Annotated in this window: 100 protein-coding genes, 1 tRNA gene, 1 pseudogene and 1 riboswitch; of the genes and pseudogenes, 39 read left to right on the top strand and 63 right to left on the bottom strand. The window is 45.2% G+C overall.

The genetic code is table 11. The features are described 5' to 3' along the window. A partial coding sequence (locus tag L9Q40_RS01810; RefSeq protein ID WP_498791768.1) for a methyltransferase occupies window positions 1–1,102 on the bottom strand: 1,102 nt, incomplete at its 3' end. Between the two features lie 90 nt (window positions 1,103–1,192). Beyond that, window positions 1,193–2,167, bottom strand: coding sequence for an HTH-type transcriptional regulator CysB (gene cysB, locus L9Q40_RS01805; protein WP_014231455.1), 975 nt, complete (start codon window positions 2,165–2,167; stop codon window positions 1,193–1,195). Between the two features lie 324 nt (window positions 2,168–2,491). Between cysB and L9Q40_RS01800 the strand changes: the two genes are divergently transcribed. From L9Q40_RS01800 to L9Q40_RS01790, 3 genes are all read left to right on the top strand, one after another. Continuing rightward, the gene (locus tag L9Q40_RS01800; protein WP_014231454.1) at window positions 2,492–3,256 is read left to right on the top strand and encodes a hypothetical protein; all 765 of its coding nucleotides are present in this window, start codon (window positions 2,492–2,494) and stop codon (window positions 3,254–3,256) included. Between the two features lie 101 nt (window positions 3,257–3,357). Continuing rightward, window positions 3,358–4,128, top strand: a complete 771-nt coding sequence (miaE, locus tag L9Q40_RS01795; protein WP_065296634.1) for a tRNA isopentenyl-2-thiomethyl-A-37 hydroxylase MiaE — start codon at window positions 3,358–3,360, stop codon at window positions 4,126–4,128. 176 nt (window positions 4,129–4,304) lie between these two features. Beyond that, window positions 4,305–5,261 (top strand): AEC family transporter, encoded by a 957-nt coding sequence (locus tag L9Q40_RS01790; RefSeq protein WP_498791767.1) that lies wholly within the window; start codon window positions 4,305–4,307, stop codon window positions 5,259–5,261. Window positions 5,262–5,316: 55 nt separating this feature from the next. On the opposite strand, the gene L9Q40_RS01785 is transcribed toward L9Q40_RS01790, so the two are convergent. The 4 genes from L9Q40_RS01785 to L9Q40_RS01770 form a co-directional block, all read right to left on the bottom strand. Further along, window positions 5,317–5,769, bottom strand: coding sequence for a MarR family winged helix-turn-helix transcriptional regulator (locus L9Q40_RS01785; RefSeq protein WP_014231451.1), 453 nt, complete (start codon window positions 5,767–5,769; stop codon window positions 5,317–5,319). Between the two features lie 99 nt (window positions 5,770–5,868). Next, the gene (locus L9Q40_RS01780; RefSeq protein ID WP_014231450.1) at window positions 5,869–9,027 is read right to left on the bottom strand and encodes an efflux RND transporter permease subunit; all 3,159 of its coding nucleotides are present in this window, start codon (window positions 9,025–9,027) and stop codon (window positions 5,869–5,871) included. Between the two features lie 2 nt (window positions 9,028–9,029). Continuing rightward, complete coding sequence (locus L9Q40_RS01775) at window positions 9,030–10,169, bottom strand: efflux RND transporter periplasmic adaptor subunit (protein WP_498791766.1); 1,140 nt, start codon at window positions 10,167–10,169, stop codon at window positions 9,030–9,032. 474 nt (window positions 10,170–10,643) lie between these two features. Further along, on the bottom strand, window positions 10,644–11,807 hold the full coding sequence (locus L9Q40_RS01770) for a benzoate/H(+) symporter BenE family transporter (RefSeq protein ID WP_498791765.1): 1,164 nt from the start codon (window positions 11,805–11,807) through the stop codon (window positions 10,644–10,646). 100 nt (window positions 11,808–11,907) lie between these two features. Here L9Q40_RS01770 and L9Q40_RS01765 point away from each other — a divergent pair, with 100 nt between their 5' ends. Next, window positions 11,908–12,447, top strand: a complete 540-nt coding sequence (locus tag L9Q40_RS01765) for a helix-turn-helix domain-containing protein (RefSeq protein WP_498791764.1) — start codon at window positions 11,908–11,910, stop codon at window positions 12,445–12,447. 241 nt (window positions 12,448–12,688) lie between these two features. Here L9Q40_RS01765 and L9Q40_RS01760 read toward each other — a convergent pair whose 3' ends face one another. The 6 genes from L9Q40_RS01760 to mdcA form a co-directional block, all read right to left on the bottom strand. Continuing rightward, window positions 12,689–13,612, bottom strand: coding sequence for an ACP S-malonyltransferase (locus L9Q40_RS01760; RefSeq protein WP_498791763.1), 924 nt, complete (start codon window positions 13,610–13,612; stop codon window positions 12,689–12,691). A 75-nt stretch (window positions 13,613–13,687) separates the two neighbouring features. Further along, window positions 13,688–14,305 carry a malonate decarboxylase holo-ACP synthase gene (locus tag L9Q40_RS01755; protein WP_498791762.1) on the bottom strand — a complete coding sequence of 206 codons (618 nt, stop codon included), beginning with the start codon at window positions 14,303–14,305 and terminating at the stop codon, window positions 13,688–13,690. Window positions 14,306–14,324: 19 nt separating this feature from the next. After that, window positions 14,325–15,125 carry a biotin-independent malonate decarboxylase subunit gamma gene (gene mdcE / locus L9Q40_RS01750; RefSeq protein WP_498791761.1) on the bottom strand — a complete coding sequence of 267 codons (801 nt, stop codon included), beginning with the start codon at window positions 15,123–15,125 and terminating at the stop codon, window positions 14,325–14,327. Beyond that, window positions 15,118–16,272: a biotin-independent malonate decarboxylase subunit beta gene (locus tag L9Q40_RS01745; RefSeq protein WP_498791760.1), complete on the bottom strand. Its 1,155-nt coding sequence runs from the start codon at window positions 16,270–16,272 to the stop codon at window positions 15,118–15,120. Before L9Q40_RS01745 ends, mdcE begins: the two co-directional genes overlap by 8 nt. 35 nt (window positions 16,273–16,307) lie before the next feature. Further along, entirely contained in the window at window positions 16,308–17,219 is a 912-nt protein-coding gene (locus tag L9Q40_RS01740; RefSeq protein ID WP_498791759.1) for a triphosphoribosyl-dephospho-CoA synthase, read from the bottom strand. A 90-nt stretch (window positions 17,220–17,309) separates the two neighbouring features. After that, window positions 17,310–18,962 carry a malonate decarboxylase subunit alpha gene (gene mdcA, locus L9Q40_RS01735; RefSeq protein ID WP_239949036.1) on the bottom strand — a complete coding sequence of 551 codons (1,653 nt, stop codon included), beginning with the start codon at window positions 18,960–18,962 and terminating at the stop codon, window positions 17,310–17,312. Between the two features lie 234 nt (window positions 18,963–19,196). Here mdcA and L9Q40_RS01730 point away from each other — a divergent pair, with 234 nt between their 5' ends. Then, window positions 19,197–20,117, top strand: a complete 921-nt coding sequence (locus L9Q40_RS01730) for a LysR family transcriptional regulator (RefSeq protein ID WP_498791758.1) — start codon at window positions 19,197–19,199, stop codon at window positions 20,115–20,117. Window positions 20,118–20,276: 159 nt separating this feature from the next. On the opposite strand, the pseudogene L9Q40_RS01725 reads toward L9Q40_RS01730, so the two are convergent. Together L9Q40_RS01725 and L9Q40_RS01720 are read right to left on the bottom strand one after the other, a co-directional pair. Continuing rightward, window positions 20,277–21,404, bottom strand: a pseudogene (locus L9Q40_RS01725) (HNH endonuclease). Window positions 21,405–21,407: 3 nt separating this feature from the next. After that, window positions 21,408–21,944, bottom strand: a complete 537-nt coding sequence (locus L9Q40_RS01720; RefSeq protein WP_498791757.1) for a class I SAM-dependent methyltransferase — start codon at window positions 21,942–21,944, stop codon at window positions 21,408–21,410. A 116-nt stretch (window positions 21,945–22,060) separates the two neighbouring features. On the opposite strand from L9Q40_RS01720, the gene istA reads away from it, so the two are divergent. Both istA and istB read left to right on the top strand, forming a co-directional pair. Beyond that, window positions 22,061–23,080: an IS21 family transposase gene (gene istA / locus L9Q40_RS01715; RefSeq protein WP_050935650.1), complete on the top strand. Its 1,020-nt coding sequence runs from the start codon at window positions 22,061–22,063 to the stop codon at window positions 23,078–23,080. Beyond that, the gene (istB, locus tag L9Q40_RS01710; protein WP_050935648.1) at window positions 23,077–23,871 is read left to right on the top strand and encodes an IS21-like element helper ATPase IstB; all 795 of its coding nucleotides are present in this window, start codon (window positions 23,077–23,079) and stop codon (window positions 23,869–23,871) included. Before istA ends, istB begins: the two co-directional genes overlap by 4 nt. Before the next feature lie 322 nt (window positions 23,872–24,193). On the opposite strand, the gene L9Q40_RS01705 is transcribed toward istB, so the two are convergent. The 3 genes from L9Q40_RS01705 to L9Q40_RS01695 form a co-directional block, all read right to left on the bottom strand. Continuing rightward, a tRNA-Ser gene (locus L9Q40_RS01705) sits at window positions 24,194–24,281 on the bottom strand. 144 nt (window positions 24,282–24,425) lie between these two features. Then, a complete protein-coding gene (locus L9Q40_RS01700; protein WP_498791756.1) occupies window positions 24,426–24,875 on the bottom strand; it encodes an L-alanine exporter AlaE in 450 nt (149 codons plus the stop codon). 414 nt (window positions 24,876–25,289) lie between these two features. Then, the gene (locus tag L9Q40_RS01695) at window positions 25,290–27,716 is read right to left on the bottom strand and encodes a hybrid sensor histidine kinase/response regulator (protein ID WP_065296620.1); all 2,427 of its coding nucleotides are present in this window, start codon (window positions 27,714–27,716) and stop codon (window positions 25,290–25,292) included. 52 nt (window positions 27,717–27,768) lie between these two features. Here L9Q40_RS01695 and L9Q40_RS01690 point away from each other — a divergent pair, with 52 nt between their 5' ends. The 6 genes from L9Q40_RS01690 (at window position 27,769) to L9Q40_RS01665 (ending at window position 32,888) form a co-directional block, all read left to right on the top strand. Beyond that, window positions 27,769–28,380 (top strand): YecA/YgfB family protein, encoded by a 612-nt coding sequence (locus L9Q40_RS01690; protein ID WP_014231376.1) that lies wholly within the window; start codon window positions 27,769–27,771, stop codon window positions 28,378–28,380. 242 nt (window positions 28,381–28,622) lie between these two features. After that, window positions 28,623–29,036, top strand: coding sequence for a hypothetical protein (locus L9Q40_RS01685; RefSeq protein WP_434170474.1), 414 nt, complete (start codon window positions 28,623–28,625; stop codon window positions 29,034–29,036). Window positions 29,037–29,171: 135 nt separating this feature from the next. After that, window positions 29,172–30,068, top strand: a complete 897-nt coding sequence (locus L9Q40_RS01680; RefSeq protein WP_243976486.1) for an MbnP family copper-binding protein — start codon at window positions 29,172–29,174, stop codon at window positions 30,066–30,068. A 5-nt stretch (window positions 30,069–30,073) separates the two neighbouring features. Then, window positions 30,074–31,237 carry an MbnH family di-heme enzyme gene (locus L9Q40_RS01675; RefSeq protein ID WP_498791755.1) on the top strand — a complete coding sequence of 388 codons (1,164 nt, stop codon included), beginning with the start codon at window positions 30,074–30,076 and terminating at the stop codon, window positions 31,235–31,237. Then, on the top strand, window positions 31,234–32,391 hold the full coding sequence (locus L9Q40_RS01670; RefSeq protein WP_014231372.1) for a TonB-dependent receptor: 1,158 nt from the start codon (window positions 31,234–31,236) through the stop codon (window positions 32,389–32,391). Before L9Q40_RS01675 ends, L9Q40_RS01670 begins: the two co-directional genes overlap by 4 nt. A 35-nt stretch (window positions 32,392–32,426) precedes the next feature. Beyond that, entirely contained in the window at window positions 32,427–32,888 is a 462-nt protein-coding gene (locus tag L9Q40_RS01665) for a copper chaperone PCu(A)C (protein ID WP_498791754.1), read from the top strand. Window positions 32,889–32,973: 85 nt separating this feature from the next. Here the strand turns inward: L9Q40_RS01665 and L9Q40_RS01660 are convergent, their stop codons facing one another. The 20 genes from L9Q40_RS01660 to aspS form a co-directional block, all read right to left on the bottom strand. After that, window positions 32,974–34,137, bottom strand: coding sequence for a glutathionylspermidine synthase family protein (locus L9Q40_RS01660; protein WP_498791753.1), 1,164 nt, complete (start codon window positions 34,135–34,137; stop codon window positions 32,974–32,976). An 8-nt stretch (window positions 34,138–34,145) separates the two neighbouring features. Continuing rightward, window positions 34,146–34,715, bottom strand: coding sequence for a DUF1190 domain-containing protein (locus L9Q40_RS01655; protein ID WP_020332898.1), 570 nt, complete (start codon window positions 34,713–34,715; stop codon window positions 34,146–34,148). 8 nt (window positions 34,716–34,723) lie between these two features. After that, window positions 34,724–35,140 carry a DUF350 domain-containing protein gene (locus tag L9Q40_RS01650; RefSeq protein WP_014231368.1) on the bottom strand — a complete coding sequence of 139 codons (417 nt, stop codon included), beginning with the start codon at window positions 35,138–35,140 and terminating at the stop codon, window positions 34,724–34,726. Next, window positions 35,140–36,183 carry a potassium channel family protein gene (locus L9Q40_RS01645; protein WP_020332897.1) on the bottom strand — a complete coding sequence of 348 codons (1,044 nt, stop codon included), beginning with the start codon at window positions 36,181–36,183 and terminating at the stop codon, window positions 35,140–35,142. Before L9Q40_RS01645 ends, L9Q40_RS01650 begins: the two co-directional genes overlap by 1 nt. A gap of 119 nt (window positions 36,184–36,302) precedes the next feature. Next, window positions 36,303–37,364 (bottom strand): quinolinate synthase NadA, encoded by a 1,062-nt coding sequence (nadA, locus tag L9Q40_RS01640; protein ID WP_020332896.1) that lies wholly within the window; start codon window positions 37,362–37,364, stop codon window positions 36,303–36,305. Between the two features lie 194 nt (window positions 37,365–37,558). Beyond that, on the bottom strand, window positions 37,559–38,314 hold the full coding sequence (gene ybgF / locus L9Q40_RS01635; protein WP_014231365.1) for a tol-pal system protein YbgF: 756 nt from the start codon (window positions 38,312–38,314) through the stop codon (window positions 37,559–37,561). Window positions 38,315–38,332: 18 nt separating this feature from the next. Continuing rightward, window positions 38,333–38,857, bottom strand: a complete 525-nt coding sequence (gene pal, locus L9Q40_RS01630) for a peptidoglycan-associated lipoprotein Pal (RefSeq protein ID WP_014231364.1) — start codon at window positions 38,855–38,857, stop codon at window positions 38,333–38,335. 30 nt (window positions 38,858–38,887) lie between these two features. Further along, window positions 38,888–40,240, bottom strand: coding sequence for a Tol-Pal system beta propeller repeat protein TolB (tolB, locus tag L9Q40_RS01625; protein WP_498791752.1), 1,353 nt, complete (start codon window positions 40,238–40,240; stop codon window positions 38,888–38,890). A 13-nt stretch (window positions 40,241–40,253) separates the two neighbouring features. Then, on the bottom strand, window positions 40,254–41,321 hold the full coding sequence (gene tolA / locus L9Q40_RS01620) for a cell envelope integrity protein TolA (protein ID WP_014231362.1): 1,068 nt from the start codon (window positions 41,319–41,321) through the stop codon (window positions 40,254–40,256). A 13-nt stretch (window positions 41,322–41,334) separates the two neighbouring features. Next, complete coding sequence (locus L9Q40_RS01615; protein WP_014231361.1) at window positions 41,335–41,778, bottom strand: ExbD/TolR family protein; 444 nt, start codon at window positions 41,776–41,778, stop codon at window positions 41,335–41,337. A 3-nt stretch (window positions 41,779–41,781) separates the two neighbouring features. After that, complete coding sequence (gene tolQ, locus L9Q40_RS01610; protein WP_014231360.1) at window positions 41,782–42,480, bottom strand: protein TolQ; 699 nt, start codon at window positions 42,478–42,480, stop codon at window positions 41,782–41,784. Continuing rightward, window positions 42,470–42,889, bottom strand: coding sequence for a tol-pal system-associated acyl-CoA thioesterase (gene ybgC, locus L9Q40_RS01605; protein ID WP_014231359.1), 420 nt, complete (start codon window positions 42,887–42,889; stop codon window positions 42,470–42,472). The genes tolQ and ybgC overlap by 11 nt, the downstream gene beginning before the upstream one ends. A gap of 172 nt (window positions 42,890–43,061) precedes the next feature. Then, window positions 43,062–43,364: a cyd operon protein YbgE gene (gene ybgE, locus L9Q40_RS01600; protein WP_014231358.1), complete on the bottom strand. Its 303-nt coding sequence runs from the start codon at window positions 43,362–43,364 to the stop codon at window positions 43,062–43,064. Beyond that, window positions 43,357–43,464 (bottom strand): cytochrome bd-I oxidase subunit CydX, encoded by a 108-nt coding sequence (gene cydX / locus L9Q40_RS01595; RefSeq protein WP_000270284.1) that lies wholly within the window; start codon window positions 43,462–43,464, stop codon window positions 43,357–43,359. Before cydX ends, ybgE begins: the two co-directional genes overlap by 8 nt. Before the next feature lie 12 nt (window positions 43,465–43,476). After that, a complete protein-coding gene (gene cydB / locus L9Q40_RS01590) occupies window positions 43,477–44,613 on the bottom strand; it encodes a cytochrome d ubiquinol oxidase subunit II (RefSeq protein WP_020332892.1) in 1,137 nt (378 codons plus the stop codon). Window positions 44,614–44,630: 17 nt separating this feature from the next. After that, window positions 44,631–46,217: a cytochrome ubiquinol oxidase subunit I gene (cydA, locus tag L9Q40_RS01585; RefSeq protein WP_014231356.1), complete on the bottom strand. Its 1,587-nt coding sequence runs from the start codon at window positions 46,215–46,217 to the stop codon at window positions 44,631–44,633. 462 nt (window positions 46,218–46,679) lie between these two features. Beyond that, window positions 46,680–47,684 (bottom strand): Holliday junction branch migration DNA helicase RuvB, encoded by a 1,005-nt coding sequence (gene ruvB, locus L9Q40_RS01580; protein WP_065296613.1) that lies wholly within the window; start codon window positions 47,682–47,684, stop codon window positions 46,680–46,682. An 89-nt stretch (window positions 47,685–47,773) separates the two neighbouring features. Beyond that, a complete protein-coding gene (ruvA, locus tag L9Q40_RS01575) occupies window positions 47,774–48,388 on the bottom strand; it encodes a Holliday junction branch migration protein RuvA (RefSeq protein ID WP_065296612.1) in 615 nt (204 codons plus the stop codon). Between the two features lie 67 nt (window positions 48,389–48,455). Further along, window positions 48,456–48,977, bottom strand: a complete 522-nt coding sequence (gene ruvC / locus L9Q40_RS01570; protein ID WP_498791751.1) for a crossover junction endodeoxyribonuclease RuvC — start codon at window positions 48,975–48,977, stop codon at window positions 48,456–48,458. A 108-nt stretch (window positions 48,978–49,085) separates the two neighbouring features. Beyond that, window positions 49,086–50,864, bottom strand: coding sequence for an aspartate--tRNA ligase (aspS, locus tag L9Q40_RS01565; RefSeq protein ID WP_014231352.1), 1,779 nt, complete (start codon window positions 50,862–50,864; stop codon window positions 49,086–49,088). A gap of 272 nt (window positions 50,865–51,136) precedes the next feature. Between aspS and L9Q40_RS01560 the strand changes: the two genes are divergently transcribed. From L9Q40_RS01560 to L9Q40_RS01530, 7 genes are all read left to right on the top strand, one after another. Next, window positions 51,137–52,003 (top strand): DUF72 domain-containing protein, encoded by an 867-nt coding sequence (locus L9Q40_RS01560; RefSeq protein ID WP_498791750.1) that lies wholly within the window; start codon window positions 51,137–51,139, stop codon window positions 52,001–52,003. Between the two features lie 136 nt (window positions 52,004–52,139). Then, entirely contained in the window at window positions 52,140–52,877 is a 738-nt protein-coding gene (gene cmoA / locus L9Q40_RS01555; protein WP_014231350.1) for a carboxy-S-adenosyl-L-methionine synthase CmoA, read from the top strand. 73 nt (window positions 52,878–52,950) lie between these two features. Then, window positions 52,951–53,922 carry a tRNA 5-methoxyuridine(34)/uridine 5-oxyacetic acid(34) synthase CmoB gene (gene cmoB, locus L9Q40_RS01550; RefSeq protein ID WP_498791749.1) on the top strand — a complete coding sequence of 324 codons (972 nt, stop codon included), beginning with the start codon at window positions 52,951–52,953 and terminating at the stop codon, window positions 53,920–53,922. Between the two features lie 220 nt (window positions 53,923–54,142). Continuing rightward, complete coding sequence (locus L9Q40_RS01545; protein WP_176291242.1) at window positions 54,143–54,883, top strand: ATP-dependent zinc protease family protein; 741 nt, start codon at window positions 54,143–54,145, stop codon at window positions 54,881–54,883. Between the two features lie 17 nt (window positions 54,884–54,900). Then, entirely contained in the window at window positions 54,901–56,406 is a 1,506-nt protein-coding gene (locus L9Q40_RS01540; protein WP_020332889.1) for an inactive transglutaminase family protein, read from the top strand. Between the two features lie 3 nt (window positions 56,407–56,409). After that, entirely contained in the window at window positions 56,410–57,378 is a 969-nt protein-coding gene (locus tag L9Q40_RS01535; protein WP_020332888.1) for an alpha-L-glutamate ligase-like protein, read from the top strand. A 239-nt stretch (window positions 57,379–57,617) separates the two neighbouring features. Beyond that, a complete protein-coding gene (locus L9Q40_RS01530; protein ID WP_020332886.1) occupies window positions 57,618–57,770 on the top strand; it encodes a hypothetical protein in 153 nt (50 codons plus the stop codon). Window positions 57,771–57,872: 102 nt separating this feature from the next. Here L9Q40_RS01530 and L9Q40_RS01525 read toward each other — a convergent pair whose 3' ends face one another. Together L9Q40_RS01525 and L9Q40_RS01520 are read right to left on the bottom strand one after the other, a co-directional pair. Beyond that, window positions 57,873–59,513 (bottom strand): GMC family oxidoreductase, encoded by a 1,641-nt coding sequence (locus L9Q40_RS01525; RefSeq protein ID WP_498791748.1) that lies wholly within the window; start codon window positions 59,511–59,513, stop codon window positions 57,873–57,875. Window positions 59,514–59,690: 177 nt separating this feature from the next. Further along, the gene (locus L9Q40_RS01520; RefSeq protein WP_498791747.1) at window positions 59,691–61,181 is read right to left on the bottom strand and encodes a coniferyl aldehyde dehydrogenase; all 1,491 of its coding nucleotides are present in this window, start codon (window positions 61,179–61,181) and stop codon (window positions 59,691–59,693) included. A gap of 165 nt (window positions 61,182–61,346) precedes the next feature. On the opposite strand from L9Q40_RS01520, the gene L9Q40_RS01515 reads away from it, so the two are divergent. Next, window positions 61,347–62,390, top strand: a complete 1,044-nt coding sequence (locus L9Q40_RS01515) for an AraC family transcriptional regulator (RefSeq protein ID WP_498791746.1) — start codon at window positions 61,347–61,349, stop codon at window positions 62,388–62,390. Between the two features lie 72 nt (window positions 62,391–62,462). Here the strand turns inward: L9Q40_RS01515 and mukB are convergent, their stop codons facing one another. Genes mukB through cmoM form a run of 4 tightly spaced genes read right to left on the bottom strand, consistent with a single transcriptional unit; the run spans window position 62,463 to window position 69,766 of the window. Further along, entirely contained in the window at window positions 62,463–66,926 is a 4,464-nt protein-coding gene (mukB, locus tag L9Q40_RS01510) for a chromosome partition protein MukB (protein ID WP_498791772.1), read from the bottom strand. A gap of 2 nt (window positions 66,927–66,928) precedes the next feature. Next, window positions 66,929–67,654 carry a chromosome partition protein MukE gene (gene mukE / locus L9Q40_RS01505; RefSeq protein WP_243976460.1) on the bottom strand — a complete coding sequence of 242 codons (726 nt, stop codon included), beginning with the start codon at window positions 67,652–67,654 and terminating at the stop codon, window positions 66,929–66,931. Next, window positions 67,635–68,972, bottom strand: coding sequence for a chromosome partition protein MukF (mukF, locus tag L9Q40_RS01500; protein ID WP_498791745.1), 1,338 nt, complete (start codon window positions 68,970–68,972; stop codon window positions 67,635–67,637). The genes mukE and mukF overlap by 20 nt, the downstream gene beginning before the upstream one ends. 2 nt (window positions 68,973–68,974) lie before the next feature. Then, a complete protein-coding gene (cmoM, locus tag L9Q40_RS01495) occupies window positions 68,975–69,766 on the bottom strand; it encodes a tRNA uridine 5-oxyacetic acid(34) methyltransferase CmoM (protein WP_014231338.1) in 792 nt (263 codons plus the stop codon). Between the two features lie 114 nt (window positions 69,767–69,880). Here cmoM and elyC point away from each other — a divergent pair, with 114 nt between their 5' ends. Next, window positions 69,881–70,678, top strand: coding sequence for an envelope biogenesis factor ElyC (gene elyC / locus L9Q40_RS01490; protein ID WP_498791744.1), 798 nt, complete (start codon window positions 69,881–69,883; stop codon window positions 70,676–70,678). A gap of 85 nt (window positions 70,679–70,763) precedes the next feature. On the opposite strand, the gene torR is transcribed toward elyC, so the two are convergent. Then, on the bottom strand, window positions 70,764–71,474 hold the full coding sequence (gene torR, locus L9Q40_RS01485; RefSeq protein WP_020332877.1) for a two-component system response regulator TorR: 711 nt from the start codon (window positions 71,472–71,474) through the stop codon (window positions 70,764–70,766). Between the two features lie 265 nt (window positions 71,475–71,739). Between torR and torD the strand changes: the two genes are divergently transcribed. From torD to L9Q40_RS01460, 5 genes are all read left to right on the top strand, one after another. Then, window positions 71,740–72,387: a molecular chaperone TorD gene (gene torD, locus L9Q40_RS01480; RefSeq protein ID WP_014231335.1), complete on the top strand. Its 648-nt coding sequence runs from the start codon at window positions 71,740–71,742 to the stop codon at window positions 72,385–72,387. A gap of 433 nt (window positions 72,388–72,820) precedes the next feature. Further along, window positions 72,821–73,825, top strand: a complete 1,005-nt coding sequence (gene purR, locus L9Q40_RS01475; protein ID WP_263838357.1) for an HTH-type transcriptional repressor PurR — start codon at window positions 72,821–72,823, stop codon at window positions 73,823–73,825. A gap of 267 nt (window positions 73,826–74,092) precedes the next feature. Then, window positions 74,093–74,181, top strand: a riboswitch (cyclic di-GMP riboswitch). A 116-nt stretch (window positions 74,182–74,297) separates the two neighbouring features. Further along, the gene (locus L9Q40_RS01470) at window positions 74,298–74,888 is read left to right on the top strand and encodes a TfoX/Sxy family DNA transformation protein (RefSeq protein ID WP_020332876.1); all 591 of its coding nucleotides are present in this window, start codon (window positions 74,298–74,300) and stop codon (window positions 74,886–74,888) included. Between the two features lie 184 nt (window positions 74,889–75,072). After that, complete coding sequence (locus L9Q40_RS01465) at window positions 75,073–75,765, top strand: TVP38/TMEM64 family protein (RefSeq protein WP_498791743.1); 693 nt, start codon at window positions 75,073–75,075, stop codon at window positions 75,763–75,765. Then, window positions 75,765–76,079: a putative signal transducing protein gene (locus L9Q40_RS01460; RefSeq protein WP_118118078.1), complete on the top strand. Its 315-nt coding sequence runs from the start codon at window positions 75,765–75,767 to the stop codon at window positions 76,077–76,079. The genes L9Q40_RS01465 and L9Q40_RS01460 overlap by 1 nt, the downstream gene beginning before the upstream one ends. A 28-nt stretch (window positions 76,080–76,107) precedes the next feature. On the opposite strand, the gene L9Q40_RS01455 is transcribed toward L9Q40_RS01460, so the two are convergent. From L9Q40_RS01455 to topA, 5 genes are all read right to left on the bottom strand, one after another. After that, entirely contained in the window at window positions 76,108–76,911 is an 804-nt protein-coding gene (locus L9Q40_RS01455) for an alpha/beta fold hydrolase (protein ID WP_014231330.1), read from the bottom strand. A 106-nt stretch (window positions 76,912–77,017) separates the two neighbouring features. After that, window positions 77,018–78,490 (bottom strand): glycogen synthase GlgA, encoded by a 1,473-nt coding sequence (glgA, locus tag L9Q40_RS01450; protein ID WP_498791742.1) that lies wholly within the window; start codon window positions 78,488–78,490, stop codon window positions 77,018–77,020. Continuing rightward, a complete protein-coding gene (glgC, locus tag L9Q40_RS01445; RefSeq protein ID WP_014231328.1) occupies window positions 78,480–79,697 on the bottom strand; it encodes a glucose-1-phosphate adenylyltransferase in 1,218 nt (405 codons plus the stop codon). The genes glgA and glgC overlap by 11 nt, the downstream gene beginning before the upstream one ends. A gap of 620 nt (window positions 79,698–80,317) precedes the next feature. After that, entirely contained in the window at window positions 80,318–81,556 is a 1,239-nt protein-coding gene (locus tag L9Q40_RS01440) for an ISL3 family transposase (RefSeq protein ID WP_498791601.1), read from the bottom strand. A 400-nt stretch (window positions 81,557–81,956) separates the two neighbouring features. Beyond that, window positions 81,957–84,584 (bottom strand): type I DNA topoisomerase, encoded by a 2,628-nt coding sequence (gene topA, locus L9Q40_RS01435; protein WP_498791741.1) that lies wholly within the window; start codon window positions 84,582–84,584, stop codon window positions 81,957–81,959. Between the two features lie 423 nt (window positions 84,585–85,007). Between topA and L9Q40_RS01430 the strand changes: the two genes are divergently transcribed. Then, window positions 85,008–85,256 (top strand): YciN family protein, encoded by a 249-nt coding sequence (locus L9Q40_RS01430; RefSeq protein WP_014231326.1) that lies wholly within the window; start codon window positions 85,008–85,010, stop codon window positions 85,254–85,256. A 79-nt stretch (window positions 85,257–85,335) separates the two neighbouring features. Here the strand turns inward: L9Q40_RS01430 and aroA are convergent, their stop codons facing one another. Both aroA and L9Q40_RS01420 read right to left on the bottom strand, forming a co-directional pair. Beyond that, the gene (gene aroA / locus L9Q40_RS01425) at window positions 85,336–86,616 is read right to left on the bottom strand and encodes a 3-phosphoshikimate 1-carboxyvinyltransferase (RefSeq protein ID WP_065299388.1); all 1,281 of its coding nucleotides are present in this window, start codon (window positions 86,614–86,616) and stop codon (window positions 85,336–85,338) included. A 160-nt stretch (window positions 86,617–86,776) separates the two neighbouring features. Beyond that, window positions 86,777–87,253 (bottom strand): outer membrane lipoprotein, encoded by a 477-nt coding sequence (locus L9Q40_RS01420; RefSeq protein ID WP_014231324.1) that lies wholly within the window; start codon window positions 87,251–87,253, stop codon window positions 86,777–86,779. A gap of 39 nt (window positions 87,254–87,292) precedes the next feature. Between L9Q40_RS01420 and aat the strand changes: the two genes are divergently transcribed. From aat to infA, 3 genes are all read left to right on the top strand, one after another. Next, entirely contained in the window at window positions 87,293–88,003 is a 711-nt protein-coding gene (gene aat, locus L9Q40_RS01415; RefSeq protein ID WP_498791740.1) for a leucyl/phenylalanyl-tRNA--protein transferase, read from the top strand. Beyond that, window positions 88,000–88,701, top strand: coding sequence for an arginyltransferase (locus L9Q40_RS01410; RefSeq protein ID WP_498791739.1), 702 nt, complete (start codon window positions 88,000–88,002; stop codon window positions 88,699–88,701). The genes aat and L9Q40_RS01410 overlap by 4 nt, the downstream gene beginning before the upstream one ends. An 82-nt stretch (window positions 88,702–88,783) precedes the next feature. Beyond that, window positions 88,784–89,002, top strand: coding sequence for a translation initiation factor IF-1 (gene infA / locus L9Q40_RS01405; RefSeq protein ID WP_006075347.1), 219 nt, complete (start codon window positions 88,784–88,786; stop codon window positions 89,000–89,002). A gap of 164 nt (window positions 89,003–89,166) precedes the next feature. On the opposite strand, the gene clpA is transcribed toward infA, so the two are convergent. Both clpA and clpS read right to left on the bottom strand, forming a co-directional pair. Beyond that, window positions 89,167–91,437, bottom strand: coding sequence for an ATP-dependent Clp protease ATP-binding subunit ClpA (clpA, locus tag L9Q40_RS01400; protein ID WP_014231321.1), 2,271 nt, complete (start codon window positions 91,435–91,437; stop codon window positions 89,167–89,169). A gap of 48 nt (window positions 91,438–91,485) precedes the next feature. Beyond that, on the bottom strand, window positions 91,486–91,806 hold the full coding sequence (gene clpS / locus L9Q40_RS01395) for an ATP-dependent Clp protease adapter ClpS (RefSeq protein WP_014231320.1): 321 nt from the start codon (window positions 91,804–91,806) through the stop codon (window positions 91,486–91,488). Window positions 91,807–92,545: 739 nt separating this feature from the next. Here clpS and cspD point away from each other — a divergent pair. After that, complete coding sequence (gene cspD, locus L9Q40_RS01390; RefSeq protein WP_014231319.1) at window positions 92,546–92,764, top strand: cold shock domain-containing protein CspD; 219 nt, start codon at window positions 92,546–92,548, stop codon at window positions 92,762–92,764. A 144-nt stretch (window positions 92,765–92,908) separates the two neighbouring features. On the opposite strand, the gene L9Q40_RS01385 is transcribed toward cspD, so the two are convergent. Continuing rightward, window positions 92,909–95,134 (bottom strand): NADP-dependent isocitrate dehydrogenase, encoded by a 2,226-nt coding sequence (locus L9Q40_RS01385; protein WP_498791738.1) that lies wholly within the window; start codon window positions 95,132–95,134, stop codon window positions 92,909–92,911. Between the two features lie 310 nt (window positions 95,135–95,444). On the opposite strand from L9Q40_RS01385, the gene L9Q40_RS01380 reads away from it, so the two are divergent. Beyond that, complete coding sequence (locus tag L9Q40_RS01380; RefSeq protein ID WP_498791737.1) at window positions 95,445–96,146, top strand: pseudouridine synthase; 702 nt, start codon at window positions 95,445–95,447, stop codon at window positions 96,144–96,146. Window positions 96,147–96,221: 75 nt separating this feature from the next. Here the strand turns inward: L9Q40_RS01380 and L9Q40_RS01375 are convergent, their stop codons facing one another. Both L9Q40_RS01375 and L9Q40_RS01370 read right to left on the bottom strand, forming a co-directional pair. Then, window positions 96,222–96,884, bottom strand: coding sequence for a DUF2057 family protein (locus L9Q40_RS01375; protein WP_498791736.1), 663 nt, complete (start codon window positions 96,882–96,884; stop codon window positions 96,222–96,224). A gap of 180 nt (window positions 96,885–97,064) precedes the next feature. Continuing rightward, window positions 97,065–98,063, bottom strand: a complete 999-nt coding sequence (locus L9Q40_RS01370) for a porin (RefSeq protein ID WP_498791735.1) — start codon at window positions 98,061–98,063, stop codon at window positions 97,065–97,067. Window positions 98,064–98,579: 516 nt separating this feature from the next. On the opposite strand from L9Q40_RS01370, the gene dinG reads away from it, so the two are divergent. From dinG to rsmS, 4 genes are read left to right on the top strand one after another with little or no spacing between them, the layout of a single operon-like run. Beyond that, window positions 98,580–100,655, top strand: a complete 2,076-nt coding sequence (dinG, locus tag L9Q40_RS01365) for an ATP-dependent DNA helicase DinG (RefSeq protein WP_014231314.1) — start codon at window positions 98,580–98,582, stop codon at window positions 100,653–100,655. A 14-nt stretch (window positions 100,656–100,669) separates the two neighbouring features. Then, window positions 100,670–101,455, top strand: a complete 786-nt coding sequence (locus L9Q40_RS01360) for a sulfite exporter TauE/SafE family protein (protein WP_014231313.1) — start codon at window positions 100,670–100,672, stop codon at window positions 101,453–101,455. Next, a complete protein-coding gene (locus tag L9Q40_RS01355; protein ID WP_498791734.1) occupies window positions 101,452–101,997 on the top strand; it encodes a primosomal replication protein in 546 nt (181 codons plus the stop codon). The genes L9Q40_RS01360 and L9Q40_RS01355 overlap by 4 nt, the downstream gene beginning before the upstream one ends. After that, window positions 101,997–102,164, top strand: coding sequence for a pleiotropic regulatory protein RsmS (gene rsmS, locus L9Q40_RS01350; protein WP_498791733.1), 168 nt, complete (start codon window positions 101,997–101,999; stop codon window positions 102,162–102,164). The genes L9Q40_RS01355 and rsmS overlap by 1 nt, the downstream gene beginning before the upstream one ends. Before the next feature lie 64 nt (window positions 102,165–102,228). Here rsmS and L9Q40_RS01345 read toward each other — a convergent pair whose 3' ends face one another. Beyond that, on the bottom strand, window positions 102,229–102,924 hold the full coding sequence (locus L9Q40_RS01345; protein WP_434170116.1) for an LrgB family protein: 696 nt from the start codon (window positions 102,922–102,924) through the stop codon (window positions 102,229–102,231). Between the two features lie 2 nt (window positions 102,925–102,926). Next, window positions 102,927–103,355, bottom strand: a complete 429-nt coding sequence (locus tag L9Q40_RS01340) for a CidA/LrgA family protein (RefSeq protein ID WP_065296591.1) — start codon at window positions 103,353–103,355, stop codon at window positions 102,927–102,929. Window positions 103,356–103,482: 127 nt separating this feature from the next. Between L9Q40_RS01340 and L9Q40_RS01335 the strand changes: the two genes are divergently transcribed. Both L9Q40_RS01335 and xthA read left to right on the top strand, forming a co-directional pair. Further along, complete coding sequence (locus tag L9Q40_RS01335; protein ID WP_498791732.1) at window positions 103,483–104,370, top strand: LysR family transcriptional regulator; 888 nt, start codon at window positions 103,483–103,485, stop codon at window positions 104,368–104,370. A 284-nt stretch (window positions 104,371–104,654) separates the two neighbouring features. Next, window positions 104,655–105,461 (top strand): exodeoxyribonuclease III, encoded by an 807-nt coding sequence (gene xthA / locus L9Q40_RS01330; protein ID WP_020332858.1) that lies wholly within the window; start codon window positions 104,655–104,657, stop codon window positions 105,459–105,461. Window positions 105,462–105,526: 65 nt separating this feature from the next. Here the strand turns inward: xthA and L9Q40_RS01325 are convergent, their stop codons facing one another. The 5 genes from L9Q40_RS01325 to L9Q40_RS01305 form a co-directional block, all read right to left on the bottom strand. Further along, window positions 105,527–106,207, bottom strand: coding sequence for an ABC transporter permease (locus L9Q40_RS01325; protein WP_014231305.1), 681 nt, complete (start codon window positions 106,205–106,207; stop codon window positions 105,527–105,529). A 3-nt stretch (window positions 106,208–106,210) separates the two neighbouring features. After that, window positions 106,211–106,951, bottom strand: coding sequence for an ABC transporter permease (locus L9Q40_RS01320; RefSeq protein WP_014231304.1), 741 nt, complete (start codon window positions 106,949–106,951; stop codon window positions 106,211–106,213). A gap of 81 nt (window positions 106,952–107,032) precedes the next feature. Beyond that, window positions 107,033–107,803 carry an ABC transporter substrate-binding protein gene (locus tag L9Q40_RS01315; RefSeq protein WP_014231303.1) on the bottom strand — a complete coding sequence of 257 codons (771 nt, stop codon included), beginning with the start codon at window positions 107,801–107,803 and terminating at the stop codon, window positions 107,033–107,035. 84 nt (window positions 107,804–107,887) lie between these two features. Further along, window positions 107,888–108,658, bottom strand: a complete 771-nt coding sequence (locus L9Q40_RS01310) for an ABC transporter ATP-binding protein (RefSeq protein ID WP_014231302.1) — start codon at window positions 108,656–108,658, stop codon at window positions 107,888–107,890. A 232-nt stretch (window positions 108,659–108,890) separates the two neighbouring features. Then, window positions 108,891–110,342 (bottom strand): flagellar sheath protein A, encoded by a 1,452-nt coding sequence (locus tag L9Q40_RS01305; RefSeq protein WP_498791731.1) that lies wholly within the window; start codon window positions 110,340–110,342, stop codon window positions 108,891–108,893. Between the last annotated feature and the right edge of the window lie 69 nt (window positions 110,343–110,411).

The following is a 110,411-nucleotide window of genomic DNA, read 5'->3' as shown; positions in this document are numbered from 1 at the left end:
AAAGTACTTTATCTAATGCGAGCCAAAGCTCTAATGGACGCTGAAAAACCAACTGAACTAAGCTCATTCTTTCCATATGCCAAAAGCGCTGTTCCGCTAAGGTTTCGAACTTATTAAAGTCAATCGACTGACTGATATCGATCGCCTTTTTCTCTGCCGCCCACAAACAAAATGCCTCAAACCCTTCACTCAATTGTGATTTTCGGATACTAGGAACCGGTTGATATTCTTCAATGCCTAGCACCTGACGAGTGAGCAGATCAAAGCCAAGCCTGAAAATCATTTCTTGCTGACGATGACGGCGGACACGTTCCCCACCCGTCACCGTTTGTTGCAATGGAATACGAAGTTCTTGTTTCGACAGCACTAACGTAGAGTGTTGAGCAATCTCGGACAATGGTTGATACGTTTCGCCCTGAATAAGGTGATAACAGCACGGAGAAATCGTCATTGCCGAGACTCCTGCTTCACAGCCGTACTGAAGCAAACGAATATGTAAGTCACCACAAGCATGCAGCGCAACGGCATGTTGCGTAGGCTTAAAAACCGCTTTCGCTTTGGCATCAAATGCGTCGCCTTGAATAAACGTCATCTTCCATTGATGTTCATTAGCCGCCGACTGTCCCGAATCGCATAACGATTGTTGATATTCAAAGCTGGTAACAGGCTGATCCGTTTGTGTGGTAAGAATACGTCCAAGGTATCCTTTACCCGAGCACCACTCGAGCCATTCTTCACCATAATGGCTTTGGATTGCGGCTTCTCCCATGGCAACTATTTGCTCAAGTTTACGACCAGGAACACCGCTGTCTAAACCGCGGTCAAGCTCGAGACCTTTGAGTGGCACAGTTTCTAAGTGGGTATGCTCAGACAGTAATTTAAGTACTGGTAGGTAAGCGCTAATTTCAGCCAACGCTTCTTCAGGTTTTGCTTTTAAGCGTTCAATTTCAAGAGGAGACAGTGACGCTAACCACTGACAAAGATCGGGATACTGTTCTTGCCAAGGTAGTACTGGATGAATGCTGCTTTGGAATGGATCAAATCGCCACAACGATTGGTTGTCAATCAGACAGTCATTAATAAATTGGAATCGAGTTTTCATTAAGCCCCCACCATGCTAGCGGGGGCGGATTATATACCTAACCAACCCTTTCCGGAACACTCGGCTTTGGTATGGTCATGTAATTCATCGTTATCGGACTGGAAGGTCGATATCTTTAAACATCTCTTCAATTTCCACGTTTGACTTCAAAGAGATAGCTTGCTCTACCACTGGTCGAGTCAAGTGCGGCGCAAATCTTTCCATAAAATCAAACATATAAGAACGAAGGAACGTGCCGCGACGGAAGCCGATACTGGTGGTACTTGCCCCAAACAAATGACTCGCATCGATAGCAACTAAATCCGTGTCTTGCTTTTCATCAACAGCCATACTTGCAATCACACCAACACCAATACCCATTTTTACGTAGGTTTTGATCACATCCGCATCGGTTGCAGTAAATACCACGCGAGGAGTTAGGCCTTCACGGTTAAATGCCGTGTCGAGTTCAGAGCGGCCTGTGAAGCCAAATACGTAAGTCACCAGAGGATAAGCGGCAAGGTCATGGATGCTGATGTTGGCTTTCTTCGCCAGCGGGTGATCTTTCGGCACAACAATAGAGCGGTTCCAGTGATAACAAGGCAACATAATTGCGTCTTGATAAAGGTGCAGTGCCTCAGTCGCTATCGCAAAGTTCGCCGTGCCTTTGGCAATCGCTTCTGACATTTGCGAAGGAGTACCCTGATGCATGTGCAAAGAAACTTTCGGGTAACGCGTCGTAAAACCTTTAATGACATCGGGTAAAGCATAACGCGCTTGTGTATGCGTCGTCGTAATGTTCAGGGTTCCCATTTCAGGATGCGTATGCTCACCCGCTACCGCTTTAATACTTTCGACACGTCCAAGGATTTCTTGAGAAATTCGAACAATCTCTTCGCCCGCGCCAGTCACCTGAGTTAAGTGCTTACCACTTCGCTCGAAAATTTGGATGCCCAGTTCGTCTTCCAGTAACCTCACCTGCTTACTGATACCAGGCTGTGAGGTGTACAAACTTTCTGCGGTGGCAGACACGTTCAAATTATGGTTTACAACCTCAACAATATACTTCAGTTGTTGCAGTTTCATCGTAATCCCTTACTCGTTCCCGAGACACTAAAATCGAAAGCAAAAATCATCACTCTTTTGAGCGATATAATAATTAGTTATAACGCGACATCTGCCAAATGAACAGTAATTTCTAACATATATCTCAAACTCATACTAAAAAATTAGAAGCAAATTAATATGCGCATGATTGAATCGTTTAAATGCTGCTTTATAGATGCGAGCGAATCCATATAAATTAAAACGTGTGACGGGCTAAATAATCCGATAAATAGGGTGCCTTGCTTGTTGAGATTCATGTATTCTTTAGCGCTAGCCGTAGAAACTAAAAGCAGACGCAAAGATATGAATATTGGTTTAATAATCGCTTTGGTAGCCATCTTATTGGTCTTGATCCTAGGCTATAACATGATGTTGCAATACAAGGTCAAAGTCGAAACGGCAAGAAGACAGGAATCCGCTCGTTACGTTGCTTTAATTGACGGTACTGAAGAACTTATTGGTCACGCTCACCATATTCCTTTCAGCCATGATCTTCTGCTATGCCTGAACAATCGAATTCTTGACGCCTTAGAAGCGATGCAACAACTCGATCCAAAAAATAAACAGCTCTCCCAGCGGGTTGAAAATCTCAAGCAGCAAATTGTCCAGTTAAAATTAAACGAGCAAGCTGGTGACAGTACGACATTCAAAATGCCAAGCAGCGATAAACAAGCTATTGCGATGCTCAAACTGGTGAAACGCCTGAGAGACACGGTTCGTAACGAGCACAATAAAGGTCGATTAGATACTCAGACTTACGTTAGTGAGAACGCGCGCTTGGAAACGATCCAAATCCGCATCAATATCGAAAACGTAATAAAAAGAGCCAACGACTCTATTGCGCGTGGTCAACCAGGCACTGCACTTCAGCTTCTACGTAAAGGCATTGACGCGTTAAGCACCAAAAATGACGCCTATTCCATTCAGGCCAAACAAAAACTTGAAGAGATGCTGGGTGATTTAGATAAAAGACGGCAAGATAAAAACAACGCAGAAATTCAGCAACTGGCCGATAAAGAGCGTGACAATGATATGGAAGTGCTCTTCGGTGAGAAGAAAAAGTGGTAATATCTGCTTAGCTTTCCACTCATGGAAAAGGCTGCTCTGGCAGCCTTTTTTGTATCCAGGCTACCAGTGGATAAAATCAGAACGTAAAGTATTAAATTAACATGATAAATTTAGACGCCTATCAAGATCTTCTTGCTCCTATCAACCAGTTTCTACAGTGCAATACACCTGATGCGTGGGTTGAAGAAGCCAAGAAACCAGAAAATCTTCAAACCATTTTGTTAGACCACCTACTTTGCGAGCTCAAGGCAGGTCAGTCAGCCATGTTTTTGATCCGGAAATACGCCGTTGATCAAAACAGTTCACACGCGTTACTAGACTGGTTTAAACCCTATGAAGACTTCGCTTATCGCAATGTTGGCTCATTAGAAACATTGAAAGGCAAAAGTAATATTTCCAAATCAATCATGGCGAAATCAGACTCACCATATAGTCAGGATCTGATTGATAAGATGGTGCTTTTGATCAAAGAAGAGTTACACCACTTTTATCAAGTGCTCGAGATTATGGAAAGCCGTGGCATTGAATACCAGAACATCCCGGCAAGTCGCTATGCTAAAGGGCTGATCTCTCATATGAAAACCCACGAGCCAGAAACGTTGATCGATAAGCTGATCATTGGCGCATACATAGAAGCTCGCTCATGTGAGCGCTTTGCGAAACTGGCACCACATATGGAAGAAGATATCGCTAAGTTCTACATTTCTCTACTGCGTTCTGAGGCCCGTCATTACCAAGACTATTTGGTGCTGGCTGAACAAATCGCAGGGAAAGACATTAGTGAACGCATCGAATACTTTGGACGTGTCGAAGCAGATCTCATCTTAACGCCAGACGAAGATTTCAAATTCCACAGTGGCGTACCCGCTTAATCGTCGGATAAAAAATAGAATAAAGCCGGAGCATGCTTCTTTAAGGGGTCACTTCAAGTCCCGGCTTTTTATTAATTGAAAAAACTGAATAGAATTTCATCATTCTACTGTTCCTCTCCCCCTAGTTTGTGGCTTAATAGCTTAAACAATAATAACTTTTCTCAACGGGTACCCGAATGGACTCGGTTTTAAATCAGTTGCAATTTTCTCTATCGATTACAGGCCCTATCTGTTTGATGCTAGTGCTCGGGGTGGTCTTTAAACGAGTTGGCTTGATTGATAATAACTTTATCGATGTGGGGTCAAAGCTGGTCTTCAAGGTGACACTTCCAGCTATGCTATTCATCAGCATTGTGTCTTCAGAACATGACTTCGCTTCAGCCAGTAATTTCGTCAACTATGGCATCATCGCTAGTATTTCATTTTTTGTTTTTACCTACATTTCCGTCAAGTTGTTATTTCCGACCTCCCCTGATCAAGGAGTGCTGGTGCAAGGCGGATATCGTGCTAATACGGGCATCATAGGTCTTGCTTATGTGTCTAGTGCTTATGGTCCATCAGGCGTCGCGTTAGCCGCTCTTTATGTAGCTGTCACCACCTTTATCTATAACGTACAAGCGGTTATCTGCTTATCGCCCAAAGGAGCGACTTCTGTCTCTGAGGCCGCGAAATTGATGTTTCGCACGCTGACTAAAAACCCGTTGATTATATCCATCGTGCTCGGGATGCTTTTTTACATACTGTCGATCCCTGTGCCTAAAATCGCGATTGATGCAGGCAATTACTTGTCGAAGATGACATTACCACTTGCATTGTTATGCACGGGCGGATCGTTGAATTTGCGCTTAATGAGGCAAGAGAAAGGCCCATCATGGTTTGCCAGTAGTTACAAACTTCTGGTAGCGCCGGCAGTAATCACCATAGGTGCGTATTTGGTCGGATTCAGAGGTGTTGAGCTAGGCATTTTATTCTTTATGAACGCTTCACCGGTTGCGGCAGCAAGTTACGTCATGGCCCGTTCTATGGGCGCAAACTCTGTGCTGGCGGCCAACATTATTGCTATGACAACCGTCCTTTCCACACTAACTTGCACCCTAGGGATCATAATGTTGAATTCTCTGGATTTGATTTAACCATGAATTCAGCAGGTCCGAACTTACTTTGATTTGTGGGTTTCGCTAGCTATTGTCAGTCGTGATTGGCCAGCGTCACCTTCCTGATCAGACGAACGAACTCCGAGGTTTCCGACTCAGACAAGCAAGAGAAAAAATCTCGCTGCAAGTTAGTCATGATTTCATGAACCTTTTGCAACGTTTGCTGGCCGTCAGTGGTCAGACTTAGCATCTTGATTCGACGGTTTGATTCACATTTAGAAACCTGTACCAAACCACGCTTTTGCAAATTATCTACCATACGCTTCGCAACGCTACGTTCGCAGATTACGGCATTCGCTAACGCTTGCTGACTCATTGGCTGAAATTCTTCGATCGCCGCCAGCGCACTCGCCATCTCTAAGGTGATCAAACTTTGACGCGATAGTTCGGCCTGCGCACGATTTCGATACATACGTTGCATTACGCCACAAACAAACATCGGGCTTTTGTCTAAAACGGTAATTGGAGAAATCTTTTTATCTTTCATGGATGGCTATTTTTAACTAGAGCAGATAAACAAAGAGCGCCGAAGCGCTCTTATATTACAAAATTATCAGTAGTATAACTTAGTTCAAGCTATTAAGGTCTACTTTGAAGATTCAGATTCTTGAGCCAACGCTTGTTGTTCTTCTTCCTGCTCTTTTCTCGCTTTGCGGTCAAACAAACGTTCTACCACGACGAAGAAGATCGGAACAAAGAAGATCCCCAACAATGTTGCACTGATCATACCGCCAAGTACACCTGTACCTACTGCGTTCTGACCTGCTGAACCTACACCAGAACTAATAGCCAAAGGCACAACCCCAAGACCAAACGCCAGTGACGTCATGATGATCGGGCGTAGACGCACTCGAATTGCATGCAACGTGGCTTCAATAAGCCCCGCACCTTTCTCGTAGTACTCTTTAGCAAATTCAACAATCAGAATGGCGTTTTTGGTCGCCAGACCGACAGTGGTTAGTAGACTTACCTGGAAGAACACATCGTTATCCAAACCTCGTCCCATCACCGCAAGCACTGCACCAAGCACACCCAGAGGAACCACTAATACAACTGCGAACGGTACAGACCAACTTTCATAAAGTGCAGCCAATACAAGGAAAACAACCAGAATCGACAACGCGTATAGCATTGGAGCCTGGTTTCCGGATAGGCGCTCTTCATAAGAGATACCCGTCCACTTCACTTGAAAACCTTCAGGTAACTGTTTTACCAACGATTCAATCTCGGCCATTGCATCACCAGTACTAACGCCAGGCGCTGCGCCTCCCTGAATGTTCATCGCAGGCAGGCCATCAAAACGTTGTAACTGAGGAGAACCGTACGTCCATTCGCCATGAGCAAACGCAGAGAATGGCACCATGTCACCATTGGAGTTACGCACGTACCAAGAATCAAAGTCTTTAGGCTGCATGCGGAACTCGGCATCACTCTGTAGCATCACCTTTTTAACGCGGCCACGGTCAATGTAGTCGTTGATGTAAGCGCCACCCCATGCCGAAGACAGGATTTGGTTAACGTCATCAATGCTCACATTCAAAGCGCGTAGCTTCGCGTGGTCAACGTGCACTTGGTACATCGGTGCATCCGCCTGACCGTTAGGACGCACACCAACCAAGTTAGGGTTTTGTGCTGCCATACCAAGCAACTGACCTTGCGCTGCAACCAATGCATCGTGCCCTTGGTTTAACGAGTCCTGAAGATAGAAATCAAAACCGGTGGCGTTACCTAACTCTTGGATTGCTGGCGGTGCAAAGGCATAAACCATCGCCTCTTTGATGGTCGAGAAGTAACCCATCGCTCGACCCGTTAATGAAGCTGCGTCCATTCCCGGCTCTTTACGCTCTGACCAGTCCTTCAAGTTAATGAATGCCATACCCATATTTTGTCCCTGACCAGCGAAACTAAAGCCAGCCACGGTAAATATCGAGTTAACCGCATCTTTTTCTTCTTCAAGGAAGTACTCACGCATCTTATCGAGCGTTTTCTCGGTTTGTTCCTGCGTTGAGTTCGGTGGCAAAATCGACATAGAGAAGATAGTGCCTTGGTCTTCGTCAGGTAAGAAAGACGTCGACAGATTAGTAAAGAACCAACCTGCACCTGCTGACAACGCAACAAACAACAACATCATACGACCCGTGCGTTTTAGCAGTCTTGCTACGCCCGATTCGTATTTTGAAGTTAAAGAGTCAAACTTACGGTTAAACCAACCGAAGAAACCTTTTTTCTCAGACAGTTCTGCATCGCCTTTCTTCAGCAAGGTCGCACACAGCGCTGGCGTCAAGATGATCGCAACCAGTACAGAAAGCGTCATGGCTGCAACGATCGTTATCGAAAACTGACGATAAATAACCCCGGTAGAACCTGTCATAAACGCCATCGGTACAAATACCGCAGACAAGGTCAAACCGACACCAACCAAAGCGCCAGTGATCTGCCCCATCGATTTCTTGGTCGCTTCTTTAGGTTCGAGCCCATCTTCGTGCATCACACGTTCAACGTTCTCTACTACTACGATGGCATCATCCACCAGCAAGCCGATCGCCAGAACCATCGCAAACATGGTTAAAGTATTGACGCTAAAGCCCGTCGTATACAAAACCGCAAACGTACCAAGCAAAACAACCGGAACCGCGATGGTCGGAATAAGCGTCGCACGGAAGTTCTGCAAGAACAGGTACATGATCAAGAACACCAAAACAATCGCTTCCAGAAGCGTTTTCACTACTTCATGGATTGATGCTTCAACAAAAGGTGTGGTTTCAAATGGGTAAGCGATCTTTAAGCCAGCCGGAAAGTTTTCTTGCAACTGTGCCAAACGCTCTTTCACCGCGGCAGCCGTTTCCAGTGCGTTCGCTCCAGTGCCCAGAGAAAGACCCAAACCAGATGCTGGGAAGCCATTGTACTGACCCTTGATGTCGTAACTTTCCGCGCCACGTTCCACACGAGCAACGTCTTTCAAATACACATTTGCGCCGCTGGTGTCGGACTTCAGAATGATATTTTCAAACTCTTCAACACTGCTCAAGCGGCTTGCAGAAGAGATGGTTGCATTCAACAACTGCCCTTTTTGTGCTGGTGCTGCGCCAAGCTGACCTGACGAAACCTGAGCATTCTGCTCACTGATCGCGCCAGCGACATCAATCGCAGTCAGATTAAACTGGGTCAACTTAAACGGGTCTAACCAAACACGCATCGCATATTGCGCACCAAACGCCTGAACCTTACCAACACCTGATACACGGCTGATTGGATCTTCAATGTTCGATACCACATAGTCAGCGATGTCATTTTGTGTGTAGTCTGGATCTTCAGAATACAGTGCAACAACCAATAGGAAAGAGGTGTTCGATTTCTCGACAACAATACCCTGGCTTTGTACTTCACTCGGTAACGAGGTCAGCGCCAACTGTAGCTTGTTTTGTACTTGAACCTGAGCAATATCCGGATCGGCTTCGCTATCAAATGTTAGCGTAACTGTCGCATTACCAAACGCATCACTGCTTGATGAAAGGTAACGCAAGTAGTCAAGACCAGTCATGTTTTGTTCAATAACCTGCGTAACGGAATCTTCAACCGTTTTTGCAGACGCGCCCGGGTAGCGAGCAGAAATTGTGACCGTCGGCGGTGAAATGGTTGGATACTGCGACACTGGCAAGTTCATCAGGGACATGACCCCCGCCAGCATAGTCAGAATAGCCAGCACCCAAGCAAAGACCGGACGATCGATAAAGAATCGTGCCATGATTACTCCTGTTCACCGGTTTGAATGCTTACAGAACTCCCCGGACCTACCTTTTGCAGACCAGCCGTAATCACTTTGTCGCCCGCTTTCAGGCCGTTGATAATACGCCATTGGTTATCAACCACTTCAGCTGTCGAAACCGGAGTCGAGACAACTTCATTGTCTGCGTTAACAACCATCACGGTCGCTTGTCCCCTTGCATCACGAGTTACCGTGTTTTGGGGTACAAGGATAGCTTCAGGGTCAACACCCGTAATCACCGTGGCACGAACAAACATACCCGGTAGAAGCAGCCCATCTGGGTTAGGGAATTCCGCACGCAGCGTGACACTACCAGTGCTCTCATCAACATTCACTTCGACAAACTTCATTGTGCCTTTATGAGCATAGGTCGAGCCATCTTCTAGTTCTAAAGTCACTTCGGCTGACTCATCCTGCTGGATATGCCCTTCCGCCAGAGCAGATTTCAGACGCAGCAACTGAGCTGATGACTGCACGATGTCGATATTAATTGGATCAAGCTGTTGAATCGTCGCTAACGTGTCAGACTGGTTTGCGGTAACCAAAGCACCTGCCGTGACACTCGATTTACCGATAACACCACTGATAGGTGCCTTAACCTGAGTGTAAGACAAATTGATTTTCGCAGTATTGATGGCCGCTTTAGCGACTAATGCCTGAGCTTTTGCTTCTTTGTAAGCCGCTTCCGCCTCATCGAGATCTTGTTGACTGATTGATTTTTTCGAAATGAGGGCACGGTAACGCTTAACCGTTGCAAAAGTGGATTCTTCAGTCGCATTCGCGCGGATCAATTCTGCTTCAGCACTTAACAGAGCCGCTTGATAGGTTGAGTCGTCAATCTGATAAAGTGACTGACCTTGTTCGACAACACTACCTTCTACAAAGTTACGTTCCGAGACAATACCACTCACCTGTGGGCGGACTTCTGCTTCTTTAAACGCACGGCTGCGACCCGGCAGCTCTACGGTTAACATTTGACGAACTGGCTCAACAGTCATCACTTCGACTTCTGTTGCTGGAGCGGCACCACCGCTTTGCTTCGTTCCTTCTTGGCTTGGTTGGCATCCGGCCATAAACAGGCTTGACGCAATCAACAGCGATAGCGTGGTTTTACGTCTCATTAAACATCTCTCTTCTTACTTTCTCTAAAAACCATTTCAGGTGCCTAAATACACCTAAAAAATGTGGTTATAATTGTTGAAGTTACATTCAAAAATTACTTAGGATGATAATTACCCAGTGTTGTACATACAACAATATTTACGTTTCTATACGCTTGCAGAATACGTTTGTCTGAAAGGTGTGCTTAACATCTCAAAACTGATTATTTTGCGTTGGAAATCACATTTTTCTGTGTGCAATCATATTGCTCAAAAAGAAGACATATTGATGAAATGATCGCCAGGAGTTTGTGCAAAAATTTGATCCCAAGTCCACTTTTATTTCTTAAACGCCTAAGAAACAATTCGTAGATAACCAAAAGTAATGTTAGCTAATGCACTAAAAATGACCTGAATTTATGCATGCATTCTTATTTTTAGTACCCGAAACCGGGCCAGGATCAATCAACACAACACTTTCGTCGCTGGCAATGCTTATTCGCGGACCGCTTTATGAGTTAAACGCAGATGCATAATCCCCACTAACAAGCCCCACAATGTCGCGCTCACACCAAGAAAACTGATTCCGGACAGAGTGATAAGAAACGTAAACAGTGCAGACTCTCTGTATCCTTCGTCATGAAAAGCCGATTGCAAACACATCATTAACGTCCCTAATAAGGCAAAACCCGCTAAGATTTTTGTTACTTCGTCAGGGAGTGATAAAAAGATCGCCACAACCGTCGTCGCGAACACACCAGCTATCAGATAAAACACCCCGGCCCATATCACTGCGCGGTAGCGTTGTGTTTTGTCTGAGTCTACTTCTGGTGTCATACAAATTGCTGCTGAAATTGCGGCAAGGTTGACACTAAAGCCACCAAATGGCGCTGACAAAATATTGGTGATTCCCGTGCCCATTAAAATGGGTTTCACTGGTGTGTCATATTGGTAACTTTTCATCATCGCAATACCAGGCAAATTCTGAGAAAGCATCGTAATGATATAAAGCGGGATCGATAAGTTCAGTATCGCACCGAGATCCAAAGCCGGAGTGACCCACATAGGCTGAGCAATGGAGAGTTCCTCGATGTTAAGCGTGGCGTCTTCCACCGCAACTGCGCAAACAACACCCAGAATAAGAAGTACGAGCATTGCGTACCTTGGAATCGTATTCTTGGCTAACAAAAAGCCAGCAAACATAATTAAAAATGTGATTGGTGCGCTGCTCACTGCTTGAAAACTCCCTAAGCAGAACGGCAACAAAATAGCACCAAGCATCGCAGTGCCGAGTTGTGGCGGAATGCGCTCAAGTGCTCGACTTAACGGTGAAATGAGCCCCGTCAACAAGATCAGAACGCCAGAAACAACAAAAGAACCGATGACAACTGGCAATTCATACTGCTGTGAAGCAATGACCAACATCGCAGCTCCGGGTGTCGACCACGCGGTCAGTATCGGCGTTTTATAAAACCATGAATAGGCGATGGAGGTTAACCCCATTGTGACGCCCAAGGCCAACAACCAGCTTTCTATTTGACTGGGTGTCGCACCGGCAGAGGTTGCCGCCTGAATGATAATCACCACCGAGCTGGTGTAGCCCACTAACACGGCAGTAAACCCTGCTGACAAGTGACTTAAATTGAACAGCTTTTTCATCCTTCGTTCTTCCCTGCTTTATGGTAAAATTTTTGTGCGCTATAACATACAAACAAAAAGATAACATTGTGCGCAATAACGCACAACAAGGTATTTAGTTATGAATGAATCAGCATTTAAATCCGAGATTGCTCACCACCTGAAGTCTGAAAGGAAAAAAAGAGGATTGAGTCTGGATGCGACCTCTAAACTGACTGGGGTTTCGAAAGCGATGTTAGGTCAGATCGAGCGAGAAGAATCAAGTCCGACGATTTCGACGCTGTGGAAAATAGCCAGTGGTCTGGACACATCTTTCTCGGCGTTTTTTGCCAATGACCCAGAGCTACGCTCTGCAGACCAGGCCTTCCCCGACGACTCAAAGATGAAAGTGAATACGCTATTTCCTTACAAAGTAGATTCAGGTTTGGAAATGTTCGAAATCACGCTGACTGATCATCATCGCCAAATGTCCTCTCCGCATGGAGTTGGTGTCATCGAACATATTCATGTGTTGAAAGGTGAAATGAATGTGTTCTTCAATGATGAATGGCATCACTTGGCTACGGGAGAGAGTATCCGCTTTTTCAGTGATCAACCACATGGCTACGAAGCTGCCACAGAAACAACCACATTCCAGAACATCGTTTGTTATCCGAGATGACCATCCCTGCGATTGTTGATTGGAACGAACCTCCCATTCGGGCACTTAAAGGACCTCAGAAAGTGTATAAGTCTCAGACTAAAGACTACATTTTATATGCCGATGCCCCACACAGAACATTCAGCAGTCGTGTTCTGGCAACGAATAGTTGGGCTTTATTTCTTCCTGTGTTTAGCCAGAGTGGTAATGCTCTGGCTTCTTTTTACCTGAAGTAAAATGACTGGAGCATTCCCTTCATCAACTAGCTCGCTCTCTTTACCCACTCTAAGGTGTTGTCTAAGTTGATGGAATCGAGACTGATGCACTGTGTCTGACTCATGGATGACTGACAAAGTGATGTGAGTACGGCACCCGGAGCGCATTCCATTGCCAATTTTACGCCACGTTGTCCCATCATCGACAACGTATCCCAGAGGTTCACCGTCTGGCACATATTGAACGCTAAGTCGCGACGTATGCTTTCTGCGTCATGCAGTACCCGAGCTCGGTTGGCGCTGACGTAAATACTCTTAGCGCGGTTAATCGGCACCTTTTGCATTTCGGCATGCAGAATTTCCGCCTGAGACGCGAGTAACTCACAGTGCGAAGGCACCCAAACGTTAAGGCGTCGGGCGCTATGTGCCTGTGCTTTTATTGCCTGTTCACAGATCCGGTCGAGGTCGTCGAGCTTGCCTGATACGATGGTTTTATTCTCTGAATTAACGTTGGCCACATAGACACACAGCCCCTGTTCTTGCGAGCGGAGTACCAGATCGCTCACCTGATTCTGTGAAAGCCCAATTATCGCCGCCATGCCATAACCGCTCGGATAGGCCTGAGCCATCAGTTCGCCTCTCAAAGAAACAATATTAAGCCCTTGTTGCAAATCTAAAATGCCACTGCAAATTGCGGCAGTAAACGCTCCAATTGACAGTCCCATCATATAGTTTGGCTGCACACCATGGGCTTTCAGGTAGCGATACTGAACATACCCAGAAATGGTAAGAGCTAACTGTACATCCTTATTTGAGCTGTTCTCATCAAGGCTATCAAAATTAGTTGGGGAGTACCCCAATGCCTCTTCCACCTGTTGCAGGGCCAATTCGACCTCAGCGTGACAAGGTAACTCAGATATCATGTTGGGGCGTTGTGTTCCCTGTCCGGGAAAGGTCATTAGAATACTCATGATTAAGGCTTCTCTGATCGAAGGGTATGCCCAGCAGCAAAACCTAAACCGGGCAAAATAGAGCAAATTTAAGAATTAGGATATCCAAGGGTTATCGGTCAGTAGCGGGCCCTCGTCCGTTTTGATCAGAACGCTGGACTGTCCTCGACCTGCGACCCACTCTCTCAAAGCGACTGCCCCGAAAGGCGTTTCTATTTGCGTATCGACCCTGCACGCTAATTTGTCTAGCTGATCGCTTAAAGAAGTTAGCGTTTCTAATGGCACCGGCTCTGATAAGTAAACGGTCATGTCGATATCACTATCCTGATGCGCGCATGGCATTCCCGTCGCCAACTCGTAACCTAAACTGCCTGTGACGCCCCACTCAATTCCATACGCCTGACATATTGAATCCACATCAGTGAGCGTTTGAAAAGCTACTAACTCACTCGACTGCCAGTACGCCCGTGCATGCTCTGACTGAACAAGCTCTCTAGGCGAAACTGACTTGACGACCGATGATTTACACGCCCATGCTGCCAAACGTTCACTGCGGTTTTTACCTCTCACGCCGACGGGAATTAGGGTTTGTCGGCTAGCTCGGCGGACAACAACTGGCAGAGACTGATTATGGCTCGCGTACCAGCTGGGCGATTCATTTCCTTCCAGGGTTATTTCATCGACCCACAGTAAATCATGTGCGCTAAAAGACATCATCAGCCTCCTCATTACCCTAATACACCCAGGCTTGTTGCATCTGCTCTCGAATATGACGGGTTGCTAGTCTGTTCTCCCCTTTCAGGCGATGAGACCAGCCATTGCCGTTTACTTGGATATCTTCCAATGCCGCAGAAAAGAGAGAGCGAATATGGTCAATATCCTGATTAGAAGGCTGCTGTGCACTCTCTACCGAGACCAACTTCCACAATAATCCCAATGTATTGTAATTGTTGATATCGTACGCCATCGGCGGATGTTCAGCAGCGAGTGATTCTAGCTGTTCAACGGTTCTTAGCGTCACCTTCGCCGCCGAGGCTTTACCCATCGCATGCACACTGCACTGCTCATCATCCAAAGCAATCAATCGAGACGCCTGATAACCATGAGCAAGAAAGCCACCTGACATCGCTTTGCCCACAATCAAACCTAACACCGGGTGACCCGCCTTACGAGCCTGAGCGTATGCATTAGCCGCTGCTGCTAATGACAAATGAATGCCATAAGCCTCTTCGCGGCGACCGTAGGCCTGAGAAGGTACATCAATAACCGCGACAATGATCGACTTTGAATGGCTGTCTTGATCACGTTCAACCACCTGACGCACAGCCTTCGCAACATTCCATCCTTCCAGTAGCCCGACTTCACCATTTCTCGCTCGTGGGAATGGATTATTGAGGTCTTGAGTCACGTTTATATAACGAACCGGAAGGCCATTAAACTGATCATCAACGACTTGTACCGATGGAGAAAAACCAGTGACTACCTGACCATTCTCGGCCAGAGCTTTTATCCAAATATCACCTCGTTTATTCATCAGCCTCTCCTCCTGCTAAATCTGAACATACCTGTGTAGGCGTCGCTTGAACCGATGTATCTACCTGATTCAATATCGATAAATAGTGGTCAATTTGTTCACTACGGGTTGTTGGTGGCTTGCCAGATTGAAGCGTCTCAACAAGCTGTTGTTTAATCGCGTTTGCATCATCTTCAACTAAATGATCGACCAGATTACTTCGATATCTCTGCTCACCACCGGTGATGCCCCAGATAAAAGGTCGATCGGAAGAGTCGTATTCCGCGATCCCCGCTTCCTGCTCAATCACCGCCGGGCCATTCAAACCAAGTCGCGCTTCACGGGTGACGATAAGCTTGCTGCAAAGTCCCGCCGCTATCGACATTCCACCAAAACAACCTACAGCTCCGGCCACAATCCCCACCACAGGGACATAATCATTAAGCCCGATAATGGCTGAGTGGATGTCGGCAATGGCAGCCAAACCAAGGTTGGCTTCCTGTAATCGGACACCTCCAGTTTCAAGTACAATGACCACTTGAGTTTTTACACCGCGTTGATTGTCTTGCAGGGCGAGATCAAGAGCGGCTGCCATTTTTGCACCAGAAACTTCACCAATCGCGCCGCCCTGAAACCCACCTTCTATTCCGAGAACAACAGCAAGCTGGCCATGAATTTTTCCTAGCATCACAACCGCACCATCATCACTTTGTGAAACGATGCCTTGCTTAGGTAACCATGGGGACGTTAACTGTGCTTCACAGCCCAAAAGCTCCGTAACTGAACCTTCATCGAACAGGAACTGGCAGCGCTGACGTACTGGCATTTCGACAAAAGAGCGACCCATTTCCGAGCTATCGAACGAAGGATTCGTTTGTTCCTCAAGCTGCTCGAGTGCCTGAGCCAGCCTGAGGTTAATCACGCCGGGAGTCGCGCCAAAGTCATTAATGGTGACCGTCATCGCTTCGTTCACCTCATCAAACGCACGCGATAAAATCACTTGCCAAACTTCATGACGATGGTTAATTGAAGTCGAAATATTCACGTCGATTTGGGGGCTTGAGTTTGGTTGTAGCAAAACTTCTAAGTCACCAGACCCAACATTACCCACCCGCACGTTTTTGGAAACCGAGTGCTGACCTGGATAAGTAAATTGCAGTTGTTCCATTGCTAATAATCTCCTTTATAAATCAATGAACTGAATCATTGATCAACCAAAATGATGCTACGATTTGCTATCGCATCGACAAAGAGTGTCGCCGCTAACAGATCAGCTGCGCCTCCCGGAGAAGCATTGATAGCAACCATGTCTCTGTTCAATTCGATGAGCTTGCTAAAGCCTGACTCCGTCGCCACTCCACCAACACGAATGATATCATTCGCGCCTTGTTGCATCAGTGTTAACCCCTTCATTCCAGATCTGGATAGCACGCACGTATCGGTCAGTTCTGCCATCAGGGCTACTAACGCATTCAACTGCGCATGAGGTTCAGAGTCACCATTCTGCCGACTGGTGATAAGAGCCGGAAACGCGATGTCTAAAATGGCAGGAAACCCATTCTGAGCCTGCTCTCGAGCGCCATTGACTTGATATTGGCGTGTCGCTTTAAGCCCTTTACTCCACGTCTGTTTGACGAATTTATCCGGCAAACAAGCGATGCGCCCGGCGACCACACACAGATCATTTGACGTCGCGTTTTCACCCAGCATCCCTGCGGAGGTAGCCAGTAAACCCAGCGCCCAAATCGCCCCACGATGCGTGTTCACATTGTTGGTCACCGTCATCATTTGTGACTCGGCATCTCGGCCAATGCGACCAATTTTCTCTCGGAGAGCAAGCAAAGAATCCATCGATTGATTCGAATAATACTGTTGCCCTTCTGTCGCCATTTGCGCGAAGTAAGGCGCAAGACAGTTGGCCGAACGCACCATCAATTCAACAGTCAAGTCACTGTGTGACCCAGTATTCCACTGATCAACCAAGCCAGGTTTTGGCGATAACATAACTTCCGCGACCAACGCATCACGCGCTAATAAACCTATCTGATTTGCCAACGGAGAAATCGTTGTGTATTCCTCCCAATTTGGGCGGACTTTCTGAGCAATATGCGACATTAACGTTCCCTCTACCTCACTGCTTACTTACACGCTTGCGAATACTGCTGAGCGGTTAATAAACAAGTGCTGTTCTATAAACCCATCAGCCTACCAACTTCGGAATTTCGCAGGCGGCTCGTACAAACCTTCAGACCACTTAACCAGCTCGTTCATATTTTTCGCGGCTAACAAGTCACGAGTCGCTTCAGAGCGTTTGATACCCAGATCCTGAGGTGTGGCGACCTTGCCTTCTGCTCTGAGTTTATCTATCTGATCCTTAGTGATTGTCTGGCCTAGATGAGTAACGCCAGCCACCGCTGCAATCATCTGTTTGCGCTCTTCCAGATCTCGCGCCATGTACAGGTAAGCAATGCCTTCTTCGGTCAATACGTGGGTCACGTCATCGCCATAAATCATAACCGGTGCGATTGGCATATTGCTGTGCTGGCCAACATCAACCGCATCAAGCTTATCGACGAAGGTTGGCTTTTCCCCGCTTTGGAATGTTTCGACCATCTGAACCACCAGCTTTTTACCTTTGAGGATGTCTTGGTCGTGATCGGTGATGAGATCCATCCAGGCATCACTCGCGTGTCGACGTCCACGCGGATCGTGCCCCATGTTTGGCGCACCACCAAAGCCTGACAACCGACCATGCGTCACAGTTGACGAGTTACCTTCTGCATCCATTTGCAACGTAGCGCCTATAAACATATCCGCTGCGAACTGGCCAGCCATCTGACACATGGTTCGGTTTGAACGCATCGAGCCATCGGATCCGGTAAAGAACACATCTGGTCGATGACGGGCGTACTCTTCCATGCCCAATTCGCCACCAAACGAGTGCACGCTTTCAACCCAGCCTGATTCGATCGCTGGTATCAATGTAGGATGCGGGTTTAATGTCCAGTGCTGACAGATCTTGCCTTTCAGTCCCAGTTTTTCGCCGTAGGTTGGAAGAAGTAATTCGATCGCGGCGGTATTAAAGCCAATACCGTGATTGAGGGTTTGCACTTTATGCTTGGCATAAATCCCTTTGATTGCCATCATCGCCATTAAAATGTGGGTGTCTTTGATCAATCGGGGGTCTCGAGTGAACAGCGGTTCGATAAAGAAATCTTTGTCAGCTTCAACCACAAAGTCGACCCAATCGCCAGGAATATCAACACGTGGTAAGTCATCGACCGTGTCCACAATCTTGTTAACTTGAGCGATAACGATGCCGTCTTTAAAAGCAGGCGCTTCCACCAGAGCAGGTGTGTCTTCCGTTGATGGACCTGTATATAAATTGCCTTTTTTGTCCGCTGTGTAGCCAGCCACTAGGGCAACATTGGGAATTAAATCGCAGTACAAACGCGAGTAGAGTTCGATGTAGGTATGGACAGCGCCAACTTCTAGTATTCCGTCAGCGAGCATTTGAGAAATACGTACGCTCTGTTTTCCTGCAAAAGCGAAATCCAGCTTTTTGGCTATCCCCATTTCGAAAATATTCATATGCTCAGGCAAGCTCACACTCGGCATGATCATATGCAGATTATTCACCGTTTGGGGATTTACTTTTTCTAGACTGCGCGCCAAGAAGTCAGCCTGTTTTTGGTTATTGCCTTCGAGGATAACGCGATCACCGGATTGGATAATTTTTTCCATCACTTCAACAATATTTTCGGTTGGAATAACCTTCCCTTCCGTTATTGAATGAACCGATTTAATTCGCTGCTGTTTTAAGGTGCGCTTAATATCCCACTTCTTCTTTTCCGTCATAAAAGTGCCTCACGATCTATTTCAATCACGCTGTTATTTTTTAATTTGAAAAATAACCCGCTATTCCATGGCATTGTTTTCTGTGAACTAATGTCAGTGACAACGCTCTGAATCTATCCATAGATTCAAACTACTCGCGAATGAGACCACATTCAATTAACTGACTAGCAACACTATTAACCCCAAGTTAACAGTGGTATGGTGATGATATGATTGGAAGGGATTCAAACGAACATGATTAATGATGGCGTTACATTAAAGAAAATCATGATTTTTCATGAGTTTATGAAAAATAGCAGTATGAAAGAGGCTGCAGAAAATTTAGATATCAGTGTAGTGAGCGTACATAAGGCACTACATTCTCTGGAAGAAGCCATTGAGTGCCCACTTTTCGAGACTCAAGGCCGTTCCCTCCGCCCGCTGAAAAGTGCGGAAACCTTTTATACCTACTCAGAAAAACTACTGACTGAGCTGAACTCCGCCATCAAAGAAGCGAAAGATCAGTTGGGGATTCAATCCGATAAACTGGCACTTGGCAGCTTATACTCGTTAACTTACGACCTGGTTCCAACTGTTGTCTCTGGGCTGCAAAATCGAAGGCCCGAGCTTCAAGTTTCCATCACCCAAGGCTCGAATCAAACCCTGTTACAACGCTTAGACAAAATGGAAATAGACGTTGCACTGATTGCTCAACCACACCCCTCCACGACCAGCACCTATACCGTGATGCCGATCTATCAAGATCATATGGTGATTGCGATATCTAATGCTTCACCGCTCGCAAAGAAGTCTAAGATCGCACTGGAAGAATTAACCAACGAAAAACTCATCACCCTTTCGCCTGGTTTTGCAACCTATGAGCACTGTATGGCATGTTTCCAAAGGGACAACATTAAGCCTATCATTGGGATGCAGGTGGAAGATATTTTTACCCTAATGAACATGATTCAATCTGGCGTGGGCTACTCAATCGTACCTGCCCGATTAAAAGAGCGATATCAGCCGCATGTCGCGTTTGTTGATATCGATACCCTTCATCCTGAACCCGAACCTCAAACTGTCTCTCTGGTTTGTTTGAAAACCAAAGAACGTGAAATCGGCATTTTAAGTTGTATCGCTGAATGCCGCTTATATGCGCTCAAACATAAACGGTAGAGTCGGAAAGCTACCATGAGAAAAAACCAAACATTGAGGCTGAGGTTTTAAAAAAGCGTGTCAGCCGGATTGGAGAAAGCGATGTTGCTATCAGAAAGAGACGTCCCCTCCACTAACAGATATGCCGTTTGTATTGAATAAACTCAGTGGCTATTTATCTTAAAAACCCTTAAACAACTCTGTACGATGATAACCGAGGTACGACTTGTGCTCTGGACTAACATGAAAAGACATATCCTCTCTAAGTCCAATGACTGATGGATCTTCTAATTGACTGGAGATCATCACTTTTCCATTATCGTCAAAAGACATAAAACCAATATCAAATGCTTTATCTAAATTAGCCAGCAATAACAGCCCATTAAACTTATCTAGACGCTCTTCATTATTTGAATCACGCCAAGGTTTTATATGAGAGGCCAACAACATTTGCGTATTTCTATATCCCGTAACCGCGCACCCACGCCACATTTGAATAAGATTCGACCGAAATTGCCCTTGTCCCATCCTCGTATTTACTAGGATCGTTTTTTCTGTTTCCGATAATTTCTTATCCGACATAACTTGCTTGATATCTGCATTCACATCGACTTGAGATAAATCCGCTAGAAATTTGTGCTAATGAGAAAGCGCTGCGCTGTACATCCCTTTCCCTTTAGAGTCACGAACTTGAAAAATCTCGGATTTTCTTACCTTTTCTTCATATTCAAGGAACCGTCGATAAGAGTTAATGCTTGCGAGTGGTCGATCAATTTCTCCTACATCTATCAACCAGTTAGAAATTGATCCACGAATAGCACCAATGTAATTGACCGCGGTTTTCTCCGACTTACCAATATCTACTAGCCACTGCTGAAAGAGCGTTGCTAAATCTGAAAGGTTTGACACCAGCGCTTGTTTGAGTTCGTTAGAAACAATATAGCTTTTCATGTAAATAAAGAGCTCTTCATCAATAGAAGCATAAGCTACTGCTTTTGATGAGTAACGGTTTGTAGTCGTTTCGTCATATCCTTCATTGTAAGAAAGGTGCCAAAAACCTTCACTTCTCAAATGAAAATAGGGATTTTCCGGAGTATCTTTATCCTTGTCTTGTGCAAAGGTGTTGAAGTGACGTGTAAACTGATCTTTAAGTACCTGATTGAATTTAATCTGGTTAGAAACAATATGCCCCGCTTGAATGAGATCCATCACGGCTAGCAACATACACACTTTATGCGGACTCTTTTTACCACCAGCACTGTTCATTTTTAAATTCTGGAAGCGTTCCAAATAATACTCAAGTGCCATTGTTTACCTTCCAACGTTATTAGCTTTGCCGTTTTCTAGAATAACGGTTTGCCACGTAACCGCGGCTCTCATTAAAGCGTCCTCACCGTCGACAATATGACAAACAGAGAGCCCTAGGTTTCTACCTATCTTTTCAATTTCATCGACTGATACGCCATAAGTCTCACGTCCATCACTAAAAGATCCATGACGTAACGTAATCACCAATTTTCCTTTATCAGTTAGAAGAAGCGATAAAGGCTTCATAGATTCAACTTTCTGAGCAGTAGTTAAATGCATCCAAACTGCAGATAACAAAATAAGGTCGTACTGGTGCGGCAATTCACAAACACTTGCCAAATCAGGCAGTGAATCCTCTATCCATAAAATATGCTCCGAGTAGTTTGAGATGGCTAATTGACGAAGAGCGCTGGCAGGCTCAGCAGCAACCACAAAGCAGCCTTGCTTAGAAAACCACTGAGCGTCTCGCCCAGAACCAGCACCAACATCGAGAACATTCGCGCCTTTTTCTGGCCAATACTGTTTCCATGAATTGTGCACAGACTCAAATGAAAGAGAGTGTCAGCGCCGATGTAAAAATGACCCACTAACGCCGATTTAAAATTGACCCACCTGAGTCAAACTATCCGTTCGTAACATGGACAAAGCGGCGGATTATGATCAATCAGGAGCAACTAGTGGAAATACACGTTTTACATCAGCAAGGGTGCAGCATCCGCCGTATCGCAAAGGAGCTGGGGATCTCAAGGAATACCGTTCGTACTTATCTGCGAGATAGAAGCAAAGCACCCGTGTACCCCGAGCGTCAATCCCGACCAACTAAACTTCAGCCCTACCATGACTACTTGTGTACGCGGATTGAAGCCGCAAAGCCTTATTGGATACCCGCAACCGTCTTACTACGTGAGTTAAAATCACTTGGTTATGAAGGCGGTATAACGATGCTTAAGGAGTACATCAAACAGTACAAACCAAGTACGCCTGTCGACCCTGTCGTTCGGTTCGAGACATTGCCAGGTGAGCAGATGCAAGTGGACTTTACGACCATCACCCATTACGGAGTCCGTGTTAAAGCCTTCGTGGCAACGCTTGGTTATAGCAGAGCGACGTTCGTTCGCTTTAGTGAACGAGAGCGCCAAGAAGACTGGATAGAAGGTCTTGAAGAAGCGTTTGAATACTTCGGTGGCGTCCCCAAAGAAGTTCTGTTCGATAATGCGAAAGCCATCATGATAGAGCGTGATGCATACGGTGAAGGTGAGCACCGCTGGAACCCTGCACTGCTCACCGCAGCCAAGAAGTACAATTTTAAACCGAGAGCCTGTCGTCCATATCGCGCAAAGACCAAAGGAAAAGTGGAGCGATTTAACTCCTACTTGAAGAATAGTTTCGTCACTCCTCTTGCGGCGACACTCAAGCAACACGGACTTAAAATCACCGTCGATGTTCTTAATGGACATATCGGCGCATGGCTAGAAACCGTCGCTCACCAACGAACTCATGGTACGACAGGTGCAAAGCCTCAGGTTCTCTTAGATGAAGAGCGCTTTACACTTCAGTCGCTACCATCGCCGACACGCCCAGTCACACCACTAACAATAAGCGATAGTGTGATGCCACTTGAGAGCTTCCAGCACCCACTCTCGACGTATGATGCGTTGTTGGAGGTACGACCATGAACCTTCAAATGAGTCGTATCGAGGCTGCCTGTGCAACGCTGAAGTTACAAGCTATCGGTCAGGAGTGGCCGAGACTGGCAGAAGCAGCCAACAGTCGTGAACTGAGTCTAGCCGATTACTTAGAGTCACTTCTGAACGCTGAACTGGAAGCGCGAGCAGAACGCACAAGAGCCACACTGACTAAGTTCGCCAGCTTCCCAATGGAAAAAACGTTCGATGACTATGACTTCAAGTTCGCAACGGGTGCCCCAAGAAAACAGCTCAAGGAGTTAACAGGGTTAGCCTTCATTGAGCGAAAGGAAAACGTGGTATTACTCGGCCCAAGTGGCGTTGGTAAGAGCCACCTTGCAGTGAGCCTTGGCCAAATAGCGGTTCAAAAGGGCCTAAAGACACGGTTCATCACCGCAGCAGACTTGATGCTTCAGCTATCTACAGCAAAAGCTCAGGGTAAGCTTGAAAGCTACTTGAGACGAAGTGTACTCGCACCTAAGCTACTTATCGTCGATGAAATCGGCTACTTACCGTTCGGCAGAGAAGAGGCCAACTTGTTCTTTAACGTCATCGCCAAACGTTATGAGCAAGGCAGCATTATCGTGACCAGTAATTTGCCGTTCTCTCAATGGTCAAATGCGTTCGCCGATGATACAACGTTGACGGCGGCATTACTCGATAGACTTCTTCATCACTCGCACATTGTACAAATCAGCGGTGAAAGCTATCGATTAAGAGGAAAGAAAGCGGCTGGAACCATACCAGCGGTTCTAGAAAGTCTATCTGAAGGCAAAAGTTAATTGTATGGGTGGGTCAATTTTACTTCGGCGATAACGTCGATAAGTGGGTCAATTTTAAACTGGCGTTGACAAGAGTTGTATTGCTTTGCTAACTCAACAGCATTTTTATTGTAATAAGAGATATTAACAGACATAAACAAAGCCATTGTACACCACTTAATGATGATAATGAGCTTGGTTACATAAGGCGATTAAGTATTAAGAAATAATGAGTTAATGTGACTGGAGTCACGCCAGGCTTTAAACGGAGTAACGTTATAATTTGACTCGCTGAATTTAAGGTACAAAAAAAGACGCCCTAGGACGTCTTTCTTCAAGAATGTGGCGGTGAGTGAGAGATTCGAACTCTCGATACGTTGCCGTATACACACTTTCCAGGCGTGCTCCTTCAGCCACTCGGACAACTCACCGAATCAAATTGTGGTTAGCATCGTTGGCTAACGAGGCGCTAATTTAATGATTATGTGCCTTATGGTCAAGGCTAAAAATGAAAAAAAGCCCTGTTTTTCTGTTGTTTGCTCACTAAGTAACTAAATTGAACAAAACAGGGTCAATTAAACACCTTGGTTGTAGCCAGGGACTCGGAACCAACGGCGACACATGTCTAAGAAGTAGCCGTACAAAACGCCCATTCCACAAGATACAACCGCATTACTCGTAACTGCGGTAATGATTTGATCGGTCGATGCACCAACCGCTAGTAAGATACCTGCGTAAACCGGAGATTGAAAAAGCACATATGCGATAAGGTCAGACACGTTTTTCATAAATGAAGACGGTGAAACTTTACTACCTTGACGTAATACCCAATCGCGGAAAACACCATAAGGCCAAGCGATAGCAATGTTAACTGGAATCGACAACGTACGTGATGCCAGAGACTGCTCAAACGTCATCCCTGAAATCAAAAACTCGATAATCATCCCTGTGACAAAGCAAAAAACCACCATAGCAAAAGTATCCGCTGCGGCATTACGAATACAAAATGGTCCACGAGACTTCATTTAGCGACCTCTAAAATCAAAAACTGCAATAAACAAAAAAACAAACATGATTAACTACATATATAGCAACCACCTAGATTATGTCGCTATTAGAGCACAACGTTTGTAGTTTATGGCTCCATATTTGAAATGAAGATGTAAATTTATAACCAAATTTTGAAACTAAAGTAGTTTAATTCACCGATCCGGGCAAAAACTGCACTTTTTCGATCAAAAATGGCGTAAAAAACCAAAAATTTTCGTTATATAAGGAATTTAGAGGAGGAGAAAAGGTAATTTTACAGAACAAAATCTTGCACAATATGCGAAAAATAACTCGCTTATGCTACCTGCAGGGCATAATTCAGAGCTTCCCAATTTCTAGAACAATATTCTTTACACAACAATGGCTAACGAGTTGGAAAGCCAGGTATGTTAAGGCGTAGCAAGCATGACTGTTAGCGCATCAACATCCGCTTGCTCTGGTGCTTCCTGACGCTGTAATTTACTTTCAATGCGTGCAGTAATTTGTGCGAGATCCTGATTGGAGTGTGGTGTAATGTGCTTGATGATGTCAGAAAAAACCTCCAGAGCTTGGTGAAGGTTGTCATTATCAAGCGAAATGTAAAAGCTAAGTAGTAACGAGTCCGTGTTTATGTGATGCGGATGCTTAGCCTTATTGCTTTTTGGGTCTTGGTACTGATAGAGCAAGTCTGCATGGCGATATAGGGCGTCGTCGAGTTCCGACACGACAACGGGTTTAGCAATGATATGGTCCACCCCAGCTTCCGTCATCAGTTCTTGAGTCTCTTTAAATACATCTGCGGTGCAACCAAAGATGAGAACTGACTTTGTTTCTGAATCCATTGCCCTGATAGCAGATATTGCACCAATACCATCTAGTACAGGCATGTGGTTATCCATCATTATTAGGTCAAACTGCTGTTTTCTCACTTGCTCCACGGCTAATTGACCATTTTCCACTCGTGTACATTCAAAACCCTTGGCTCGTAAAAACGTTTCCATGATCATGGCATTGGTTGTGTTATCTTCTGCGATTAATGCCTGTAAACCATTGCAGTCTAGTTTATGTTTAAGTGCCGTCCCCGTTTGGCTCGGCTCGCACGGTGTCAACTCAATCTCTACGGTGAATGTTGTACCAACATTTTCCCTACTTTCGAGCAAAACACTGCCGCCCATGTTCTCGGCAATTTCTTTTACAATCGCCAACCCTAACCCTGTGCCGCCAAAGCGTCTGGTTGTTGAAGATTCTGCTTGCTCAAACGGACGAAAGATCCGGTTCTGAGCCTCTTTTGGTATCCCAATACCGGTATCTTTAATCGCGATGCTCAGTTTGGTTGCACTTGGAGTAACATGTTCGCTTAATCTAACTTCAACTTCACCCTGTTCGGTAAACTTGACGGCATTATTTAGCAAGTTGAATAGGATCTGGCGCAATCGTGCTTTGTCGTTGTTATACCAGCGTCCGGATGGTACCTGTGAAACGACACGGAAGCGCAACCCCTTCTCTTCACATAAGGTGTGATAAACACTTTTCATGCTGCCAATAATCGATTCAATCGGAAATGGTGAATTAGAAAATTCAACGTGGCCATGCTCTATTTTCGAGTAATCCAGAATCTCGTTAAGCAATGTCATCATATGATCGCCTGATTCATACAGTGTACTTAACTGCTTTCTTTGCTCGTCGGTTAGCTTGGTCTTTAGAAGTATTTGCGCGGTACCCAAAACCCCGTTCATCGGTGTACGAATTTCATGAGACAACGTCGCCAGAAAGGCGGTCTTTGCGTTGGTTGATGCCTGTGCTTTTATCTTTTCATGTTCTAGATAAATGGTCTTTTCATTAAATTTATTGATGAGGTGCCCTATCTCATCTTCACTGTGATATTCGATATCGATGATTCCCCCCGTTTTAGAGTCATCAATTTTTGCCGCTATTTTGACAATGGGCTCAACGATATAACGGTTAAGTAAGTAGTAACCGACCAAAACACATAACAGTAGAAACGGAATGATGCCGCTCTCAACACTCATCACCTGAGCAAAAACCTGATCGGCTACACGCTCTTTCGCATTCACCACTTCCATTCGCCAGTTGAACTCTCCAAAGTGAAGCTCACTAACATACATCTCATTCCGCAACTGAAAATTATGTTCGATAATCACGTTTGAGTTGGCGTCTCTAATGTTAACGCCCAGCGAATATTGATTGGTATGTTCACGAATAAACTGAAACAAAGCGGCTAAAGAGACATCCACGGTCGCTACACCTGCAAACTCACCGTCTCTATAGTAAGGTGCCGAAGCGGTGATCATTTGAACTTGGGTAAAAGTATCGATGTAAACCGAAGACCAGCGAATAGAGCCTGCTGACGCATTGGCAGCAACGACATACCAAGGCTCTTTATCGTATCCCGCCGATTGAGGGTTATTGTACGAGTGAATTTGATCGATACTGCCATCCAGATTCTTGTTGAAAAACAGGCTGGTATACTTCCGTTGGTCAGCAAGTTGTTCAGGCTTTGGCCACAAACCACCGCTGACAAGCATGTCACCACTTAAGCGTAAGATTTGAGGGATAGTCGTACTGAAAGAGCCAGTTTGATTGGGGCTTTGAGCCAGGCCTACGAGGCTATTAAGGACACTGGTTGACGCAAGCAACGGTTCTTTAATCTGAGAAGCTAGCAGTTGCGTTCGTAAATCGAGGTTTTGTTCTAGTTTTTCACGCACAGGCGGCTCAAGCACAAAGTACACCACCGAGCCAACCGTTGCGATAAAGAAGCAAAGGTAAAGCGTCAGTGCAAAAATACTTTTTCGGCGGAGTGATGAGCGAATTTCCATAGGTGTTAACAAATCTTCCCTAATATCGATTTATCGTTAATTGATTGGTAAGATGGCCGCAACCAACCAGCCCATGAACAAATGGTATTCTATTTTGAAACTACAAGACATTCTTTCTCTTCCAGAACTTGATGGAAAACTACTAAATCTAGCGAAAACTCAAGGCTTTGTCACTGCGATGGCTTCAGCACCAAATGTATTGATGCCTCAAGAGTGGCTACCATTCTTGTGGGGTGGAGAAGAGACAGCACCTTTTAGTGATGGTGAACAATTAGAACTGTACATTGATGAAATTGTACAAATGTGGAACCAAACTCGCCCTGCGTTGCTAGAAGGTTCATGGGGCTGGCCGGAAGGCTGCGCGCTGGATGAAAAAGACATCGTAACCACCACCACTCGTGACTTCTGTGAGGGTGTATTACAAGGCTGGCAGCTCGCGCGTGACGACTGGGAAACACTGATGCCTGAAGAAAGCGAGGATAACGCGCTACTTGGTGGTGTGCTGCTTTCTCTGACTATGCTTTACGATCCAGAAACCACGATCGAAACATTAGCTGAACAAGGCATGGTCGGGCTTGAGCAATTCGAAGAGATCTTCAACGCAATGCCAGTCATGCTTTGTGGTCTGACTCAACGCGGCGTCGCGCTCGCTGAAGAGCAATAATCCTTTCTCATTAAGCCGCTGCCCATCAGCGGCTTTTTTGTATTCCGCTTATCCTCCCCGTGAAAACCATTCACCGCATCGACATTTGTTTCAGTAAGTAATTCATCCCAATTACACATGTCACTTTTTTGTAAAAACAATATTACAATTCCTTACTTTCTTTGTTAGTATCTGCGCCCAATTTTGGTTAATTGAATGTTGTGATGCAAATAGCGACAAATCGGCAGGTAATACAAAAAGTAATGGCGGTATACGTCATTACTGCTTTGCTGTTTCAGATATATTTGCTGGCGACAATGGCACTTAACCCATCACAAGTTCATAACAAAAACTGGCTCTCTGAAGCACAGGGAGAAAAGATACTTCTTTGTACTGCGGAAGGCTTTAAATGGGTCGACATCAAAGAGCTGATTGAAGATAACACCATCAGTTCACCTTCAAACTCTGATTTTCATGATCCACTTAAATTCAGTTGCCCGCTGTTAGACGTATGTCAGTTCTCAATCTCATTACTTGCGATTGTTATTGCTGCGGTCGCTCTGTGGCTATGCCGAGTAACCGCGCCCTTTGCTAACTACTCGCACATCTATTGCCAGCGCAAAATCTATCTCTCATTAGCGCCCAAGCAATCACCACCAACGGCTTTCCTTGCCTAGTCCGGCTCTCATGCCGCACGCCTAATTTATCTAAAACAAACCACTATACCCGCCTTTGTTTATAAAGCTGCGGGAGAAATTTGTACGTCTGAATACTCATCGACGTCCAAGGGAAATAATTAGAAAGGAAAGTCCATGTTCAACAAAAAACAAACCCCAAAAGCGCTCATTACTGCTCTTAGCTTTGGTTTACTCACCGCTTGTAACGGTGGTTCTGATTCAAGTTCGCCTGCAACAGCCGAACCTGCCATTCAAAATGTTACCCTTGAATTTGCGACGCGGGTTGGCGAGCAAGATATCCAATGCCAGTTGATGGACACTGCGATCGCTGGAGTCAAAAACACTCAGCCTGAATTTACCGATGTGCGAATGTATATCTCTGAAATAGAGCTGCTTGATGACGACGGCGCAGCTACCCCACTTGAACTAATCCAAGATGGTAAGTGGCAATACCAGAATGTCGCACTATTGGATTTTGAGACAGGCACGGATAGCTGCGCGAACGGTAACGAAGCGCTAAACAATCAAATCACAGGGCAAGTACCAAAAGGCAACTACACAGGTATTCGCTTTACGCTCGGCGTGCCTGCGGAGTTAAATCACGTTGGCATCGATGGTGACGATGCAATTTCTCCGCTCGATGTGATGGGGATGAACTGGAGCTGGCAGAACGGGCATAAACACCTGCGCATGGATGTAGCTGGCTGGAATATCCATCTGGGGACAACGGGTTGTGAAGTGATTGACGCCAACACCGAAACCGTTGATTGCGATTCATCACGCCCAAATCGCCCTAGCTACCAGTTCGATGATTTCAACCCATCAACTAACGTTATCGTGTTTGATTACCAACGCCTTGTTGCGAACAGTGATATCACATTTAACACCGCTGACACTCCGCTCGGCTGTATGTCATCCAGTGTTGATCCAGAATGCCAGGGCGTATTCGACAACCTCGGACTGGATTTAGTCACAGGTGAATGTACCGCGGGTGATTGCAGTAGTTCTCAATCCTGGGTATCGGTGGAGTAAGCCTTATGTCAGCAAACCACAAGTTCGGTTTGCTGGCATCGCTCACGATATTCACGATCGTAGGCTGTGACAGCGAATCGAGTTATAACGCCACACCATCAAACCCGGTGAATGAGTTTGGTTTTGACTTTCAAACCGGCTCTCTTCCTAAGCCGAAAGAACCGTCAGATAACGTGGCAACTGAGGAAAAATTCCAACTTGGCAGACATCTGTTTTATGACACCAAGCTTTCTGGCAACCAGACAATGTCATGCGAATCCTGCCACCAGCAGGCAATGGCGTTTTCTGATGGGGTAAAACTACCAACTGGTTCAACGGGTGAAGTGCTGCACAGAAACTCCCAAACATTAACCAACGTTGCCTACAACGCCTCTTACACCTGGGCGAACCCGGTTTTAAAAGAGATTGAGCAGCAGTTGGTGATTCCACTATTTGGAGAGTTTCCTGTCGAGCTGGGCATTAACGACTCAAATCGAACAGAGATTCTGCAACGCTTTGCTACTGATGTCAGGTATCAAAACTTGTTTAATGCCGCGTTTCCCGACCAGCAGGATACGGTGACCTTCCCTAACATCATCAAAGCACTCGGTGTGTTTACTCGCGCATTGATTTCGAAAGACTCTGATTTTGATCGCGGCACGATGAGCAGTGCTGCGATGCGTGGGCAAGATCTTTTTAACAGCGAGAAAACGGAATGTTTCCATTGTCATAGCGGGTTTAATTTTAGTGATTCAACTCTGCACGATGATTCTGTGTTTGTCTCTCGGCCGTTTTTTAATACTGGGTTATACAACCTTGATTCGGAGGGGAGTTATCCCACTGAGGACAACGGCTTGTTCACCGTAACGCAAGCTCCTAAAGACAAAGGAAAGTTCCGACCACCAACGCTGAGAAATGTCGCTTACACCGCGCCGTATATGCACGATGGAAGCATCGAAACTCTCGGTGAGGTATTGGATTTCTACGCCAATGGCGGAAGAAATATCACCTCGGGTGAGAATCAGGGAGACGGGCGCAATAACCCGAATAAAAGTGAATTTGTTAAAGGTTTCACGTTAAGCCAAGAGGAAAAACAAGACATGCTGGCGTTTTTAAATGCGTTAAGCGATGAGGTGTTCATCTCCAACCCCCGCTATGCCAACCCATTTGTTGGGGAGGAAGCGCAATGATTCGTTTACTAGCTTTGCTCGCTTTATTGTTTATCGTAAATCCTCTACGAGCGGAACTCGAGGCAGAACCGAACCTACTGGACAAAGTAAATCTCCAGACCAATATTTTTGCTCAGTTTGGTTACTATCAAACGGACAGAGAGTCTGCCTACGCGATTCCCGGCGTGATAACCGACAATAGTGCTTTCCACTATGAAGAAGGCTTACAGTTTATGCATGGTGAACTCGGTTTTTTAGCCAGCTTAGACAACATTCTGGCGACCAAACTGATCATAGGCAGTCATCACGGTGAGTCTGTCGAGTTAGAAGAGCTCTGGCTTCAGCCTTATCTGCATCAGGATTGGACGTTACGCGTCGGTCGTCAACTCAGTCAAATTGGTCTGTATAACAGTACTCATGAGCATGACTGGCGATTTATAGATACGTCATTGACTCAGCAGGCCTTTTTAGGTAGCCAATATACCGATGACAGCGTGCAAATATCTTATGCTCGGAACAGTTACGATCTCACCTTCTGGGTTGGGCGGGGAAATAACTTCCCAGCGCAATTTGATGACAGTTCCGCTTCACCTTCGGCTTATGGCCTTCATTATCAGTGGTTCCGTCTTCGAAATGATTACCAACTGAAAATCGTCGCTAGTGCCGCCTACTTTGAAGCAACACAGCGAAGTCAGCAAGATTCCGACGGTCACTCACACTCTCTTCAGGCTTCTGACTCGCTGATTTTTGATGGTGATACCACGTTGGTCACTATTGGTGGCAGCCTGGAATGGAATGACTTTAATTGGGAGCTTGAGTGGATGGGCCAATCTATTGATTCTAAGCTAATCGACTCGCAACAAATCACAACAGAACTCGATGCATTTCAGCATGGTATTACCACACAGGTAAGTTGGCAGTACAACAATCTGGAGCTCGGCGCTCGCTATGACTGGCTTCTGACCGATAACGATGTCACCAATACAAGCGAAGAGATCGAAACAGTATTAAATGCAACAGGCCATACTCCACAGCGATTCAGTGCTATCGCTAACTGGCGTTTTGCCCCTTATCAACTGTTGCGATTGCAAGGAAGCTACGAATCCATTTTACAGACCGAACAAGCCGCATTTTGGCTTGTGTATCAAGGCGGCCTGACATGGTCAACTCAATAAATCAGCTCAGTTTGGGTTAAATAAAAGAGACAGTTATGAAAAAATACCTCAGCCGCTTCACGTTATGTATCGCAGCACTGCTCACTTCCGCAGCCAGTGCCCATGAATACACGACAAACAGCATTAAAATCGACCATCCTTGGAGCCGGGAAGCGCCACCCAATGCAACCGTAATCGCGGGTTTCTTTCAGCTAAAGAACCTGTCCACCAGAGATGATTTTTTGATCAGCGCGACAACACCAGTTGCTGAGCGAGTGGAGATTCATCAGCATGAAATGAGTGATGGTGTGATGAAAATGAAGAAAATCGAAAATGTCCGGGTAGGCACAATGAAAAGTGTGATGTTTGAGCCAGGCGGCTATCACTTGATGATCTTCAATCCCGAGCAATCATTCAAACAGGGCGAGCGTTTTCCTATGACGCTTGAATTTAGAAACACAGGAAAAGTAGAAATAGAACTCGCTGTAGAAGTGAATACCTACCTTCATTCACATTAACATTGAAGGAGCCTTTCGGTTGGGAAGGCTCCTTATATCCCTCTTCGTGAATTCGCCTCTTCTCATCCGACGGAGGAGCCTGGCACTATAGAATCACGTGAGGAATATAACGCGCCATATCCTGAGTAACTAAATTGCTGTCCTCACGAATCGAAATACCCGCGGCTCGGTCGTTAATCAGCCAGCTGCCGATAAGCGTATGACTTTGTCCAAACTTCGGTAACGGATGATATTGCTGAACAATGTTTTTGCTCGATTCATAAGGTCCTGGTGTTTTAAGCACGCGCTGACCACTTTTCACTATCTCGATATTCGCGCCTTCACGTGAAAATAGCGGCTTTATCACATAGTCTTTTAAGCTTGCCGCTTTGGGATCCTCAGCAAAATAGGCAGGCAGTAAATTGGGGTGATTAGGAAAGCGTTGCCAAAGTAATGGCAGCAAAGCTTTATTCGAAAGAATGGACTTCCACATCGGCTCTAACCAGTTAACGTTCGCAGATGAGAGATAAGTGCTGTACGCATCCTCAAACATAAACTCCCAAGGGTAGAGTTTGAACATCCAGCGAATAGCTCGGTTGTCCGCATCAACAAATATCCCCTCTTCCGTCACGCCAATGTCTTCAACGTAGACAAAAGCCGTTGATAACCCAGCCTCCCGAGCACAATCTTCAAGATATTGAACGGTGCCTTTGTCTTCTTCGGTATATTTGCAGCAACTAAAATGCAGCGTTTGTCCCGGCTGTAGCTTGGCAATCTCAGCAAAGCGCTCGATAAGGAAATCTTGCAGTATATTGAATTGATCTGCACTTTGGTGAATTCGCCCTTTATTCACCACATCTTCGAGCCACACCCATTGCCAGAATCCAGTCTCGAATAATGATGTTGGCGTATCCGCATTGTTTTCCAGAAGCTTCGCTGGTCCAGAACCGTTGTAGGCGAAATCCATTCGTGAATAGAGGGACGGTTCATTGCGTTTCCATGAGGAAGCGACCTGAGACCACATAACTTCAGGAATCGCACATTTCGTCAGTAACTGTTCACTGTGTACCACTTGGTCAACAATTTCGAGGCACATCTGGTGCAGCTCTTCTGTGGGATCTTCAAGATCCTGTTCGATCTGCGCCAGAGTAAACTGATAATACGCGGTCTCATCCCAGTAAGGTTGGTCGTACATGGAATGGAAGCCAAAACCAAACTGGCGTGCCAGTTCACGCCAGTTTTCTCTTTCTTGTATTTCTCTTCGAAACATAGTGTCTGTTAACCGCCGCGACTACCTGATACCGCTTTGCCAAAGCCGCCTCGAGACATAGCCTGACCAATCGTACCGCCGCCACGCTTGTTCAATCGGCTGCTCGCAACGCTAGTCGGCTGGTTTCGGTACGAGCCATAAAACTGCCCGGCACCGTTGTAATATTTCGACTTGTAACGGTACATCGGCTCTGAATAGTAACTCTTGTTGTATCCGCTCAGATTGCTAAGAGCGCGACTAAAGAAGAACCCACTGGCAAAGGGAACATAGGAGTTGTAACGAGAACTGTAATAACAGTCATCTTGATAGAAGTCGTTCTCACACTCATGCTCTGTGGTATAGCGTGGTGCATTTTGCTCCGCTCTTTCCTTCGCTTCCTGATAGGCGATGTCACACTGCTCGCTGAACCCGGGTTCCGATGCTTTACACTCACTGGCGTCAAGGTAAATAGCGCCTTCAGTCGTTGACTCCTGTGTCGCAAGATAAAATATCCCGCCAAAGGCTGCAAAAGGGATAAGGCGGCTGACTTTAAAGCTCTTATCCATGGATGAACGTTTAACGTTAGAGCTGCGTTTCATCGTTTCTCCTAATACGTCATACAGGCGGCATTAAGTACACCGACAGAAACGGATACTGCAGCAAGTACAATACCCGCGGGTACCTCGTTGTTTTCAATCCGCTCTGATACTTTTGGCATCAGAATAAAACGAACAATTCCAAACGCAATCAGCTGAGCTAATAACGCGACAACACCCCAAACCATAAAATCAATGATGCTGACTGAGTTTTTCGCCGCGCCTGCAATTGCCAGACAGTAACCAAGAAAAGCACCACTTAACGCCACCGCCGCTGCTGTATTTTGCTCTTCTTTAATGAGTTGCCATTCATCATAAGGGGTCAGTTTTATATAAACGAATTTGAACGCCAAAACGAAAACAATCGACACTGAAAAATAGAGTAAGAAATTGGGAAATCCCGCTAACAAGTCTGCGATGATGTGCATTATTTGTCCTTTATCATTTTGTTCCATGCAAAATCTTCAATACGTTCATCTGCAATATAAAACAGTTTGCTTTTTGGTGGTACGTCAGTATCTAGGTCCGGATTTAGCTCGATGCCCTCACCTAAATCGATGGCAATAAGCGTTGCATGGTGATGCTTTTTAATAAACCCAAACAGGTTTTCAATCTTGGTCGTTGGTTGGTTTTCAGGATAGATCACGGAGTATTGTGTCATACCTCGAGTTGAGGCTAGCAGCTCCTGATGCAACGCACTCGAACCAGGATCCACGGCTGCCTTGGCTAACATTTCAGCCCCAACAGCTGGAATACACTCCGCTTTCGGGCAATGCTGGCTCAGTAAACGACCCAGCGCTTCATCTTTAAAATAGGCAAGCAAGTGTGCGTCAGGGTTCACAGAGGCACAATACAGTGCAGCAGACAAAGTGATATCATCCGATAAGTTATCGACGATGATGCAGCTCGCCTCTGTAATGTTCGCGTTTGACATCTCCTGTGAGTCGGTATAACTGGTTACTTTAATAAAGTGAATTTCACCCGGTAGAGGGTTTTCAATATCTGAGCGACTGCACAGTACTACCGGACGTTTTCCTGACTCTTCATGCTGCAACATACGAATCAGGTGCATGGTTCTTGACCCGTTCCAGCCCAATAATACGATATGGTTTTCCACTCTTACTCTCCGTTTACCGATAATTCCCGCTCGCCAATAATCTACCGCCGCACCTGCCACACGCCCCAAAAGTGCCGCAAACAGGCTCAATCCTCCCGGAATTACAAACAAGACCACAACCCACTTACCTAAATCGGTTACTGGAGAATGATCGCCGTAACCAACGGTGCTCGCCGTCACCATCAAGTAATAGATAAAGCTCGAAAAGTTTTCCGTAAGTTCCGTCTCGCCTGCCAGAACCAATAGCCCCCAAGAGAGGCTGATATATAAAAGGCTAATGACGACAAGGTTGCGGGTACTTAGTTTAAAAAAGTGCGAACTTAACCACTTTTTAACGACCAGCCACACTGCCATAAGTATTCAGTTCCTAAATGCATTACGTCTTTCAATAGTAACCCATTGATTGTAAGACACAAAAAAACCAGCCATATTCGGCTGGTTTTTGAGATTCATCTTAAGATAATGCGAAAAATTTACGCGTTACCCTTTACCTGCATATTAAGCTGTTCTGCAAAATCTAACATGCGGTTTAGTGGGATAAGCGACTTAACGCGAAGCTCTTCATCAACAAAGATTTCATGCTCTGCACCACCTTCACGAAGTGCTTGTTCAATCGCTTTCAAGCCGTTCATCGCCATCCAAGGGCAATGTGCGCAGCTACGACATGTCGCACCAGCTCCTGCTGTTGGGGCTTCGATAAGCTCTTTTTCAGGAACCAGTTGCTGCATCTTGAAGAAGATGCCTTTATCGGTTGCCACGATCATTTGCTTGTGAGGAAGCTCTTTCGCGGCTTTGATAAGCTGACTTGTAGAGCCAACAGCGTCGGCCAATTCAACCACGCTTGCTGGTGATTCTGGGTGAACTAGAATCGCAGCGTCTGGATAAACGCTCTTCATCTTGCGCAGTGCGTCAGCAGAGAACTCATCATGAACAACACATTCACCTTGCCACAGCAGCATGTCTGCGCCAGTCTTATTCGCAATGTACGAACCCAGGTGACGGTCAGGACCCCAGATGATTGGTTTGTCTTCTGCGTCCAGGTGTTCAACAATTTCAAGTGCAATACTTGATGTGACTACCCAGTCAGCACGTGCTTTAACCGCTGCAGATGTATTGGCGTAAACCACAACCGTATGGTCAGGGTGAGCATCACAGAACTCACTGAATTTATCCGCAGGACATCCAAGATCAAGCGAACATTCCGCTTCCAACGTTGGCATTAGAATGCGCTTTTCCGGAGTTAGAATCTTCGCCGATTCGCCCATAAAGCGAACGCCACCGATGATCAATGTGCTTGCCGGGTGACGGTTACCGAACTTCGCCATTTCTAGCGAGTCACCAACAAAACCGCCAGTCTCTTCAGCCAACGCCTGAATTTCAGGGTCAGTGTAGTAGTGCGCGATAAGGACGGCATCTTTTTCTTTAAGCAGCTTTTTAATGCGCTCAATGTAAGACGCTTTCTCGTCTTCGCTCAACGGAACAGGTTTTGGAGGGAATGGGTAAACAGTGTCGATTTTATCTAGTATATGGCTCATTGCTCTTGCTCTACGCAACTTCCTTTAATCCGCGTATTGTAACCTCGTTAATTTTCAAAAACCAACCCATAGCGAGGATTTATAGAGCTCTAGCCGTATATCTTTGTTCCAATTAACACTTATTAGCTTAATACACAGGCCAATAAAAGAAAAAGGAGCCAGAAGCTCCTTTTAGAAATAATCAAAGACAGTGGTTACAGTTTAGCGCCTGCAATTTTCGCTGAGGCACTATTTGGGTACTCATCGACCACTTGCTGATAAAACTTCTTCGCCTGCTCAGCATTGTTGTTACGCTCAGCGATATCGCCAAGTTTCACCAATGCATCTGCTCGCTTGTTAGAATCTTTGTAAGAAACCACTGCAATAAAGCTTTTCGCGGCGTCTTTATCCTGCTTTTTAGCGTAATACAATTGGCCTAACCAATAATGTGAGTTCGCTGTGTAAGTGGAGTCAGGATAATCCTTCTGGAATTGCTGGAACGCAGCAATTGCGCCAGCGTAATCGCGCTTTTTAAGGATAAGATCCACAGCGTCTTGGTAAGCCGTCTGCTCATCAGCATTCGGAGTGTATTGACCACCCGGTTCTGCAGACTCCGTCTCTTGAACGACGGGCGCTGACTTCATCTCACCACGCATGCGATCAAGCTCAACGAACAGCTCTCTCTGCCTCTGAAGCATTTGCTTCATTTCATGGTTGTTTCGTTCCAACTGACCTCTTAGATCACTGATCTCTCGTGACATTTGGTCAATTTGCTCTTGCATTTGGAACTGAAGACGGCTGCGACTTTGCAGTAGGCGTTCTAATCGCTCGACATCCGTCTCGGATGAACGACTTTTAGAAACTGAAGATGTGCTGTTGAGATCAGATACTGGAGCTGGTGCAGCGAACGCAAAGCTCGCTGCACTTGCCAGTAACGTAAGCGCAACAGCGCGCTTAGTGTTACTGAACAACATGAGGATTCCCTCGAATTAGTATACTAAAACCGCACGACGGTTTTTAGCGTAAACGTCATCAGACTGGCCTAGAAGAAGTGGCTTTTCTTCACCGTAGCTAACGATTGAAATTTGGTCTGCCTGAACACCTAGTGCTTGTAGGTAGTTTGCAACTGCTTGAGCACGACGCTCACCTAGCGCGATGTTGTACTCTGGCGTACCACGCTCATCAGCGTGACCTTCGATAGTTACGCGTAGTGATGGGTTTTTGCTTAGGTACGCCGCGTGAGCCGCTAGCATCTCTTCGTAATCACCAGCAATTGTTGAGTTATCAAATGCAAAGTAGATAGTTTGAGTTTCGCGTAGCGCTTGCTCTTTTAGCTCTTGCTCAGTCAGTTGACCAGCTTGGTCGATAGGTGATACGACTGTTGTTTCAACAGCGCCGCTTTGGTTAGTTGCGTCACCTGTACTTGAAGCAGCGTCGTCACTTGAACTACACGCAGTCATAGCCATAACTGGAAGCGCGATAAGTAGCCCTTTTAGAACCTTGTTAAGTTGCATCTTATTTTCCTTTATTAATCTATCTTATTATTACAAAAACGGTGACCACGCAGGCGCTCTTACGCGTCCATTTGTCGCAGGTAATCTCGCTTTAAATCGACCATCAATGGAAACCATCGAAAGTACGTTTTTCTTATTGTACATGGAGCTATATACAACCATGCCACCGTTTGGAGCAATACTTGGTGACTCATCAAGTAAGGTCTTGGTAAGAACTTGAAGAGCACCCGTTTCTAAATCTTGTTTTGCCAAGTTGAAGCCTGAATCACTGCGATTCACCATCACCAGGAATCGGCCGTCAGGTGTGATTTGACCACTCAGGTTCTGACTACCTTGCCAAGTTAAACGATTAGTATCACCGCTGCCCAAATCTACTTGATAAATTTGAGGTTTTCCACCCCTATCCGATGTGAAAACCAACGATTTTCCATCTGGGTGCCAGAACGGTTCTGTATTATTTGATCTGCCACGCGTAATTTGTGTGAGCTGGCGAGATCTCAGGTCGAATGTGTAGACCTGCAATGAACCCGTCTTCGACAGAACAAGCGCAAGTTTGCTGCCATCCGGAGAAAACTTAGGTGCACCGTTGTGACGAGGATAAGAAGTAATCTTTTCTCGTTCGCCAGTGTAGATATTCATGATGTAAATTTCAGACTGACCGTTTTGGAAGCTTACATACGCTAGCTTCTGGCCATCTGGAGACCAAGACGGTGACATCAACGGCTGTTTAGAGCGAAGTACCAAGCGCTCGTTATAACCGTCGTAATCAGAAACACGCAGTTGATATGGGAAACGCTCAGTGTCGCTCACTACCACATAAGCGATTCGGGTCATGAAGGCACCGCGGTCACCCGTCAGCTGCTCATAAACCAAATCGGAAATACGGTGCGCGTATTCACGCATACGAGATGCTTCTACGGTTGCGACTTTGTTGAACAACACATGGTCTTTAGATAGCACCAATTCGCCATCACTACCTAATGCTTTACCCTGACCACCGGTTAGCTGACCACGAACAATATCAACGAGTTGGTAGTTAACCACGTAGTTGCCCTGCTCATTTTGAGTAATTGAACCTGTCAGTAAGGCATCAACCCCCAGGTTAGTCCATGAATCAAAGTTAACCTCAGATTCATTAAAAGGCGTCTGTGGCATTTTATTGGTAGGTACCGGGCTGAATTTTCCGCTGCGTTGTAAATCAGAGGCAATTACCGCAGAAATATCTGTTGGCAGCGCCGTAGCACCTTCCCATTTAAATGGAACCACAGCAATTGGTCGTGCTGAATCAATACCGTCGGTAATAACCAACTCTAGTGCAGCGTTAGCTACATTCGTCATACTGCTTAGCAGTACAAACATTCCTAGTAAAAGGCGTTTAATCACGTCTCTGTTCCTTTTAGTCCAAAGCAACCGTTAAGTTGATGTCTTTCAGTTTTTCATTGACCGCAGCTTCTGACGATTTAGGGAACGTCCCAACTTGTGCAATCGCTCTTTTTGCTGCCGCACAAACTCGCGTATCGCCACCCAGTACGGTAACACCAGCAACCATCATATCCGACCCGGTAGGAATCAGTTTGATGTTGACCCTACACTCCTTTCCCAGCAAATAGTCATCCTTAATCAACTTTTGCTGAATACTCTGAGTGTATATCGACGACATACGAGAAAGCTCGTCGTTGATAAATTGGTTACGAGCCGCACTGTTTTGGCTTGCTTCATCTTCTAAGCCAGCAAAAATGTCATCCAATGCTGCTTCTTGTTGTTTACGTTCACGCTCGGCTTTCTCAGCAGCTTCACGAGCTTTACGTTCGCGCTCAGCCGCCTCTTTGGCTGCTTTTTCTTTTGCGATACGTTCTTGCTCGGCTTTTTGCGCGGCTTCACGTTCACGTTTGGCTTTTTCTTCAGCTTCTTTCGCTGCTTTCTCGCGCGCCACACGTTCTTGTTCCGCTTTTGCAATCGCCGCTTCTTTCGCTAAACGTTCCTGCTCCGCTTTACGTACCGCCTCTTCTTTGACTTTACGTTCTTGTTCAAGCTTAGCAGCTCGCTCTTGCTCTTTGCGAACACGTTCCTCTTCGGCTTTGCGTTCCTGCTCTTTTTTCTTACGCTCGGCTTCCGCTTCACGAGCGGCTTGAGCATCTTTAGCCTGTTGCTCTTTCAGCTTGCGAATTTGCTCTTCTTCAGCTTTGCGATTTTTTTCCAGCTGCTCGGCTTCCCGTCTTAATTTATCCAGACGTTCTTGCTCCTTCTTAGCGGCTTTTTCGCGTTGCTGACGAATCTCTTTCGCTTGTTGCTGAACAAGCTTTGGATCGATAACAACCGCCTGAACCATCTGTCCTGTTGGTTCAGGTTTTGACATTGTTAGATCAGTACCCCAAAGCAATGCGACTACCAACAGGGCGTGCAAACCCACCGATATCATTATCGGCTTGGAGTACTCTTTGGTCTGGTTCTTTTTTTCTTTCATGAATAGTTGACGTTTATTCCCTGATATCGGTCAGGAGCCCTACTTTAGGGATACCGGCACGACTCAATTCATCAAGTAGAAGGACTACATCTGCATACGGGGTTGCTGCATCGCCACCTACCGCAACAGGTGAATCAGGTTTAAGCGATCGCTCAGCTTTCACACGGACAATCACATCTTGCAGTGATAAGCCACGTTGAACTTCTTCATCGTTGACACTCAGACCTAAGTTACCATCGCGATCAATTTCGATAATGATGAAACTGCTATCAGTATCTCCGGCTAGCTCCTGAGCAGGGGTTGCGTTTGAGGTCTTTGGTAGCTCAACGTCAACACCTTGCGTCACGAATGGAGCGGTTGCCATGAAAATGATCAACAGTACCAGCATCACGTCGATATAAGGTACAACGTTGATCTCTGCCGTCATTTTGCGCTTTTTAGGTTGGTAACCCGCCATGCTTTATTCCTTATCCGCGCTGTCTCGGCCAGCCATCGCCTGACGATGAAGGATGCTGTGGAATTCTTCTGAGAAAGTCGCGTAAGTGTGCTCAAGCTTACTTACTTTGTTGCTTAGTCGGTTGTAAGCCATTACCGCTGGGATAGCAGCAAACAGACCCATTGCCGTCGCGATCAACGCTTCTGCGATACCTGGTGCTACCATCGAAAGGGTTGCTTGTTTTACTTCACCCAGTGCGATAAACGCATGCATGATGCCCCAAACGGTACCAAACAGACCAATGTACGGGCTGATTGAACCTACCGTAGCAAGGAAAGGTAAGCTGGTTTCTAGCTCATCCACTTCACGAGCAACAGCAACGCGCATGGCACGTCCTGTCCCTTCCATAATGTAAGCTGGAGAGTTCGCGTTACTCTTACGCAGACGCGCAAATTCTGTAAAACCGGCGTAGAAGATCTCTTCTGTGCCGATGATTTCATCTTTACGAGCTTTTACTTTTTGGTAAAGCTGAGAAAGATCGGTACCTGACCAGAACTTGTCTTCAAATGATTCTGCATCTTTTGATGCGTGTGAAAGCACTTTGCTGCGCTTAATGATCATTGCCCATGACGCAATCGACATACCAAGTAGTGTCAGCATCACAAGTTTTACCAACAGACTTGCCTGAAGAAAGAGATCTAAAATGGAAATATCAGCAGTCACTATTTGTTAGCTCCGAATTAATAAATGCTGGAATAGCTATTGGTTTCATTTTCTTATTATCGACACATGCTACCTTAACAAAGGTACTGCACAATATCCGCCCTTGATCATTGACCAACTCTTGACAGAATTGTAAAGACGCACGTTTTATTTCTGACACTCGGGTCAAGACTGTCAAATGTTCGTCCAGTTTCGCCCCTTGTTTGAAATCGATATCCATGTGTCGGACAACGAAACCGATGTTTTGTTCCAGTAACACTTGTTGAGAGATACCTTTTGCACGCAGCATTTCAGTACGGGCACGCTCAAAGAATTTCAGGTAATTTGAATGATAAACAACGCCACCCGCGTCTGTGTCTTCATAGTACACGGTGATCGGCCAGCGGAATGAATTAGATGTGCCTTGCAAGAGAGTACCAATAGAGTCAATTCTTTAAAGTAGTTACTATAACTTAAGCAATATGAATTGGTACTAAGTGAGCGGAATATTTTTGATTTTTGTAGAAAAAATAAAAGCCAGGCAAAGAGCCTGGCTTTTAATCGATGATGAAATAACCGACTTTATTTCAGCTTATTTCAAGCTACATGAAATAGCGTACAGTTAAGTACAATAAGATAGTCAGTGAAAAGTATGGGCTGAATAACACTTGCCAATACCAACTTCTCGGCTTGAAGCCAACGCCAAACACCATGCTTGAGCATACTGCCCAAATCAGTGCTGGAGCGATGACGGCGTTAAACCCGCCAATCGCCTGGCTATAGGCTTCTGGCTCCCACATGACCAATCCAACATGCATAAAGCCGAGGATGAGAGATAAGACCCTCAGCAGAGTCTTATCTGTTGGTTCATGTAACTTCGCTACCTTATCAGCGAGATCACTCACTGTCTTTGTCCATCATTTCTGAGTGCTCTAACCAAAGAGCGTTGATGATACCGAATGCACAAGCAAGTAGTACACCTAGAATCCATGCGAAATACCACATAGTGATTGCTCCTTAGTAAAGTGAGTTTTTGTTGTCTTCAATGTACTTATCATCCAAGCGGCCGAACATCTTGTAGTAAGTCCAAGACGTGTAACCCAGAATGATTGGTACCATCACAAACGCAACACCTGTCATTAGGTTCAGCGTCAGCTCAGATGAAGTAGCATCCCACATCGTCAAGCTGTGGCTAGGCACTAGATCTGACGGCATGATGAATGGGAACATCGCAAAGCCAGCAGTAAAGATAATACCCGCAACACCAAGGCTTGAAGTGATGAACGAAGTCGCACACTTTTCAAGGCGAGAAGCCAGTACAGTCAGCAGTGGCATCGCAACACCTAGTACTGGTGCAGCCCATAGCAGTGGGTGAGTTTCAAAGTTCTTCATCCACGCACCTGCTTCACGAATCACCTCTTTGTTCAGCGGGTTAGACGCTGCATTGGTATCAATACCACCAACAATTACGTAGCCTTCAATGTTCTGAACCCAGAAACCAGCAACAACAAACGTTACCACGGTTAGCAGACCAGTAAGCTGAGCGACGTTACGCGCACGAGTATGCACTTCGCCAGTAGTCTTCATCTGTAGCCAGCTTGAACCTTGCATCAGAATCATGAACAAGCTTACTAGGCCACACAGCAACGCGAATGGGTTTAGCAGACCAAAGAATGAACCGTGATACGTTGGCATCAGGAAGTCACTCAATTGGAATGGAACACCTTGTAGAAGGTTACCAAAAGCTACACCGAAGATAATTGGCGGTACAAAGCCACTGATTGAGATACAAATGTCCCAGTTTCTGCGCCATTTTGGATCTTCAATTTTCGAGCGGTAGTCCAGACCAAGAGGACGTAGCCATAGCGCTGCAAGCGTCAAGATCATCGCCAGGTAGAAACCAGAGAATGACGTTGCGTAAACAAGAGGCCAAGCCGCAAACAATGCACCACCCGCAGTGATAAGCCAAACTTGGTTACCATCCCAGTGTGGGGCGATTGAGTTAATCATGACACGACGTTGTGTGTCGCTTTTACCGATAACAGGTACAAGCGCACCTACACCCATATCGAATCCATCTGTTACTGCAAAACCAACTAGTAGAACACCGATCAGTACCCACCAGATGAATCGCAAGATTTCGTAATCAAACATCTTGTTGTCTCCTTGTCTTACGCTTCTACTTGGCGACTAACTTTGTCTTCAACAGAGTCAGCGTTTTGCTCGAAGTGGTAACGTCCAGTTTTCAGACTACTTGGACCTTTACGAGCGAATTTCACCATTAAGTAAACTTCTGCAATCAAGAATGCAGTGTAAAGCGCCAGAATTGCGAATAGTGAAGTCAAGATTTCACCGGCTGTCAGTGCTGAGGCAGCGACGTGTACTGGGAGAATCTCACCAACCGCCCATGGTTGACGACCAAACTCCGCAACAAACCAACCTGCTTCGATAGCAATCCATGGAAGTGGAATACTGAATAGCGCAGCTTTAAGCAGCCATTTCTTCTGTGTAATCTTCTGACGACACGTTTGGATGAACGCCAAGCCGAATACGAATAGCATGATGAAGCCACACGCAACCATGATACGGAATGACCAGAATAGCGGCCACACGGTTGGGATAGAGTCATCCGCTGCTGCTTGAATCTGCTCTTCTGTCGCATCAACAACATTTTCTGTGTAGCGTTTTAGAAGTAGACCGTAACCTAGGTCACCTTTCACTTCATCGAACGCAGCCATGTTCTCTTCAGACTTATCACCCGCACGAAGCTTCTCTAGCAGCTCGTACGCGTACATACCCGTACGGATACGCTCTAAGTGTTGATCATGCAGGTCACGTAAGCCCGTTACTTCCTTATCGATAGAACGAGTTGCAATAATACCCATTACGTAAGGGATCTTAATTGCGTAGTCAGTATGCATGTCTTCTTGGTTAGGAATACCAAACAGCGTGAACGCAGCTGGTGCTGGTTCTGTGTGCCATTCAGCTTCTACCGCAGCAAGCTTCACTTTCTGAACTTCACCAAGCTCATAGCCTGATTCGTCACCAAGAACGATAGTAGAAAGAATCGCTGCCATACCGAATGAAGCGGCAATAGCAAATGAACGACGAGCGAACGCCACGTCACGACCTTTTAATAAGTAGTATGAACTGATGCCTAGAACAAACATTGCGCCACAGGTGTAACCAGAAGCTACCGTGTGAACGAATTTAACCTGAGCAACTGGGTTAAACACAACTTCAGCAAAGCTCACCATTTCCATTCGCATGGTTTCGAAGTTGAATTCCGCGCCAACTGGGTTTTGCATCCAGCCGTTCGCAATCAGAATCCACAGTGCTGAGAAGTTAGAACCTAAAGCCACCAGCCAAGTTACCGCTAAGTGTTGACGTTTAGACAGTCGATCCCACCCGAAGAAGAATAAGCCTACAAACGTTGACTCCAGGAAGAACGCAACCAGTGCTTCGATGGCGAGTGGTGCACCAAAGATGTCACCTACGTAGTGCGAGTAATACGACCAGTTAGTACCAAACTGGAACTCCATGGTAAGGCCGGTAGCCACACCAAGTGCAAAGTTAATACCGAACAGCTTGCCCCAGAACTTGGTCATGTCCTTATAGATTTGCTTATTCGTCATTACGTACAACGACTCCATAATGGCCAGTAGGAAGGCCATACCAAGGGTCAATGGTACGAATAGGAAGTGATACATCGCTGTTAGTGCAAACTGCAACCGCGATAGATCAACTACGTCAATCATGGTAACTCCTATGTGTCGGCTGAATGACACTCTCTACATATTGCAATCCATAATCAAGTGTTATTCACACATGAAATATGTTGAATTGTCACAACTTTTTGTTGCGAAAATGTACTTCGTTGGTTAGTTAATTGTTAAGCATCAGCTAATATAGCTGTGGCTAATATTACTTGTAAAAACACATTGTTTCAAAAGATTTATAGCCAGAATGCGCTTTGATACACATCAATATTTATGCACAGAACGTGGACAAAAATCCATCACCTTGACGCAAATCAAACAACACCTGACGCAAATGTTAAGGCTGGGTAATCAGGGGAGTAAATAACGGGCTACAGACAAACATTAACGCAACAACTAGAACTTTTCTGTTAACTAAAAAGGAATTAAAGAAATTCAATAAATGAGATATAGATCACCAAAAGCAAAAAGGCTGAGCAATTTGCCCAGCCTTTTTACTTTCTATTTTTCGATTCCAAAGTGGAGATAAGCCCGATCAGTGGCAATTCTACCCCGTGGTGTTCGTTGTAAATAACCTTGTTGAATCAGATAAGGTTCCAGCACGTCTTCTATGGTGTCTTTTTCTTCACCAATAGCCGCAGCCATATTGTCTAAGCCAACGGGACCTCCGCCAAACTTCTCCATAATCGCGAGGAGAAGTTTACGGTCCATATAGTCGAAGCCCTGAGCATCAACATCAAGCATGTTAAGCGCTTTATCAGCGACATCAGCACAGATGTGACCATTGCCTTTCACTTCCGCATAATCACGCACACGACGTAATAAACGGTTTGCAATACGAGGTGTGCCACGAGCACGACGTGCGACCTCTAAAGCCCCTTCCGGGTCCATAGAGAGACCTAAACAATCCGCACTACGCTGAACAATGTCCTGCAGGTCTTTAATCTTATAAAACTCAAGACGCTGAGTGATACCAAAACGGTCGCGTAATGGTGACGTCAGTGAACCAGCACGCGTTGTCGCCCCGATTAAGGTAAATGGCGGCAAATCGATTTTAATTGAGCGAGCTGCCGGACCTTCACCAATCATAATATCTAGCTGGTAGTCTTCCATCGCGGGATAAAGCACCTCTTCAACCATTGGGCTCAAGCGGTGGATTTCATCGATAAAGAGAACATCATTTTCTTCTAAGTTGGTGAGCAGCGCGGCTAAGTCCCCTGCTTTTTCCAGCACAGGGCCTGAAGTGGTACGAATGTTCACTTCCATTTCGTTAGCAACGATATTCGCGAGTGTGGTTTTACCCAAGCCAGGAGGACCAAAAATCAGCAGGTGATCTAACGCTTCATTACGCAGCTGTGCCGCTTTAATAAAGATCTCCATCTGGCCTCGAACGTGATCCTGACCTTGGTAGTCTTCTAACTTTTTCGGACGGATTGCACGGTCAATGACGTCTTCTTCCCTAAACGCCGGGTTTTCTGGAGCGATTAAACGATCAGCTTCAATCATCTTGTTACCTTGAAAAAATGGTTACCTGAGAGAATAGATTACCTTAAGCAACTTATTGCAATAGGCAAACTGTTACCTTCGGACTGGCGTTACACCATTGATTTTAGCGCTTCACGAATCAGCTGCTCGCTGTTCATATCCGGTTTCGCGATTTGAGACACGACTTTCGAGGCTTGCGTTGGTTTGTAACCTAGAGCAAGCAGTGCACTCACCGCCTCTTCTTCTGCGTTGTTAGATGCAGCCGTTGCGGAATCTGCTGGTGCGGCATCGGTAAATGGGGTAAAGAGATCACCAGCACCCCACCCTTTCAGACGGTCTTTCATTTCAACCACAAGGCGCTCAGCCGTTTTCTTACCAACGCCCGGCAGCTTAACGAGTGTTGAAACATCCTCTCGTTCAACGCATGTAACAAACTGACTTGCTGTCATACCAGACAAAATGCCCAAGCCCAATTTAGGACCCACGCCGTTTGCTTTAATCACTTCACGGAACAACGCACGCTCTTTTACGGTATTGAAACCGTAAAGCAGCTGAGCATCTTCGCGAACAACAAAATGAGTATAAATGATGGCTTCTTCGCCGATGTTTGGCAGCTCGTAGAAACAGCTCATTGGCATCTGAACTTCATAACCAATGCCGTTAACTTCAATTAAAACTTCAGGAGGTTGCTTTTCTAGCAAGGTGCCGCGAAGACGTCCAATCACGATAAATACTCTTTGGAAATGAATTTGCGACAGGATAATAAAGAACTGGATAGACATCCAGTTAATTTTACCGGTAGCGCCCTTTTCGTGCGCTGGTTGCCTTTCCTGCCAAAGCCACTAGCGTTTTGTTGGTATTGGCATGACAGATTGCCACACCCAAGGCATCGGCCGCATCGGCTTGCGGTTTTGCCGGCAGCTTCAACATATGTTGGACCATGTGCTGGACCTGAGTTTTATCTGCACCGCCTGTCCCCACAACGGCCTGTTTAATCAGGCGTGCGGCGTATTCATAAACAGGTAAATCCGCATTTACTGCCGCTACGATTGCACTGCCTCGAGCCTGTCCCAGTTTTAGCGCAGAATCAGCGTTTTTCGCCATAAAAATTTGTTCGATAGCGAAGACATCTGGCTGAAACTGAGTAATGATTTCCGTAACACCGGCATAAATTTGTTTGAGTCGACCCGGGAGCTCTTTTTCAGACATGCGGATACAGCCGCTGCCAAGATATTGCAAATGGCGGCCTTGCTGGCGGATGACACCGTAACCGGTAATACGTGAGCCTGGGTCAATGCCCAAAATAATTGACATTAAGTTTCCTAATCAACAACTCATTAAATTTATTAGACTTATTAGAATATATTTCATTAAAACAAAAACTCCCGCAATTGCGGGAGTTTTTCTTCAATTGTTGTGCGTTTATTCTGCGTCTTTTTCTTTTGCTACTGTTACCGCAACTGCCAGCTCTTCTAGCGCTGCAGGGTTTGCAATGCTTGGTGCGTCTGTCAGTAGACACGCTGCTGCTGTTGTTTTAGGGAACGCGATAACATCACGGATGTTCTCAGTACCACATAGCAGCATAACCAGACGGTCCAGACCGAATGCAAGACCTGCGTGTGGAGGCGTACCGAACTTCAGTGCGTCTAGAAGGAAGCCGAATTTTAGTCGTTGCTCGTCAGCATCGATACCTAGGATATCGAACACTGCAGCCTGCATTTCTGCGTTGTGGATACGTACAGAACCGCCGCCCACTTCGTAGCCGTTTAGAACCATGTCGTATGCGTTTGAGTTTGCTGCCGCTGGGTTCGCTTTTAGCTCTTCCGCATTAACACCAAGAGGTGCCGTGAACGGGTGATGCATTGCGTGTAGGTTGCCTTCGTCATCTTCTTCGAACATTGGGAAGTCAACAACCCATAGAGGTGCCCATGCAGACTCGTCCGTTAGTTCTAGATCTTTACCTAGTTTCAGACGTAGTGCACCTAGTGCTTCTGCAACGATGCCTGCTTTGTCAGCACCAAATAGGATGATATCGCCAGATTCTGCTTGAGTGCGGTCTAGAATGCCGTTGATCACGTCTTCGTTTAGGAACTTAGCAACTGGAGACTGGATACCTTCCACCCCTGCAGCGCGGTCGTTAACCTTCATCCACGCCAGACCTTTCGCTCCGTAGATACCAACGAACTCAGCGTAACCGTCGATTTGCTTACGAGTCAGAGATGCGCCACCTGGTACACGGATTACCGCAACACGACCTTTCTCGTCGTTTGCCGGACCAGAGAACACTTTGAAGTCTACGTCTTTTACAAGATCAGCAACGTCTACTAGCTCTAGTGGGTTACGTAGGTCTGGTTTGTCAGAGCCGAAACGACGAATTGCTTCCGCAAACGGCATTACTGGGAACTGACCCAGGTCTACGTTTAGTAGCTCTTGCCACATATCGCGAACCATGTTTTCAGTCACTTCACGTACTTGATCAGCCGTCATGAATGACGTTTCGATATCGATCTGAGTGAATTCTGGCTGACGGTCAGCACGCAAGTCTTCGTCACGGAAACACTTAACGATTTGGTAGTAACGGTCAAAACCAGACATCATTAGCAGCTGTTTAAATAGCTGTGGAGACTGAGGAAGCGCGTAGAAGCTGCCTTTATGAACACGGCTTGGTACCAGGTAGTCACGAGCACCTTCTGGCGTCGCTTTAGTTAGTACTGGTGTTTCGATATCCAGGAAGCCGTTGTCGTCTAGGAAACGACGAACAAAGCTAGACGCTTTAGCACGTAGCTTGATGCGGTCACTCATTTCTGGACGACGTAGGTCCAGGTAACGGTACTTCAGACGCTGCTCTTCAGAGTTCTTTTGGTTGAAGTCTAGAGGCAAAACGTCAGAGCGGTTGATGATTTCAAGACCTTTCGCAAGGATCTCAACTTCACCGGTTGCCATGTCTTTGTTTACTTGGCTTTCTGGACGAACACGAACTTCACCCGTTAGTTTGATACAGAATTCATTACGAAGTGTGTTAGCCACTTCATACGCATCCGCCATATCTGGATCTACAACTACCTGAACGATGCCTTCACGATCTCGCATATCGATAAAAATAAGACCGCCTAAATCACGGCGACGGTTAACCCAGCCGCAAAGTTCTACAGTTTGTCCTGCAAGGGACTTGTTCAGGTGACCACAGTAATGGGTACGCATAATGAAATTCCCAATCTCTCAAAAGTTGTTGACTACGCTCTGTCGGCTTCATTGCCAAGCAGAGTAAAGATTCAGTTATACGCTGAAAGTCTATGAAAATCGACTACTCAGCGTACAATTAAGTGTGTTTTATCATTCATTGGTGCTTTTTAGTACTACAACTGTTCAAAACCGCACCAGAGCGAAAAAATTGCTGCTGATTATAACGTGAAATTACCTATTTCAGCAAAACTCTCGTAAAGTGATCGCAGGATTAAATGTAAAGAAGAATAATGGATAACTTACCCCTTCGACTTGGACTAACCATGTGGTCACATAACCTGTGGCAACAAAGCTTTTATGGTAGTGGCACAAAGCCTGCTGAGCGTTTAGAGAAGTACGCACAGGTATTCCATACTGTAGAAGGCAATACCACCTTTTATGCGACACCGTCACTTAATACTGTTCAAAACTGGAAATCAGCAACACACGACGATTTCAAGTTTACCTTTAAGCTACCAAAAGCCATTACTCACCAGCAAATGCTAAGAGGATGTGATGAGCAGTTGCGTGACTTTATGAAAGTAATGGAACCGCTCCATGAGCGAGTCGGTCAGTGGACAATCCAGTTGCCCGCCGCTTTTGGCCCTGAATACCTCGATCGTTTAAAAAAGTTCTGCGTCAGCTTTCCACCGAATTTCCCTCTTGGTGTAGAAGTGCGTCATATGGCGTTTTTCTCCAAAGGTGACGATGAACGAGCGCTCAATCAATGGCTGATAGAAAATGGCATCGACCGAATCATTATGGACAGCCGACCTGTGTTTGCAGCTAAACCAAATAGTGAAGCAATCATCGATGCGCAGATGAAAAAGCCCAAAGTGCCAGTACACGCGATTGCCACTGCTTCCCACCCGATGATCCGCTTTATCGGTCACCCGGAAGAACAGCAGAATTATGACTTTTTTAAGCCTTGGCTGAGCAAACTTCCACAGTGGATTAACGAAGGTAAACAGCCTTATGTGATGATCCATACCGCTGACAACATCATCGCACCAGAACTGGCTGCAAACATTTATAAGAATCTACAAAAGCACATTACGCTCCCTGATTTGGAGCCCTTCCCTGCCAATGATGGCAACTCCCAATTACAGATGTTCTGATGCAATCTAAAGCAATGCATGACAGAGGCGCGAATTTCTCATAAAATACGCGCCTTTTTTGATGTCTGACGTTTTTTGAAGACTAGACGTTTTTGAAAACTAATAGTCCCGTCAGCTTGTATGCAGAGATTTGGTTATGAACCCTAAGAGCAATCCAGATACTATTTTTTCGGCTCCAATCGATAAAATTGGGGATTTCACGTTTGATGAACGCGTAGCGGAAGTCTTTCCTGACATGATTCAGCGCTCGGTGCCGGGTTACAGCAACATCATTTCTGCGATTGGCATGCTGGCTGAACGCTTTGTTAAGCCGCACTCCAACATTTATGACCTTGGGTGTTCTTTAGGTGCAGCGACACTTTCAATGCGCCGCCATATTAAACAAGAAGGTTGTAAAATCATCGCTGTCGATAACTCTCCAGCCATGGTCGAACGTTGTAAGCTGCACGTAAACGCATACCGCAGCGACACACCAGTAGAAGTCGTTGAACAAGATATTCGTAATATCGAAATTGAAAACGCTTCGGTAGTCGTCCTGAACTTCACACTTCAGTTTCTTTCTCCAGAAGATCGCTACACGTTGTTAGAGAAAATCTACGCTGGTCTGCGCCCTGGCGGCATTCTGATTCTGTCTGAAAAATTCGTCTTTGAAGATGAAGTGTCTAATGAACTATTGATTGACCTTCACCACGATTTTAAACGTGCAAATGGCTACAGCGAGCTGGAAATCAGCCAAAAACGCAGCGCAATCGAAAATGTAATGCGTCCGGATTCTAAGAAAGACCATAAAGAACGTTTCGCCAAAATTGGATTCTCTAGCTACGACGTCTGGTTCCAGTGCTTTAACTTCGGCTCTATGTTTGCAATTAAGTAACCATTCGGATAAGTAAACATTCGAACTCAAACTCAATTTACTTTTACAACATCAACTCAGTGATTAACTAATTATGTTTAACTTTGCAAATTTCTATCAATTAATTGCCCAAGACACGCGTCTTCAACCGTGGCTAAACGTGTTACCACAACAGCTAACGGACTGGCAAAATGCAGAGCACGGTGACTTTGGTCGCTGGTTGAAAGCACTGAACAAAATTCCTGAGGGCTCACCGAATCAGGTTGACATTAAAAACTCAGTCACCATCAGTAATGACACACCTTTTCATGAAGGTGAACTGAAAAAACTAGAAAATTTGCTGCGTACATTCCATCCATGGCGCAAAGGGCCGTACACAGTACATGGTATTCACATTGATACTGAGTGGCGCAGTGACTGGAAATGGGATCGTGTACTTCCACATATCTCACCGCTAAAGAACCGCAGTGTACTCGATGTCGGCTGTGGTAATGGCTACCACATGTGGCGCATGCTTGGTGAAGGCGCTCGTCTTTGTGTTGGCATTGATCCTTCCCACCTGTTCCTGATCCAGTTTGAAGCGATCCGCAAACTGATGGGCGGCGATCAGCGAGGGCACCTGCTGCCATTGGGTATTGAGCAACTACCAAAACTAGAAGCGTTCGATACGGTATTTAGTATGGGTGTTCTGTATCACCGCCGTTCTCCGCTTGACCATCTAATTCAGCTCAAAGACCAGTTGGTTTCGGGTGGTGAGCTTGTATTAGAAACCCTAGTGATTGAAGGTGACGAAAACGCCGTTCTTGTACCGACATCTCGCTACGCTCAGATGCGTAACGTATATTTCTTCCCTTCAGCAAAAGCACTCAAAGTGTGGTTAGAGCTGGTTGGCTTTGAAGATGTCCGTATCGTCGATGAGAATGTGACTACGGTAGGTGAACAACGCACAACAGACTGGATGACTCACAATTCACTACCAGACTACCTAGATCCAAACGATCCGAGTAAAACAGTGGAAGGCTACCCAGCGCCACGCCGTGCAGTGCTTGTGGCTCGTAAATCATAATTAACTTAGATTTCTGACATTGCTCTAACTCACTGCTTCTATTAAGACATTACCCTCTCATCTTATCTCTTCAAGGGTGTGGTTCGCACCCTTGATTCTAAGCTTTTCATCACTATTCCTCACTCTATAAGAGATAGAGAAACATTCTTACTTGTGAGGCTTTGTTGATATAAGCTAAACTCTTAAAAATCAAACAACTTAATCCATCCCAAGGTTTTCAATGTTATTACGATTGACTCCGGTTGTTGCCATCGTCTTGCTATCTGGATGCACACTTACCAAAGGCGAACAGTACCACCAAGAAACGTTAGCCGCTATCCAATCCTCAGAAACGAATGTCAATAATCGTATTGCTACTCTGGAGCAGCAGCTCAGTAACCAATCGAACCATATCGACAACCTTGAAGGACAAGTGACGACACTAAAAGGCGAGCTTCGTACATTCCGCGATGAAGCTATGGCCGAAGTCAAAAAGCCAAAAGATCCTATTATCGTTCAGGCTCCTACCCCTGTAGAACAGACGCCAACACATAACATTATTCTCGGTTCAATTGAGAAAGTGACCATAGATTCTATCAAGCAGACGTTCGATGCTCGTGTCGATACTGGCGCAGCCACTTCGTCTTTAAATGCTATCGATATTAAAGAATTTGAGCGAAACGGTAAGAATTGGGTTCGCTTTCACTTAGCGGATAACACCAAGTCTGAAGAAGAAAAAAACATTTGGATTGAAGCTCCTGTCCTACGCTACGTGAAGATACGTCAATCCACGGCAGATGATCTTGATCGCAGAGCCGTTGTCGAACTGTGGGTCAAAGTTGGGAAAATCCATGAAAAAGCGCAATTTACGTTGGCAGATCGTTCCCATATGAACCATCCTATTTTACTAGGTAGAGAATTTATTCGCGACATCGCGTTGGTCGATGTGAGCCGCACATATATTCAAACAGAAGAAAACTAAGAATAATAAGGTAGATTATGACGTCAAAAATACCGTTTTACGTATCCGTCATTTTATTGGTGGTTGCGGGCATCGCTTTGAGTGTTTTCAGACACCAAAATTATGGCGTGCCATGGACTCCAGGTGAAACGCGTCAGGTATGGGATGTAGAAGCTCGTATAGAATTCAACGCTAACGGCAACGAAGTAAAAGCTTCCCTTGCCGCCCCTCATACTCAAAGTGGTTACACACTTATCGGCGAATCCGCTTCTTCTTCTGGTTATGGGGTCTCTTACATCAACTCAGACTCCGGACGTCGCGCAGAATGGTCAATCCGTCAGGCTCGCGGTCCTCAGACTATCTACTACAAAGCACAATTTCTGGTGGACCCACAAGCTCAGGTTACGCCTCTCCCACCAGCAGATGAGATTACTCCTCCAACGCTTTCAGCTCCGCAACAAGCTGCTGCAAACGCTCTGATTGAGCGAGCAATGAGCCGTTCAGCGGATAACGTGACATTTGCACGTGAACTGATCAAAACATTGAACGATCCGGACAGTCAAAACTCTGCTCTCCTGCTGAACGATTTTGACCGTACCGATGCGTTACACAATATCCTTCTCTCAGCGGGTGTCCAAAGCAAAATAGTGGGTGTTATTGAGCTGGAAGACGGACGCCGACGCCAAACCATTCAACCAATGGTGCAGGTGTGGTCTGGTAAAGACTGGGTTCTGTTCTCTCCAAACTCAGAGCAAAAGGCCGTGCAGCCTAACCTGTTGGTTTGGGATGAGTCCAACGTATCGCTGCTCGATTTAGTTGGCGGCAATAATAGCCAAGTTCATTTCTCAATGATCAAGCAGGATATGACGCCTCAACAGGCCACCAACAACAAGATTGAAGCCGATGGCCTGATGAACATTTCTATTCATAGCTTGCCACTTGAAGAACAAGCTATGTTTAAGACCATCATGCTGATCCCAATTGGCGCACTGATTGTGGTATTCCTGCGCGTGATTATCGGCCTGAAAACATCAGGTACCTTCATGCCAGTTCTGATTGCGGTCGCCTTCGTCCAAACGCAATTAATTACTGGTATTGTCGGCTTCTTGCTGATTGTCGGTACGGGCTTGATTATCCGAAGCTATCTGTCGCGACTTAATTTACTTCTGGTCGCTCGAATATCGGCGGTTATCATCACGGTAATAATGATCATCTCGGTATTCACTGTCGTCGCATTTAAGATCGGTCTGACAGAAGGTCTGACGATTACCTTCTTCCCGATGATCATCTTGTCATGGACCATCGAACGTATGTCGATTCTGTGGGAAGAAGAAGGGGCGAAAGAAGTGGCGATGCAAGGTGGTGGCTCACTACTTACCGCAGTACTGGTTTACCTGGCCATGACCAATTCGTACATCCAGCACCTGACGTTTAATTTTATTGGTCTGCAGTTAATCGTACTGGCAGGGATTCTACTACTTGGTACATACACTGGTTACCGCTTGACAGAACTTCGTCGTTTCAAACCGCTAGCGGAGGATTAAACGATGTTTGAACGTTATACCACGCCAGCAAAACTTCGCCACAAAGGCATCATGGGGATGAACAAGCGCAACCATAGCTATATTGGTCGCTACAATGATCGTTCCAAATATCCTTTAGTGGATGACAAGCTGAAAACTAAAATCATCGCTCAGGCAGCAGGGGCGACCGTCCCTGCCCTCATCGGTGTCATTCATAACCAAGCTGAAGTAAAGACCATCCACAACATGGTTAAAGAGTGGCCAGGCTTTGTAATTAAGCCTGCTCAAGGTAGTGGTGGTAAAGGTATTTTAGTTGTCACCTCACACAAAGATGGCGTATACACCAAGCCTTCAGGTGCAACCATTGGCAAAGAAGAAGTAGAGCGCCACATCAGTAACGCGCTTGCCGGGCTATTTTCTCTTGGTGGCAAAAACGATGTTGCCGTCGTTGAGAACCTGATCAAGTTTGATGACTGCTTTGATGGTTTCAGTTATGAAGGTGTGCCGGATGTTCGAATCATTGTATTTAAAGGCTACCCTGTAATGGCGATGATGCGTTGTTCGACTGCGGCCTCTGATGGTAAAGCGAACCTTCACCAAGGCGCTGTGGGTGTGGGTATTGATATCGCCACGGGTAAAGCGATCAGAGCCGTACAATTTGACCAACCTGTCACTCACCACCCTGACACCGGAAAAGACCTTTCAACGCTGGAAGTTCCACATTGGGAGCGCTTGCTTGAACTGGCTTCTAGTGCTTGGGAAATGACAGGTCTAGGCTACATGGGCACAGATATGGTGTTGGACAAAGAAGAAGGACCGATGGTTTTAGAGCTCAATGCGCGTCCGGGCCTGGCTATTCAAATCGCGAATGGCATGGGTTTACTGCCTCGTTTAAAACATATCGAAAGCCTTGGTACCCCTGCTGAATACCCTAAACCGAAAGAGCGCGTCGCCTACGCAGCAGCTCAGTTCGGCGTTAAACCGCAATTCTGATATCACTTTTGCTCACTGGACCTCGAACATGTGGTTCAGTGAGTGCAACTAGCATAAATTCCTCTGATTGCTAGGTCACCTTTCATATTTGAGCGATATAGCTCGTTTTCAATTTAAAGCGCGAAAACGCTAGCCTCAATCAATGATCTATCTAACAAATTAAACATAGAACGTTTTTTTAATACTCAACATATTGAGTATTATAATAGCTCCCCTAACTCAACTTATGAGGTTGAGACATGTTAACAAAAGATACAAATAATAAAGAACCATCGCTTGTTGACCATGAGACTCTAGACCAGCATTTACAACGCTTGTCAGAGATTTCTATACAGGCACTTGAAGAGCTTGCTGAAATGCTCGAAGTCACACCTGATGTTTCAGAAGATTAGCATTTAATCTTGATAAAGCTAAGTGCTCAAAAAGCCGAGACTGCCGTCCTACTGTCTCGGCTTTTTTATTTTGGTTTTAACACCAGTTATTTTCCTAGCGGCCTACCCCGCCTCAGATATCCTCGTTTCAGACTGAGAATATCCGGCATATTGTGACTTGATTTGATCGGAGATTTTTTCCGCAATCATGATGGTAGGTGCATTGGTATTTCCACCGATAAGCGTTGGCATTATCGATGCGTCAACCACTCTTAGCCCTTCTAACCCGTGGACGATTAAATCCTTATCCACCACCGCCAGTGGATCATCTGCCGTTCCCATTTTACACGTACCCACGGGGTGATATTGGGTATCAGCCCGGTTACGGATATCTTGCTCAATGGCATGGTCATCGTCAGCATCAACCGGATAAAAGTTATCACCTCGAACGTCATCAAATGCCTGACTTTCCATCATCTGATGTTGCTTCTTCCACGCTTTGATCATGATGCCGATATCATCCGGGTGGTTTAAAAAGGCAGGATCAATCAGCGGCGCGTCATAAGGGTCAGCACTTTTAAGTTTGACGGTACCCTTACTTTTTGGCCTTAGTAGCGTCACGTGAGAGCTATAACCGTGGCTCAGGTGAATCTTACGTGCATGATCATCAACCACTCCTACCACAAAGACGAACTCCAAATCAGGCACATCAATATTGTCATCAGAGTAAAGAAAGCCAATTCCTTCAGCAAAGTTACTGCTCATTTTGCCACTACGCTGGTTCATCCACTGAGGCAACGCTTTACCCATTTCAGAAACCATTCGTAGCGAGACACCAAAAGACTCTCTCTTATCAAGGCATTTGTAGCTGTGTACCAAATCAATATGGTCTTGTAAGTTTTCGCCAACACCCGGTAACTCATGAATTTGCTCAATATTGTGCTTATCGAGATCAGCTTTGGCTCCAATACCCGATAAAAGCAAGATCTGTGGAGAACCAAATGCGCCTGCCGATAAAATCACTTCACGATTGCATTTAATTTGGAAACGCTTCCCTTTCAAGCCGTATTCGACGCCAACCGCACGCTTTCCTTCAAACAGAACCTTGTGCGTGGTGGCTTTGGTCAGTACCGTTAGATTTGTCCGGCTTAAGTGTGGTGTCAGATACGCTTTTGCTGCACTGCATCGCTCACCATCTCGTTGAGTCACTTGCGTGTAAGTCGCGCCAAACTGTTGTGCGCCATTAATATCTGCACTGCGGGGAACACCGATGGACTCACAGGCCGACAAATATCGTTCAACAAGCTTACTTGGAGAGCGCAAATCAGTGACATTCAAAGGCCCGCCCTGACCATGGTATTCATTGTGGTGAACCTCGTTGTTTTCCGCTTTTTTGAAATACGGTAAACATTCGTCGTAACTCCAGCCAGTATTACCTAGACTTGCCCATAAGTCGTAATCATACCTGTTCCCTCTCGAGTACATCATGGCATTAATAGAGCTCGAACCACCTAACGCTTTCCCTCTCGGTTGATAACCTTTACGACCATTTAATCCGGTTTGTGGCACCGTTTCAAAGCCCCAGTTATGTAACTTGGTCGGCAGCATAGCCACCGTGCCGACAGGGGTCTGAATAAAAGCACTGTTGTCTTTGCCACCAGCCTCTAACAGACAAACCGTCACCTCAGAGTCTTCAGATAAACGCGAAGCTAAAACGCAGCCAGCAGAACCACCACCGACAATAATGTAATCGTAGCTTTCCATTACCGACCTCCCATAGGCAGTAAATGAACGGTACTCTCTTGCCATTGATGCAGGTAAGTCATGCCTCTTGAAGAAAGACGCAACACGCAAATGCGTAATCCTTTCGCTGATTTCGTCATATTTCATCCTTGAATCGATTTGGTCATTACAAACGTACTAAGTGAGGCGCGGTGTCAGCTATTTTTTATTCTTTAATCGCGGATCCGGCTTGCCGACAAAAACACGCAGTATCAGCTTTTGTATCCAACTTCCGTATGGAGGTGAAAAGAGCTGAACTGGAAACCAGTCTCGCATTTGCAAAACAGAACGAGCATGGCTCAATTCTCTGAACCCTTCTTCACCGTGGTAATTACCAATCCCTGAATTACCTACCCCGCCAAACGGCACCGAGTGATTGAGAACATGCCAGCCCCAGTCATTCAAGGTGACGCCACCACTATGAGTCTGTGTCAGCACAGTTTCACGCTGCGTCTCATCGTTAGTAAACAGGTAGCAAGCGAGGGGACGTGGTTTGTCAGTAATATATTGAATTACGTCATCCATGGATTGATAGGTATGAACAGGAAGCAACGGGCCAAAGATCTCTTCCTGACAAATACGCATATCTGGTGTCAGGTTGGTCGCGATATAGAGCGGCGTTTTACGTCCTTCTCCACCGTCCAGACATTGCGTAATCTCAGCGCCCCTTTCTTTTGCATCATTCAGTAAGTCATGGAATCGCTTATGCTGGGCATCATCCACGAGCGCGGTATAGTCCTGATTCGCTTTAATCTCGCCATACATGGATTGGTGAGCAGCTTTTAGTGCTTCGACAAACTCTCGCTGTTTACCCTCCAGTACAAAAGCGTAATCCGGGGCGATGCAAATTTGTCCCGAGTTCATCCCCTTGCCGTGTGCAAGGCGTGCGGCCGCTTTTTTAACATCGTAATCTTCAAATACTATCGCAGGCGATTTACCACCTAGTTCAAGCGTTACCGGAGTTAAATTGGCAGCAGCATTTGCCATGATGGTTCTGCCACTTTTTGGCGATCCGGTGAAGACCAAATGATCAAACGGAAGGTGGGATATTTCCATTGCTTCAGGGTGCGTGCCGTCGACAATGCGCACCAAGTTATCCGGGTAAATCTCCGCTAACATGCGGCGTAACTGTTTTGTCGTCGCAGGGCAATTTGGTGGCATTTTGATCATGCAGCGGTTACCAGCAGCCAATGCGGTAATCATTGGTCCAATCGACAGGTAAATAGGGAAATTCCACGGACAGATAATACCTACCACGCCTTTGGGCTGATAACGGACTTCAAGCTTATTGCCTTTAAACAACCATTCTGTTGGTCGTCTGCTTGGCTTCATCCAGCTTTTCAGGTGACGGAGCACATGGTTGATATCAAGAATCGGAGCAAGAACATCAGCCATGATTGATTCTGTGTGACTGCGTCCGCCAAAGTCTTCATTCATTGCTTCCGCTAAAACATTCTGATAGCGAGAAAGTTGCCTTTTTAAATCCACTAGCCGCTCCTTCCTAACAGCTAACGTTGCTAGCGGCTCCGCTTGATAGGCGGTTTTAAGTTCAGCGAACCAGGTAGCCAGTTCGCTAGAATTGAGGTTTTCAGGCACGTTCATGCTTTGGTTGTTATTAACCGTCTCATCTTGCTTTGCCAGCATATTCATATTTCTCTCCCACCATGCGATTTATTGCATTACAACATTTTGATAACATTAATCACAGGTTACAAAATGACAAAAACCGGTGATATTCGGACAACTTTGAGAACAACCTGACAGAAAGCCTCGGTCAGACCAGTTAGGATTATATCGAACGTAGAGGGAGAAACGATGGAATACACCGCGGTTTATGAGCCAGATACACAAGCTTTCGGCATTTTAGATTTACAGCTACTTAGGCGTTACTTAGAGCCCTGTGTCAGTGTCGAAACGCTACTTGAAGGCAGCGGTATCAGTGCTTCTCAGCTTTACGCACCAGATACTCATATCACCCTGACGCAAAAGCTAATGATCTTCAGTAACGCCCTTAGCCACTCAAAAGAACCAAGTTTAGGGCTTAGTATGGGTCAACAAGCCAAGTTCAGTGATTTTGGGGTACTCGGCTATGCAGTGTTGAGTAGTAACACACTATTTGATGCTTTAGTGATGGGGTTTAAGTATCTGCGTCTCGCGGGGCCAGTTCTGAAAAAGAAGATGTGGGTTGAAGACAACTTAGGTTATTTCCGTGCAGAACAATTAATTGACCTTCAGTCCATGTTGCCATTTTGCTGCGAATACTGGTTTTCCACCATCCAGAATCTATGCGAAGAAGTCATGCAGCACCCATTCCCGTCCAAAGTCATTCGCTTTCCTTATCCCGAGCCTGAGTACAGCGCGTTATATAAACAAGTATTTCATTGTGACATCGAGTTCGATAGCGATCGGTTAGAATGGCAATTTGATGCGCAGAGCATTTACCAACCACTGCCTGCCGCGAACCCCATCACATTACAAATGTGTCTTAAATCTTGCGATGAGATGCTGGCAAAAGTCAGTGGCAGTAACGGCTTAAAAGACAAAATAACCCAGATATTTATTGAGCGTCCGGGTAACTACCCTTCTGTGGAAACGCTGTCAGCCGAGCTGGGAATGTCGTCAAGAACATTAAGTCGTCATCTTAAGCAGGAAAATACCAGCTATCAGCAAATTCTCGATCAAGTCCGCTTTCATCTCGCACGACATTACCTTGCATCTACCCAAATCAGTATTGAAGATATCTCCGAACGTGTCGGTTTTTCGGACAGTGCAAACTTCCGCCATGCCTTTCGCAAATGGAGTGGCTGTTCGCCAAGGCAATATCGGCAAACCGCTTCTATAGAAAACACGCAGGTTTAATTAAAGCGCTGCTGACTTAACTATAAAAAATGCCCGCTATCGTTAGCGGGCATTTAACTTCAAAACGGAAGATTAAGATTCAAATTCTTCTGCCATTTCCTGAGCTTCGCTCTTCGGCTTATCTGTCTTACCGAAGCCGCGCAGACCCACAACGTGTACATGCTCGTGATCTTTAAACACCTTACGCACCAGTTTGTAGGTTGTGCCTTTCTCCGGGCTGATGTTTTCTGGCGCAGCAATCAGAAGCTGCATATCCAGACGGTCACACAGTTCGAATAGTGTCGAGATAGATCTCGCATCCAGACGCGCAGCCTCATCAAGGAACAACAGACGACAAGGAATGATGTCTTTACTACGCAGACGTCGTGATTCTTCTTCCCAACTTTGCACCACCATCAGCAGGATTGACTGACCAGTACCGATCGCCTCACCAGTAGATAGCGCGCCAGACTCAGCCTGTAGCCAACCCTCTGAACCACGGTTCACTTCCACGCTTAGTTCCAGGTAGTTACGGTAATCAAGTAACTCTTCACCAAGAACCTGCGGAGAACGTTGCCCCATGTCGATATGTGGGTTTACACGTTGGAACAGCTTCGCCATCGCCTCTGAGAAAGTAAAGCGTGAAGACTCAAACAGGTCTTTATGTTGCTCCTGCTGAGAAGAAAGACCATGCAATAGCACTTCGTGGCTTTCGCGGATCTTCACGTTCAAACGAACCCCTTTCACCTGACCAAACGAGATGTTCGACAAGCCTTGGTTCAGCATACGAATACGGTTTTGCTCACGCTGAATCGTCTTCTTAATGATGCTTGCTGCAGATTCAGAACTGATTGCCAGACGGTTTTCACGTTGAGTCAGCTCTTCTGTCAGACGCGCCAGCTCCACTTCCATCTCTTCGATTGCTTCTACCGGATCATCGGTACGGATGATGTCCTGACGAATACGCTCGCGAAGATGCTGGTAAACAGCAATGTAGAACAGAACTTTACGCTCAGGACGTGAGTTATCTTCCGAAAGACGCAGTGAATCACGCAGGTCGTCATTGTTCGCAACCGCCAGACGCAGCGCACCCAACGATTTATCCGACATCGAACGAAGTTCGTCAGCAGACATGTACGCCAGTTCGCGTTTGTGAAGACGACGCTCAACATCGTTTTCACGCGCTAAACGAAGTACCGAACACCAGCCTGCTTTTGCGGCTACGACAAAAGTGCGAAGCTCAGCGTACTCTTTCTGAACTTTCTTCAGACGCTTCGCCAGACCTTTCATCTCTAGCTCAGTCGAAGTGATGGTGCGCTCGTATTCACTCTTACGGCTGCGTGATGAGTGTAAACGCTCGTGCAGCTCGTCACGACGACGCATTGCACGCTCTTCTGCGCCTTCATCCGCATTAACACCGAACTCTTGCAGCTCCTGTTTGAATTCCTGAACGGTTTCCAGTTTCGCCTGGTGTGAGCTTTTCAGCGAAGCCAATACTTGGTTGTACTGGTTCATCTGACCTTGCGCTTGTTTCAGCGCTTCACGAGAACGAGTACGCATTTGCTCAGCCTGAACTAGCTTCGCTTTTAACTGCTCGCTCAACTCGCTGCTCTTGTTCAGCAGATCAACCGAGTCTGAGTACGCAAAGTAGTGACGACGTTCAACTAAATCGGACAACGCAAAAATTTGTTTCTTCAATTCCTGAAGCTGCTCGTCAGCCGCCTTGTATTCGGCTTCAAGCGCATCAAACTGCTCTGGGTCTGCATCCAGTGCTGAAACGATTTTCTCAAGCTCAGTCACGGCTTTCGCGTGTTGATTCAGGAACGATTTTGCTTCTGACAGTTGCGAGATTTTCTCTTCCAGCTCATCAAAACGGGCTTGAAGTGTGTCGTCTTCAATCAGTGCCATGTTTGGTGCAAGTTTGTCCAGTGAAGACAGAGCTTGCTTGCTGGTTTGAAGCTGAGAACGCTGCTGTTGTTCTTTTGCTTCCAAATCAGCCAGTACACGTGCGATTTGGTTACGCTTTTCACGTACCTTTGCCAATGCTTGTTCAGGATCAGCTTCAAATGCGACCTGAATGTGATGAGCCACAAACTGGTTAAACGCTTGGTACATACGCTGCATTTTCTGCGAGTCGAATGCTGCCTTGGCATGCTTCTCAACCACTTCTTCACGTTCGTTACGCAGCAGCTCTAAACGTTGCTCGCGTGCCGCACGGCCGAACAGTGGGATTTCAGGGAAGCGAGAGTAACGCATTTGACGATCGTTCATACGAACGCATACTGCGCCTTCTAGCTCTTCTGCGTCGAATGAGCTGTCATCAAAGGCATCAATGTCGCCTTCAATGATGTACAAATCTTCCGGACAGTCGTCCAGCTCAACCAATTTCTCTTCGATGCCGGACAAATCTGAAACGACAATGGCGTGGCGCGCTGGGCCATACATCGCACTGAAGTAAGGCGCGTCATCGATGGTGATATCGTCATAGATTTCCGAAAGTAATACACCACCCAACGTGTCAGCCAGACCTTTAAGGCGGGGATCATTAGAACCACCCGGTGATGCAAGACGCTCGATTTCATTTTCTAGTTGAGAACGACGTTCAGCCAGTTTGTCTTTTGCCAGAGACTGTTCTTTCTCTTGCTCAAGAACCACCTGCATATGGCTCATTACTGCATGACGATCTTCTAGCTCGACACCGCTTTGCTCACGTAGCTTTTCCAACGCATCATTGGCTGCAATCCACGTTGGTGCAATGGCTTCAAGCTTTTTGATTTCAGCTGCAGAATCCTGTTCTAGTCGACGCTGTTCACTGCGTTGTTCACGCACGTCTTCTTGCGTCAATTCCAGCGATTCAATTTGCATTGCGTGACGCTCACGCTCCTGCTCGAAGGTGATTTCGTCAGTCAGTTCAACATGGAATTGCTTCTTGTAATCGGACACCAACTCGTTTGCCTGACGCTGCTGATTTAAGCTACGCTCAAGATCGCGATGTTGTGCTCGCCACTGTTGCTCATTCTGAGCGATTTGCTGTGAGTCACGCGCTTTAGCGATGACTTTTTTCGCCTGTTCAGACGCATCTTTACGCTCAACTTGGCCAACGATGCTCTGAACTAGCTTCAGCGCCGTTTCGAACTGCTCCGCAGCTGCCGATGACATGTCCAGCTTGTGCTTAACAGACAGTACCGCATTAGTGCTTTCTGTTTCTTTGTTCTTAAGTTCAGCCACTAACGCTTGCGCTGACTCAGCCGTTAGGCTGTCATCACCCAGTAGCTGCTTCGCTTTATCCAGTGCCTGAACCGCTTGCTGGTATTGAAGAGCACGTGTTTGCTGAACGTCCAGCGCTTGCTGGTAATCAGCAAGTTGCGTTTTAAGGCTATCGACTTCTTCTTCAGAAACGGTCGCTTGCTCTTCAGCGTTCATCACGCGTTCTTGAGCTTCTTCAACGACCATCATCTGTTCTTCCAGACGTTCGCTGAGCTCTTCCAGATCTTCCTGGTAACGTTCGATCTTCTCTTGCTGACGCAGTGCATTTTGAACTAGTTGCAAGTGATCCGACGCGGCTTGGTAGTCCTGCTCTAACGCAGATTCTGAGTCAATCAGCAGCTCAAGCTCTTCTTGCACGCGGTTAAGCAAATTATTTTGCTCAATCAAGGTCTCGCGAGAGCCAAATAGCTCAGAACGCAGAGACAACGTTTGTTCTAGCTTGTTGCGACGATCGTTGGCGTGACGCATGTAGTCTGCGGCCACGTAGTTGGTAGACTCGGTGATCAAATGTTTGAATAAGTCACGGTCAGCCTGCGTGGTTTTGATCGCTTCTAACGTCATGCGGTTTTCGCGCAGCGCGGATTCCATATCTTGGAATGCTTTCTTCACGCCACCGTTTTGTGGCAGAAGGTAGTCACGCAGCGAGCGAGTAATCGCACTCGAAATACCACCGTAAAGTGATGCTTCAATCAGACGGTAGAATTTTGAACGGTCACCTGAATTGCGCAGCTTCTTCGGAATCACACCGAACTCAAACATTTGCGCATGGTAATCGACGATAGATGAGAAGGCTTTAAATTGAACGCCTTCAAACTCTGAGATTACGTCTTTAACTTCGTTAATCTGACGCACACGAGCTTGAGTCGCAGAAACGCTCTCAACAAGAACATCCGTCGGTTTCACATGGCTAGGAAGGCCTTGAATAACAAACGGTTTGATGTCTACTTTCTTATCACGACCCGCGACTTGCTGCAGCTTTACTGCAAATAGTAAACGTTGGTTACGGGAGTTAACCACATCCAGCGCCGCATAACACGCGCCTGGTTGCAACTTACCGTACAAACCTTTATCGCGAGACGATTGGCTACTGCCCGCTTCTGTGGTGTTACGGAAATGAAGTAGCGTTTGGTCAGGAATCAAAGCGGTGATAAACGCCGCCATCGTGGTTGATTTACCTGCACCGTTACCACCAGAAAGCGTCGTAACCAGACCATCGATATCAAAAGTACGGGCAAAGAAACCGTTCCAGTTGACCATGGTCAGCGATTGATATTTACCGCGTTCAATCATGCTCATGCTTCACCCTCTTCTGTCATTTCTTCTTGGGCTTGTTCTTCTTGATCGTCTTCAGACAACAGACTGCCTTGGCTTGGTTCTTTGGTATGCACCACGGCTTCACCGTCACGGATCAGACGCAGTTGAGCTTCACGCATATCGTCACCAACACGAACGTCTGCACCAAAACGGAATACCGATTCACTGATACTGAATTTACCGGTTTCGCCGATATTGATGATCATACCTAGACGACGCAGACGACGCAGTGAAGTGCGCACTTTTTCAAACAGCTTCTCTTTATCGAGGTCTGAACCCGTCGCGCGGTTGGTCACCAGCTTCATCAGCTTGTTTTCATCCGCCAGTGCCAGCATCTCGTCATAGAGCTCCTGATTGGTAAAGATGCCTTCATGAGCCAGACGCTCCGGGCTCAGGTAAAGGAAACACAACACCTTACCCACCAGCATATCCAGTTCAGACAAAACGCTACGGCCAATCAAAGACGTAGAGCGTGGACGAAGGTAGAAGAAACCTTCCGGTGCTTTCACCAACTCAGTGTTGTAACGCTGGTAGAAAGAAGACAACTCAAGTTCAAAATCTGACAACAATGCGTGGTTGTCCAAATCTTCGCTTGAGATATGACGCCCTGCTCGTAGCATGCTGTCTAATGCTGGGAACAGAGGGTTAGAAATTGCTTTTGCCAGTTTATCTGACATGTATTCATTAGTATCGGTCGATGACATTCGCTTGTACCTTTGCCCCAAATTCGTTGATTGATTTCCAGTCTGGCTGAATGGCTTGATAATCCGATTCTGAATAGCCCAGACGAACGGCCTGATCAACAATAATTCGGGCTAAATCAAAGTGATGAGTAAATGGGTGTTGTGCAAGGTAATCTCGCAGTACCACGCTCAAGTCGATTGGTGTGCCCTGATCTTTATGGGCTTTTAGCATTTCACCAATACGCTCTGATAACTCATCATTGACTTGTTGAAATTCTTCGTATTCCACTTCCATCGGAACTTGGCCTGTTACCTCGTCATCACGCAGTACCAGAGCTTCGTCACGAAGGTCGGATAATCGCTCAGCATCTGCATAAGTCAGATACCAAGGCATATCAAAGTAATCTTTTATCGATTGACGCAATCGAGAACTGAACGCACGGTTCTTATCCATATCGATGGCGGTACGGATAAATTTATGTACGTGTCGGTCGTACCCGATCCAAAGATCAATCGCTTGCTGGCCCCAACTGGTGATTCGGTCCAGCTTCATTTGCAGACCAAACAGGGCTTCTTCAATAAACTCAAGCTCAGGATCGCCATAAACAAGCTCCTGAATATCGAGGATCTGAGTTTGCAGCTCATCACTTGCTGCCTGCAAGGTATCTTGAAGTTCACGCAGCGTGCTCGACGTTTCTGACAATAACGCTTCACAGTTATTAATCGCTTCGCGCCAATCTTTATTCAGCAGGTCAGCAATCTGCTGTTTTACAGATTGTTGCTGCTCGTCCATAACACGCTGGTTAAGATCGATTTGATCGAAGATCTCGCCTACGGAATATTTAAGTACTCCATACACGTTTTTCTTCCAGTGACCCGGTGTGCCACCTTTTTGGGCTGCTTCAATTGCTTTCGCCATTTCATCCGCAACCATAGACAGCTGAATAGAAAGGCGAAGTTTTGAAAACTCACGGTGACGGACGTAATAGTCCGTGATGCCTATCGCCAGTGGCGACAAACGGTAAATACTCGCCCCATCCGTCACCTCGCTGACAAAGCGACTGATCAAACGCTGCTTAACCATCTCATTGATGGCGTTGTTCGCTCTGAAAGCAGAGGCTTCCCCCGTTTCATCAAATAATCGAGTAACGATAGCGAACGCATCGTGCAGTTCACCTTCACCCAATTCATCGTCAAACCTTTCATTACTTAGTACTGCGATGGCAATCAAGAATGCCAAGCGCTCTGTGGTCAGGTTCAACGAGAAATCTTGCTGCTTAACCCAGCCAACCAATTCATCAATAGGTTGTTCTGCAGCATCGAGAGTCATCTCACTCATTGTTATTCCTGTTTTTCTTTCTTTTTGGCCCACACGTGAATGTAGCGACCTAATGAGAGGTATGGCTCTTGTCGACAAAGTTGTTTTTCTAGCGCCAACACATCTTCAAACTCGTAATCACCCATGTATTGCATATTTCCTATGTAATCACTGAATGAGCGAATACCAGATTTACCACAAATACTGAACCCGGAGTCTTCTATCCATTGGTAAACTTCTTCTGGTTTCAGGCCTTTTTGCGGCTGTAGTTTAAATCTTTTTCGATGGGGCATACCGTCCAAAATATGAGGAATGTTGCCACAAACCACATTTTTGTAGACTAAACCATGGTGGTTATAGAACATTATCGATGCAATGCCCCCCGGTTTGACTTGTTCCAGTACCGTTTCGAGCGCCGTCTTAGGATCGACCAGCCACTCCATCACAGCATGAAACATGACAAGATCCACCTGGCTGTCCATGTGCTCGCCAATGGACTGGACAGGTGAATGAATCAGGCGATACTGCTCAAGCAAACCATTATTTTCAATATCCTGTTTGGCTAGTTGCAGCATTTCCGAAGATAGATCACATAAAGCGACACGATGTCCGAGCTTAGCAAGCTTTTGAGACATTTGTGCTAAACCACCACCTGCATCTAAAACTTCTAGGGGTTGCTGGTCTGCCTCTAATTCACTTAGAATCTGTAGAAAATCTTCCCACACAATGATTTGGCGGATCTCCCCTTTATCGGAGCCGTAAATATTTTTTGCAAATTTGTGGGCGATATCGTCGAAATTGCGGTCTTCTGTCACTTCTGCTGAGTTATCATATCGGATTGTGTCGCTATTCTGGCACAAGGAAAGCAGGAATAAAGAGGAATACCCTCATTTTTATTTTCAATTGATGTTTTTTCGGACTATTTATGTATGTTTGAGCTGAAAAAAGTAGTGTCAGCTTTGCTCATGCCCCTACCAGCATTGCTGCTGATAGGATTATTGGGCCTGGCTCTCATTAGTTTTACCACTAAGCGTAAAACCGGCTGCTTCGTTGTTTTATTCTCATTTGTCGGCATTTTCCTTGTTGCCTTCCAGCCTGTTTCAAGCAAGCTTCTTATGCCACTTGAACGTGAACACAAAGCGTTTCTACCCGTTTCAGGGACCATCGACTACGTGATGGTACTCGGCAATGGTCATGTTATCGATGACGAAATTCCACCCACTTCTCAGCTAAGCCGTGCCGCACTCATGCGTTTGACCGAGGGAATCCGAATTTTGCGCATGTATCCTGGCGCTAAATTGATTCTTTCCGGCTATGACGGCGGTTCTGAAATCAGCCATGCGCGTATGATGGCAAACGTGGCTCTGGCGCTCGGTGTAGCGAAATCCGATATCATTTTATTGGAAGACGCCAAAGACACGTGGGAAGAGGCACGTCAGGCTGCGGCGTTTGTCCAGCAAAAGGAAATGGTTTTAGTTACCTCGGCGAGCCATATGAGCCGGGCGCTGTATGAATTTAATGCAGCAGGCATAAAACCAATCCCGGCGCCGACAAACTACTTGGCGATTGAAAATGTTAATCAAGCTTGGGATAAATACTCGCCAAAAGCACGTTACTTAGAGCAAACGGAGCTTTTCTGGCATGAGTACCTTGGCAGCATCTGGCAACGCTTACGTGATGTCGTCGGCGAAACACCTATGGTCGAGCCACAGAAGTCAATGAGTTAACGCCATTACTCAATGCAATTTGCACAGACAAAAAAGGAGAGCAAGCGCTCTCCTTTTTTGTTCTTATCTTGTCTCGTGGTGGTGATTAATCACCAGCAAACATGTAGCCCTCACCATGAACCGTAACAAAAATTTGCGGGTTTTTAGGGTCAAACTCCATCTTCGCACGCATACGACGAATCAAGACATCTATCGTACGGTCATTCGGTGCATCAACACGATGGCTGATCATATTCAAAATACGTTCGCGGCTTAGTACTTGATTCGGGTAAGACGATAACGCCACCAAAAGCTCGTATTCGGCTTTGGTTAGTTTTACTGGCTCACCATTACGACTCAGCGCTCGACGCTGGATATCAAACGTCCACTCGCCAAAACGAACTATATGTTGCTCGTTGGTTTCGTTTGCCTTACTTGATCCATCGCGAGCAATCGAAATACGCCACAGCAGATTTTTGACACGAACTAATAACTCGCGCAGTTCAAAAGGTTTGGTGACATAATCGTCTGCCCCCATTTCCAGGCCAACAATTTTGTCGATGCTATCCGTGCGTCCTGTAACTAATATGATACCAATATCCGATTGGCTGCGTAATTCACGCGTAAGCATCAGGCCGTCTTCACCCGGCAAGTTAATATCCAGCATGACAAGATCAACATCACCAGCTTGCAGCACTTCACGCATTTGCGTGCCGCTCTCTGCTTCACTAACTGTATAACCTTCATTTTGGAAATAACCCGCTAGCTTACTACGCGTTACAACATCATCTTCTACGACTAATACGTGATAGCTCATTTACACCACTTTCTGTCATTTTATTATTCGAGATGTATTCTATTCATAACTATTAACATTTCTAGTCATTGGCTGACTAAAAAGCAAGATTTAGTGATTTTGTTGATTCAAGACAAGCTTAGCGAACCCTGTTAATAAATGAACATATTTCGCCATAAAACATCATAGTTATAGTTACTGCTGTTCATTTTAATTGATTACACTTAAAGGACATCTGAATTTGATTTTGTGATGCCAGAAAGAAGGCATCATTCAGGAGCCTAAAATGCAAGAAGTGAAAGCTTTTAACGAAAAACGCGCCGAAATTTATTGGTGGTTTTCTAGCTTATTCGCCAAAGAACTGACAGACAAAGAGCTGGAGGCTTATCACAGTGTTGAAATTCGCAGCTTTTTGGCGGGCTTAGGTGAAAATGAATCTCTCAAACCTTCCATTGATAGCCTCGTTGACGCACTAAATCGCCTGCAAGACCGCGAAGATGCTCAGCTAGAGCTTGCTGCTGACTTTTGTGAATTATTCTTGAAGACAGAAAAGTACGGCGCGCTTCCCTACGCTTCCATGTACATTGGTGAATCTGGTTTACTCAACGACAAACCCGCCGAAGAGATGGAAAAGTTGATGGCTGAGTTTGGTGTCCAAGTGGACGACCGTCTAAAAGAACCAGCCGACCACTTAGCGGTAGAACTGGACTTCCTGGGTAACATGATCATTCGCTCTAATGAGTTTGAGCAAGAAAAACACATGGAAGAAGCCTTTGTTAAACAAAATGAATTCATCGAAAGCCAACTCATGTCTTGGTTACCGAAGTTCGCTCACAAGTGTCAGCAACTGGATGAATTTGGCTTCTACGCCAGCGTCGCGCAACTATTAATTGCATTTTGTAAACTGGACAGCGCTTACCTTCTTGGTGAATAATTGCCGCCTATTTTAGGGAGCCTGTCTTTTAGGTTCCCTATCTTTTATTCGTTAACTATATAAATCGTTCCAATCGCTCGCTTTTTAGCAATCAAAATGTGACTTATTAGGCACAAAACCATTGCTTAAATTATTGCCAGCTTGCCCGCATAGGGCTAAAATGTGAACGCAAACGATTAAATATGATTTTAATGTAAACCGCTGAAATAAAGCGGTTTTTGTGTTTTCTTAATAGGTTGATAACGATTCTTCATTCGATGGAAGAAATGAGCTTTATCAACCACTGTCGCTACATACCCTCTACCGACTTCGGAGTAACCACTGCTAAACATACTCAGCGCCATTGTTTTTGTTGCGCTAAGTTTACAAAAGACGAACAGCAAAAAGGTTTATCCTCCGCGGTATATTCGTAGCTCGAAACAGGACACCATGTATGGCCACTATAAAAGACGTTGCTAGATTAGCCGGCGTTTCTACAACTACAGTTTCGCACGTTATCAACAAGACGCGTTTTGTTGCAGAAGCAACACAAGAAAAAGTAATGAAAGCCGTTGATGAGCTTAACTATGCACCAAGTGCGGTTGCTCGTAGCTTGAAATGTAACTCAACTCGCACCATCGGCATGTTGGTGACACAATCTACCAACCTATTCTTCTCTGAAGTCATCGATGGTGTAGAGAGTTACTGCTACCGCCAAGGCTACACGCTTATCCTGTGTAACACTGGTGGTATCTATGAAAAGCAAAGAGATTACATCCGCATGCTCGCTGAAAAGCGTGTAGATGGCATACTAGTGATGTGTTCTGACCTGACAGAAGAGCTGAAGCAAATGCTTGACCGTCATGCAGATATTCCGAAAGTTGTCATGGACTGGGGCCCAGAAAGCTCGCAAGCAGACAAAATCATGGATAACTCAGAGGAAGGCGGTTATATCGCGACCAAGTACCTGATTGATAATGGTCATACTGATATTGCTTGCTTGAGTGGTCACTTTGAAAAACTCGCTTGCCAAGAGCGCATTGCGGGCTACCGTCGAGCGATGGCAGAAGCCAACATTCCTGTCAATGAAGACTGGATTCTTGAAGGTAACTTTGAATGTGATACCGCAGTTTTGGTCGCAGACAAAATTACCGCGATGGAGAAACGCCCTACTGCGGTATTCTGTTTCAATGACACGATGGCGTTGGGCTTGATGAGCCGTCTACAACAGAACGGTATTAAGATTCCTGACGACGTCTCTGTTATTGGTTACGACAATATCGAATTGGCAGAGTACTTCTCTCCGCCGCTAACAACGATACACCAGCCAAAACGTCGTGTTGGTAAAAATGCCTTCGAGATTCTGCTTGAGCGTATTAAAGACAAAGAACACGAAAAACGCATTTTTGAAATGCAGCCAGAGTTGGTCGTTCGAAATACTGTTAAAAAACTCAACTAGTTACTAACAAGCGCTCTTCGGAGCGCTTATTTTTTATCCGAAAATTAACTTTTATCGCACTCTTTGTTCACTACAGTCAGTAAACGTTTTATAAGTTACTGTTTTGTATAAACACAATCCATCTCACATAACCTAGCCACTCGCACTCAAACTTCAATCTTAAATATGAAACAAACACCATAAAAACACAGCGTTTTACTGAAGCAATATCACACTTTGATCTCTAGATTGTGATGTTAATTCAAGATAAAAAGTATTCTCAACATGTCACGCACAGGGCAAACCATCCGAAAGGGTGGGACGCAAAGCTTCCGGCCTTAACCATTTTATAAATGGAAGGTAGCGGGGTTACCGATGGCAAATATGCATATGATGAGTTTACCCTTTAATGACATTGGGCTTGCATGTATTTGCTAATCTCTCGGACCTGACTTTTGGTGGCGTAATAATAATTACACCGAGATAACACATCATGGATAAACCGATACTCAAAGATTCTATGAAGCTATTTGAGGCACTTGGTACGATCAAGTCGCGCTCAATGTTTGGTGGCTTCGGACTTTTCGCTGATGAAACGATGTTTGCACTGGTTGTGAATGATCAACTTCACATACGAGCAGACCAGCAAACTTCATCTAACTTCGAGAAGCAAGGGCTAAAACCGTACGTTTATAAAAAGCGTGGTTTTCCAGTCGTTACTAAGTACTACGCGATTTCCGACGACTTGTGGGAATCGAGTGAACGCTTGATAGAAGTAGCGAAAAAGTCGTTAGAACAAGCCAATTTGGAAAAAAAGCAACAGGCAAGTAGTAAGCCCGACAGGTTGAAAGACCTGCCTAACTTACGACTAGCGACTGAACGAATGCTTAAGAAAGCTGGTATAAAATCAGTTGAACAACTTGAAGAGAAAGGTGCATTGAATGCTTACAAAGCGATACGTGACTCTCACTCCGCAAAAGTAAGTATTGAGCTACTCTGGGCTTTAGAAGGAGCGATAAACGGCACGCACTGGAGCGTCGTTCCTCAATCTCGCAGAGAAGAGCTGGAAAATGCGCTTTCTTAATCTGTAGGTATAAACCTATCGTACGTATAAAAACCGCAGCTTTGACTGCGGTTTTTTTTTGAAATTTTTTCCAGGCTCAACCTGTCTATTACTCCATATATCAATCAAATAATATCAAGTAACATATTTCATCAATGGCATCTGTTAACCTTTTAGAACAAGGCTATCCTTCTGGAGTACGACAATGAATAAAAAACTGGTTTTTGGGTTAATACTGCTGTTAACGATCATTTTATTAGCCGTTAACTTTAGCCAGTACCTCACTTTAGAGAACGCCAAAGCGCAGCAAGAGGCTCTTAACGCCTATATTGACCAGAGATTTATCTTGGCGGTTACGGTTTATTTTGCGGCCTATGTGGCTATCACTGCGTTTTCTATTCCCGGTGCAGCGGTCGTTACTCTGTTAGCCGCGGCTCTATTCGGCTTTTGGACTAGCTTACTTTTAGTCTCGTTCGCCAGCACCATCGGTGCAACGCTGGCTTTTCTGAGTAGCCGTTACTTGTTACGAGATTGGGTACAAAGAAAATTTGGTTCAAAGCTTACCGCGATTAACGACGGCGTCAAAAAAGACGGTTCATCCTACCTACTCTCATTAAGATTGATCCCTGTGTTCCCTTTCTTTCTAATCAACCTACTGATGGGATTAACCCCGATGTCTGTTGGCCGCTTTTATTTGACCAGCCAAATAGGAATGCTTCCAGGCACCGCTGTTTATCTCAATGCAGGTACTCAACTGGCAACGATTGAAAGCCTCTCGGATATCGTCTCACCGAGCGTGTTAGCTTCATTTGCGTTGCTTGGGCTTTTTCCTATCATTGCTAAATGGCTGATGAATAGATTCAGACCCACTCAAGTACAGCCAAATGGAAACCCTTGATGAAGATATTTATAGCGAGAAATCCGGCAGAAGCGCATATCGTTTGTGAGTTGCTGAGAACCGAGCAAATTCTTTGTGAAGTTCGCGGTGAAGGTCTTTTCGGATTGAAGGGGGAACTACCATTCGGGGATGATACCGACCCGTACGTGTGGTTATTGAATCCAGAACAAAAGATGAAAGCCTTGGCTATTATTGAAGCCTATCAAAAACAGACTCAGCCAAACACCTATCAAGATTGGAAATGCCCTCAATGTTCGGAAATCAATGAAGGGCAATTTGGCGCGTGCTGGCGTTGTGGCCACCACATTGAGTAAGCGTAATGGCGCCAGTCACCTAGAAACGTTAAGCAACTAATGTTTGCTGTTTGATAAACTCAATCGAGTACTGATTAAAGTCTTCCGGACGTTCTACATTACAAACATGGCCACAGTTGGGGATCTCACGGAGCACACTCAGTTTATGTGCTGCAACCATCTCTTTAACCGGCTGGATGAACATATAATCTCTGTCACCCATTAAGTAGAGAGTGGGAATCGCTAATTCTCTGTCTTTAAAGTACTTCATTAACGGATTCACATCCGCCGCCAAGATAAACCAGCGCTTAAACTCTTTTTGGCAGAGCTTTTTGGCTTCCCTGATAAACAGGTGGCGAGATTCGCGTTGATTGCGCTGTGGCATCACGATATAAGCGAACAGTTTATACAGCCACATGTAAGGCAAGATATGTTTGCCAAAGTTGCCCAGTTTGACGAGAATTTGTGAGCGTGTATTGAGACGAGTAACCGCTCCACCTAACACCATTGAATTCACACGTTCAGACGCCAATTCCGCAATGTTTCGAACAATGATCGTCCCTAATGACATGCCGACAAAATGCGCGGATTGGATTTTTAAGTGATCCAACACTTTCAAAATATCTTGTGTAACTTCAGTAAAGGTATAGCGGCTGGTAATGAGTTCTTTTAGTAACTGATTTGACTTCCCATGCCCTCTTAGATCAATGAGCACTAAATTAAAGTGCTGCTTATAGGCTTTAATTTGCTTAAACCAAATCGAAGAACTGCCACCAGCACCATGCACGAAAACAACCCACTCATTACTGGTGGGGTGCAAGTAGGTTTTATGGAAAAGTAGTGGCTCAGTCATATACCAGTAATAATAGTATTGTTATTAATTTAGAGGAAGCAATCCTATCACACTAGGATTGCTCACGATAACAAAGGCACCGAATTAGGTGCCATTTGTTACAATTTTAGGCAAGGCTAATTGACTTTAACGCAGAATGGTAGAGTTCCAAATATTCTTCCGCTGCTTTGCGCCAGCAAAAGTCCTGTTGCATTGCATGCAGTTGAACTCGTTTTACTTCGGCATTATTTTGCGTATACAGCAACAGTGCCCTAAGCATGGTTAACAACAAGGCTTGCGGTGTTGGATCATAAAACACAAAACCCGTTGCATCAGACGAGTCAACATCATAATCGTTCACGCTGTCTTTTAGGCCGCCTACGCCTCGCACAATCGGTAACGTGCCATAAGCCATGCTGTAAATCTGATTAAGTCCACATGGCTCAAACTCAGACGGCATCAAAAAGAAATCAGATCCAGCCTCAACCAAATGAGCAAGCTCATTGTCATAGGCGTCAACAAAGACAAACTTATCTGGGAACTGTTCAGCGACTTCTTCTAAATGCGTAGCAAGAACTGGATCACCGGTTCCGACAACAACTAATTGCACGTCGTGCTTGAGGAAGTCCGTCAACGCTGGCAGTAAATAATGCAGTCCTTTCTGCATTGTCAGGCGACAAACCATGCCAAACATCGCACAGTCTTTCTCGGCTAGGTTCAGACGTTGCTGTAGCGCTTTTTTACACGCACTTTTGCCTTCAACCATGCTTTGGTGATTAGGTTCGTAGTTCAACGGCAGATAAGCATCGGTTTTAGGATTCCAGGCGCTGTAATCACAACCGTTGAGTATACCAACTAAATCTTTAGCTCGTTGTTGGAACTCCCACGCCATGCCATGACTACCAAGCTCTGTCTGTAACTCTTCAGCATAGGTAGGGCTTACTGCGTTGATTTTGTCAGCGTTTAACACGCCCGCCTTGAGCATCGCAATGTGCGTTGAACTGACGGCTGCATCGGGTACACTTCTGCTGTGAAACTCAGGCAGGCATTGCACCTCATCATAGCTAAATACCCCTTTAAATACTGCGTTGTGAATCGAGATCACGCTGCGAATATTTGCATAAAATGGGTCAGATCCGTATCGATGCTTCAACAAAAATGGCACAAGGCCAGTATGCCAGTCATTGGCATGTACGATGTCAGGTCGGAAATCCAGCTTAGGTAGCATGTCTAAGCAAGCTGCGCTGAAAAAGGCGAATCGCTCACCATTATCTGAATACGCTTCGTTGTTCTCAGCGTACATTGATGGGCGGTTGAAATACGGCTGGCAATCAATCAAATAAACTGGCGTATCACCGAGATACAGCCTTAATACTCGATATTCTGTATGCGGCCACGAGGTTAGCTGCGTCTCTAACAACACCTCCGCTTCAGAAAGCCTTTCAATACCATTGTATGCGGGAATGGTAATACGTACATCTTGCTGAAGTCCGTGGAGCGCTTCAGGCAGTGCCTTGGCTACATCAGCCAAGCCACCACTTTTAATCAATCCTTCGACTTCAGACGCTACAAACAGAATAGATAAGTTGTTAGTAGCCAACTCGTGCTCCTTTAGGAATAACAACAATACCGTCATCCGACACGTGGAAGTACTTCTTGTCTTCCTGAAGGTTCACTCCAATCTGTGTGCCGGGTGCAATATCAGCGTTCTTGTCCACTATTACTCGACGTAAAACACAGCCTTCACCGATTTTAACGTCACCAAGGAGTATACATTCGCTGATATCGCATGCAGATGCAATATTACTTCTGAAACCAAGTACAGATTTCTCTATACGGGAGCCTCGAATATAGCTGCCATTACACACCAGGCTATCGATAATTTGGACACGACCGTTGTCTGAATCCGTGAACGTTGCAGGTGGTAAAGGCGGGTAATAGGTATGCAGTGGCCATTTACGGTTATATAGAGAAAATGGTGCATCTTTTTCTAGCAAGTCCATATGTGCTTGCCAGTAGGCATCAATCGTACCGACATCTCGCCAATAAACTTGCTCTTTCTCACCATTGATCTTGTTGGTGCTAAAGTCATAAACAAACACATCCCCACGTGGGAACATTTTTGGAATAATGTCTTTACCAAAGTCATGGGAAGATTCTTCGTTGCTCGCATCTTCGATCAACTCAGAAAACAGTTCTTTCGCTTCAAAGACATAATTCCCCATTGAGACAAGCGCGTAGTCAGGCTCGCCAGGAATCGACTTAGGATTTTCTGGCTTTTCTTCAAAGCCAATCATGCGCCCTTCACTATCCACTTCGATAACACCGAACTGAGAAGCTTCTTTTAGTGGCATACGCAGAGCCGATACGGTCAATGAAGCTTGCTTGCTGATATGGAAATCCAGCATCTGCTTAATGTCCATTTTGTAGATATGGTCAGAACCAAAAATACAAACTTGGTCTGGCTCTTCCATTTCCATAAAACGAAGGTTCTGATAGATAGCATCTGCCGTGCCCTCATACCAACGCTTGCCGGTACGCATCTGAGCAGGAATCGGGTCGATGAAACGATCAGTGATTCCGTTGATGTTCCATCCTTTTTTTAAATGATAAAACAGGGATTGCGATTTAAATTGGGTCAGCACGTAAATGCGCATTAAATCCGCATTGACGAAGTTGTTGAGTGCAAAGTCAATCAGACGATAGCTACCACCAAAAGGTACTGCAGGTTTACTGCGAGATTCAGTTAAAGGTCTCAAACGTGAGCCTTCACCGCCAGCAAGAATCATTCCCAAAACACCAGCCATTGTTGTTCTCCGTATCGTTATAGCTTGGAATGGATGCTCACTTAATTGAACGTATTGTGGGGAATCAAGTGAACACATTGTCAGCCACATTCAGTACTTCTCTGAGCACCTATCATGTGGATTAAAAAGTTTCGGCATTGCTCTGCCAAATTACAGGGTGTGTTAACTTTTCGTGGAGCGCGTTTGCGTTTTATCTCAGTTCAAAAATTCGTTTTAGTTTTAAACGCGAAAAAGAGGGTTTAAGGGGGCTCTATTCCATTTTCTTTTCAACAAAGAGTCAGCACTTTTTTAGTATAGGTACCTAGCCCACATCCATTGAGCTATCGATATTTGGCAACTCTAAATCGTGATTTGCTTCTCAATTAAAAAATGACAAATCCACGACATTATTTGTATTAATGCCTAATAACGAGATACCGATATCATCACGAAACAACACACCCTAAAATATTCTTATCTGTCGACCACCGATTTAAATGCATTTTGTTGCATTTGTTTTGTAATAAACTATCTAATTTGAACCTTAATTACAATTTAAAATACGTCATTCTGTGTATAAGGTAGGCACGACTTACTCGATACGATATTCAGATCACATTAGAAAATGGGTTCTTCTCCGCTTAGGTGAGCTTGATATTTGGGTAAAAAGTTGAGTGGGTATCAGGAACCGATGTTTGTCTGATCTTCAACTTAAAATAATCTGTATCTCTTACTCCTCTGGCTCTTCGTCTGAGTAACCCTATAGATACATTGCCAGCCTCAACCCGAGCGTTGGTCAGCTTGTATTTTGCGTAGTTACAGATACCTACTTTTCTTTCTAATATTGAGTCTGCAAAGCTGCTTAGTGACATTATCCGAGTTGACTTTGCTAGACGGCACCAAGCTTCAAGAGCGGCTGTCATGGTCTCGTAACAAGGCTCATCCCATATCGCTTGTAGCTGCTCTTTTAGCATATAAATCACGCACAACGTCTTGTTACTCTCAAGTAAATCGTCGAGTCTGTCAGACTGCTTGTCATCCAATTTCTGTGCATTTTTCAGTAGGAGGAAGAGTGTGCCTTTAAGCATCCTTTTCTCATCGTGCGAGCCAATCCTAAAAGCTTTCGCTCTCTCTTTTCTGATTAAAATGCAGTAGTTTTGCATCACATGGAATCGGTCAAAAACGATGTCTGCATGAGGTAACATTTTTCTTACCGCTGATTGGTAAGCTTGCCCCATATCCATTGATACCGCTTTAATTCCAGCCTTTGTTTCCTCTGATAGTTGCTCGAAAAATGAGATAAGGACTTCTGCTTTTCGTCCATGTTCTACCCAAATTAAATGACCAGAAACAAGGTCGTAAACGACGGTCATATAATCGTGTCGTTTAGCTCTAGCTACTTCATCAACGCCAATGTGGAGTAAGTTCTTTAGTTTCTCGGGTTCTAAAGCTGGCAGGCTTGAACGCAAGTATTCTCTATCGATGTTTTTGACTGTTTCCCACCGAATACCTAAATGCTGAGACACGGCATGTATGCTCATGTGGCGGCATAATCCACTGATAAACTTGCAAAAGCGAGCGGTATAGCGACCTCCTTTAGAGACATAGTCAGTATCTTCAATTAGCCGTCTTCCGTCTTTATCTCTGGTTTTAGCCAGTTCAACTTCTATCGTGCATGGCCGTCCGCTAACAGGCAGATCCTGAAGTCGTCTTTTGACATAGTGGTCTACGGTGCAGGTTGCACCTGTGATTGGATCTTTGACCTTATATCTTCGGTCTCGACGGCAACGAACGAAAACTGATTGGGACACTTCTTCTATTGAACAAGATTCGACACACTGACCTTTAAAGCAAAACAACGAGGAATACAAAGACGACAAAATACACTACAAACTTATAATAAAAATAAGCATTATAAATCATGTGATTATGATAGGTTCATTGATGTTGTTTGACTCATGAAAGCGGAGAAGAGCCGAAAATGTAATAGATTACACTCTGAAAACAATTTACGAACGAAAACACTACATAGTTAGCGACGTAAATATGCACGGTTTATTCGCGCTGTATCGAACGCTTGTAAATATCATACGATTCTAAGCTTCACGCTACGACACACATGTTGCTAAAAAATGAATGAGACAAACCTGAAGATAAAGATTTGTAAAAATTGTGAGGCTAAAGGTGTGAGGATGAAATATCGCCAAAATCAGAGAAGGTAATTTGGAACCAATAATAAAAAGGCAGCGAATTCGCTGCCTTTTTATTTACTGAACACGTTTAAGCTTTGGCTTTTTTACGTTTATCGGTGACTTCCCATTTTCCATCGACATAAAGCGCAGTCCAACCGCTTGGCTTGCCGTTCTCTTCAGAGCGAACGTAGTTCTCTTTCGTTTTACGGCTAAAACGAACCACTGCCGGACGGCCATCAGGGTCTTCCTGTGGTGCTGTCGCGAGATATTTGAACTTCTCTGGTAAGCGTTCTTCGTAAAGCGTTAGCTCTGAAACAAGTGGCGCTCGCGTTTCGCGTGATTTAGGGAAGTTGCTGGCTGCCATAAACAGACCAGATGCCCCATCACGCAACACAAAGTAAGCGTCCGAGTTTTCGCATGGCAGTTCAGGGAAGTGCACTGGATCTTCTTTCGGCGGCGCGACTTCACCGTTCCTTAGAATCTTGCGGGTGTTTTTGCATGTCTCGCTCGTGCAATCCATGTATTTACCGAAGCGACCATTCTTAAGCACCATGTCAGAACCACACTTGTCACACTCAACAACCGGTCCATCATAGCCTTTAACTTTAAACTCACCGTATTCAACGATGTAACCTTCACAATTTGGGTTGTTACCACAAACGTGCATCTTACGTTTATCGTCGATTAGGTACGCGTCCATCGCTGTTTCACAGATTGGACAACGTTTCTTGGCACGTAGCGCTGCGGTTTCTACGTCTTCTTCTAAGACGTTGATGATGCCTTCTTCATCGCCTAAGTTGATGGTAGTTTTGCAACGCTCTTTAGGTGGCAGTGCATAACCCGAACAACCTAGGAATACGCCGGTGGATGCTGTACGAATACCCATTGGGCGGCCACATGTCGGACATTCGATGTCTGTCATCACAATGTGGTTAAGCTTCATACCACCTTCAGACTCATCCAGGTCGGCTTTTTCAAGGTCACCGGTGAAGTCGGTAAAGAAGTTGTCCAGTACTGATTTCCAGTTGACTTCGCCTTCTGCGATTTGGTCCAGCTTCTGTTCCATACGCGCGGTAAAGTCGTAGTTCATCAAATCATTAAAGCTATCGTCCAGACGGTCTGTAACGATCTCACCCATTTTCTCTGCGTAGAATCGACGCTGGTCGACTTTCACGTAGCCACGATCCTGAATCGTCGAGATGATAGACGCGTAAGTCGATGGACGGCCAATACCACGCTTTTCAAGTTCTTTAACCAGTGCAGCTTCTGTAAAGCGTGCTGGCGGCTTGGTAAAGTGCTGTTTCGGGTCAAGTGACTCTAGGTTCAACTTATCGCCAAGCTGCACCGCAGGAAGGATTGTGTCCTCGTTTTTGCCCATTGGACGTTGTACGCGCGTCCAACCGTCAAACTTCAGGATGCGACCTTTGGCTTTTAATGTGAACTCTTCGGCTTTGACGCTGATGGTTGTGGAATCGTATTCTGCTGGCGTCATTTGACACGCAACGAACTGGTTCCAAATTAATGCGTAAAGCTTATGAGCGTCTGCGTCGACACCTTGCAGATCTTCTGCTTTCACATCCACGCTAGACGGTCGAATCGCTTCGTGCGCTTCTTGAGCCCCTTCTTTGCTGCCGTATTTTAACGGTGAAGCTGGAAGGTACTTGTCACCAAACTCAGAACCGATGAAGTCACGGACAGCATCCACAGCTTCTGCACTCAAGTTAGTTGAGTCAGTACGCATATAGGTGATGTAACCCGCCTCATACAAGCGTTGAGCCAGCATCATGGTCTTCTTAACGCCGTAGCCTAAACGGGTACTTGCCGCTTGCTGCAGAGTCGAAGTGATGTAAGGCGCTGACGGCTTACTTTTCGTTGGTCGGTCTTCACGCTTGCAAACTTCGTAGCTAGCATTTTCCAGCACAGACATCGCTGCTTTGGTTTCTGCCTCGTTAACTGGCTTAAACGCTACGCCGTCTTTCTGAGCAACCAACAGTTTGAAATCCGCTTTGTCTTTGGTCTTGGTGTTTGCGTGGATGTCCCAGAATTCTTCCGGCACAAATGCGTTGATTTCGCGCTCACGCTCTACCAGCAACTTAACCGCTACCGACTGAACACGGCCTGCAGACAAGCCACGAGCAACTTTCTTCCATAGTAATGGAGAGACCATGAAGCCAACCACGCGGTCCATGAATCGACGGGCTTGCTGCGCGTTTACGCCATCCATATTTAGCTCACCAGGCGTCTGGAAAGCTTGCTGGATAGCATTTTTCGTAATTTCGTTAAAAACAACTCGTTTGTATCGCTCTTCATCGCCACCGATGATCTCACGAAGGTGCCATGCGATTGCTTCCCCCTCGCGGTCCAAATCGGTTGCGAGATAGACGTAATCAGCATCTTTGGCTAATTTTTGTAATTCGCCAACTACTTTTTCTTTGCCAGGAAGAATCTGATAATTCGCTTCCCAGTCGTGATATGGGTTGATCCCCATTTTTTTGATCAGCGCTTTACGATCTTTCTCTTTTTTGACTCGTGCTTTCTCTTCAGCACTCATCCCTTTAGTTGAAATGGCAGCTGCTTTCTCACCAGTGCTTTGGCCGGCCGTAGGCAGATCACGCACATGACCAACACTAGACTTAACAACAAAGTCTTTACCAAGGTACTTATTTATTGTCTTTGCCTTGGCTGGTGACTCCACTATAACGAGTGATTTACCCATAACTGACTCTAACGTCCTTCATAATAATGCGGGTAAACCCCTGACTTGGAAGTCACCCGCATAATGTTCTATTTCATTGCTTCTTTTTTTACTATTGTGCGAGATGAAAAGAAGATCAACTGCTTTTTTGCAATTCAGATCCGATCGGTTGACAATTCATCGTCTTTATACTTCAAACAGACAGGGCTTTGAAAGGTCTGGTCGGCATATCTAAACAGGCAAAGTTTGCTACTGCTAATCGAATTAAGGAAATTTTGTTACCCATCACAAAATAACTTTCGTCTATTATCCGCAACCTTAGGTGACTACGATGAAAACCCGTCGCTCGAGAGTAACCTTTAATTGCATTCCATTGGGTATAATCCCCTGTTAATAATAGGTATACTTCTTCGCTCTGAGATTGTTATGAATGACGGGAACGTTATGTCTGATAGAAAATTTATTGAAGAATTTGACCTTCTTTTAATCGCTAACCAAATCATCCAAGAGCACGATGATTACATTGAGGGTATGCGCGCGACAAGCGTAGAAGAAAAAGACGACGTTTTAGTCTTTAAAGGGGAATACTTTCTTGATGAGAAAGGATTACCAACGGCAAACACGACTGCCGTTTTCAATATGTTTAAGTATCTAGCGCATCATCTTTCAAAAGAATTTACGCTGAAAAAATAGTCAAACAAGCCCCTAAAAAAGAAAAACCAGAGCCACATTGACTCTGGTTTTTTATCTGTTTATTTATGTGGAATACTTACTAGCAACTAAGCGATTTAAGCTTGTCGAAGTAGTCCGGGAATGTCTTCGATGTACATTTCGGATCGTTGATGGTCACAGGTGTATCACTCAATGCAACCAGTGAAAAACACATCGCCATTCGGTGGTCATCATAGGTGTCGATCGCAGCATGTTTGAGCTGAGGAACTGGCTTAACGATGATGTAATCCTCACCCTCTTCCACTTCAGCGCCAACTTTACGAAGTTCAGTCGCCATCGCAGACAAACGGTCGGTTTCTTTTACGCGCCAGTTGTAAACATTGCGAATCGCTGTCGTACCTTCTGCAAAAAGAGCCGTGGTTGCAATCGTCATCGCCGCGTCAGGGATATGGTTATAATCCATATCAATACCTTTCAGTTTACCCGCACGAGCAATCACATAGTCATCGCCCCATTCAATTTCAGCGCCCATTTTTTCAAGCGCATCTGCAAATTGAATGTCACCCTGAATACTGTTTTTGCCAATACCGGTAACTTTAACTTCGCCACCTTTGATCGCCGCAGCCGCCAGGAAGTAAGACGCTGAAGAAGCGTCACCTTCCACGAGAAAATCCCCAGGTGCAACGTAATGCTGGCCGGCAGGAATAACAAATTCCTGATAATCATTGTTGATTACATTAACGCCAAACTGCTTCATGATATGCAGCGTGATATCGATGTACGGCTTAGACACCAAGTCACCTTCGATATTGATGCGCACTTCGCCTTCAGCGAGTGGCGCAGACATAAGGAAAGCAGTTAAAAACTGACTCGAAATGGAACCATCAATCGATACCGTACCTGACTTCAAACCCGTTCCCACAATTTTCAATGGCGGGTAGTTTTCATTTTCGAGGTATTCGATATCTGCACCAGCATCTTGTAATGCAGTAACGAGGTGACCAATTGGGCGCTCTTTCATACGAGGCTCACCGGTCAAAACATACTCACCTTCACCAAGACAAAGCGCAGCCGCTAGAGGGCGCATTGCCGTGCCAGCATTGCCTAAAAACAGCTCTACAGGCTCTGACACTGAGAATGGTTGGCCAAGTCCTTCCACAACACACTCGGTTTTGTCTTCAGACAACTGATATTGAACACCAAGCGTGTTAAGGGCGTTGAGCATATGACGGATGTCGTCACTATCTAGAAGGTTGGTCAGGCGAGTCGTGCCTTTTGCTAAAGCAGCTAGCAAAAGAGCTCGGTTAGAGACGCTTTTTGATCCTGGAAGATTCACTTCCCCTTGGATTTTATTGATTGGTTGTAACGTTAGGCTTTCCATTGAAAGTTGATAATCCTTTGTGCTCTCAGTTCACGTTTTTTGAGAGCTGAACAATTCTTCGTGGATTCAGACTAACCAAAAAACCAATACAAAACCAGAGCAAATCTACGCTAATTTATGAATAATTAGTCAGCGTATCTATTTGCCTGAAAACTAGGGCCTAATAGACCATGTCAACCCGGACGCCGTCATCAAAATACAAAATACGAACCTCGTCGCCGCGGCCAAATAACATATTTCTATCAACGTCTTGAATAACATTGATAAGTTTGTCGCCATCAACCTTTATCAAAAGTTCAACCAACTGAGATTCAACCGTGTATTGCTCAGTACTTTGATTTTGTGCGACAGCTGCGCCAGTAAGCGCACCAACGGCGGTCGCCACTTCTTTACCTGTTCCGCCACCAAACTGGTTTCCGACCAACCCACCAATTGTTGCACCTAGTAACGTTTTCCAGCCATTATTTTTTGATTTAACAACCTCTTGCTGCGTGATATAACGAACAGAATCCACTTTTCCATAGACAACTTCGTTGACGGGCTTTGCCACATTTCTTTCGTAAGCTGCATTGGCGAAAAATGGTAAAAGCAGTATGATCCAAAACCACAATTTCGCTCTATTTCGTGTTCGCGTCATCATAAACTCCTCTGGCTCAAATGTTGGTAATGACTTTTTATGGCAATCTATTTAACTGAACTTGGTAAGGCATTCACCTTCCCCTCTCCCTATAAAGCACTGAGCGACCCTAATGGGCTCCTGGCTTTTGGTGGCGACTTGAACCCGATGAGAATACTCAAGGGCTATCACCAGGGGATTTTTCCTTGGTACGGACCTGGTGAGCCTATACTTTGGTGGAGCCCTTCTCCTCGTGCGGTCTTTGATCCTTCGACTTTTAAACCATCAAAAAGTCTCAGAAAGTTTCAGCGAAAACATGATTATCAAGTCACCCTAAATCAAGCAACCCAAAATGTGATTCAGCTCTGTTCCTCCACTCGCCCTGAGAGTGAAACATGGCTCAACGATGACATGCAAACGGCTTATATAGAACTTGCTGAACTTGGGTATTGCCACTCAGTAGAAGTATGGCATGAAGATGAACTGATTGGCGGCTTGTACGGGTTAAGTGTCGGCCAGGTATTTTGCGGTGAATCTATGTTTAGTTTAAAGGATAACGCATCGAAAGTGGCTTTGTGGTATTTGTGTCATCACCTTAAATCAAATCAAGGTCAGTTGATTGACTGTCAGGTAATGAACTCTCATTTAGCATCACTGGGCGCATTTGAACTTGATCGGGACGAGTTCATGCAAAAGCTACTATCTTTAAGAGAAAAGCAAATGGCTTCAGGCACTTTTGAGCCACAAGTTCTGCGGAATTCAGCATCATGAGCACGGATCTACAACATATTCGCATAGGATTGACCAACAACCACCCTTGTAGCTATCTACCAGAGCGACAAGAGCGTGTTGCGGTCGCACTTGATGACAATTTACATACAGAAAACAACTATCAGCTATTGATGGCTAACGGCTTTCGTCGCAGTGGTGACACGATATATAAACCACATTGTGAGAACTGCAACGCGTGCCAACCTATCCGTGTGGCGATAAAAGACTTCACCCCTTCAAAAAGTCAGAAACGCCTGCTTAATAAAGGGCAAGGTTTGCGTTGGGAAATGAAACCGCAGATGGATCCTGACTGGTTTGAGCTCTATAGTCGCTACATTTGTAAACGTCATAAGAGCGGTACGATGTACCCACCCAAACGTGATGAGTTCGCTCGCTTTGCACTAACTAACTGGCTTACTACACTATTTTTGCACGTCTACGATGAATCAGAACAACTGGTTGCCATCGGCGTAACGGACGTCATGCCTCATTGTTCGAGTGCATTCTATACCTTTTTCGACCCTGATTACCCTCTATCGCTTGGTACATTAGCGGTGTTGTATCAAATAGAGTACTGCCAAAAAAGCAACCATCAATGGCTATACTTGGGTTATCAGATAGATGAATGTCCAGCAATGAACTATAAAACACGCTTTCAACGCCACCAAAGGCTAGTAAATCAGCGTTGGCGAGGGTAGAATACGCTCCAACTTTACATAATTACTATTTAGCGGCAAAATAAAGCCCGCTAAAATTTGCCTAATTTCTAAAGAGGATTAAATGGCTAAAGAAGACGTAATTGAGATGCAAGGCACTGTCCTTGACACTCTACCAAACACTATGTTCCGTGTTGAACTTGAAAACGGTCACGTTGTGACTGCGCATATCTCTGGTAAAATGCGTAAGAACTACATCCGTATCCTTACGGGTGACAAAGTAACTGTAGAGATGACTCCATACGACCTAACTAAAGGCCGCATCGTCTTCCGTGCTCGTTAATCTCTGATTTTCGGATGCAAATAAAAAACGGAGCCTGACGCTCCGTTTTTTATTTGTGGTCGATAAATCACAAGCAGAGCTATCGCGCATGATTCATGTTGCCCGAGTTTCATTAAAAAAGGATGCTAACGCATCCTTTTTTGTTTCATAGAACCGAGAGTTTATCAGTGCACTGCGGCTTCTTTCTCGCTCAAATACTCAAATTCCAGAGCATCGTTTACGAGTGAAACCTTCACGGTACCACCGTTAACCAAAGAGCCGAACAGAAGCTCGTTCGCCAAAGGTTTCTTAAGCTGCTCTTGGATAACACGGCCCATTGGACGAGCACCCATCGCTTTGTCGTAACCCTTGTGAGCCAACCAGTGGCGCGCGTCTTGAGAGACTTCCATCGAGACACCACGAGCATCCAGCTGTACTTGAAGCTCAACGATAAACTTATCGACAACTTGATGGATAACCGTCTCATCCAGGCTGTTAAACCAGATGATGTTATCAAGGCGGTTACGGAATTCAGGAGTAAATACTTTCTTAATTTCCGCCATCGCGTCATGGCTGTTGTCTTGTTGAATCAAGCCTATCGATTTTTTTTCGGTTTCCGCAACACCGGCGTTGGTCGTCATGACAAGAATCACATTGCGGAAGTCCGCTTTACGACCGTTGTTGTCGGTAAGGGTGCCGTTATCCATCACTTGCAATAGCAAGTTAAAGATATCTGGATGCGCTTTCTCGATCTCATCCAACAGAACCACAGAGTGCGGGTGTTTGATCACCGCATCAGTGAGCAAGCCACCTTGGTCGTAACCCACATATCCTGGTGGAGCACCGATCAGACGGCTCACCGAATGACGTTCGCCGTATTCAGACATATCAAAACGCAGTAGCTCAATGCCAAGCAGTTTAGATAACTGAACAGTTACTTCCGTTTTACCAACACCTGTCGGGCCTGCAAACAAGAATGAACCGACAGGTTTATTGTCTACACCCAACCCTGCGCGGGTAAGCTTGATGGCTTCTGATAATGCATCAATCGCATTGTCTTGTCCGAACACCAGCATTTTCATCTTGCGGTCCAGATTCTTCAGAATATCTTTATCCGAAGAAGATACCGATTTTTCTGGAATGCGAGCCATTTTCGCAACCATTGCTTCAATGTCTGCGACACCGACGGTTTTCTTACGTCGACTTGCTGGAGCCAAGCGGCTGCATGCGCCAGCTTCATCAATAACGTCGATTGCTTTATCAGGTAAATGACGCTCATTAATGTACTTAGCCGATAATTCCACAGCAGCACGAAGTGCTTTGTTTGTATAGCGAACTTCGTGGTGCGCTTCGTACTTCGGCTTAAGTCCCATCAAAATCTTAGTTGTGTCATCGAGTGATGGCTCAACAATATCGATTTTTTGGAAGCGACGAGATAGTGCACGCTCTTTCTCAAATATGTTGCTGTACTCTTGGTACGTTGTTGAGCCGATACAACGAAGCTTACCGCTGCTAAGCAGAGGTTTAATTAAGTTTGCCGCATCAACTTGACCGCCAGACGCAGCGCCCGCACCGATGATTGTATGAATTTCATCGATAAACAGAATAGCGTCTTCTTCTTTCTCAAGCTGTTTCAAAATGGTTTTGAAACGTTTCTCAAAATCACCGCGATACTTAGTACCCGCAAGCAAAGAACCAATGTCCAAAGAGTAGATTACGCTGTTTTCAATAACTTCAGGAACCTGCCCTTCAACAATTCTCCACGCCAGGCCTTCTGCAATCGCAGTTTTACCCACACCAGCTTCACCGACAAGCAACGGGTTGTTTTTACGGCGACGACAAAGTACTTGAATAGTGCGCTCGAGCTCTTTGTCTCGACCGATTAGTGGATCAATATTCCCCGCTTTAGCCACCTGGTTTAAGTTGGTAGCAAAACTCTCCAGACGCTCTTCCGAGTTCGAATCATCCGTACTTTCTGAACTGAAGGAATCTGGTGATGATGGATCTTCACTAGCGCCAGACGCTTTGGTAATGCCGTGGGAGATAAAATTGACGATGTCTAGGCGAGAGATATCATTTTTCTTAAGAAGGTAAGCAGCATGAGATTCTTGCTCGCTAAAAATAGCAACAAGTACGTTCGCCCCTGTCACTTCATTTCGACCCGACGACTGAACATGAAAAACTGCACGTTGTAGGACGCGTTGGAAGCTCAAAGTCGGTTGAGTTTCACGCGTCTCATCACTTTCGGGGATGAGAGGCGTAGTTTGATCGATGAATATATCGAGTTCGTTACGCAAAGCATCTAAATCCGCTTTGCAGGCTAGAAGGGCTTCCTTAGCTGCATCATTTTCCAACAATGCAAGTAGGAGGTGTTCGACAGTCATAAACTCGTGACGTTTGTCGCGCGCACGAGCAAATGCACTGTTAAGGCTTGACTCTAGTTCTTTGTTTAGCATAAGTACCTCCCGAAAAAACAACTGGGGTTGTTCGAGCAAGTCTTCTTTTTACGCTTGCTCCATAGTGCAAAGCAACGGATGTTCATTTTCCCTTGCGTACATCGTAACTTGCGCTACTTTTGTCTCGGCAATTTCTGCGCTGTACGTCCCACAAACTGCCTTTCCTTCATAGTGTACCTTGAGCATTATTTGAGTCGCTCTATCTATATCATGAGAAAAGAATCGCTCAAGTACCTCTATGACGAAATCCATAGGTGTATAGTCATCATTGTTGAGTACAACGTTATACAGCTTAGGTGGCTGAATTTTTGTACTTTCTCGCTCCAGAAGATCAGAGTCTGGAGTGACCCACTCAAAATTTTTACTCATGGCAATTAAAGATATCGTATCAAAGGGTTGATGTTTTCGACCTATAAAAACAATCTACCACAAGCATGCTGCGCGGTGTAGTGAGAAGTGACACCGAAATAGAACTTTGATAGATAAAAGTTACTACCTATATAGAGACTAATGCACCTCTTGCGGGGGTGCAAATAAAAGATGCTTATCGATACGCTGTGATCTTTTACTTAAAATATTGCCGCTATCAACCCTAAGATTTCTTACTTATACGTTGCGATTGCGATACCAATGCACAGTCCGTATTAGATCACATTTCCCAATTTTTGAGGCGATATTTATCACGAAATCTTCATTTTTTATTCAATCAGAGGATTTCACTAACATAACAAACACAAATAGTATGGCTATTTTTCAACTTGTCATTTAGTAGCTAAAACATCTGAACATCAACGTACAGCCAGGAAAGTGTTTGCAAAATTGTTAATCTCAAAAGTGATTTGTTTTCAATAATGTTTCTGTTTGTTGCGAAACACTATTGACTGTGTGGACTGATTGACTACAGTGGAAAGTGTTGATGCATAAATCATCATCTGCGCGGAGCTTTTTTATTTCGAAGGCTCGCATAGTCGAGGGTTCACATTGACGCGATGGACGAACAGAAATTCTTCTGTTAGCAGTCGTTAAAAGTTAATAGTAGTTTCAAGTTAAAGGTATAACTTGATTAAAGTAACAACATCAGTAAAAAATGCATGAGGGATGTAAAAGCATGGCTACAGGTACAGTAAAGTGGTTTAACAATGCCAAAGGATTTGGGTTTATCTGTTCTGACGAAGAAGAAGGAGATATCTTTGCCCACTACTCAACTATCCAGATGGACGGTTATCGTACACTGAAAGCAGGCCAACAAGTCTCATACGAGATAGAAAAAGGTCCAAAAGGTTGTCACGCGAGCAGCGTAGTGCCAATTGAAGACCAAGCGAAATGATTAGAGCGCTGTAGAAACAAACCATTGCTCTCGTAACATAGAATAAAACACTGTTTATCGTTACGCAGAGAAAAATAAACCCGCCAAGTCAGCGGGTTTATTATTATCTGAACGACACACCGCGCACGGTGTGTCAGATTCACATTACTTATCGATAATTGAGTTCAGGATTGCACTTGGACGCATTAGTTTAGACGTTAACGAGTCATTAAGTAGGTAGTAACCACCTAGCTCGCCTTTCACGCCTTGTGCGTTGTTCAACTCGGCAACAATCGCTTCTTCTTGCTCTGATAGTGCTTTTGCAATCGGTGCAAATTCAGCTGCCAGATCAGCATCCGCTGTTTGCTCAGCCAACGCTTTTGCCCAGTATGATGCTAGGTAGTAGTGACTACCGCGGTTATCCAGCTCACCCACTTTACGTGATGGTGACTTGTTGTTATCCAGGAACTCACCTGTCGCTTTATCCAGTGTATCTGCCAGAACTTGTGCTTTCGCATTGCCTGTAGCTACGCTTAGGTGCTCTAAAGATGCAGCTAGTGCTAGGAATTCACCAAGAGAATCCCAACGAAGGTGGTTTTCTTTTTCAACTTGCTGAACGTGCTTTGGAGCAGAACCACCAGCACCAGTTTCAAACAGACCACCACCATTCATCAGTGGAACGATTGATAGCATCTTAGCTGACGTACCAAGCTCAAGAATTGGGAACAAGTCAGTTAGGTAGTCGCGTAGTACGTTACCTGTAACAGAAATTGTATCCAGACCTGCTTTGATACGCTCTAGTGAGTACAGACATGCGTCTACTGGTGACAGAATCTTAATTTCTAAACCGTCAGTATCGTGATCAGGTAGGTATGCGTTAACCTTCTTGATAAGCTCTGCATCGTGTGCACGGTTTTCATCTAGCCAGAACACCGCAGGAACGCCTGTTGCGCGAGCACGAGTCACCGCTAGCTTAACCCAGTCTTGGATTGGAGCATCTTTCACCTGACACATACGGAAGATGTCGCCTTCTTCTACCGCTTGCTCAAGTAGAACCTGACCCGCTGTATCAACAACACGTACTGTACCAGCTGCATCTAGGATAAATGTCTTATCGTGAGAACCGTACTCTTCTGCTTTTTGAGCCATTAGACCAACGTTTGGAACGCTGCCCATTGTTGTTGGATCAAATGCACCATGCTCTTTACAGAAATCAATTACTGCTTGGTAAATACCTGCGTAGCAACGATCAGGAATCAGTGCTTTAGTATCTTTTTGCTTGCCGTCAGGGCCCCACATTTGACCAGAAGAGCGAAGCATTGCTGGCATAGACGCGTCAACAATAATGTCGCTTGGTACGTGAAGGTTGGTGATACCACGGTCAGAATCAACCATCGCTAGTTCAGGCTGAGTTTGGTAAACCGCTTGAATTGCCGCTTCAATCTCTTCTTTTTGTGCTGCTGGTAGTGATTCGATTTTTGCGTAAACGTCACCAAGACCATTATTTACATCAACGCCAAGCTCTTCGAATAGCTTACCGTATTTAGCAAATACGTCTTTGTAGTACACTTTTACAGCGTGACCGAAGATAACAGGGTCAGAAACCTTCATCATGGTCGCTTTCATGTGTAGAGACAGCAATACGTCTTGTGCTTTTGCTTCAGCAATTTCTTTTTCGAAGAACTCAACCAGTGCTTTCTTCTTCATTACTGAAGAATCGATTACTTCTTTGTCTAATAGCGGGAATGCTGCTTTAAGTTCTTTAACCGAACCGTCAGCACCAACAAATTCGATTTTTACATCTGTCGCACCTGAAACGGTGGTAGATTTTTCACTGCCAAAGAAGTCATTACCTGACATGCTAGCGACATGTGATTTTGAATCCGCAGACCATGCACCCATTGAATGAGGGTTTTTCTTCGCATAGTTCTTAACAGAAAGCGGAGCACGACGGTCTGAGTTACCTTCACGCAGAACTGGGTTTACTGCACTACCCTTAATTTTGTCGTAAGCTGCTTTAATCGCTTCTTCTTCGTAAGTCGCTGGCTCATCTGGGTAATTTGGTAGATCGTATCCTTTGCTTTGAAGCTCTTTAATCGCCGCTCGTAGCTGTGGGATAGATGCAGAAATGTTTGGCAGCTTAATGATGTTCGCTTCTGGTGTTTGAGCTAGATTACCAAGCTCTGTCAACGCATCGCCAATACGTTGTTCTTCTTTCAAATGCTCTGGGAAGTTAGCGATAATTCGACCTGCTAGTGAAATATCACGAGTATCTACATTGATGCCAGACGATGCAGTAAACGATTGGATAATTGGTAGTAGTGAATAAGTTGCTAGCGCCGGTGCTTCATCAGTGATGGTGTAGATAATTGTAGGCTTTTCTGTAGGCATGAAATTTCCCTATATTTTAATCAACTTGTTGGTTGATCAACTCAATTTCTGAGTTGGTTTCTTTGACGCACTGCGCTTATGAGAAGTACGATTCAACTCGATAACGCAACATGCGGTGTGCACCCTTTGTTATAGTTTGAAGCGCTGGGCTCTGAATCCATGAGTGCACTGATATAATTAAACAATTCACACGAAATAGTCTATCATTCCGTGCGCGTTTATTAAATTTAGGCGCGCAAATGATATCCGATCATAAGAAAAGTTGAAACTTTCAAACACAGTTCATTTACATTTTTGTAGGGTAGTTAACATGTCATCTCGCACAGGTTATGAAAAAGGTCGTCGTAGTCATCAATCTAAAGAGGGGCATTTTAAACGTTCTGAAAAGTCTGACCGTCCCCGTACCACAACGAGTAATAAGCGCCTCTCTATCCGAGCAGCACAAAGTCAAAAACCGCGCATCAACCCACAGGACCGCAAAGTGGTTGTGTTTAATAAACCTTATGACACGCTTAGCCAATTTACTGATGGTGATGGACGTAAAACACTCGCTAACTACATTCCGGTAAAAGATGTCTACGCCGCAGGTCGATTAGATCGTGATAGTGAAGGCCTGATGGTGCTCACAAACGACGGTATTTTGCAGGCAAAACTAACACAGCCTAAATCTAAATCCCCTAAAACGTACTGGGTACAAGTCGATGGTGCGCCAGAAGAAGCCGATCTTGATAAACTGCGTAAAGGGGTAGAACTGAAGGACGGGATGACGCTACCAGCGAAAGTTGAAGTGATGGATGCGCCCGAGATCTGGGAAAGAACGCCACCCGTGCGCTTCCGTGCCAATATTCCTACCACCTGGTTAGCGATAACCATCATCGAGGGAAGAAACCGCCAAGTGAGACGCATGACCGCTCATATCGGCTTCCCTACTCTGCGTTTGGTGCGTTTTTCTATGGGGAATATCGAGTTAGGCGATCTACAGCCGGGGGAGTGGAAAGAAATAGAGCTCTAGCCACTCTAATGAAAAAAGCCAGTAGCATCAGCTACTGGCTTTCTAAAAGCAGTCATCGACGTTGAGTGCGTACGATTACTGTTGGTCAACCAACCACTTACGGAAGGCTTTACGCTCGTTCGGCGACAATTTCAAATACGTCATTTTCGCTTTTTGCATTTCCAGGCTATCTGGACCAGCAGACGTCGCTGCCTGCTGCGTACCGTTTACTATACTCGCGCCGGAAGCGGGTGCGATTGCACTGCCCGCAAAACTAATGCCGTTGGCTGCGTTATAAATAGCAAGCTGCTCATCAAGGTTTGAATAAGGGAACGTGCCCTTTTTTCCCACCATTTTTACTTGGTCGTAGTTTATATCGCTGTCGTTAAGGCTAACATTCCAATCAATCTTATCGCCTTCAAACACTTTTTTGGCTTGAGTTAGCTCGTTCAGTTGCGGACCGTCGATTTCCAATTCGCCACCATTAACATCCAGAGTAAGAATATAAGGCGCTGAAGTGAAGTTACCACGCTTTTCACCTCGACCTAACATCGTATTCATACGTAATACGATTTGATTCGACCCCGTCGCAAGCATAAGTGGTTCATCCATCTGTTTTGCATCTTGGCTATTGATAAATAGCACTTCAACCCCTTGAGCCGCATCTAGTTCCGTCAATGAACTGGTATTCGCATACGCATTAGGGACACTCAGCGCAGAAAGCGCCATTAAAATCGAAGTCCAAATTGTACGTTTCATGATTTAACCCTTTTTTATCATTAAGTTTTATACCCAAATAATCTCGAAGCCTGATATCACCATACCTATAAGCTCAGTTGGGTATAACGCTTACCGCTTACCTATATAATCAATCCCTATATAACCAAAAAGGCCGCATAAATGCGACCTTTGGATTACATTCAACTTGATATCAAGTTATTAGAATGTGTAGTACATACCAGCTACAGCACCATCAGCTTCTGTCTTGTTGTTGCTGTCTGTTTTGTTTTCGTAATCAGAGTATTCTACGAATGCTGCGATGTTGCTAGAAACTGCGTAGTCTGCACCAACAGTGTAGTAGTTGATTTCTTCGTCGTTGTCACCTTCAGTGAAACCGAATGAAGTGTAAAGACGTGCTTTTTCGATTTGGTAATCTAGAGCAGCTGAAATTGTTTCTAGGTCAGTAGCGCCATCGATGTCCTCAGACACGTAGTTCACTGCTGCGCCGAAGTTAGCGATGCTCAGACGTGCTGCTACACCCATGATTTGGTGATCGTCACCATGGCCACGGTTACCTTGATCTTGGTAAGTTGCGCCTACAGTGAACATTTCGTTGATTGCGTACTGAGCAGATACACCGTATGCAACATCTTCATCTTCGTTAGAAGATAGGTAAGAGTCAGCAATTAACTTAAGACCGCCAGTTGTGTACTTAAGTGAAACTGCATGGCCAGCAGACTCTAGAGAGCTAACGAAGTCATCCATGTAACCGAAGCCTTCATTAGTGTTATCGATAGTGATTGCGTCTAGAGAATCACCGAAGTCACCGATTTCACCAGCAGCGATACCGAAGTTTTCACCTACGCTGAAACCGAAGTAAAGGTCATCAGTTGCCATTGAATGGTCATCATCCAACTTGCCTTCCCAACCATTAAAACCGTTGCCGTTTTCGATTTCGAAAGAACCGAATGCAGTTACACTATCGTTCAGCTTGTGTGTTGCATCGATCTGGATTTTAGCCCATAGGTCGATGTCAGCATCAGAACTATTTTTAGTCTCTACGCCAGCTACTGTAGTTTTAGTGTCAGCAGCACTTAGGTAAGTATCGATTTCACCTTTTACGTTGAACGCTGTAGTACCGTCGTCGTAGATGTTGCCTGCAGCAAGTGCAGAAGTAGATACAGTTGCAACTGCTAATGCTAAAAGAGTCTTTTTCATAATTAATCCACTGCCTTTTCTTAGTTTGGGATATCCTTTCCGAATTCCCTTTTTTTATTTTTTTGAGCGCTAGCGTTAACTGGTTGTTACGCAATGCTTTCCCAAAATCTGAACCTAGAGTGCAAAAGATTGTTCTGCCTGTCAAATTTTCTAAACTCGAATGTAAAAAAACAAAAAAGATCTTATTTAACAACAAGTTGATATTTTACATATCATTTTTTAGATTAACATCTAAACAATAAACTTGATTTTTTCACAATTACACAACCATTAATTACAAATATAAACACCACGACTGGATTAAAAATTAACCATTAAAATAGATTTTTATTCTTTAATTTTGATAATTTAAAGAACTTTATATATAAATACTAATGAACTCGATTTCATTTAGATTAGGTTCAATCTTTTTTTGTGAAGAAGATCCACATTCCGAACAAAAGCATTCCATTTTGTGAACTACTTTACAGCTAGTGATGTGTGCTACTATTCGCCTCCAACGCATTTGAGGCCCGTATGCTGACCAGTAACATTCAAAAATCGATTCGCCATAGCTACCAGAACTTACAAGCTCAGCTTGATAACTTTGTTCCTAGAAGAGCGCAAAACTATCTCGTTGCTGAAATAGCAAAAACACTTTGTGGCCAATATCATAAATCTAACCGCATGCTGGTCGCAGAAGCAGGGACTGGTATAGGTAAGTCTCTCTCCTACTTGATGGCAGCCATTCCAGTCGCCGTTCACAACAATCGCAAAGTGGTGATATCTACTGCCACTGTCGCGCTACAAGAGCAGCTTATTAACAAGGATTTACCTTTATACCGCCGTCTAACGGATAAAGAGTTTTCTTTTATTCTGGCAAAAGGTAGGCAACGTTATTGCTGTGCAGAAAAACTTGCTACGGCGAGCGGGGTCGATGGCGGCCAATTAGCAATGTTCGAAACCAAACCTAAGAAAAAAGATATTGAGCTGTTGGAGACGATGTATCGCTCTCTAGCTCAAGGAAAATGGGATGGGGATCGTGACTCGTGGCCAAAACCTATTGATGACCAGCTGTGGCAGCTTATTGTCAGTGATAAGCACAGTTGCAATAACAGCTTGCCAGGACATCGTGGTTGTCCTTTTCAAAAGGCTCGCTCAGAGTTAGATAAAAACGACGTCATCATTGCAAACCATTCTCTAGTAATGGCTGATGCCGACTTAGGGGGTGGCGTGATTTTACCAGAGCCCGAAAACACCATTTATGTCTTCGACGAAGCGCATCACTTACCGCATGTCGCGCGCGATCATGCGTCTGCATCAGCGAGTTTGAAGGGTGCTGCCGCGTGGTTAGAAAAGCTCAATCAATCAATCAGCAAGTTTTCCTCGCTAGCGGATGAAAAACGCGTATCTCGATTCCGAAATGATTTACAGGAATCCGTGCAAACCTTGATACCTGAGCTTAGCCAGTTGGCAAAGCAGTTTGACCCTGCCCACTTTGACCAAGACATTTATCGCTTTGAGCACGGAGAGCTGCCGACGTGGTTGGAGAATCAATCAAAAGATCTCAAACAAGCGAGTAAGAAAGCGAATCAAAGTGTCGCAAAAATCGCCGATCTTATCGCTGAGCGTGTAAAAGATGGGGAACTTTCGACCAGATTAGCCGAACCTGCGCTTGCGGAGCTGGGGTTTTATATCCAACGTTTGGAAAACCTCGCCCAAGTTTGGCACCTGATGGCTGAACCGACACGTGAAAAAGGCGCGCCTCTGGCGAGATGGTTACAAAAACACCCAGAGCGTGAAGGAGACTTCATCGTCAGCGTTTCCCCGTTGGAAATCGGCTGGCAGCTTGACCAACAAATTTGGAGTCGCTGTATTGGTGCGGTATTAGTATCGGCAACGATTAGAGCACTAAATTCGTTCCATTACTTTTGTCATCAAGCTGGCATTGATGGTAAACCAGAGTCTGGCACTCAGTTTTTAGCGTTGGCTTCACCATTTGATTATCAGAACCAGGCTGAGTTACTTATTCCAGCGATGAAATATGAACCGCCTGCACCTCAGTTTACTGAATATCTTATTGAGATATTGCCTAAGTACTTAGAAGACAATAAAGCCAACTTAGTATTATTCTCTTCTTACTGGCAAATGAACCAAGTCGCCGAGGCCTTGTCTACAGACTTTGTTAAGCGAGGCTGGGCGTTGCAAGTACAAGGTGAAAGCTCGCGCCAAGAAATTCTAAAAAAACATAAAAAGCTAATAGAAACAAATAAAACCAGTGTTCTATTTGGTACCGGAAGCTTTTCTGAAGGACTTGATTTACCGGGTGAGCTTCTCGAAAACCTGGTCATTACCAAGATACCATTTGGTGTTCCGACTTCTCCTGTAGAACAGGCTCATTCCGAATACATCGAAAAGAAAGGCGGAAATCCATTTATGCAGATCACTGTACCAGATGCGAGTAAAAAGCTGATCCAAGGTGTTGGTCGGTTACTGCGAAAAGAGCGCGATTCTGGTAGAGTAACCATTCTAGATAGACGCCTTGTCACAAAGAGATATGGGCAAGCGTTAATCGACTCGCTGCCGCCATTTAAACGTAAAATAGAATATTAGAAGAAAAACCATTTATGGAAATGATTGAGCCAGGCATGTTGCTGGTGTTGGCGCTTGTCGCTTTTGTTGCTGGATTCATCGATGCCGTTGCTGGTGGTGGTGGTATGCTAACCGTCCCAACGTTGTTATCTTTGGGGCTTCCACCCCACATCGCTCTGGGAACAAACAAACTCGCCGCGACGTTTGCCTCTTCGACGGCGGCTTTCACCTACTACAAAAAGCGTTTATTCCGCCCAAGATGCTGGGGAAGATCCTTCGTTGCCACCCTAATAGGAGCAACCGTTGGTACGCTGTTTGTCGACGCTATCAGTACCGAGTGGTTAGAGAAAGTATTGCCGCTGATCATCTTGGCAGCTGCTCTATATACCGTTTTCCATAAAACGCCGAAAACGACACACCAAAGTCCAATACCAGAGCCGTGTCCTCGACTACATAAAAAGCAATATGCACAAGGCTTTTCACTTGGCTTCTACGATGGGCTGGCAGGTCCTGGCACGGGGGCATTCTGGACGGTGAGCTCAATGGCACTCTATCGACTGAATATCCTACTTGCTTCTGGCCTGGCAAAAGCAATGAACTTTACCAGTAACTTTACTTCCCTCATTACTTTTGCAGTGTTGGGGCATATCAACTGGGTGCTAGGCTTAACGATGGGGCTATGCTTAATGGCAGGTGCTTTTGTCGGCGCTCATTCTGCGATTCACTTTGGCGCTAAATTCATTCGCCCGGTATTCGTTACCGTGGTGAGTATACTTGCGATTAAATTGGCTTATGATGCTTGGTTTGTAGGGTTAACATGAACATCGATCAACTTTCAGCACATTTAGAGCAGATGGCAAAACAAGCCGCCATGCTTGATCGTCAAAGAGGCGAACATCATGTGCCACTGTTTGACGAGCATCTCTTTAGTTGTCGTTCTCGCTTATTAACCCCGTGTGTAAAAGAAGCCAAAGCGACATTAGCGGCTATCGTACGTGAACAAAATGAAGATAAGTTAACCGCACTTCGCGCTGAATACCTAACCGAGCGCTTAGTGGCACAAATTGCTGCGATTCAGCGAGAAATCTCAACCACCAAAATACGTAAAAACGAAATCAAGCACAGCAGCCATTTTCGAAAACCTATCAATGTTCTGTATCAAGAGCTTGCTCAGCATCAAGAGTGGGCTCGTCGTTTACGAGAAATGGTACTTGAAAAAGAGAGAGCAGTAGCAACAGCTCCGAGTTTCATGCGCGCAGAAGCGCAGAAGGTTTTACTCGCTACAGAACAACGGCTGGAACGCTGCGAAGCGGCGTTAGTTAAGCTCGAAAACCAAATCACTCACAGGGAAAAACATCAGTAATGTCTGACCAACCAACCTCTCCTCTTGACGATGCACCAGATGATGTAAAACTGGCCGTCGATCTCATCTACTTACTCGAATCAAACGAAGTTGACCCTGAAGTTGCGTTAAGTGCGTTGAAAATCGTACAAGTAGATTTAGAGAACAAATTAAAAGAAAAACGGTAGCTTCTCTTCTTCAGGTTTCGTTTTCAGTTTGTTTCTACAATAGATACAAACTGAAAAACCTTGTTTACCATAAAAGATGGCCAATAACTGGTGCCAATAACACAGTAATCATACCAGCGAGCATCATCGCAACGCTGGATATGACCCCTTCAGAACTTCCCAGTTGATAGGCTTTTGCAGTACCCGCTCCGTGAGCAGAAGCTCCCAGACTTGACCCCTTACCCAAGCGAGAACGAATGGATAAAACGGTAAGAATGACTTCTCCAACAGCCATTCCGATGACACCAGTCATCACGACAAATAATGCCGTTAAATCTTCTTGACCACCTATCAATTTACTCGCTTCAACCGCAAAAGGCGTCGTAATAGAACGCATTGCTAAGCTTTTCTGCAAAATCGCTGACAGGCCAAAGATTTTGGCCAACAAAACAGAGCTTCCTATGGCTACAAAAATGGACGTAAGAACACCAATTGACATGGATAACCAATGCCGTTGAATAAGACGACGGTTGTCATACACAGGAATAGCAAAAGCAACAGTGGCAGGGCCAAGCATCCACAACAGCCAATGAGACTCTGACATATAAGATTGATAAGGAATATGAAAAGCGAACACGACCACAATCAGCAACAAGGGCGCCAGCAACAAAGGCATCAAAAAAATCGTTTTTTTACGCTGATAAAGTATTTTGCTCAAATAATAAAAAACAACCGTCATCAAAAAACACAATATACCCAAGCCAAAATCTGTTTCGAACATAGCTAGTGCTCCGTATGTTTTGTCAGTTTTTGGTAGTGTCTGTTGCTTTTTCTCCGGGACAACTGCAACTCAAAACGATAAACACGATCAACAACCGCAGCCGTAATTCCCAAAACTAAAACTGTACTAATCAGTAATACAACAAATATTCGTAATCCTTCCGTTTCCATCAGGGATTGGTATTTCACCACGGCAACTACAGCTGGCACAAAGAACAATAGCATTTCAGCTAACAGCCAAGTTGCACCTTTACGTAACCAGCTTGCTTTGATCACACCAAGAAACAGACACAACAGTAATATCAACATCCCAGCCAAATTAGCTGGCACCGGAAAATTAAACTGTTTAACCAAATACTCGGCAATCAACCATATCGCAGATAACAAGCCAATTTGCAGCAAGGTAAGCAATCCACCAGTAAATACCTTCATGACTTCTCACTCCATTCTGAGATTTTGATCACATTATATCCAAAACAAAAATAGTCATATAGTGAATTTTTATTATCAAAAGCATGCCAGAATGGAATAGTTTTCTAATAAATAAAACGAGCAAAGCATGGACATTAAATCACTTCGTTATTTTGTCGAACTCATTGATCAAAAAAGTTTCACCCGGGCTTCAGAAAATTTATACGTGACCCAGCCAACAATCAGCAAAATGATACAAAGTCTCGAACAGTCTGTTGCACAACCACTGATACATCGTGAGGGGAGAAAGTTCTGGCTAACGGAAGCAGGAGAAATCGTATATCTTCGGGCAAAACAAATATTAGAGACAATGGCACAATTAAACTCCGAACTCATTGATCTCAACAAATTAGAACGAGGTCATCTTCGCTTAGGCATCCCACCTATGGTTGGTCCCCTGTACGCTGGATTAATTCGCCAATATAAACAACTCTACCCGAATGTAGAACTAACGATCGTCGAATACGGAGGCAGGAGGATTGAGCAGGCACTTATCGAAGGCGATCTTGATGTTGCAATCACCATGTTAGCGACTCAGAATAGAGATTGCTTAACAAACCTTGTCCTTGATGAATATCCCATTCATGCCATTTTACCTGACACAACTTCTTGGTCAGAAAAAAGCTCGATCTCATGGGAAGAGCTAAAAGAGGAACCTTTCTATATCTACACAGAAGAATTTACCTTGAGTGATTACATTCAGAGCCAATGCCAACAAGCAGGGTATTCTCCGCAAATTTCAGCCCGTAGTAGCCAGTGGGACTTTCTCATTGCTCTTGTGAAAAGTGGAGTTGGTGTGACCTTTCTTCCCCAACCTTTATGTAATCGTATTCTTGACGAAGAGCTGCTGATAATACCTATTCAGCCCTCCATCAATTGGCAACTTGGCGTGGTTTGGAATCAAGAGAGATATATCTCTAAAGCTGCAGAGGCATGGATTAAACTTTGTCAGGAAAGTGGAAGGAGCCATGCATAGCCTAAAGCAAGGGCTTTCATGCGTAATGGAGGTAATATCCTCGATTTGAAAGCGGCACTAGGTCATGTCAAAATTGAACAAACGATGGTTTACGCCAGATCACCTTTCGTCGGTAGTCAATTTCAACCCTATCAGCGGCCTCAAAGTATAGCGATAAAAATGGTGACAAAGTGGCGGCGTTAGTCAACAAACCTCGCCATCATCCATCAAAATACACTTTATTAGTTTTCAAAAACCCTTTAGCCAAAAGGCATTACAAGGGATAACAATAGGTTCAAAAGTATATGAAAGTAATCAGCTTTAACATCAATGGACTCCGTGCAAGACTGCATCAGCTCCAGGCGCTCATCGACAAACACCAGCCTGACGTTATTGGGCTTCAGGAAATCAAAGTCCACGATGAAGCGTTTCCAATAGCAGATGTCGAAGCCATGGGTTACAAAGTGTATTTTCATGGTCAAAAGGCGCACTACGGTGTTGCGATGCTTTGTAAGCAAGAACCTATCAGTGTGCAGAAAGGTTTTCCAACCGATAACGAAGAACATCAAAAGCGCATGATCATGGCGACCTTTGAAGACGAAAATGGTGAAAAGGTAACGGTACTTAACGGCTACTTCCCTCAAGGGGACAATATCAGCCACGAAACCAAATTTCCGTATAAGCGCCAGTTCTACAAAGACCTAATGACATACTTGAATGATCATCATAGTAACGATGAACAATTAATTGTTATGGGCGACATCAACATCAGCCCAATTGATGACGACATCGGCATTGGCGAGCCAAATCGCAAACGCTGGCTAAAAACGGGCAAATGTTCGTTCCAGCCAGAAGAGCGTGAATGGCTTAAAATTTTATTAGACTGGGGCTTTGAAGATACTTTCCGTAAACTGTACCCAGAAGTGAATGACCGTTTTTCGTGGTTTGATTACCGTTCTCGCGGTTTTGATGACAACCGTGGTCTACGAATCGATGTGATTTTAGCGACGCCTTCACTGGCACAGAAATGTATCGAATCCGGTATCGACTATGAACTACGTGGGATTGAAAAACCATCTGACCACGCCCCTATCTGGTCAACGTTCAAGTAGTCCTTTCTCACCTAAATAAAAAGAGCGCATTGATGCGCTCTTTTTATTTGTTGCTGCCATTGGTCTTATTGGCTTAGTGGTCGAGAATAGGCTAGCAATCGCTTTTCTGCCTGTTTAAAACACCACAGGATGATAAACGTCAGCGACATATAGAATAAACCCGCCGTTAAGAACGATTCAAATGGAGCGTAGTAACGTGAGTTAACCAAACGAGCCGCGCCGGTTAGATCCATGATGGTTACAATGCCCGCTACCGCACTACCGTGCAGCATGAAGATCACCTCGTTTGAATATACTGGTAATGCTCTTCGTAATGCACTCGGTAAAATGATACGACGGTAAGTCTTAAATTTACTCATTCCATACGCTTTAGCCGCTTCTACTTCGCCTTTTGGTAAGCCATTAATTGCGCCTCGGATAATCTCCGCCGTGTAAGCTGAAGTATTCAATACAAACGCAACCAGTGCACAAAACCAAGCGTTTTCCCAAAGGGTATCTTTGACCGGGAAGAACTGGTCCATACCGTAATAAATGAGGTATAGCTGAACCAGTAACGGTGTCCCACGGAAAAAGTAGATAAACGCCCATGCTGGCATGCTTAACGCGTAGTTTTTACTGTTTCTTGCTATCGCCATTGGGATAGACACACTCAGCCCAATGATAAGCGAAATGCCCACCAGCCATACCGTTGTCCAAAGTCCACTCAGATAAATCGGGAAGCTTTCAATAATCAGTGAAAAGTCCATAACTTACCTCGCGTGAATACTGAACTTGCGTTCAACAAGTTTAAGCAAACCTGTAGAAACACTGGTAAAGAATAGAAAGATGATCGCAACGGCCATGTAAAACGTAAATGGCATTTTCGTCGAGCCAGCGGCTAAAGAACTCATTCTCACCATATCATCCAGACCGATGATAGAGACCAGCGCCGTAGTTTTAAGCAGAACCAACCAGTTATTACCAAAGCCAGGTAAAGCATGGCGAATCATCTGAGGCAAAAGAATTCTTCTGAATGATAAAACAGCGTTCATACCATAAGCTTTCGCCGCCTCTAGCTCACCTCTGTCTACGGCCATAATCGCACCACGGAACGTTTCTGCCATGTATGCGCCAAAGATAAAGCCAATGGTCAGTACACCAGCAATAAATGGGCTCACGTCGATGTAATCTGGCAGATATGCCGTCCACTCATGGTTAGGATCACTCGATGCAAACCACTCATTTAGCGTTTCATTGATAGAATAAAGGCTGTTATTCAAAAGTATTTGTCCACCAAAGAAAATCAGCATCATCAGAACCAGATCTGGGATACCACGAATAATGGTGGTGTAGAGAGTGGCAATCGCTCTTGCCCATTTGTAAGGTGATAACTTGGCTAAAGCACCAAGCATGCCCAATATCACTGCAAGCAGCAGAGAAAGCACTGCAACTTCAATAGTTACTAAAGCTCCTGTAAAGATGGAAGCTTCGTATCCTTGTAAATCCAGCATAGGTGAGTTCCTAATCCCTAAACTCAAAAAATCGACCGTTGACTACTTCTAGGAACAGGCCAACGGTCGCTTAATTACGACTTATTCGCCGTACACATCGTAGTTGAAGTATTTACCAGCAAGTTGTTGGTAAACACCTTTCTCACGTAGTGACAGAATCGCAGCGTCTAGTTTTTGCGTTAAATCTTTGTCTTGCTTGCGAACCGCGATACCAAAACCTTCACCAAACCATTTAGGATCAGTTAAAGATGGGCCAACAAACTCATACGCATCGCCACCAGCTTTGTTAAGAACGCCTTCTTCTAGAGCAGAAGCGTCACCTAGAACAGCAGCTACACGACCGTTAGCGAGATCAAGATAAGCTTCATCAAATGAGCCGTAACGTACGATCTCAACTTTGTCACCGTAGTTGTCAGTCAGGTATTTATCGTGTGTAGTTGCACGCTGTACCGCGATTTTCTTACCGTCTAGTTTGTCAAAGTCTAGATCAGCGCCTTTCTTCGCAATAAATTTGTTTGGAATAAGTGCGTATTTGCCGGTGAAATCAACTTTCTTCTTGCGCTCTTCTGTAATCGACATTGCCGCTATGATTGCGTCGTATTTGCGCGCCAGTAGAGAAGGAATGATGCCATCCCAGTCTTGAGCAACGATTTGACACTTCACTTGCATTTCTTCACAAAGTGCATTTGCCATGTCAACGTCAAAGCCTTTTAGAGAGCCATCAGTTTCAGTCCAGCTAAACGGAGGGTATGCACCTTCAACACCAAAGCGAACGGTTTTCCATTCTTTCGCTTGAACGGCGCCAGATACAGCCGTTGCAGCAAGCGTTGCTGCTAATAACCACTTTTTCATTTCCGTACTCCTGTGATTTCCATTTTATTTAATTTTGTATGTTGTGTTTACATAGGAGGCAAAAAACTGCCTCCCAAAGATCTCTTAATAAATCGATGAGATAAACTGTTGTAAGCGAGGTGAATCTGGATTGGTAAACAACTTGGCAGGATCACCCTGCTCTTCAACCAGTCCTTGGTGAAGGAACATAACGTGGTTCGATACATCACGAGCAAACGCCATTTCGTGCGTCACTACCAACATCGTACGACCTTCTTCTGCCAAATCTCTCATTACCCCTAACACTTCGCCTACTAATTCTGGATCAAGCGCTGATGTCGGCTCATCAAACAACATGACTTCTGGATCAACGGCTAGCGCACGAGCAATCGCGGCACGTTGCTGCTGACCACCAGATAAATGTCCCGGGTAGTAATCCTTACGCTCATACAGGCCTACTTTCTTAAGCAGTACCTCTGCGTTTTCAATAGCTTGAGCTTTAGGCACACCCAATACGTGAACGGGTGCTTCAATGACATTTTCTAGAACAGTAAGATGAGACCATAGGTTAAAACCCTGGAATACCATCGCTAGACGAGAACGAATTCGCTGAACTTGCTTTTCATTCGCGGGAACAGATTCACCAGCTCGGTTATTCTTCATTTGAATAAGCTCACCGTTAACCCAAATCTCACCAGCGGTTGGTGTCTCTAATAAGTTGATACATCTGAGAAAAGTACTCTTACCGGAACCGGAAGAGCCAATGATAGAGATAACATCCCCTTTGTGTGCGGAAAGAGAAATCCCCTTAAGTACTTCGTTTTGTCCAAACGTTTTGTGCAGGTCTTTTATATCTAGCGCTGGTACATCAGTCATGCGCTTTACTCCCTGTGTTTTTTTCACTGCTGTAAGGGACTCCGCCCTATCTATTTCGGAACAAATTAGCACCCCGGCTTGAAAGTTGCAACAAATGATTAACCTAAATAAACCGAATAGTTAGATAGGATAATCAAGTTAATATGCAATATTTAGCACTATATGCTTTATTACTTGAATATTATGTATAAAAAAGCCCCTACAGTGAGGGGCTAAATATATTATAAAAGTGTTAGTTAGTTCTCTCTAACAACAGTGTTTTGGTCTGAGCAACGCGGTTACTAATTGCTCTTACTTCTTGTTCATTCTTCACGATACCAAGTACATCTTCTGTCGTGTCTTTACCCTCACCATTCGCATAAGCTGCCAAAAAATCAGCCACTTGAATATTGCTATTTTCTTCAGTAAAAACATAACTTTGAGAGATTGAAGCGCTATCTGAAATCACAAGACTGCTTTCTATATCAGATGGCACACTTGAATAATCAAGCTCAGGTACGATAACTCTATCATTGATGTGTGAGTAAACAGAGTGACGTACAACGTAAGGAGTTGAACCATCCCAAGCACCTTGCTGGTAGCTTACTCGTTGCAGACCACTTTCATTACCCAAACCAATACTGTCACTTAAATAGACCGTACGGTTAGAAACACCAGGTTTGGTATCTTGTGTGTTGCTTACGGCAAAAAGTGAGGTGTCATCAACGTCAATAGTCCAATCGTCGCCTACTACGTCCGTGTATTGCGCTTCCCACCCAGAAGTCACAATGGTTCCATCTACACTGAATGTCCAAACATCGCCATTTAGTTCGTCGGGGTGATAAAACGCGCTCGTTCTCGACACTTCCGCTAAGCGATATGAGAAGTTCTTATAAATCGTGTCAATATCAATGGTTGTAAAATCAATACCAGAGCTACTCACTGATGGCATAGATGACGAACCCGCAAATACCATTCGGCTATCCGTCCAGTCCTCAAAGCCGTATTGATAAAGAGCAGAACGGGTGGAGGTTCGATACTGCGAAATCATCGTTTTTTCAGTGCTTACGGCTGACAATGTTTCACCTTTCGTGAAGCGTGATTCGTTTGCCGTGACGGTTTCATACTGAGAATCAAAGTAGAAGGTTGAATATGGGTTACCCGCCGCGTCTTCAGCAACTTTGTAGTCCAGGCTGGCCTTGCTAGCGATTTTATCGTTACTGCCCGTCAAACACGTTGTGTTGCTCACATTCGTTTGCGCAGACAGATAGACATTGCGTAATGAAGAATCAGACTCTAATAGCTGTTTTGAAAACGTCAGTGCATTAAGAATAGTGCCGTTCGCTTCTTGGATCGTCACGCTCCCCTCGTCAGGAATATCTTGCAGAGTGATCGTCAACAGATCATTGCTTGCCGTCACTACATCTCCGACACGCTCACCCGATGCATCTGAATAGTAAGCCGTTAGCTGGTTGTCGATCACACCACCTATTGCATGATAATTGAGGACTTGTTCTATACCATTAGTCGTAAACCTGTCGTAAATAGTACAAGAGCCATTACTGCTTAACGCTTGAGTTTCAGGAGTCACAAAAGTGAACTTATACAGCGTTTTGGGTGTGCTACTGCCGCCACCGCCGCCTCCACAACCGACCATTAATCCCGAAATGATTGCCACTAACGGCACTATTTTAAGCTGTTTCATGTTTTCTTCCTAAACTGAGCGGCAATGATTAGCCAAAAAAGTTGTCTTTTCGGGTTTAAGCAAGATTGA

It is taken from the genome of Allocatenococcus thiocycli (genome assembly GCF_921292965.1).
GTDB lineage: Bacteria > Pseudomonadota > Gammaproteobacteria > Enterobacterales > Vibrionaceae > Vibrio > Vibrio natriegens.
Note: the sequence above shows the minus strand (reverse complement) of the source record. Positions and strands in the feature narration are given on the sequence as shown.

Bases quoted from the DNA above. Each gene is read 5' to 3' on its own strand.
- cysB (WP_014231455.1), bottom strand. From the start codon at position 2,167: ATGAAACTGCAACAACTGAAGTATATTGTTGAGGTTGTAAACCATAAT.
- L9Q40_RS01800 (WP_014231454.1), top strand. From the start codon at position 2,492: ATGAATATTGGTTTAATAATCGCTTTGGTAGCCATCTTATTGGTCTTG.
- miaE (WP_065296634.1), top strand. From the start codon at position 3,358: ATGATAAATTTAGACGCCTATCAAGATCTTCTTGCTCCTATCAACCAG.
- L9Q40_RS01790 (WP_498791767.1), top strand. From the start codon at position 4,305: ATGGACTCGGTTTTAAATCAGTTGCAATTTTCTCTATCGATTACAGGC.
- L9Q40_RS01785 (WP_014231451.1), bottom strand. From the start codon at position 5,769: ATGAAAGATAAAAAGATTTCTCCAATTACCGTTTTAGACAAAAGCCCG.
- L9Q40_RS01780 (WP_014231450.1), bottom strand. From the start codon at position 9,027: ATGGCACGATTCTTTATCGATCGTCCGGTCTTTGCTTGGGTGCTGGCT.
- L9Q40_RS01775 (WP_498791766.1), bottom strand. From the start codon at position 10,169: ATGAGACGTAAAACCACGCTATCGCTGTTGATTGCGTCAAGCCTGTTT.
- L9Q40_RS01770 (WP_498791765.1), bottom strand. From the start codon at position 11,807: ATGAAAAAGCTGTTCAATTTAAGTCACTTGTCAGCAGGGTTTACTGCC.
- L9Q40_RS01765 (WP_498791764.1), top strand. From the start codon at position 11,908: ATGAATGAATCAGCATTTAAATCCGAGATTGCTCACCACCTGAAGTCT.
- L9Q40_RS01760 (WP_498791763.1), bottom strand. From the start codon at position 13,612: ATGAGTATTCTAATGACCTTTCCCGGACAGGGAACACAACGCCCCAAC.
- L9Q40_RS01755 (WP_498791762.1), bottom strand. From the start codon at position 14,305: ATGTCTTTTAGCGCACATGATTTACTGTGGGTCGATGAAATAACCCTG.
- mdcE (WP_498791761.1), bottom strand. From the start codon at position 15,125: ATGAATAAACGAGGTGATATTTGGATAAAAGCTCTGGCCGAGAATGGT.
- L9Q40_RS01745 (WP_498791760.1), bottom strand. From the start codon at position 16,272: ATGGAACAACTGCAATTTACTTATCCAGGTCAGCACTCGGTTTCCAAA.
- L9Q40_RS01740 (WP_498791759.1), bottom strand. From the start codon at position 17,219: ATGTCGCATATTGCTCAGAAAGTCCGCCCAAATTGGGAGGAATACACA.
- mdcA (WP_239949036.1), bottom strand. From the start codon at position 18,962: ATGACGGAAAAGAAGAAGTGGGATATTAAGCGCACCTTAAAACAGCAG.
- L9Q40_RS01730 (WP_498791758.1), top strand. From the start codon at position 19,197: ATGATTAATGATGGCGTTACATTAAAGAAAATCATGATTTTTCATGAG.
- istA (WP_050935650.1), top strand. From the start codon at position 22,061: ATGATCAATCAGGAGCAACTAGTGGAAATACACGTTTTACATCAGCAA.
- istB (WP_050935648.1), top strand. From the start codon at position 23,077: ATGAACCTTCAAATGAGTCGTATCGAGGCTGCCTGTGCAACGCTGAAG.
- L9Q40_RS01700 (WP_498791756.1), bottom strand. From the start codon at position 24,875: ATGAAGTCTCGTGGACCATTTTGTATTCGTAATGCCGCAGCGGATACT.
- L9Q40_RS01695 (WP_065296620.1), bottom strand. From the start codon at position 27,716: ATGGAAATTCGCTCATCACTCCGCCGAAAAAGTATTTTTGCACTGACG.
- L9Q40_RS01690 (WP_014231376.1), top strand. From the start codon at position 27,769: ATGGCCGCAACCAACCAGCCCATGAACAAATGGTATTCTATTTTGAAA.
- L9Q40_RS01685 (WP_434170474.1), top strand. From the start codon at position 28,623: ATGGCGGTATACGTCATTACTGCTTTGCTGTTTCAGATATATTTGCTG.
- L9Q40_RS01680 (WP_243976486.1), top strand. From the start codon at position 29,172: ATGTTCAACAAAAAACAAACCCCAAAAGCGCTCATTACTGCTCTTAGC.
- L9Q40_RS01675 (WP_498791755.1), top strand. From the start codon at position 30,074: ATGTCAGCAAACCACAAGTTCGGTTTGCTGGCATCGCTCACGATATTC.
- L9Q40_RS01670 (WP_014231372.1), top strand. From the start codon at position 31,234: ATGATTCGTTTACTAGCTTTGCTCGCTTTATTGTTTATCGTAAATCCT.
- L9Q40_RS01665 (WP_498791754.1), top strand. From the start codon at position 32,427: ATGAAAAAATACCTCAGCCGCTTCACGTTATGTATCGCAGCACTGCTC.
- L9Q40_RS01660 (WP_498791753.1), bottom strand. From the start codon at position 34,137: ATGTTTCGAAGAGAAATACAAGAAAGAGAAAACTGGCGTGAACTGGCA.
- L9Q40_RS01655 (WP_020332898.1), bottom strand. From the start codon at position 34,715: ATGAAACGCAGCTCTAACGTTAAACGTTCATCCATGGATAAGAGCTTT.
- L9Q40_RS01650 (WP_014231368.1), bottom strand. From the start codon at position 35,140: ATGCACATCATCGCAGACTTGTTAGCGGGATTTCCCAATTTCTTACTC.
- L9Q40_RS01645 (WP_020332897.1), bottom strand. From the start codon at position 36,183: ATGGCAGTGTGGCTGGTCGTTAAAAAGTGGTTAAGTTCGCACTTTTTT.
- nadA (WP_020332896.1), bottom strand. From the start codon at position 37,364: ATGAGCCATATACTAGATAAAATCGACACTGTTTACCCATTCCCTCCA.
- pal (WP_014231364.1), bottom strand. From the start codon at position 38,857: ATGCAACTTAACAAGGTTCTAAAAGGGCTACTTATCGCGCTTCCAGTT.
- tolA (WP_014231362.1), bottom strand. From the start codon at position 41,321: ATGAAAGAAAAAAAGAACCAGACCAAAGAGTACTCCAAGCCGATAATG.
- L9Q40_RS01615 (WP_014231361.1), bottom strand. From the start codon at position 41,778: ATGGCGGGTTACCAACCTAAAAAGCGCAAAATGACGGCAGAGATCAAC.
- cydX (WP_000270284.1), bottom strand. From the start codon at position 43,464: ATGTGGTATTTCGCATGGATTCTAGGTGTACTACTTGCTTGTGCATTC.
- cydB (WP_020332892.1), bottom strand. From the start codon at position 44,613: ATGTTTGATTACGAAATCTTGCGATTCATCTGGTGGGTACTGATCGGT.
- cydA (WP_014231356.1), bottom strand. From the start codon at position 46,217: ATGATTGACGTAGTTGATCTATCGCGGTTGCAGTTTGCACTAACAGCG.
- ruvB (WP_065296613.1), bottom strand. From the start codon at position 47,684: ATGATTGAAGCTGATCGTTTAATCGCTCCAGAAAACCCGGCGTTTAGG.
- ruvC (WP_498791751.1), bottom strand. From the start codon at position 48,977: ATGTCAATTATTTTGGGCATTGACCCAGGCTCACGTATTACCGGTTAC.
- aspS (WP_014231352.1), bottom strand. From the start codon at position 50,864: ATGCGTACCCATTACTGTGGTCACCTGAACAAGTCCCTTGCAGGACAA.
- L9Q40_RS01560 (WP_498791750.1), top strand. From the start codon at position 51,137: ATGGATAACTTACCCCTTCGACTTGGACTAACCATGTGGTCACATAAC.
- cmoA (WP_014231350.1), top strand. From the start codon at position 52,140: ATGAACCCTAAGAGCAATCCAGATACTATTTTTTCGGCTCCAATCGAT.
- cmoB (WP_498791749.1), top strand. From the start codon at position 52,951: ATGTTTAACTTTGCAAATTTCTATCAATTAATTGCCCAAGACACGCGT.
- L9Q40_RS01545 (WP_176291242.1), top strand. From the start codon at position 54,143: ATGTTATTACGATTGACTCCGGTTGTTGCCATCGTCTTGCTATCTGGA.
- L9Q40_RS01540 (WP_020332889.1), top strand. From the start codon at position 54,901: ATGACGTCAAAAATACCGTTTTACGTATCCGTCATTTTATTGGTGGTT.
- L9Q40_RS01535 (WP_020332888.1), top strand. From the start codon at position 56,410: ATGTTTGAACGTTATACCACGCCAGCAAAACTTCGCCACAAAGGCATC.
- L9Q40_RS01530 (WP_020332886.1), top strand. From the start codon at position 57,618: ATGTTAACAAAAGATACAAATAATAAAGAACCATCGCTTGTTGACCAT.
- L9Q40_RS01525 (WP_498791748.1), bottom strand. From the start codon at position 59,513: ATGGAAAGCTACGATTACATTATTGTCGGTGGTGGTTCTGCTGGCTGC.
- L9Q40_RS01520 (WP_498791747.1), bottom strand. From the start codon at position 61,181: ATGAATATGCTGGCAAAGCAAGATGAGACGGTTAATAACAACCAAAGC.
- L9Q40_RS01515 (WP_498791746.1), top strand. From the start codon at position 61,347: ATGGAATACACCGCGGTTTATGAGCCAGATACACAAGCTTTCGGCATT.
- mukB (WP_498791772.1), bottom strand. From the start codon at position 66,926: ATGATTGAACGCGGTAAATATCAATCGCTGACCATGGTCAACTGGAAC.
- mukE (WP_243976460.1), bottom strand. From the start codon at position 67,654: ATGTCATCGACCGATACTAATGAATACATGTCAGATAAACTGGCAAAA.
- mukF (WP_498791745.1), bottom strand. From the start codon at position 68,972: ATGAGTGAGATGACTCTCGATGCTGCAGAACAACCTATTGATGAATTG.
- elyC (WP_498791744.1), top strand. From the start codon at position 69,881: ATGTTTGAGCTGAAAAAAGTAGTGTCAGCTTTGCTCATGCCCCTACCA.
- torR (WP_020332877.1), bottom strand. From the start codon at position 71,474: ATGAGCTATCACGTATTAGTCGTAGAAGATGATGTTGTAACGCGTAGT.
- torD (WP_014231335.1), top strand. From the start codon at position 71,740: ATGCAAGAAGTGAAAGCTTTTAACGAAAAACGCGCCGAAATTTATTGG.
- purR (WP_263838357.1), top strand. From the start codon at position 72,821: ATGGCCACTATAAAAGACGTTGCTAGATTAGCCGGCGTTTCTACAACT.
- L9Q40_RS01470 (WP_020332876.1), top strand. From the start codon at position 74,298: ATGGATAAACCGATACTCAAAGATTCTATGAAGCTATTTGAGGCACTT.
- L9Q40_RS01465 (WP_498791743.1), top strand. From the start codon at position 75,073: ATGAATAAAAAACTGGTTTTTGGGTTAATACTGCTGTTAACGATCATT.
- L9Q40_RS01460 (WP_118118078.1), top strand. From the start codon at position 75,765: ATGAAGATATTTATAGCGAGAAATCCGGCAGAAGCGCATATCGTTTGT.
- L9Q40_RS01455 (WP_014231330.1), bottom strand. From the start codon at position 76,911: ATGACTGAGCCACTACTTTTCCATAAAACCTACTTGCACCCCACCAGT.
- glgC (WP_014231328.1), bottom strand. From the start codon at position 79,697: ATGGCTGGTGTTTTGGGAATGATTCTTGCTGGCGGTGAAGGCTCACGT.
- topA (WP_498791741.1), bottom strand. From the start codon at position 84,584: ATGGGTAAATCACTCGTTATAGTGGAGTCACCAGCCAAGGCAAAGACA.
- L9Q40_RS01430 (WP_014231326.1), top strand. From the start codon at position 85,008: ATGTCTGATAGAAAATTTATTGAAGAATTTGACCTTCTTTTAATCGCT.
- aroA (WP_065299388.1), bottom strand. From the start codon at position 86,616: ATGGAAAGCCTAACGTTACAACCAATCAATAAAATCCAAGGGGAAGTG.
- L9Q40_RS01420 (WP_014231324.1), bottom strand. From the start codon at position 87,253: ATGACGCGAACACGAAATAGAGCGAAATTGTGGTTTTGGATCATACTG.
- aat (WP_498791740.1), top strand. From the start codon at position 87,293: ATGGCAATCTATTTAACTGAACTTGGTAAGGCATTCACCTTCCCCTCT.
- L9Q40_RS01410 (WP_498791739.1), top strand. From the start codon at position 88,000: ATGAGCACGGATCTACAACATATTCGCATAGGATTGACCAACAACCAC.
- infA (WP_006075347.1), top strand. From the start codon at position 88,784: ATGGCTAAAGAAGACGTAATTGAGATGCAAGGCACTGTCCTTGACACT.
- clpA (WP_014231321.1), bottom strand. From the start codon at position 91,437: ATGCTAAACAAAGAACTAGAGTCAAGCCTTAACAGTGCATTTGCTCGT.
- clpS (WP_014231320.1), bottom strand. From the start codon at position 91,806: ATGAGTAAAAATTTTGAGTGGGTCACTCCAGACTCTGATCTTCTGGAG.
- cspD (WP_014231319.1), top strand. From the start codon at position 92,546: ATGGCTACAGGTACAGTAAAGTGGTTTAACAATGCCAAAGGATTTGGG.
- L9Q40_RS01385 (WP_498791738.1), bottom strand. From the start codon at position 95,134: ATGCCTACAGAAAAGCCTACAATTATCTACACCATCACTGATGAAGCA.
- L9Q40_RS01380 (WP_498791737.1), top strand. From the start codon at position 95,445: ATGTCATCTCGCACAGGTTATGAAAAAGGTCGTCGTAGTCATCAATCT.
- L9Q40_RS01375 (WP_498791736.1), bottom strand. From the start codon at position 96,884: ATGAAACGTACAATTTGGACTTCGATTTTAATGGCGCTTTCTGCGCTG.
- L9Q40_RS01370 (WP_498791735.1), bottom strand. From the start codon at position 98,063: ATGAAAAAGACTCTTTTAGCATTAGCAGTTGCAACTGTATCTACTTCT.
- dinG (WP_014231314.1), top strand. From the start codon at position 98,580: ATGCTGACCAGTAACATTCAAAAATCGATTCGCCATAGCTACCAGAAC.
- L9Q40_RS01360 (WP_014231313.1), top strand. From the start codon at position 100,670: ATGGAAATGATTGAGCCAGGCATGTTGCTGGTGTTGGCGCTTGTCGCT.
- L9Q40_RS01355 (WP_498791734.1), top strand. From the start codon at position 101,452: ATGAACATCGATCAACTTTCAGCACATTTAGAGCAGATGGCAAAACAA.
- rsmS (WP_498791733.1), top strand. From the start codon at position 101,997: ATGTCTGACCAACCAACCTCTCCTCTTGACGATGCACCAGATGATGTA.
- L9Q40_RS01345 (WP_434170116.1), bottom strand. From the start codon at position 102,924: ATGTTCGAAACAGATTTTGGCTTGGGTATATTGTGTTTTTTGATGACG.
- L9Q40_RS01340 (WP_065296591.1), bottom strand. From the start codon at position 103,355: ATGAAGGTATTTACTGGTGGATTGCTTACCTTGCTGCAAATTGGCTTG.
- L9Q40_RS01335 (WP_498791732.1), top strand. From the start codon at position 103,483: ATGGACATTAAATCACTTCGTTATTTTGTCGAACTCATTGATCAAAAA.
- xthA (WP_020332858.1), top strand. From the start codon at position 104,655: ATGAAAGTAATCAGCTTTAACATCAATGGACTCCGTGCAAGACTGCAT.
- L9Q40_RS01325 (WP_014231305.1), bottom strand. From the start codon at position 106,207: ATGGACTTTTCACTGATTATTGAAAGCTTCCCGATTTATCTGAGTGGA.
- L9Q40_RS01320 (WP_014231304.1), bottom strand. From the start codon at position 106,951: ATGCTGGATTTACAAGGATACGAAGCTTCCATCTTTACAGGAGCTTTA.
- L9Q40_RS01315 (WP_014231303.1), bottom strand. From the start codon at position 107,803: ATGAAAAAGTGGTTATTAGCAGCAACGCTTGCTGCAACGGCTGTATCT.
- L9Q40_RS01310 (WP_014231302.1), bottom strand. From the start codon at position 108,658: ATGACTGATGTACCAGCGCTAGATATAAAAGACCTGCACAAAACGTTT.
- L9Q40_RS01305 (WP_498791731.1), bottom strand. From the start codon at position 110,342: ATGAAACAGCTTAAAATAGTGCCGTTAGTGGCAATCATTTCGGGATTA.